Genomic DNA, 106,722 nt, shown 5'->3' on the forward strand with positions numbered 1-106,722 from the left:
TAAGGCTGAACTCGGAACCCGTTATTATAAATACGAATTCCACCGAATTCACGCCCCATTTGCGAAGCTTGGGAAGCTTTCATTCCCCCAAGTAGAGCCGAATCGTAGATAAAATATCGACTCTCGAGATTTACAGGGCCGGTTAGAAGAAATTCCCCAGTGTATTCTCCAGATTCGTCTATATCGAGCTTCTTGGAAACCAACCTGACGGTTGCGCGCCCAGATTCGTCAATATCCGCCACGATTTCGGCGACAGCTTTGTCCAAGAATGACTTTTGGATCGAAAACAGCTCAGCTTGCTGTTCCCGAGAAATATCGTTGATGAAGACCTGGAAGCCTGGATCGGCATCGTTCCCAGGCGGTGGCTCGCCGATTGGAAATGGTGACTGCAACAACACAACAGCTTTCCAGACGCGTTCGATCGCGACCTGGGGCCAGGGATCTCTCAAGTCCACGATTTCGAGAATTGTGCCGTGCTCGTCGGCTTCCTTCTCGAATCTTTCGATCCGACTGAAGACGTCCGACAATGCGACACCGGGCTTGAACGCCTGATCCCAATCGAAAACGACCTTGTATCCTGTCGTCTCCCCCGCAGGCTTTGACGTAAAGTTCAACTGCTTTCCAAGGCGTTGGACTGAAAAGCGTCCTATCCCCTTACGGCCAGCCCGAAGCCGCCTAAATACGGGCGAGCGTGGCTCTTCTTCTTTATTATTTGTCGATATCCGCATCCACGACGCACGTATGACAGTTTCCGTCATCCCCACGCCGTTGTCGGTAATTTTTAACGTTCCGCCGACCTTTCCATGGCCGGAAAACTCCAGATTGACCTGGGTTGCATCTGCGTCGAAGGCATTTTTGATCAGCTCTGAAAGAGCCGTTTCCTGCTTACTGACAAGCTGCTCACCCAGGCGCTGGATGTGGGCTGCATCCACCGTAAACCTGATCGAGTCTGGATCGCTGTCGATTGCGTCACGGGTAGCAGCCTCAATGGCCTTCCAATTTGGAACGCCCTTCTCCAGCTCCGCCGCGATTTTATTTTTCCACGCCACGGATTCCGCCGACGCTTCAGCCTTCGGCAGAGCCCCGGAAGCTCCCCCAAGGGGCTTCACCTCTCGTGAGTGGACCGACACCAGGCGTCCGAGATGGTCTCTGCTAGCGTAACCATCAATGGTGACCGATCGCCCTTCGCCGAGCTGAGCTAGAAGCTGCTTATCGGCTTCCAGCTTGACGAGGTTTCCACCTTCACCGAGCAAACGGATGTACCAGGTGCCATCAACCTTAAAGATCGTACCCGTGAGTTCCTGCGACGGCATCCTGGCCCATCAACTATCGCGGGCAAGCGCCCCCATTTGGGCAAACTAGTGGGTTCCAACGCTCCTCGCTACGGGGAAGCGACGTTGCAACAGCAGCACCAAGAACCACTATCTATTAGACCTTGATCGAAGGCGTGAGCAGGACAAGCGGATCAACTTCAAGCGCCGCCGCGAAACGTTCGACTACAGCAAGCGTCGGGTTGCGCTTACCGCGTTCAAGTTGGCTGACATAGGAATAGGCGAGGTCGACCTGGTCGGCGAGCGCTTCGAGCGTTTGCCCCCGTTCGAGACGCAAGCGCCTGACATTGATTCCGAACGTCTGCCCCAAATTCATGGGGCAAGCGCAACGAATCCTAAACGCCTGACCATTCTCTATAGTGAATATCTACTATAGTGAACCGGAGGCGATGATGTCCTATGGTGACGTCAACACTTTCTACGCCTACGAGCGACGCTCCGTTGGCCCCTGGCTAGCGATCGGCATTTTCGCGGTGCCGGTCATCTTCGTCTGGTTCCTTCTGCGCCCAGGCTATACCGCTCTTACTAGGCTCGTGTCGTTCGGATGGCTCGGCCTTTTGGCCTCCGGCACGTTGATCGGCGCGATACTACCGTCGAGCAGCGCCCCACCGGGGCAGGCCGGAATAGCGACCGCCGCTCCAGCAGCGTCCAAGAACCAAAGCACCGAACGGGCGCGGGTGACCGAAGCGGAAGCCAAGGCGCGCACCGAGAAGGAGGCGGCGGAGCGCAAGGAAGCTCAGGCATACGCATCTGCCAAGGAGGCGCTGAGTTCCGTTCGATACTCGCTCGCGGATCCCGACAGCGCGTTGTTCAAGGACGTCTGGGCGGTCCGGGCTCAGATCGCCGACGCGCCCGACGGCGTCTTCGCCTGCGGTACGGTGAACGCCAAGAACGCCTTCGGCGGGTACGTTGGCTATATGCCTTTCGTAGCCGTGGGGTCGACGGTCCTGACGCCGCAGGATCGGATCTTCGAGGGCGTCTTCCGACACGTCTGCCTGGATGGGAAGAAGCTGTTCCCAATCCAGGTCTAGCGTTCGGACCTCACCCAATCACCACCGCGAAGCCTTCGAGCGGCACGACCCGAACGATATCGCACTGGCCCTGCGCCTCCCCAAAACCCAAGGGAACGGGGTCCAGCCTCCGCTGGTACCGCTCTCGCCATTCCGGGTCCGAGATGTTCCTGTCGCTCCAGACCCAGCCGCAGAGGCTCTGGCCGACCCGCACGCTCCGAACCCAACCGTCGCGGCGAAATTGGGCAAGAGCGATGCGGGCGCGGGTTTTGTCCATGTCGCGCCCGAGGCTCGTGGGCTCGCGGCCCCGATCGTTCATGGCCTCGATCATCTCGTCGGAGGTCACGGGCCATTCGGCATCGTCCAGCAGCCTTTCAACGACGGCGACGTCCCTCCGGAGACCTTCCTGTTCGGGCGTCGGACGCGGATCAAGGTCGACGTAGAAGCGGAACGTCGCGATCGGAAGATCATGCATGTCCGAGGCACCTTGGCCGTGCATGATCTTCCGATCGAGCATGGCACTGTCCACCAGCCGGCTCACCTCGCCCTCGATGTGAACGCGAACGGCGCCGGAACCTCGCCCGTCAGGCCGGCGCCCCTCGGCGTCGAAAGGCGTCACCGTCACCTTGGTGATAAGGCTCCTGAGGATATCGCGCGCGCGGGCGGCGTCCCTTTCGTCGCCTTGCAGAGCCGCCCCCAGGTTGCTCAGCAAGTCCTTGAAGCGCGAGGCCAGCTGCTCCTTCGTCATCGCCACCGAGACGGGCGGCGGGCCGGTGCGGACTTCCCGCTCCAAGCGATCGCGTTCGGCACCGGCTGTATCGAGGTCGTTGTTCAGAAGTTGCATGGCGAAGCCCGTGGCACCGGCCTTGGCTTGCGCGAGCAGATTTTGGATTTCCCGTTCGACTTCGGCCAAGCGCTTAACCGCCCGCTGATGGCGATCCGCTGCCTCGCTCCCGGCCGAGCCCCTTTCGCTCAAGTATTCGGGAATGAACAATTCCAAAATTTCCGGCTGCGCGAGGCGCTGAGCGAGCCCGTCCAGAACGGCCCTCTCCAAATCTTCGCGCCACACCCGACGTTCGTTGGAGCAGGCTTTCAGGTGCCGAGCCGAGCACCCCATCTTGGTCGAGACCTGGACGAAGGGACCTCCACAGACGCCGCACTTGACGATGCCGCTCAGCAGATAGGTCGGCCTACGACGATCACGCAACTTCGACGGAGGCCGTTTCGAGAGCCGCTCCTGGTTCCGATCCCACACGTCTTGCGGAACGATCCGCAGCTCAGGTTGATCGTGCTCGATCCGGTCCGCCGCCGCCCCTTTTGTCTTAGTCACACGCCCAGTGCGCTCGTCGTAGTGCGTCTTCACCTTACCGTGGATGACCCTACCGACGATGATCGGGTTGCGCAGCAAACCGGACAAAGATCGGTCGACACCGATAATGGTATTCGGATGCCACAGCTTCCCGCCCTGCGGCGTGGGGATTCCTCCGGCCGTGAACGCGGCGGCGATCTGGTGCGGACTCATGCCAGCGTCAAAATCGAGGTTGGCGCGAAGGACGACCTTCGAGGTATCCGGATCGACTTCGACCCGCCGGACCCGATTGCCGCGACTATTGAGGATCGGCTCACCCTGGGCGTCGAGTTCATCGACCAGGCGATAGCCGTAAGGGACGTCGCCCATGATCTTGCCGCGCGCCGCGGCGGCGCGACGCCCACGGCTGGTCCGTTCCGCGATGCGTTCGCTTTCCATCTGCGCCATTTCGGCAAAAAGCGCGAACTGGAGCCGGTTCATCACACCTTGATCATGTGTGAAGATGACGGCGTTATTGTCCTTGAGGCGGTTGGCGGCATCGTGCAGCTCGCGCGCGTTGCGGCCCAGCCGATCAAGTTGAAAGACGCAAATGACGTCCGCTTGGCCTGCCTCGACCGCAGCCATCGCTTCGAGGTAGCCGGTGCGGCCCGCGACAGAGCGCCCAGATTTTCCCCTATCCGAGTAAGCACCCACGACGTCCCAGCCGTTGCGCGCGCAATCCGCTCTCAACACATCGATCTGGTCATCTGCCGACAAAGGGTTTTGCAGGTCGTCGGAATATCGCCCCAGCAGGATCGCGCGCGATCCGGGCGGCGGCAGGGCGCTGTCGAACATCGCCATGACTAGCCCGCCGCCCTCGAGTCGTGTTGAGCGGCCAACCGTGCAAGGCTGAGGACGAGCGGCAACAGCCGGCGATCGTCGTCCGCCAGGTCGGGATGAAGCTGCGCCTCCCTACGACTCTGGGAACGCCGCCACAGCTCATCGGTAAAAGTGGAAGCCGAACGCACCTGACCGGCGATTGCTTCGCCAGCCGCGTTCGCACCCAGGGCCGTCTCGGCAGCCTTCATCCTACACCTCTCTAATCATCTGGACCCGTTGGGCCGGGATCAGAAGCCGCCCGGAGCAGTCGCCGATCACGCCGCCGGCGCAGTCGGTGACCTCCGACCGGCCGATCAAGGCCCGTTCGCGGCGCAGCAGCTCGGCCACATCCTCGAGTGTGTTCGCATCGAGAGACATGCGGACAAATCCGCCCCCCAGCAGGTTGATTTCCAAATCCATGCCGGCCTGATAGAGCATGACGGATAAATTCGTCAAGCGCTTCTTCGCATTCTCTACTGCCATGCATTACGACATTACTTCTTAAGTCACGAAACTACGGAATTTATGACTTAAGTTTTTTGAATACGAATCACCTCTTTTTGTCGATTTCCCTTTACGGAAGCCACTTCCCCGGCCTATCGGCGATTCATCGTGTCCCCCTGACATGAGATTCTGACGCCCGAAGGCCGAGCCATGCCGCTCCCCGAACACAAATCGCCGCCCAAGGTCCGCGCTCCCCGCCGTTCGTCGACACGGGTCAGCCCTGCCATCGTCAACCGCGCCGAGGCTCACGCTGCGGGCGATACCCGCACGCTGATCGGCGGCATCCCCGAAGCCTGGCCCGCCCTGCTGACGCGTGAGCAGGTCTGCGCCTACGTCGGCATGTCCGCCGACAGCATGACGCGCGTCTGCCCGGTCGCTCCCGTGGACATGGGCGTGAAGCTTCTCCGCTGGCGTCGGAAGGATATCGACGCCTGGGTCGAGGGGCTGCCGAGCCGCCTGCTTCGGAATGGCCGCGCAACTACAGAAATCGACGAGGCGCCGCCCCAGCCCCTCAAGCTTGCTGGTGAGGAGCGCCGGAACGGCGCCTTGGCGCGTGCGAGCCAGCGAGCGCTTAAGCGCGGAGGCGCGCGGCGGTGAACGATGCGCCCATCCCCTTTGTTCAACGGGTCAGGTCAGCGACCGGGATCAAGCTCTACTTCCGGCGCGGTTCGTTCCGGCGGCCGCTGAAAAGCCCCGACAATTCGCAGGCCCTTCGCGACGAGGTCGCCGCCATCGTGGCGGAACTGGACAAGATCGACCGCGCCAAGATCCCATCGGCAGGCACGCTCGGCGGCGTCCTCCACGCCTACAACCGCTCGCAGGAGTTCCTGAGCTTGGCGCGGTCCACCCAGTCCAGCTACCAGCGCTGCATCGACGAGATCGTCGAGGACGCGGGCGACATCCTCCTGATCGACATCGACATGGCGTTCGTGAATGGCCTCAAGGACGCGTGGGCTAAGCGCGGGCATCGCGTGGCCAACATCAACATGCAGGTCCTCAAGAACGCGCTTCGGCCGGCGATTATCGACGAGCGGCTCAAGGCCGACCCGTTCACCCACGTGAAGAAGGTCCGGCGCCCTCACGGCGCGCCGGAGAAGAACCCGATCTGGGAGGAGCACGAGGTCGCCGCCGTCATCGAGCTGGCGCTGGCGCGGAAGATGCCGGGTCTCGCCCGCGCTGTGGCGCTCGGCCGCTGGGGTGGATTCCGGCGCGGAACCATCTGCCGCCTGCCGGTCGCGGCTCGGGTGCAAGGGCACGACGCCGATGGCCAGCCGCAACGTCGGCTCTACTGGCTGACCGAAAAGCGCCGCGTCCAGTGCGACAAGCCGGAAGACGCGCGCCTCACCGCGCTTCTCGACGCCACGCCCGATCGCGGGCCGATCCTGACCTACAACCGGCGCGGGGACCGGTTCCAAGAACGCGCCCTCAATCAGGCCATCGACCGCTTGATCGAACGGCTGGCCGAGACAGGGAAGGTCAGGCCCAACCTGACCCTCCATGGCCTGCGCCACACACGGGGGGTCGAGCTGGCGATCGCCGGCGCCAGCGATTCCGAGATCATGAGCCAGCTCGAGCACACCTCGACGCGGGCGGCCGAGATCTACCGCCGGCAGGCCAATCGCCGGAACCTGGCGGATTCCGCCCAGACCAAGATCGATGCGGCGCGTCGGAAGCAGGAGGCCCGGAAGGCGAATACGTAAGGGAGAAGAGGCGCGAAAACGCGCCAAATCCGGGATTGTAAATCCCGGTGTAAATCACCTGTAAATTCAGGAGCCAATCACAGCCCACTGGGGCCTAAGTGATTGAAGTAAATGGCGCGCCCGGAACGATTCGAACGTCCGACCCTCAGATTCGTAGTCTGATGCTCTATCCAGCTGAGCTACGGGCGCGCATTGCCTTTCGGCGAGGCGGGGGAAGTAGCCCGTCCGTTTCGGGAACGCAAGCCCGGTTTGAAGGATAATGTGGAAAAGTTTGGCGCAACCGCGTTCGACCATCGCCAAACCCTTGTGCGGCCTGGGTTCTGGTCGCGGAATTAAGGCCGGCGCCAGAGGATCTGGGCGTGACAGCGTCGCGCGATTGGTGTCCATGGGTCGCTTCCGGGACGGCGGGCAGGCTGTCCCCAACGTCTGCCTGAGGATCCGTATGCGTCGTCTCGCAATCCTGCTCGCCCTTTCCTCCGCCATCTCTCTGACCCTCGCGCCCGTCGCGGCCTTGGCCGAGTCGATCCCGCTGAACCTGCCCGCGACCAAGCCGGTCGCTGCGTCGACCGCCGCCAAGGGCATGGTCGCCGCCGCCAATCCGCTGGCGGTCGAGGCGGGCCTGCGGGTGCTGCGCGATGGCGGGTCCGCCGTGGACGCGGCGGTAGCGATCCAGGCGGTGCTGGGCCTGGTCGAGCCGCAAAGCTCGGGCCTGGGCGGCGGCTCGTTCCTGGTGTTCTACGACGCCAAGACCGGCAAGGTGACGGCCTATGACGGCCGCGAGAAGGCTCCCGCCGGCGCGACGCCGGCGCTGTTCCTGGGCGCGGACGGCAAGCCCCTCCCCTTTGTCACGGCCCTGCTGTCGGGTCGCTCGGCGGGCGTGCCGGGCGCGGTGGCCATGCTGTCCATGGCCCAGAAGGAACACGGCAAGGTCGCCTGGAACACGCTGTTCAAGGACGCCGAGAAGCTGGCCGACGACGGCTTCGTGGTCAGCCCGCGCCTGGCCGGCATGATCGTCAGCCGTGCGCCGCAGGCGTCGCAGCCGGACGCGGTGAAGTACTTCACCAAGCCGGACGGGACCCGCTACCAGGCCGGCGACGTGCTGAAGAACCCGGCCTATGCCGCAACCGTCCGTAAGATCGCCGCCGAAGGGCCGGCGGGTCTGCTTGAGGGCTCGATCGGCCAAGCCATCGTCGACCGCCTGCACGAGGGCGACCTGCCCAGCAGCATCACCCTGGAAGATCTCAAGAGCTACAAGCCGCGCTCGGCGCCCGCCCTGTGCCGGCCGTGGAAGATCTATACCGTCTGCGTGCCCAACCCGCAGTCGTCGGGCCTGGCGGTGATCCAGGCGCTGCAGATGCTGGAGCACACCGACATCGGCAAGCGCGGCCCGACTGATCCGGTCGCCTGGACCCAGCTGGCCCAGGCCGAGCGGGTCATGTACGCCGACCGCGACCGTTATGTCGGCGATCCCTCGTTCGTGACCGTGCCGGTCGCGGGCCTGCTGGACCCGAAATATGTCGCCGAGCGCGCCAAGCTGATCACCGACAAGGCCGGGGCCGCCCCGCCCTTCGGCCGCCCCAAGGGCGCCCCCAACGTCGGCGTCGACATGACCCACGAGCCGGGCGGCACGACCCACCTGGTCGTGGTCGACACCGCCGGCAACGTCGTCTCGATGACCACCACGGTCGAGAGCATCTTCGGCAACGGCCGGATGGTCGGCGGCTTCTTCCTGAACAACCAGCTGACCGACTTCTCGTTCTCGCCCAAGGAGAAGGACGGCGCGCCGGCAGCCAACGCCGTGGCCCCGGGCAAGCGCCCGCGCTCGTCGATGGCCCCGCTGATCGTGCTGGACAAGAAGGGCAAGCTGGTCGCGGCGCTGGGCTCGCCCGGCGGCAACGCCATCCTGTCCTATAATCTGAAGGCCATGGTTGGGCTGTTCTACTGGAACCTGAACATGCAGCAGGCTGTGTCGCTGCCCAACGTGGTGGCGCGCGGCGACAACTATTCCGGCGACGCCGACTGGTTCGGGCCGGAGATGCTGGCGGCGCTCAATGCGCGCGGCGTCAATATCAAGGTCGGCCAGATCGAGGGGTCAGGCCTGCACGGCGTGATCGTGCGGCCGAACGGCGTGCTGGAAGGCGGCGCGGATCCGCGCCGCGAAGGCGTGGCCAAGGGCCTCTAGGGAAGCCTCAGGTGTGGGCCTGGTGCTCGCCAGAGGGCGTTCGCGCTCTGGTCTCTTGCAAGAGGGACGCCCTGATCCTCGATCAGGGCTCCAGGCCCGCCTCGACCTCGGCGCGGGAGAAGACCTCCTCCTGGCCGTCCAGCAGCAGCTCGGCGTCGGACGCTTCCTGCACCGCAATCAGCCCCGCCACGCGGCGCAGGGCGGTCGGGGCGTCGGGGGCCTCGACGGTGATCTCGTGGATCGGCGCGAGGCTGGGAGAGGCGCCGAGTTTCACCGCGATGGTCCAGGTCGTGGTCATCGCAATTCCTCCTAGGTAGCCGAGGCGTCGGCCTTGTCGTCCGATTCCGGAAGCGGATCTGGCACGCCGGCCAGGGTCAGGTCGAACACCGACCCGCCGGGACCGGTCTCGACCAGCGCCAGATCGCCATGATGACCCTGCGCCAGCTCGCGGGCGATGGCCAGGCCCAGGCCCGTGCCACCGCGACGCACCGAGCCGACGAAAGGCTGGAACAGGTTGGCGCGGGCCCGCTCGGGCACGCCGGGACCGTCGTCCGACAGGCGCAGGATGCTGTGGCCGTCGGCGCGGCGCAGCTCGACGAAGACCTTGCCCTTGCCGCCCCGGTCCGTCGCGCCCTCGATGGCCTCGCGGGCGTTGCGGAACAGGTTGGTCAGGATGCGGTGCAGTTGGTCGGGGTCGGCCAGCACCTGCTCGCGGCCGTCGACCACGGTCTCCAGCCCCACGCCTTGCGGCATCAGGCCAGCGTCCTCGGCGGCCATGTCCAGGGCAGGGCGCAGCGGGATGATCCGCGTCACCGGCTCGGGCTCCTTGGACTTGCCATAGGCCATGACGTCCGAGGCCAGGGTGATGGCGCGGTCCAGGGCGCGTTCCAGGCGGGGCAGCGCCTGGGCCACCTTGGGATCGCCCAAGGCGGCCAGACGGTCGGAGGCCATCTGGGCGCTGGTCAGCATGTTGCGCAGGTCGTGATTGATCTTGGCCACCGCCTCGCCCAAGGCCGCCAGGCGGGCCTTTGAGGCCAGGGCGGCCAGCAGATCGGCCTGCATGCGGTCGAGCTCGGCCTCGGCGCGGCCGATCTCGTCCCGACGCTTGGAGACGGTGATGCGGGCCGCCGGGTCGTCGGGATCGCCGCGGAAGGCTTCCATGGCCCGGGTGATGCGCTGCATGGGCCTGACGAGGAAGACGTTCAGGAAGGCGTAGACGAACAGGCCCGCCAGGGCGGCGACGAAGATGGTCACCCCCGCGAGGCGCCAGAAGTACTCGACCAGCGCCGCCTTCAGGGGCGCGTCCGGCACCACCACCTCGACGAACTCGGCCTTGCGGAAGCGCGGCTCGGCCATCACCCGGACCATGCTGCCCTTGGGGCTGGTCAGGGTGAAGAACGGCGCGGCCAGCCAGGAGCCGGGGTTCTGGCGGCGCAGGTCGACCAGGTAGGGCGTCTTGAACGGCTGCTTGGGCGGCAGCACCAGGCGGCGCGCGCCCTCGGCCTGGACGGCGACGGTGACGGCCCCGGCCTGGTCGAACATCTGGTTGGCGACCGCGTCGCTGACCCGCAGCTCGGGATCGGACTCGGCGATGGTCGAGGCCAGTTCGCCGGCCCGCACGCGGTCCAGCAGCCACTGCTCCTCATAGGCCGCCAGGGTCGGCGGCACGATCAGCAGGCCGCCGAACGCGACGACGATGGCGGTGAACAGCAGCAGGCGCGCCGACAGGCCGCCGGGCCACGGAAAACGCTTCCGGGGCGGGGCGGTCTCAGTCTCCGACGGCGAAACCGTTTCGACCATCCGGGGCGGCTACTTCTCGTCCAAAGGCTTTGGCAACGGTTCGGCTCCGCGCCCTTTGCGCCAATGGCGCCACAACGGCGGCAGAAAGGCCAGAACGCCCATGCCGATGATGGGAAGATAAATGCGTGGCGAGAACAGGGTCTCCAGCGTCACGGGGCCGCCTTGCGCGAAGAGATGGCCAAGTCCCGCGCCGATGCCGGCATAGACGAACGAGCTCGGGATCATGCCCAGCACCGAGGCCAGGACGAAGGTGCGGACGGGAATGTTGGCCATGCCGGCGGCGATATTGACGGCCAGCAGCGGAAACGCCGGGATCAGGCGCAAGGTCAGCAGGTAGTTGAAGGCGTCGCGGCGCAGCCCCTCGGCCATGCGCGCCAGGAAGGCGTCGGGCTTGCGGCGCAGCACCTCGCCGAAGGCGGTGCGGAAGACCAGATAGGTGACGGTGGAGCCACCGGTCGCGCCGGTGACCGCCAGGGCGCCGCCCATGGGCCCGAACAGGAAACCGCTGGTCAGCGACAGGATCAGGGCGCCGGGCAGCGAAACCGCCACCGAGCCGATATAGATGGCCAGATAGACCGCCGCGCACAGCACGGGCCTCTCACTGGCGAAGGCCTGCAGCTCGGCGCCGCGCAGGCGCAGCTCTTCCAGCGACAGGTGACCGGCCAGGCCGCTGGCGAAAGCGGCCACCGACAGGATCACGATGATCGCGAGCGGCCCGAAACGGCGCAGAAGAGTCAGCACCCGTTCGCGGGTCATGGGGCGCCGACCGCGTCCTCGACCGCCGTGAAGCCGTCGGCGCGCAGGCGGGCGGCCAGGTCGCGCTTGATGCGGGTGACCAGGCCTGGGCCGCCATAGACCAGGGCCGAATAGAGCTGCACGGCCCGCGCGCCGGCGCGGATCTTGGCGTAGGCGTCCGCGCCGCTGGCGATGCCGCCGGCCCCGATCAGGGCCACGCGGCCGGCCGCGGCGGCATGGAAGCGTTTCACAACCTCGGTCGACGCCGTTAGCAGCGGTGCGCCGGAGAGACCGCCACTCTCGCCGGCATGGGCCGACTTCAGGGTGTCCGGACGAGCGATGGTGGTGTTGCTGACGATGATGGCGTCCAGGCCTGCCCCGACCACCGCCTCGACGATGGCCTCGACCTCGCCGTCCTCCAGGTCGGGCGCGACCTTCAGGAAGATCGGATAGTCGGCGCGCGAGGCGACCTTCAGCGCTTCACGCGTCTCGGACAGACGGCCCAGCAGTTCCTCCAGCGCCGCCTTGGTCTGCAGGGCGCGCAGGCCCGGCGTGTTGGGCGAGGAGATGTTGGCGGTGAAATAGTCCGACAGGCCCCACAGACGGGTCAGGCCCGTGACGTAGTCCTGGATGCGGTCGCCGGCGTCCTTGTTGGCGCCGATGTTCGCGCCGACCACACCGCCCTTGTTCTTGCGGGCCGACAGGCTGCGGGCGAAGGGCTCGAGGCCCTCGTTGTTGAAGCCCATGCGGTTGATCACCGCCTGGTCCTGCGTCAGCCGGAACAGGCGCGGGCGCGGATTGCCGGCCTGGGCCAAGGGCGTGACGGTGCCCGCCTCCACGAAGCCGAAGCCGGCGGCCAGCATGGCGTCCGGGACCTCGGCATTCTTGTCGAAGCCGGCGGCCAGGCCCACGCAGTTGGGCAGGTCGAGGCCCGCCAGGGTCACGGCCAGGATCGGATCGTCAGGACCGGCCTCGCGCGGACCCAGGCCCCACTTCAGGCCCCGGATCGCCCAGCCGTGCGCGTCCTCGGCATCGAAGACGTGCAGCGCGCGGGCGGCGATGTCGTGAAGGCTCATGCGAGATGGTCGCCCAGCTGCGGCACGCCCTCGGCGTCCAGATGCAAGTCGGCCTCGCTGAGCACTTCGCTCACCAGAAGCGGACGGAAGAGATGCGGGAACAGCGCCCCGCCGCGCGAGGCCTCCCACTTGAGCGCGTCGCCCAGGGCCTCGGCCTCGACGCCCAGCAGGACGAGGTTTGGCTGGCCCTTGAAGTAGAGGGCGGCCGTCGTCTGGGCCTGGTCGGCGGCCGACAGGTGGATGTAGCCGTCCTGATGGTCGACGGCCGAGCCTTCGAACCGGCCGGCGGCCTTGGCGGCGTCCCACTCGGCGCGGGGCAGGATCTTGTAGATCAAGGTCATTCGCCGCCGGCTCCGCCGTTCTCGCTCGCCAGGAGCACGTGTTCGAGGATCGGCGGACCACCGCCGCCCCAGTTGAAGACCACGACCGTCGAGGTCGGGAAGCGGCTGCGCAGCTTGTTGGTCTGGATCGGCGAGGCGCCGCCCGTCAGCGCCAGGCGCAGGGCCAGCTCATGCATGCCGGGATTGTGGCTGACGACCATCACCGTGCCGACCGCGTCGCCCTGGTCTTCCAGCGCCTGGACGATCTCTTCCGGATCGGCGTGATAGAGGTCGCGCAGGTGCTCGACCTTGGCCTTCGGAAAGCTGGCGGCGACCTGCTCGGCGGTCTCGCGCGTGCGTCGGGCCGAGGAGACCAGCAGCAGTTCGGGCGCCAAGCCCAACCCGGCCAGCACTTCGCCCATCCGGGCCGCGTCTTCACGGCCGCTCGGCGCCAGCGCGCGCTCGAAGTCGCCGCCGGTCTGGGCGTGCCGCTCGGCCTTGCCGTGGCGCATCAGGATCAGTCGCTCCATGAGTCCTCCATAGCCGTCCGTCGCCTCGGCAGGAAGCGCGCGGTTGACACCTTCTGCGCATAGCGGTCCAAGGCGACATGACTGCGCTCGATCTGGTCACGCCCGCTGCGGGAGGAACTTGGCGGTTTCCCGCCGACGAACCGCTGCGGCTCGATTCGGGAGCGGTGCTGGAAGGCCTGGAGATCGGCTACCAGACCTATGGCCAGCTGAATGCCGACAAGTCCAACGCCGTCCTGATCTGCCACGCCCTGACCGGCGACCAGCATGTCGCCTCGCCGCATCCGGTGACGGGCAAACCCGGCTGGTGGACCCGGCTGATCGGCCCCGGCAAGCCGCTGGATCCCGAGCGCCACTTCGTCATCTGCTCGAACGTGATCGGCGGCTGCATGGGCTCGACCGGTCCGGCCTCGACCAATCCCGCTACTGGCAAACCCTACGGCCTGACCTTCCCGGTCATCACCATCGGCGACATGGTTCGCGCCCAGGCGATGCTGGTGAAGGCGCTGGGCGTGGAGACCCTATTCGCGGTGATCGGCGGCTCCATGGGCGGCATGCAGGCTCAGCAGTGGGCGGTGGACTATCCCGAGCGGGTGTTCAGCGTCGTGGTGCTGGCCTCGGCCTCACGGCACTCGGCCCAGAACATCGCCTTCCATGAGGTGGGCCGCCAGGCGATCATGGCCGATCCCGACTGGCGCGGCGGGGCCTATGCCGACCACGGCGTGCAGCCGGGCAAGGGCCTGGCCGTGGCCCGGATGGCCGCGCACATCACCTATCTGTCCGAGCCCGCCCTGCAACGGAAGTTCGGCCGCGAGCTGAAGCGCGACGGCCTGTCCTGGGGCTTCGACGCCGACTTCCAGGTCGAGAGCTATCTGCGCCACCAGGGCGCCAGCTTCGTCGACCGGTTCGACGCCAACAGCTACCTCTACATCACCCGGGCCACCGACTATTTCGACATCGCCGCGGGCCATGGCGGAGTGCTGGCCAAGGCCTTCACCCGCGCCCGCGACGTGCGGTTCTGCGTGCTCAGCTTCACCAGCGACTGGCTGTACCCCACGGCCGAGAGCCGCCACCTGGTGCGCGCCCTGACCGCTGCGGGAGCACGCGCCGCCTTCGCCGAGATCGAAAGCGACAAGGGCCACGACGCCTTCCTGCTGGACGAACCGGTGATGGACGCGGCCCTGGCGGGTTTCCTAAGCTCGGCCGAACGCGACCGGGGGCTGACTTGACCACTATCCGTGAGGACTTCCGCGAGATCCTGCGCCTGGTGCGCCCGAGTTCGCGCGTGCTGGACGTGGGCTGCGGCGAGGGCGCGCTGCTGGACCTGCTGGCCCAGGAAAAACAGGTCGACGGCCGGGGGTTGGAAATCAGCGCCAGCGGCGTGGCGGCCTGCATGGCGCGCGGCCTGTCGGTGGTGCAGGGCGACGCCGACCAGGACCTCGACCACTTCCCCGACCGCTCGTTCGACTACGCCGTGCTGTCCCAAACCCTGCAGGCCACGCGCAATCCGCGCCACGTGCTGGACGAGCTGCTGCGCATCGCCGACCGGGCCATCGTCTCGTTCCCCAATTTCGGCCACTGGCGGGTGCGCTGGTCGCTGCTGAGCCGGGGCCGGATGCCCGAGACCAAGGCCCTGCCGATGCCGTGGTGGTCGACGCCGAACATCCACCTCTGCACCCTGGCCGACTTCATGGCCCTGACGGACGATCTGAACCTGCGCGTCGACGCCAGCGCCGCCTTCGCCGGAGCGGGCGCAGCGCGGCCGATGAATCCCGCCAGCGCGCTCGAGAACTGGCGGACCGAGACCTGCCTCTTCATGCTCAGCCGCAACGGCGCGGCGCCCACCAGGGAACCTCTGCCCGGCTCGGGCGATCTCTTCGACGGATGAAAACCCTTCGTCTCATGACCTACAATGTCCACCGCTGCGTGGGCACCGACCGTAAGCTCGACGTCGAGCGTGTGGCCGAAGTGATCGCGGCTGAGCGGCCGGATGTGGTGGCCCTGCAGGAGCTGGACGTCCTGCGGGCTCGCACCAAGGGCATCGACCAGGCCCACCGCCTCGCCGAACTCTTGAAGATGAGCTTCCACTTCCACCCGGCCATGACCGTGGAAGAGGAACTCTACGGCGACGCCATCCTGACCGCCCTGCCCGAGCGCCGGATCAAGGCCAAGGGCCTGCCGCTCTACAAGCGCGTGCCGGGCCTGGAACCGCGCGGCGCCCTGTGGGTCGAGGTCGATGTCGAAGGGACCAAGGTCCAGATCATCAACACCCACCTGGGCCTCGTGCCCCAGGAGCAGAAGCGCCAGGCCGCCGCCCTGCTGGGTCCCGACTGGATGGGCGACGACAAGTGGCTCGCGCCCGGCGTGGTGCTGGGCGACTTCAACGCCACGCCCTATTCCGCCACCTATCGGATGCTGCGGACCGCCCTGCGCGACGCCCAGGCGCCGACGCCCAGCTGGCCGCGACCAGCCACGGCGACCTTCCCGTCCAGCTTCCCGTTCATGCGGATCGACCACGTCTTCCTGACCAAGGGCCTGGAGACGCGCGGCGTCAGTTCGCCGTTCAGCCCGATGGCCCGCGTGGCGTCCGACCACCTGCCGCTGGTGGTCGAGTTGGAGATCACGGCTGAAGGTGGTCCGGCGGGAGCGGCGGCGGCTCGGTAAGCCGGGCGATGTCGCGCTTCAGGCGCTTGCGCCGGCCCCAGGGCCGCCAAGCGTCGTCGGGCGCGATGGCGTCGCCCAGGCTCCAGTCGGCGATGAACTGCTGAACGCCGGTGAGGCGCCGCGTCGGCACGGGCTGCAGCCGGCGCGGCGGCCCCCCTCGCACGTCCAGGGTGTTGATGGCCGCGCCCAGCCCGCCTTCGCGCTCGATGGCGTCCAGCACGTCGCCGGTGTCGCGGTCGATGAAGTGGCCGACAAGCCGTCCCAGGAACGCCCGGACCGTCTCACGCTCCAGGTCGGACTTCGCCTCGAAGGCCAGGTCGCACTCGCTGTCCAGACCGATCGAGCGGTTGTTGAGGTTGGCGCTGCCGATCCGCAGCAACCAGTCGTCCATGATCGCCACCTTGGAGTGGACGATGATCGGCGCGCCCTTGGGCGTATGGGCCGAGAAGGCCGAGAACCGCTTGTGGACGTCGACCTCGCGCAGGCGATTGATGGCCGCCGTGCGGGCGCTGTCCATGGTCATCTGGTCGAAATAGCTGGGACTGCGGGCCGGACCGATCGTCACCACTTCGGGACCGTCCGGCTCGGCCAGGCGCTCGGCCAGGGCTTCGATGATGATCGGCGAGGTCAGGTACTGGTTTTCCAGATAGATCAGCCGCTTGGCCCGGCGGATGGCCGACAGGTGCAGCAGCATGCACTCGACGATCTCCGGCCGGCCCTGCCAGGCCGCCGAGGTGCGGGCCACCGCGATCGGCATGCGGCGCAGGTCGGGCAATAAGCGCTCGGGCCAGGGCGTCTCGTCCGGACGCTCGGGATGCTCGATAGGGTCCCCGCCCGAGGCTTTCCAGCGATCCATGAACAGCTCGGCCATCGCCTCGCCCGCCCGGCCGTCGACCAGCATCGAGACCTCGTGCCGGGCCGGATAGTGGCGCCCGGTCGGCAGGCGGCGCAGCGGGTTGTTGTCCAGGTGCCGGGTGTCGTCCCAGCGGTCGACGCCGATGTCGCCGCCACTGATCAGGGCCGTGACGCCGTCGATGATTACCGCCTTCTGGTGATGGCAGGCGCTGGCCGGCAGGGTGGCGTCCAGGCGGTACTTGACCCGCGAACCGGCGAAGAAGGCCGCGCCGCGGTGGGGGCCGAACAGTTGCGAGGCGGCGATCGGGAACGGCATGTCCCAGGTCAGCACCCGCACATCGAGCGCCGGGTTCAGCGCCGCCTGCCGTCGCAGGATAAGGCCGATACGGTCAGCGCGGGTAGGATCGCGGCTCCGGCGCACGCGATCGGGATCGAGCCGGGTCAGCGGGTCGAACACCCAGGCCAGGATCCAGATCGACTTCTTGGCCGACAGGATCAGGGGTTTGAGCGAGTCGAACGCCTCGTCGTTGTCGATGAACAGGGCCACGCGATCGGCGGGCTCGACCCGCCAGCAATTGTATCCCGGTTGGAAGACTGAAGAGCTGGAACTCATGTCACCCTGAACGCCGTGAGATGCGACAACGCGCGGACAGTGTTATGGCTCCGCTTAGGGACCACGTCCCCAACAATCAGAGCTGAAGCGCCATGACCACGATCGATCCGTCCAAGGCCCCGCATGTCCTGTCGGACCGGCAACGGTTGTGGGCCTTCTGGCTGGGCTGCCTGGTGGTCACGGCGGGCGTCGTCCTGCACATCCCGATGTACCTGATGGGCTCCAACATCGGCTACAAGCTGGCCGGCATGCCGATGGACTTGGGGATGACGATCGGCATGCTGATCATCCCGCCCGGCTGCGCCCTGGCCGGCTGGGGCCTGCTGCCGCGTCGCGGTCACGACCACAGCCACGATCATCACACCGTCGACGTCACCCCGCCCGAGGACGCGCCGCTGTCGCGCGCCCACTGGGGGCTGATGGTCACCCTGGTCGTGGCCCTGATCATCGACATCATGAAGCCGGCCAGCCTGGGCTTCGTCGTGCCCGGCATGATCAAGGAGTACGGGGTCTCCAAGGCCATGGTCGCCTGGCTGCCGTTCGCGGCCCTGACCGGCACGGTGGCCGGCTCGATCATCTGGGGGATCCTGGCCGACATCTTCGGTCGCCGCGCCTCGATCCTGCTGTCGGCGGTGATGTTCGTCGGCACCTCGATCTGCGGGGCCATGCCCGATTTCTGGTGGAACGTCGGCATGTGCTTCATGATGGGCGCGGCCGCCGGCGGCCTGCTGCCCGTGGTGTACGCCCTGCTGGCCGAGACCATGCCGTCCAAGCACCGCGGCTGGAGTCTGGTCCTGGTCGGCGGCCTGGGCGCGGTGGGCGGCTATCTCGCATCGTCGGGCCTGTCGGCCCTGCTGCAGCCCGAGTTCGGCTGGCGGATCATGTGGTTCCTCAACCTGCCCACGGGGCTGATCCTGATCGCCCTGTCGGGCGCGATCCCGGAGTCGGCCAAGTTCCTGATGACCATCGGCCGGATCGACGCGGCCCACGCGATCATGAAGCGCTTCGGCTCGGTCGTGCGCGAGCGCGACGAGACGCCGGTCGAGGCCGCCGACCACCACCATGTCCTGACCGCCCCGCCCGTCGAGCGCCGCTTCGCCGGCATGACCGTCGCCTTGAGCATCGCCGCCGTCGCCTGGGGCCTGGTGAATTTCGGCCTGCTGCTCTGGCTGCCGGCCGAGCTGGTGGCCAAGGGCTACAGCATGGGCGTGTCGAGCCAGTTGCTGGCCAAGTCGGCGCTGATCGCCTTTCCGACGGTGTTCGTCTGCGCCTTCCTCTACAGCCGCTGGAGCACCAAGTGGTCGCTGGTCGGCACCATGGCCGTCAGCGCCATCGGCGTGGCGGGCGTCCTGACGATCGAGAACGGCGCCAGCCCGATCCTGCCCGTGGCCCTGATGATCATCGGCACGAACGGCCTGCTGGCCATTCTCCTGCCCTATGCGGCCGAGAGTTATCCGCTGCGGGTGCGTGGCCGAGCGACGGGCTGGATCGCGGCCTGCAGCAAGTCCGGCGGCCTGATCGCCCAGCTTCTAGGCATATTGGGCGCGGTGCCGGCGCTGAAGGTCGCGGCGCTGATCATCATCGCGCCCCTGGCCGTGGCGGCGCTGCTGACCGCATGGTTCGGAACCGAGACGCGCGGCCGGGACCTGCGGGAGCTGGAGCGCTAGCCGGCGATCGCGGCCGCGTCGCGCTCGCCCGTGCGGATGCGCAGGGCCTGTTCCAGGTCCATGACGAAGACCTTGCCGTCGCCGATCTTGCCGGTGTTGGCGGTGCGCTGCAGGGCCTCGATGACGGGCTCGAGCACGTCGGTCGGCACGGCGATCTCCAGCTTGACCTTCGGCAGCAGCTTCACCTCGTACTCGGCGCCGCGATAGACCTCGGTCTTGCCTTTCTGGCGGCCGTAGCCACGCACTTCGGTGACGGTCAGACCCGACGCGCCCGCCTCGGTGACCGCTTCGAGCACCGCGTCGAGGCGGCTCGGCTTAATCACGGCGACGATCATCTTCATGGCGGTGTTCCCGGGGAGCGAACGGTTGTTACGACTCCAAGCTAGGCGTCCCGGCGCTTCGCTCCAAGTAAGATCAGACTTCCCACGTGCTTGGCGCCTTATGAACAGGCGCCTTTGCCACAGGAATGGGGCGCCCCTCGGTGTGACGCGCAGGTGTCGGTCCCGCCGGGCTTGGCAGTAGAACGCCTGGCGCGAAGACTCGAGCCCGCGCCCGGTGACCACGAGGCTTGACCGCGAAGGTCTGCTTGATCGCCTCCATCAGGATCACCCCGGCGAAGCGCGGCCACAGGCGCGCGCCGACCTGTTCGAAACCCTCGGCCCAGCCGGCCATGGCCCCGAACGGCGGCACATAGAGGGCGCGGGTCCAGCCGGCCGGCTCCAGACCCGCCTCGCGGATCAGGCTTTCCAGCTGGCTGCGGCTGTAGGGGCGGCCATGGCCGAAGGGCGTGGTCTCGGCCCCGGTCCAGACGCCGTCGCGCGACGAGGCCGCCACGATCAGCCGGCCGGTGGGCGCCATCACCCGGCCTATCTCGGCCAGCAGGGCGGCCGGGTCGTCGGCCTCCTCCAGGGCGTGGACGGCCAGGACGCGGTCGAACATGGCGTTGGGCAGCGGCAGGGCGGTCTCTTCGACCAGGCAGGCCTGGTTGCGACCGCCGTGCGGCCAGACCTCGACGCCCTGCTGGGCGGGCATGGCGGCCACAACGCGGCGAGCGTTGCCGCGCGCCGCGTCCAGGAACGGGGTGGCGTAGCCGACGCCCAGGACATCCAGCCCGCGCGTGTCGCCCCAGGCCTCCTCGACCTTGCGGGTGAGCATCGTCCGCGCCGCCCGTCCCAGGGGCGAAGCGTAGAAGGCTCGCAGGTCCAGCACGTCGCGGCGCATTGTGTCTCCCGAGCGGCAAGGCCATCCTTGTATGCGCGCGTGCGCCGCGACGATAGAGCAAGCCGATGACCCTGACCGTCCACCAGTTCCCCTGCCTGTCCGACAACTACGGCTTCCTGATCAGGGATGAGGCGACAGGCAAGGTCGCGACCATCGACACGCCGGACGCCCAGGCGATCCTCGGCGAACTGGCCAAGCTGGGCTGGAGCCTGGACCTGATCCTCAACACCCACTGGCACCCCGACCACGCCGGCGGCAACGAGGCCCTGAAGACGGCTACCGGCGCGACCATCGCCGGCCCGGCCGAGGTGACCCGGATCGCGCCGCTGGACCGGACCTTGAGCGGCGGCGACACGATCGCGCTGGGCGAGACGACCTTCGACGTGATCGACAGCGGCGGCCACACCCTGGGCCACATCGCCTATCACGACGCCGCCGACGCCATCGCCTTCGTCGGCGACACCCTGTTCGCCCTGGGCTGCGGCCGCCTGTTCGAAGGCACGGCCGAGCAGATGTGGGACTCGCTGGGTCGCGTCGCCGGCCTGCCCGACGACACCACAGTCTATTGCGCCCACGAATATACCGCCTCGAACGCCCGCTTCGCCCTGTCGGTCGACGACGATCCGGCCCTGAAGGCGCGGGCCGAGCAGATCTTCGCCGCCCGCGAGCGTGGCGAGCCGACGGTGCCGACCACCATCGCGGTCGAGAAGGCCACCAATCCGTTCCTGCGCGCCCCGCTGCTGAGACCCGACGCCGCCTCGCCGGCCAAGGCCTTCGCCGAGATCCGCGCCGCCAAGGACAGTTTCAAAGGGTGAGTAAAAGCGTGACCGACAAGGCTATCTCCGGCGATCTGGGCGCCAAGGAAATCATCCGGATGCTGGACCTGGCGCCGCATCCCGAGGGCGGCTGGTACAAGCGGACCTTCGAGGACGAAGCGGGTCCGGACGGCCGTGCCAAGTCGACCTGCATCTACTTCCTGCTCGAGGCTGAGCAGGTCTCGGTCTGGCACCGGGTCGACGCGGTCGAGACCTGGCACTGGTACGCCGGCGCGCCGATCTCGATCAGCCTGTCGCCGCCCGACGCCAAGGGCGTCACCGCCTATGTGCTGGGCCCCGACCTGCGGGCCGGCTGCCGGCCCCAGGTGGTGGTGCCGAAGGACTGGTGGCAGACCGCCGTCAGCCTGGGCGCCTGGACCCTGGTGGGCTGCACGGTCGCGCCCGGATTCCGTTTCGAGGGCTTCGAGATGGCGGCTCCCGACTGGAGCCCGTCGAAGGGGTGAGCGGCCACGGAAGCCGCGCTCCCTCCGCCCCCGCGTCAACCTGTCGCGGGTCCCCAAACAGGGTCCCCATAGTGGGTAACTTGGTCGCATGGCGTCGTTCTGTGAGCCATGCAATCCTTTTCTGGTCGCGCTATAGCGCTGGCCCAGGGGAACCAAGTAACCAATGTCCGAAGAGTACATGAACGCTCGCGCAGCCACCCGCTACGCGACGGATTACATCCTGCGCTGGGTCGAAATCGCCAACGAAGTCCACGGTTCGGACCTCCTGTACGCCCTGGTTTTCACCACCCTGTGGGCGGGCAACTGCTCGCACATCCGGGGCGGCGTCTATGCCGATGTCGATGACATTCCACCGGACCACGAGCGTCGTCCGCTGACCGTGCGCCAGGTCGCCGACTCCCTGGGCCTGCCCTACGAGACCGTGCGCCGCCGCTTCGTCGAGATGCTGGAAAAGGGCATGGCGCAACGCGTCGGCCGTGAAGGCTTCATCGTCCCCGCCGCCGCCCTGGCCCGCCCCGAGGTCCTGCACGGCCTTAAGCGTTCGCACGTCAGCCTTACCCGCTTCCTCAAGGAACTGAAGACGATCGGCGTCGAGGCGGCCTAAGACCCCCTCGTGCCGACCGCCGACCGCGCCCTGCGGGGCCTTGCCTGGCTGATGTTCCTGGTCACGGCCATGACGACCAACGTCGTGGGCGTGCTGATCCCGGAAGTCGCCAGGGCGCACGGCCTGAACCTGACCCAGGCCGGCGGCCTGCAATACGCCACCATGGCCGGCATCGCCCTGGCCGGCCTGTTCCTGGGGGGCATGGCCGACCGGCGCGGACATCGGACGACGGTGCTGATCGGCTTGGCGCTGTTCGCCGTCGCTAGCGTCCTGATCGCCTTCAATCGCAGCCTCGCGCCGCTGCTGGCCTTGCTGTTCGTCAGCGGCGTGGCCATCGGCGTCTTCAAGACGGGTGCGATCGCCCTGATCGGCGACCTGACCCGCACCCCGGCCCAGCACGTTCGCGAAATGAACATCGTCGAGGGCTTCTTCGCGCTCGGCGCCATCGCCGGCCCGCCGATCGTGGCGCGGCTGCTGGCGGAGGATCTGCCGTGGACGGCGCTCTACGGCCTGGCCGGCGCCCTGACCCTGGGCCTGCTGCTGCTGGCCCTGGTCGTGCGGTTTCCCGCCGCCAAGCCGTCGGCCGAACCCAAGCAAGCCGGCATGATCGCCACCCTGGCCATCGCCCGCGACCACCGCGCCCTGGGCTATGGCGCCTGCGTCTTCCTGTATGTCGGCGTCGAGACGGCCGTCTATGTCTGGATGCCCGCCCTGCTGGCGGACGAGGGCGCCAAGACCCTGCTGCCGGGCGCCTGGGCTCTATCAACCTTCTTCGTGCTGCGTGCCGTCGGACGCTTCGCCGGCGCCTGGACGCTGGAACGCCTGGGCTGGGCGCGCACCCTGGCCGTCTGCGGCGTCGCGGTGCTGGCCTGTTTCGCGGGCGCGTTGGCGGGCGGAGCGGCGATCCTGCTGCCGCTGTCGGGCCTGTTCATGTCGGTGCTCTATCCGACCCTGAACTCGCGGGCGATCAGCGGCTTTCCGGCGCAGCGGCACGGCGCGGCGGCGGGCTTCATCCTGTTCGTGACGTGTTTGTCGGCAGTCTTATCGCCGCTGGCGATCGGCGCGGCCAGCGACGCGTTCGGCGGACCGCGCGTGGGCTTCGTACTGGCGACCGGCATGGCGCTGGCTTTGGCCGGCGCGCTGGTCTTCAACGCCGCGAAGGCGCGCGCCTAGACGCTGCTGCCGCGCACCACCAGTTCGACCGGCGCCAGGACACCGGCCGCGTCCTCACCGGCCATGCGGCGGAACAGCAGGTCGACCATCGCCCGCGCGCCGAACGCCAGGTCCTGGCGCACGGTGGTCAGGGGCGGATTGCTGTGACGGGCCAGGACGATGTCGTCGAAGCCAACCACCGCTACGTCGCCGGGTACGGTCCTGCCGGCCTGATGAAGCGCCCCGACCGCCGCCAAGGCGATGACGTCCGAGAAGGCGAAGATCCCGTCGAACGGAACGTCCATCGCCAGGAAGGCGCTAGCGGCCTCCTGGGCTTCTTCCATCGTATAGGGCGTGGCAACGACCAGGGCCGGATCGAACGGCAGGCCCGCCTCGGCCAGACCCTGCTTGTAACCTTCGAACCGCAGGGCGGCCTCGGGCGCGTCGACCGCGCCGAAGAAGGCGATGCGCTTGCGGCCGGCGGCGGCCAGGTGGGTGACGGCCAGGCGGCCGCCCTCGACATTGTCGCTGCCCACCGCGCAATAGCGCTGACCCGGCAGCTGGGCGCCCCAGACCACCATCGGCTTGTAGTTGTCGGCCACGGCGTTCAGCGCGTCGTGCTGGGTGCTCTGGCCGATCAAGACGAGGCCGTCGGCGCGGTGCGATTGGATGATGCGATCCAGCCAGCCGGTTTCGGTGACGATCACCTTGTTCAGCAGGACGGAGTAGTTGCGGCGGGTGATCTCGTCGGCCAGGCGGCCCAGCATCTCCAGGAAGAACGGGTCCGAGATCAGCTGCCCGGCCTCGTGGGCCAGGGGGATGATGACGCCGATGGTGTCGGTCTTGCGCAGGCGCAGCGACCGGGCCGACTGGTTGACCACATAGCCGTGGGTCTGGGCGATCTCGACGATCTGGTCGCGCAGGGTCTTGGGGATCAGCGGATTGCCGGCCAGGGCGCGCGACACCGTCGAGATCGACACCCCGGCCATGCGGGCGATGTCAGCCATCTTCAGGCGGCCACGTTCGGGCGCCTCGGCGATATCGGGGCTATCCATGAGGCGACAATAGAACCTTGCGTACGCGCGAAAAGCCTCGCTGGCGTCGCATTACGCGCGGTTGTGCGCGGTAAGCGGCGCCAGGAGGCCGAGAACAGCGAACACTGCTATCCGAGGCCGGTAAACGGCGACTGAGCGCTTATGGTTACGCTTGCAAGATTTGCAAAGCCATACCCGCCGGCGGTTGATCAGCGGTTGATCACCTTGATGATCCGCTTTGACGACGGCCGACCGGCCACGCCCTGGTCGGGGGAATAGGTGATGGTGAGAGAGCCGTCCTTCAGCGAGGCGGCGGGCTTGTGGCCCTCGGCCAGCAGCACTCGGACGATGCGCGAGATCACCGAGCGATCGCCCTTGCGGGCCATGCGCTCGAAGGCCTCGGCGACGACGGTGGCGGAATCGGCGGCCAGGACCGAGGTCTCGGGCCGCACATCCTCGACGGTCGAGAACTCGATGTCGCGCTGGGCCGCGCGGCTGGCGCGGGCGGTGGCGATGCGCACGCGCTGGACGAAGACGCTGAACGACAGGATCGACGGCGGCTGGATCGAGGTCGCCCGGCCCGACAGCGCCGCCGCGGCGCCCATCGGCACGTCGTCGGTGAACAGGATCACGCCACCCAGCTTGGTCACCCGCAGCACGGGCTCGCCCAGGTCGTTGCGATAGATGACGTCGCCGCGCGAGGCGGGTTGGGCCGACAGCACCCAGACCTCGGCGCTGTTGTCGAACTTCATCAGCGGGCGCGGCGCGGCCTGGTCGAAGATGAAGCCGCCGCCGGATTCGGAGACGTAGCGGGCCACGGGCGGGGCTGTGAGTCTGCGCGCCTCGGCCGGGCCCTTGTGGCCGAGCAGAGCATCCCGCAACGAGTGCGGCAGCTGCTGGGCGTTCGCTGACGCCGCCATGACCATCAGAGCCGCGATCGTGAGGGATGCACGCGCACCCCAATCGCCTAGCTCCGCCTTACAGAATTTCATGCGATCCGTACTGCCCGCCGACTGGGGCGAATCTTGGACGTGTTAACGGCCAAACCCCGAAGCCACGCGCATGAGGCCAAACCGCAACAGTCGGCGTCAAGTGCGGGCTTCGGGAAAGGTCGTTCGGCCCGGATCAGGCCATGTACTGGCCGCCGTTCAGGCTGAGGGTTGCGCCGGTCACGAAACCGGCCCGCTCGCCCGACAGGAACGAGACCATGTCGGCGATCTCCTCGCCCTTGCCCAAACGTCCCACCGGGATGCCGGCGATGATCTGGGCCAGGACGTTCTCCGGCACCGCCGCCACCATCTCGGTGTCGATATAGCCGGGGCAGATCACGTTGACCGTCACGCCCTTCTTGGCGTTCTCCAGCGCCAGGGCCTTGGTGAAGCCGATCAGGCCGGCCTTGGCGGCCGAATAGTTGGTCTGGCCCATCTGGCCCTTCTGGCCGTTGATCGAGCTGATATTGACGATCCGGCCCCAACCGCGATCGCGCATGCCCTCGATCACCGGGCGGGTCATGTTGAAGGCCGAGTCCATGTTGACCCGGATCACGTCCGACCACTGCTCGTAGGTCATCTTGTGCAGCATGCCGTCACGGGTGATGCCGGCGTTGTTGATCAGGATGTCGACCGGGCCGAGTTCCGCCTCGACCTTCTTCACGGCGGCGGCGCAGTCGTCGAACGAGCCGACATTGCCCTTCACCACCATGACGCCCAGGTCCTTGGCGCAGGCCGCGGCCGCTTCCTCGTTGCCCGAATAACCCGCCGCCACCTTGTGGCCGTCGGCGATCAGCCGTTCACAGATGGCCCGGCCGATACCGCGGGTGCCGCCGGTCACGAACGCAACTCTCGTCATCTGATCTCTCCCGATCGCGATTTTTCTTATGGTTCACGTGATCCGCGCGCCCCAGCAAGAGGAAGCGCGCGGTCACGGCTAAGGTTGCGCGACGTTTTTGTCTCAGAGTGCTTCGATGCACATGGCGACGCCCATGCCCCCGCCAACGCACAGGGTCGCCAGGCCCTTCTTGCCGCCCGAGCGCTTCAGCTCGTGCACCAGGGTGGTCAGGATCCGCGCGCCCGAGGCGCCGATCGGGTGACCGATGGCGATGGCGCCGCCGTTGACATTGACCTTGGCCGGGTCGAGGCCCAGCTCGCGGACGACGCACAGCGACTGGGCGGCGAAAGCTTCGTTGCTCTCGACCAGGTCGAGGTCCGAAACCGACCAGCCGGCCTTTTCCAGCGCCTTCTTCGAGGCCGGGATCGGGCCGGTGCCCATGATCGCCGGATCGACGCCCGCATTGGCCCACGAGGCGATCCGCGCCAGGGGCTTGAGACCGCGCTTGGCGGCTTCGTCGGCGCTCATCAGCACCAGGGCGGCGGCGCCGTCATTGAGGCCTGAGGCGTTGGCGGCGGTGACCGAGCCTTCCTTGTTGAACACCGGCTTGAGGCCCTGGACGCTTTCCAGCGTCGCGCCGTGGCGGATGAACTCGTCCTTGTCGACGACGGTGTCGCCCTTGCGGCCCTTGATGGTGACCGGGACGATCTCGTCGTCGAACTTGCCGCCCTTCTGGGCCGCCTCGGCCTTATTCTGCGAGGCGACGGCGAAGACGTCCTGGTCCTCGCGGGTGATCTGCCAGCGGGTGGCGATGTTCTCGGCCGTCTGGCCCATGTGGTAGCCGTGGAAGGCGTCCCACAGGCCGTCCTTGATCATGGTGTCGACGAACTGCAGGTCGCCCATCTTCTGGCCGCCGCGCAGGTTCTGCGCGTGGGGGGCCTGGCTCATGCTCTCCTGGCCGCCGGCGACGACGATGTTGGCCGAGCCGTCGGCGATCTGCTGGGCGCCCAGCGCCACGGCGCGCAGGCCCGAGCCGCACAGCTGGTTCAGGCTCCAGGCCGGGCTCTCGACCGGCACGCCGGCCTTCACCGAAGCCTGGCGGGCCGGGCCCTGGCCGGCGGCGGCCTGCAGCACCTGGCCCAGGATCACTTCGTCGACGTCGGCGGGCGTGATGCCGGCGCGGGACACGGCGGCCTCGATGGCGATCTTGCCGAGCTCGGAGGCGGGCAGGCTGGACAGCGCCCCGTTGAACGAGCCGACCGGGGTGCGGGCGGCGGAGACGATGACGATGTCGCTCATTGGATAGCTCCCGTGACGTTCTAGAGGTGGCGCCTTCGCGGTTGCAGCGTCACCGTTTTTGCAGCGCGGCGCCAAAAGTGCACATCCGGCCGCGTGCGTCACGGGCACATTTTCACGCCTTCGCGACAGCTCCAAGTCATCAGACCACTGGCGCCATGCCTTTGCATTAGCGATAGTGCGATGCGAAAGAGGATGTAACCTCTGGACTAGGGAACGAAATGTCCGAGAACCCGGAAAAAGGCGAAGCGACCACCGGCGCCGAAAAGTCGGCCGGCCAGCGCGTGATCATCAAGAAATACGCCAACCGTCGCCTCTACAACACGGCGTCCTCGTCCTACGTGACCCTCGAACACCTGTCGGACATGGTGAAAGAGGGCGTCGACTTCGTGGTCTATGACGCGAAGTCCAATGACGACATCACTCGCTCGGTCCTGACCCAGATCATCTTCGAGGAAGAAAACCGCGGCGGCGGCCAGAACCTGCTGCCCATCCAGTTCCTCCGTCAGCTGATCGGCTTCTACGGCAACTCGATGCAGGCCTTCCTGCCGTCGTACCTGGAAATGTCGCTGGAGAGCTTCTCCAAGCAGCAGGAACGCATGCGCGGCCAGTTCGCGGGACTGGCGCCCGGCAAGATCCCGGGCATGGGCGTCTACGAAGAGCAGATCCGCCAGAACATGGCCCTGTTCGACCGGGCCATGAAGATGTTCTCGCCATTCGCCTATGTGCGTCCCGAGGACGGCGGCGCCCAGGCTGAAGCCCCGCCGGCGCCCGCGCCCGCCGCCCCGGCCAGCGACGACTCCCTGACCGAGTTGAAGCGCCAGATGGAAGCGATGCAGGAGCAACTCGCGAAACTGGCGAACAAGTCTTAACCCCACACCGTCTTAACCAAGTCAGTCCAGGCGATCTTAACCGTCCTGGCTCTACGATTTCGGGTATGAACGGCCCGATTGATCCTCTTCGACGCCCTGGTCCCGCACGCCGCGCCTTGCCGGCGCCGCGCGATGGCCAACGTCCCGAGGGCGAAGAAGAGGTCGTCTTTGTCGTGGAGGAAGACGCCCCCCCACCGCGTCAGGAGCCGCCGCCTCGCCGCGACAGCTTCGCGACGTTCGCCGCACACGTCATGGGCCAGTCCGGCCAGAAGCGTGGCCTGCGCGGTGGGCAGGAAGTGCTCGATACGGCCAGATCGACCTATCTCGGGACAGAATATTCCGGTCCCGCCGATCGCCGTCCGCAAACGGGCCTGCTGAAGAAAACCAACATCTAGCCTTTCAGGCGGGCCAGCTCGGCCTCCAGGGCGGCGACCCGCGCCTCCAGCGCCGCGATGCGCTGAGCCTCGCTCACGGGCGGCGGCCGCACGCCCGCGCGTGACGCGGCCTCTGCCGGCGTCACGCCCAGAAGTTCAGCGAACACAGTCACTTCCCGCAACGACAGCTCGCGCTGGTCCTTGAAGGCCAGGGCCAGATCGGCCTCGCTCATGCCCGCCGCCGCGGCCAGGACCACGCGCGACAGACCGCGCTCGGCGAGCCGCTCGTCGTACCAGGCCGCGTCGAAGAACAGCGCCATCAGCTGGAACCGACGGGTTGGCGCCGGTCTTGCTTAATCGAAGGTGAATTCAACACCGCGAGCCCGCCATGCTGTCCGTCGCCATCCGCATCTTCGACGTCGCCGTCGTGGCCCTGATCTTCACGGCCCTGACTTAAGCGCTTTCGAGCAGCATCATCGTGCCCTGACCACCGTCAGCGCAGATGCTGACGATGGCGCGCTCGCCCTTCGGACGGGCCGCCAGCTCCTTCACCGCCTGGCTGAGGATCCGCGCGCCCGTGGCCCCGAACGGGTGGCCCAGCGCCAGGGACCCGCCGTTCGGGTTCATCCGCTCGCGCGGGAACGCGCCCAACGCCGACGTGACTCCGGCCTTGTCGGCCAGGAACTTGGGGCTCTCCCAGGCGGCGATGTGCGACAGCACCTGGGCCGCGAAGGCCTCGTGGATCTCCCATAGCCCGACGTCGGCATAGGTCATGCCGTTGCGCGCCAGCATGCGCGGCACGCCATAGGCCGGCGCCATCAGCAGGCCCTCGTGGCGCAGGTCGATCGAGGTGACCTCGTAGTCGACGATCTTCACCTTGGGCGTCTCGCCCGGCAGGCGGGCCATGCCGGCCTCGGACCCGACCCAGATCGCCGCCGCCCCGTCGGTCAGGGGCGAGGAATTGCCGGCCGTCAGCGTGCCCTTGCCGCTGGTCTTGTCGAAGGCGGGACCCAGCTTGGCCAACTTCTCCAGCGTCGAGTCCTTGCGCGGGATGGTGTCGCGCTTGGCGCCGCCGATCGGAATGACCAGATCGTCGAAGAAGCCTTCCTCCCAGCCCTTCACCGCGCCCTGGTGGCTGGCCAGTGCGTGGGCGTCCTGGTCGGCGCGCGACAGGTTCCATTCCTTGGCGGTGATCTCGGTGTGCTCGCCCATCGACAGGCCCGTAACCCGGTTGGCGACCTTGGGGATGAAGAGCTTGACGTCCTTCAGGTTCAGCGCGCCCAGCGCCTGCAGGCGTTGCCCGCCGGTCTTGGCGCCCTGGAACTTGCGGATCCAGTCCGACAGGGCGACCGACAGGCCGATCTGCACCCGGCTCATGCTCTCGACGCCGCCGACGAGGGCCAAGTCACGGCCGCGTCCGTCGACCATGCCCGCCGCCTCGATCGCGCCGATCATGCTGGTCGAACAGGCCATGATCGTCGAGAAGGCCGGAATGGTCGGGTCGGCCCCGGCGTCCAGCAGCACCTCGCGCGCCAGGTTGCTCCAGGTCAGGTTCGGAATGACCGTGCCCCAGACCGCGAAGTCGGGCCTGGCGCCTCCCCCCTTCCCATCTGGCGCCAGCATGGCCTTCACGACCGGCACGGACAGCTCGATCGCGTCGTACGAGGCCAGCGGCCCGTCGACCTTGGCGAAGGGGGTGCGGACGCCCGAGGCGATCCAGACATCAGTGGATTTGGAAGCGGCGGGCACGGGCGAACTCCAGCTAGGCAACCCTCACCATATGGGGAGGATTCGGCCGAAGTCTTGAACGCTCCCGCCGCCCCCTCGGCTCAGGGCCATTCCGGCGGGAAAGTGCACTCGAACAGGTTCTGCTCGAAATAGGGCGTGGTCGTTCCCCACCATTGATGCTGGTCGCCCGAGCAGTACAGCGTGCGCTCCCCGACTTCCTCGGTGTGCGACGCGTCGGAATAGTAGATCCGGTCCCAGCCGTTCTTCAGCGCCGCCGAGGCGGGCAGCGACAGGCTCAGCACCAGCAGCGCGCCGGCGGCCGCTGCCTTCATGATGGTCTTCAATTTCATCCAACCCTCCATGTCGCGCGAATGCGCAAAACAATTGGAAGGTGTATTTTGCTTGAGACAATCTAGAATCTATATTTCACTCACAGGAAAGCAGCGGGCCGCCTCCCTGCCGCCATGCGCTATCGCAAGTTTCGGCTCCGGACCGTCCCTTAGGCGCGGCGCCCTATTTGCGCAGCGACGCCGAGCGGCTTAATCCGACGACATGAGCACCGATCAAGACCTCGAAACCAAGAAGGCCCGCGCCAAGGCGTGGTTCGAAAGCCTGCGCGACCAGATCTGCGCCGCGTTCGAACAGCTCGAGGACGAGGCCCCGGCGGACCTCTATCCCGGCGAACCCGGCCGCTTCGAGAAGAAGCCCTGGGACCGCGCGGCGGGCGGCGGCGGCGTCATGAGCATGATGCATGGCCGCCTGTTCGAGAAGGTCGGCGTCCACGTCTCGACGGTGCACGGGACCTTCACGCCCGAGATGGCGAAAAACATGCCCGGCGCGACCGAGGATCCCCGGTTCTACGCGACCGGCATCAGCCTGATCGCCCACATGGTCAGCCCGCGCGTGCCGGCCGTGCACATGAACACCCGCTTCATCGCCACGACCAAGAGCTGGTTCGGCGGCGGCGGCGACCTGACACCCCTGCTCGGCTATCAGCGCCAGCAGGAGTTCCCGGACGCCATCGACTTCCACGCCGCCTATCAGCGGGCCTGCGACAAGTACGATCCGACCTGGCACGCCAAGTACAAGGCCTGGTGCGACGAGTACTTCTTCCTGCCCCACCGCAACGAACCGCGCGGCATCGGCGGCATCTTCTACGACCATCACGACAGCGGCGACTGGGAGCGCGATTTCGCGTTCACCCAGGACGTCGGCCGGGCGTTCCTGGAGATCTATCCCGACCTGGTCCGTCGCCGGATGAGCGAGGCCTGGACCGCCGACGAGCGCGAGCAGCAGCTGGTCCAACGCGGCCGCTATGTCGAGTTCAACCTGCTCTACGACCGCGGCACGATGTTCGGCCTGAAGACCGGCGGCAATGTCGAGTCGATCCTCAGCTCGATGCCGCCGACGGTGAAGTGGCCGTAGGAGAACGCGCCTCCGCATCCTCGCGCCATCCGGCTGCGAGGGGGTAGAAAGGGATGCGGAGCGCCGGACAGCGTCCGGAGTGTTGAGCAGTGAATACCGTTTCGACGAAGCCAGAGCGCTCCGCGCAGCCGTTATCCGAAAGCCTCCGGAGCGCGGGGTCTTAACCCGCTCCGGAAGAGGCCTTCGACGGGCGGAGGGATTGGCCATCCCGTCCGGAATGCCCAGGCGATTTCAGCCCGGACCTGTCGCTCTCATCAGCCTTCGTCCAACGTCGTTTCTGTGTTCCAGGGTCGACTACCGCCAGATGGACGAAGTTGCGGGTGTTATCCCGCGCCGACGAGCGCTACCCGCTCGACCACCCCCGACAGCCGTCACGATCGCCGGCCGGACGTCCCTTCCAAGCCATCGGGTGCAGTCAGTATTGCGGCGGTTTTGAACGCGGATCATTCAGCGGCGCGTAAAATCGACAAGCGATTGATTTTGCTGCGTTCGGCCTCGCAAACTCCGAGGACAGAGGCGGCTGACGCTCATAAGTTCCCTCTCCCCCTGCGGGAGAGGGTGGCCGCCGAAGGCGGTCGGGTGAGGGGGTCGCGCTCCGCTCTCCGGACAGGCCTTTCAACCCCTCATCCGTCAGCTTCGCTGACACCTTTTCCCTCAAGGGGAGAAGGAAAACCTCAAACCGCCTTCGGGCACTTGGCCCCCGTGTCGATCCACGCTTTGATCAGCTCGCCGAACTGCGCCTGCGTCCCGGGCGCGGGAAGACGTCCGGCGCCGGGGTTCCAGGCCCAGCCGACCAGATGATCCTGCGCCATGTGGTGGTGCAGCTCTGTCATCGACTTGCCGCCGTTGGTCGCCGGATTCTTGATCTGGGCGCAGATCTGGCCCAGCGACTTGCCCTGCCAGGCCATCTCGGCCGGGGCCAGGGCCCACTTCGGATCGCCCGGGATGCTCTTGATGTCCTGACCCCAGGTCGGGACGTTCTTCTGGCCGTGGCACGAGAAGCAGGCCAGGCCGGCAGGGCCGTGACCGCTGTCGCCGGCCACCATCGGCGGATTGTGCGGATGCAGGTCGTCGCCCTGGGTCGGGGCGCGCTGGACCGGGTGGCAGTTCAGGCAACGCGGGCTCTGGATCACCTTGCCCGCTTCCTGGAACAGGGCGACCGAGCGCGCGGCCGGATCCTTGATCGACTGGAAGCTGGCGGCGGTCTTCAGCACGACCGGCGCGGGCTTGGCCGCCGTTTCGGGCGCGGCCTGGACGCCGGCAGCGACGGCGCCGGCGACAGCCAGCGCCCCGGCCAGAATGACGACAGTAGCGGCGCGCATCAGCGTTCCTCCGGAAGGGTCCGGATGGAAACGCTCCAGCTTATCCTTGAGTTTCCTGGGCCAGGAATCGGCCGATCCACTCGGCCATCCGGGTGCGGTCGTTGTCGGCGCCCAGGCTGGCGATCGCCGCGTCGGCCTGCTCGTCGGTAAAGCGGGTCCCGCGCCGCGCCTCGATCAGCGCCGTGGCATAGGCCGGCGAGAATTCCGGGTGGAACTGCATCGAGATCGCCTTGGCGTCGTCGTACGCCAGGATGCCGTAGGGGGTGAAGGCGCTACCGGCCAGCACCCGTGCGCCCTCCGGCAGCTCGACCACTTGGTCCTGGTGCGAGGCGGGCACCGACACGTGGTGGGCGTCGTCCATCCACGGCTCGCGCGCCTCGACCTCATAGGCTTGCAGGCCCACGCCCCAGCCCTTGTCGACCTTGATGACCTTGCCGCCGAACGCCTCGGCCATGATCTGGTGGCCAAAGCACACCCCAACCAGCGGCTGCTCGCCCTTGGCCTCCAGCAGGAAGGCCTTCAGCGGCTCGATCCAAGGCAGCGGGTCATAGACCCCGGCCGCCGAGCCGGTGATGACATAGGCGTCGTTCTCGGCCGGATCGGCGGGCAGCTCGCCCTTCTGGACGTCATAGACGCGGTAGCTGTGCTCGGGCCCCAGCAGCGCCTCGAACATCGCCGAATAGCTGCCATAGGTCTCCGCGAGGTCGCCCGGCGGATTGCCGGTCTCGAGCAGGCCGATCTTCAAGACACCCCTCCGAACTCTTGAACCTAGTAGACCATGCCTTGCGCCACGGCCTTCAGACGCTCGATAGCGCTGAACTTGTCCTCGATGAAGTCCTGGTCGATCCACCAGATCTCGATCTCGCGCATCACTTCCCCAACAAGGGGTCCTTTGGGCACGCCGGCCTTCATGATCTCGTCGCCCGACAGCGGGAAGGTCGGCGGGGTCCAGGTCTCGGCCAGGGCGAGCAGGGCGCGCCATTGCGGGGCCGTGGAGTCGCGGCCCGAGCCGGCCCAGGCCAGCTTGATCCGGTCACTGAATGCCCGCACGCCCAGGCCGTAGACGGCGCGGCGGGCCTCGCGCGGGCTCATCCACGAGACGACGCGGGGGTTCTTGCCCACGGCGTCGACGAGGCGATCGCGGACATTGTTGGGCAGGCGCAGGCGCTCGGCCACCTGCTCGGCGACCTTGGCGTCGTCCGGGATCAGCGCGGCCAGGCGCAGGTCGGGATCGTTCTCGAACAGTTGCTCGGTCTCGATGGCGACCAGGGCCTCGAAGCGGGCCAGCGACTTCACCGACGGCAGGATCGAACCCAGCACCGCCGTGGCGGCCATCAGGCGGAAGGCCGGACGCGGATCTTCCGCGGCCAGCATCTTCATCAGCTCCTTCTGGGTGCGCTCGGCGGCGCGGCCCGAGACCATGCCCTTCAGCGCCTTGCAGGCGGCCAGGCCCTTCTGGTCGGCCTCGCCCTTGCCGTACCAAGCCTGGAACCGGAAGAAGCGCAGGATCCGCAGATAGTCCTCGCGGATCCTGGTCATCGGATCGCCGACGAACACCACCCGGCCTTCGCGGGCGTCGGCGATGCCATGGCCGGTCGGGTCGAACAGATGACCCTCGACGTCGGCATAGATGGCGTTGAAGCGGAAGTCGCGGCGCTCGGCGTCCTGGCCCCAGTCCTGGGTGAAGGCCACCACCGCCCGGCGGCCGTCGGTCGAGACGTCCTTGCGCAGGGTGGTGATCTCGTAGGGCTGGCCGCCCGACAGGGCCGTGATCGTGCCGTGGTCGACGCCGGTCGGAATGGCCCGCAGGCCCGCCTGCTCCAGGGCGTCGATCACGAGGTCGGGCGTCAGGGTCGTGGCGATGTCGATGTCATCGACCGGCTTGCCCATGATGGTGTTGCGCACGCAGCCGCCGACGAACCGCGCGCAGCCCGGATAGCCGCGCGCCTCCAGGGCGGCGATCACCGCCTTCGTCTCCGGCGAGGTCATCCACGGCGCGGGGCCGATGGTCTCAGTGTTCAAACGCCTGACTCCCACTCATGCGTTAGGTCCTCCTTCCGGAGGGGCGACATTGTTAGGTCAGCAGACCCCGACTCCGCCAGCCGTCAAACACCCTGTTCGGAGGGGTGACGACCGCTTTCGTCGTAAAGCGCCTCGTACAACGACCGAAGCATGCCCGCCGTCGCGCCCCAGATGAACCGATCGTTCCACGGCATGGCGTAAAAGTGGCGGCGCGCGCCGTCCGGCGCCTCGCGATGCTGGCGCTGGTGGTTGGCCGGATCCATCAGGAACTCGAACGGCGTCTCGAAGACGTCGGCCACCTCCTCCGGGCTCGGCACGAAGGTCGCCTTGGGATCGACGAAGCCGACCACCGGCGTCACGTAGAAGCCGGTCACCGTCTGGTAGCCGTGCAGCAGGCCGGCCAGCGACACGAACGCCGGGTCCAACGCCACCTCTTCCTGGGCCTCGCGCAGGGCCGTCTCCCACGGCAGCTCGCCGGGGTCGCAACGACCGCCGGGGAAGGCGATCTGGCCGGTGTGGCTGCGCATGGTGTCGGACCGGCGGGTCAGGAGCACCGTCAGGCCCTCCTCATGCTCGATCAGACCCACAAGCACCGCGGCGGGGCGCAGGGCGTGCGGATTGTCGACCTTCAGGCCCGGATTGAGGTCGTAGTCGGACCGCATGGGGTTGGCCAGGCTGGGATCATAGTCCGCGATCGGATGCAGCCGGCTCATGATCCAGGCGCGACGTTCTGCAACGGTCATGCCGGCGCCGATCCGGGCGGGGCGATCGGGAAGAAGGCGCCATTCGAGCTCACGCCCCAGGTGTCACCTTCGAGGCCAGCCATCTCGGCCAGCTCGTAGAACACCGGGCGGGCGATCAGGGCCTCCAGGCCGCGACGGACGTGGACGTAGGGACGCGGCTCGCCGGTCGCCGCATCGATCTCGACCCGGATGGCGTTGTCGGGTCCGGCCTCGACCGTGTCGCCGACATTGGTCTGGAAGATCAGCGCCTCCCCTTCACGGTCGACCCGCGTGGCGATGAACGGCGCGTCCTCGACCGTGATCTTCATCTTCTCGACCGGCGTGACCAGGTGGTAGCCGTCCGGATCGAGACGCAGCACGGTCGAGAACAGCCGCACCAGGGCCTCGCGGCCGATCGGCGTGCCCTCGTGGAACCAGACCCCGTCCTTGCGGATGCGGATGTCGATCTCGCCGCAGTGGGGCGGGTTCCACAGATGCACCGGCGGCAGGCCGCGCGCGCCGGCCGCCTTCGCAGCCTGCGCGACACCTTCCAAGCCGGGCTTCGGTGTGTCGGTCATCACTGATCAGTTAGGCCGTACCGGCCCGCCACTCAAGCGCGCGGATCGATCGAAACGAGACCCGACAGACCCTCGTCTCCACCTTGCCGTAGGGGCAACAGCAGCACGCGACGCTGGTCCACCGGGCCCGGCATGACGACGCCGGCGGTGTGGGCGTTGGTGAAGCCGACCCGGCCGAAATAAGGACCGTCGCCGACCAGCAGCACCGCGCGCCAGCCGGCGGCGCGAGCAGCCTCGACGGCGCTCTCGACCAGGGCCTGGCCCAGGCCCGCGCTGCGCTCGTCAGGATCGACCGCCAGCGGGCCCAGGAAGGCGACCGGCTCGCCGCCGATCGTCACCGGCCACATGCGGCAGCAGCCGACGGGCGCGCCGTCGCGGACGGCGACGAACGAGCAGTCAGGCAGCAGGGTGTTGCCCTCGCGCAGGCGCTCGGACGACTTGGCGAAACGGCCGGGGCCGAAGACCCGGTCGATCAGATGGGTGACGGCGACTTCCATCTCCGGGGTCTCGAGGACCAACGGCGGATAGGCGATCGCGGGAGGAATGGACTTCTGTACGGGAGTCATCGGCCTTCGGAATGCGAGAGGACGTCGGGTGGCTCCCGACGCGAAGGCGCGTGGGAGGGCTTCAGGTCGTGGCGCGTTCGCGCTGAATTCGTCGCAGGCGTCGCATGCCTGAAAACTCCCAAAAGATGCGCGCGCTGTAGGGCCAAGGCTTTCTCAGGTCAATAACGTTGCGGTGCGACAGCTTGGCCCTATGTTCGGCGCCATGTCCGACCCAGCGTCCCAGGCCGCCGAGCCCGCCCCCGACACGTCTACCCGCGCCCTATTGCGCGAGCGTGACTTCCTCCTGTTCTGGGTGGCGCGGTTTGTTTCCACCCTGGGGGTGCAGATCCAGTCGGTGGCCCTGGGCTGGCAGGTCTACGCCATCGCCCGCCTGACCCACTCGGTCGGCGAGTCGGCCTTCATGGTCAGCATGATCGGCCTCGCCCAGTTCGTGCCGCTGTTCCTGCTGACCCTGATCGCCGGCGAAACCGCCGACCGCCGGACCCGCAAGCTGATCGTGGCCGTGACCCTGGCCCTGGACGCCGTCAGCGCCAGCGTCCTCCTGGCCCTGGCCCTGATGGGCTCGCACCACCTGTGGCCGATCTTCGCCATCTCGGTGCTGTTCGGGGCCAGCCGCGCCTTCCTGTCTCCCGCCAGCAGCGCCATGGGGCCGATGCTGGTGCCGCGCCCGCTGCTGCCGCGCGCCATCGCCTGGCAGTCGTTGTCCTGGCAGGCCGGCTCGATCATGGGCCCGGCCCTGGGCGGCTTGCTGCTGATCCACTCGCCGGCCCTCGCCTTCGGCGCGTCGCTAGGCCTGTACCTGCTCGCCGCCTTGCTGGCGCTGGCGATCGCTAAGAACACCAAGCCCGAGGTCCAGCCCGGCTCGCGCGTCGAGCTGATCAAGGAAGGCCTGGCCTACGTCTGGAACAACAAGATCGTCTTCGGCTCGATCTCGCTGGACCTGTTCGCGGTGATCCTGGGCGGGGCCACGGCCCTGCTGCCGGTGTTCGCCAAGGACGTGCTGCACATCGGTCCCGGCGGCTTTGGCCTGCTGCGCGCCGCGCCGGCGATCGGCGCGACGGTGGTCGGCATCTATCTGGCCAGCACCCCGATCCGCCGCCATGCCGGCCGGATCATGTTCGCGGGCGTCGCGGTCTTCGGCCTGGCCACGGTGGTGTTCGGCCTGTCCAAGCTGGTGTGGCTGTCGGTCGTGGCCCTGGCGGTGCTGGGCGGGGCCGACATGCTGTCGGTCTATGTCCGCCAGACCCTGGTCCAGATCGTCACCCCGGACGCCATGCGCGGCCGCGTCGCCGCCGTCTCGGGCGTGTTCATCAGCGCTTCCAACGAGCTGGGCGAGGTCGAGAGCGGCGCGGCGGCCTGGCTGCTGGGTCCGATCGGGGCGGCGGTATTCGGCGGCGTCGGGGCCATGGCGGTCACGGCCGTCTGGGCCTGGCTGTTCCCCGACCTGCGCAAGGCCGACCGGCTGGAATAGCTAGACGCTCGCCAGCTTGCGGATCCCCTCGCCCGTCAGGCGGCGGATGATCCACTCGTCCATCGCGGCCGCGCCCAGGCTGTCATAGAAGGCGATCGACGGCGCGTTCCAGTCCAGCACCGACCATTCCAGGCGACCCAGCCCCTGGTCGACGCAGCGCCGGGCCAGATTGGCCAGCAGCGCCTTGCCTGCGCCCGAACCTCGCGCCGACGGCTGCACGAACAGGTCTTCCAGATAGATCCCGTGCCGGCCGACGAAGGTAGAGTAGTTGTAGAACCACAGCGAAAACCCCACCGGCTGGCCGTCCAGCTCGGCGATGTCGGCGAAGGCGCGGGGATTGTCGCCGAACAGGGCGGCGGTCGTGTCGGCCTCGCTCGCCGTCACCGTGTCGAGCAGCTTTTCATAGTCCGCGAGATCGAGGATGAACTGGTGGATCAGGCCGGCATCGGCGGGCGTGGCGGAACGGACGACAACGGGCATGGCGGTCTCTGCGGACTATCGGGACTTTGTTCTGGAGCAACTGGCCCCGCTGGGCCACATCACCTCGCGTTCCATGTTCGGCGGAGTCGGCGTCTATGCGAACGGTCTGTTCTTCGCGCTGATCGACGACGACACCCTGTACCTCAAGGGCGACGAAGCCCTGAAGGTCGAGTTCGAGGCCGCGGGCTCCCACGCCTTCGCGCCGTTCGGTCACGACAAGCCGATGGCCTACTGGACCGCCCCGGCCGAAGCGCTGGATGACCAGGACGTCCTGCTGGAGTGGTCGCGCAAGTCGCTGGAGGTTGCGGCGCGGAAGTCGGCCAAGAAGCGCTAGCCGATCTTCACTCCCGGCGGCGGCTCGCTGCTTTCCGGCACGAAGAAGTCCGGCATCAGGGTCGCGGCCGGATCCACCTTGTACTGGTCGAAGTCGCGCACGCCCTCGCCGTACAGGAACGTGTCGTCGATCAGGAACTGGCCCGTCAGCTCGCGCGACGGCTTGTTGAAGATCGCATAGGCCGCGTCGGCCATGATCTCGGGCGTGCGGCAGTGGCGCAGGCCTTCCTCGCCGGTGAGGGCGAACTGGATGGCGGCGGTGGCGATGCCGGTGCGCGGCCACAGGGCGTTGAAGGCGATCCCGTCGCTCTTGAACTCCTCGGCCATGCCCAGCACGCACATCGACATGCCGAACTTGGCCATGGTGTAGGCCACGTGCGAACCGAACCAGCGCGGCGACATGTCCAGCGGCGGCGACAGCATCAGGACGTGCGGATTGGCCGACTTCTTCAGGTACGGGATGCAGGTCTTCGAGGTCAGGAACGTGCCGCGCGTATTGATCTGATGCATCAGGTCGTAGCGCTTCATGTCGGTCGACAGCGTGCCGGTCAGCGAGATGGCCGAGGCGTTGTTTACGCAGATATCGATGCCGCCGAACTGGGCCACGGCCTTCTCGACCGCCTCCTGCACATTGGCCTCCTCACGCACGTCGACGACCAGCGGCAGGGCTTGGCCGCCCGCCGCCTCGATCTCCTTGGCGGCCGAGTAGATGGTGCCCGGCAGCTTGGGATGGGCCTCGGCCGTCTTGGCGGCGATCACCACATTGGCCCCGTCGCGCGCGGCGCGCAGGGCGATGGCCAGGCCGATGCCGCGCGAGGCGCCGGTGACGAACAGGGTCTTGCCCTTGAGGCTCATGCGGATTGCTCCCGAGTACGGATGAGGTCGACGCCGGTGACAATGAACCCAAGGATGAAGCTCATCTTCGCCACGTGCGCGATCGGACCGTGATCCTTCAGCGCCAGCCCCGCAAGGCCGATGACGAGGGCCGCGATCCAGAGGCCGGCGGAGATGCGGAACACCTTGGCCCGCAGCAGGTCGACCGACCAGATCACCATGCCGATCGACCAGAGGCTGGAGGCGATCATGTAGGACGCCGCGCCGAAGATTTCGGCCGACGAGGTCCGCACCAGCATCACGCCCAGCAGCGCCAGCACGAAGCCGGCCAGGCCCAGGGCGCTGGCGCTCCGCCGGCTGGCCGACCATACGCCCAGCATGCCGAAGAGCAGCAAAACGTCGATGAGCACGTAGACGAGGTGCGGCTGCGGATCGACCAGGCGCGGATAGATCAGGAACGGCGCGACGATGTCGATCGCCGCCCCGACGATGGTCGCCGCGCCCGCCAGGCGCAGCACAGTGCGGCTTTGCATCAGGCGCCGGCTCCGACGGTCTTCACCGAAAGGTCCCACAGGCGGTCAGCCGCCTCGGGGTCCAGGGCGTGGGGCATGACGCCGTTCCAGGGACGCTCCTGGCTCCACGGAACCGCTTGGTTGCAGTCCTCCAGATAGAGTCCGCCAACGCCGTCCAGCTCGTCGCCGACCGCGCCCCAGACGCTGGTCGCCGCACCCTGCTCGGTGGTCTTGAAGCCCTCGCGCGGCTTGTCGTTCTCGTCCAGCCAGCCCATGGCCCGCTGCTCTTCGATCGACATGTGCCGCTGCAGCGGGGTCATGATGCCGCCGGGCATGACGGCGTTGGCGTTGACGCCCTGGTCCTTGAACCGCTTGTCGAAACCGACCGCGAACAGGCTGTTGGCGGTCTTGGCTTGGCCGTAGGCCTCCCACTTGTCGTAGTCGCGTTGTTCGTAGTTCGGATCGTCGAAGTTCACGCCAGCCCGGCGGTGGCCGATCGACGACAGCGACACCAGCCGCGAGCGCTTGCCCGAGGCCTTGGCGCCGGCGACCAGGTTCGGGGCCAGCAACACCGACAGCAGGAAGTGGCCCAGGTGATTGGTGCCGAACTGCATCTCGAAGCCGTCGGCGGTGCGCATCAGCGGACTAGCCATGACCCCGGCGTTGTTGATCAGCAGGTCGACGGGCCGGTCGCCCCAGACGTTGGCGAAGTGGCGGATGGACGCCAGGCTGGCCAGGTCGACCATGCCGAAGCTGGCGCGCTTGGAACCAACTTCCTCATTGATCGCGTTGGCGACCTCTTCGCCCAGGTCCGGCTTGCGGGCGGCGATGATCACCTCCGCGCCCACCAGGGCCAGGGCCCGCGCCGTCTCGACGCCGATGCCGGTGGCCGCGCCGGTGACGATGGCGGTGCGGCCCGACAGGTCATGGCCCGCGACGACCTCGCGCGCCGTCGACTTCGCCCCGAAGGGCGAGGTGATGCGATCGCTCATGATGTTCCTCCCTCGTATTTTTCTTTGTGTGGAACGCTACATCTGGATGGCCAGAATCCCCAGAGCGATCGCCAGGCACAGCGGGCCATAGGCGCGACGGTTGAGGCGCCAGAACGGCGTGCCCTCGGCATAACGGAACACCGGCGGGACATAGGTCGCCAGGCCTCGGCCGGCGAACACCAGGAAGAGCGCCCAACGCGCGATTTGCAGCCAGAGCTCGAGCGGCGTCGGCGGAAAAGCGCTGGCCAGAACGAGGCCGCCGCCGATCACGAGCGCCAGGGCGACCGCCGCGCTGGCGACCAGGCCCGGCGCCTTCATGCCGCGCGTGCGGCCCACGACGTGCTCGACCATCGACGCCTCGTCATGCCCGGGCCAACGTCCGCCGAAACCCCAATAGAGGTGGACCGCCGCCAGCAGGAACAGGACGCCGGCGACCAGCCCGGCCAGCAGCACGGCCTAGCCGACCTTGGAGAAGTTGGGCGCCCGGCGCTCCATGAAGGCCATGAAGGCCTCACGGGCTTCGGCGGTCTTGAGGCGTTCGCCAAACAGCGCGCCTTCGGTGTCCATCAGTTCGGCGATCTTCTCGGCGTCGCGCATCAGGCGCTTGGTGGTCGTCAGGGCGCCCAGCGGACGGGTCGCCAGCTGGTCGGCGGCGGCGCGGGCGCGGGCCCGCAGGTCGCCAAGCTCGGCCGAACCGTTGGCGATGCCCCAGGCCACGGCGGTGCCGCCGTCGATCGCCTCGCCCAGGGCGAACATGGCGTAGGCGCGGGCATGGCCGATGCGGGCCGGCAGCAGCCAGCTGGACGCGGCTTCCGGCACCAAAGCGAGGTTCACAAACGGCACGGTCAGGCGCGCGTCGGGGGTCACATAGACCAGGTCGCAGTGCAGCAGCATGGTCGTACCAACGCCTACAGCCTGGCCATGGACGGCGGCGACCAGCGGCCGGGTGGCGTTGGCCAGGGCTTTGAGGAAGCGGATCACGTGGCGCTCACCCGTGAAGGCGCCGGTGGCCTGGCTGGCGAAGTCCTGCAGGTCGTTGCCGGCCGTGAAGCTGTCGCCATCGGCCTGGAAGACCACGACGCGGACGGCAGGATCCTTTTCGGCGGCTTCCAGGCTGTCGGCCAGCACGCCGTACATGGCGTTCGACAGGGCGTTCTTCTTTTCCGGACGCGCCAGGGTGAGGGTCATCACGCCGGCGTCGATCTCGACCTTCACGTGTTCGGTCATTGGGGGTCTCCCTTGGGAAGCTTGGTCTGCAGGCTGGAGAGCCAGCGCGCGACGACGCCGATCTCCTCGTCCGTGAAACCTTCGGTCAGGTGGGCGTTGATGCCGTCCAGGCCGGCCTTGGCGGCCTCGCGGGCGGCGCGGCCCTTGTCGGTGAGGTACAGGCGCATGGCGCGGCCGTCCTTGGGATCGGCGCGGCGCTCGACCAGCTCGCCCTTGGTCATGCGGTCGATGAGGCCGGTCATGGCCGAGGGCGCCAGGTCCAGGGCGTCGGCGGCCTCGCCGATCAGCGCCCCGTCCCGCTCACCCAGATAGAACAGCACGCCCGACTGGGCGGCGGTCAGGCCGCCCTTGGCCGCCATCTTGCCCTCGATCCAGCGCTGCACGCGCCGGTGGCCGGCGTTGAGCAGGAAGATCAGGCGACGGTCGGCGGGCACGGGCATGACCGCAGATTATGTTTCGTATGCGAAATGTCAAACGCCTGTTTCTAGGCGGCGCTAGAAATTGCCGAATACCAGGCGACACCATCCGCATCGACGTCACGCCGGATACGGTCACGGACGATCAGGCAGTTGAGGTGCGCCAGCGCCTCGCCCGTGGCCATGCCCAGCAGGTCCGGCCCGATCGGCCGCGCGAACAAGGCCCCAAAGGTGTCGACCACCCGCTTGGGCTCGGCCAGCTTCTTTTCCAGCCGGCCAAGGCCCCGCTCGTGCCCGGAGATCAGGCCGTCGATGCGGGTGTGCAGCCCTTCGAACGGATCGTTATGGGCCGGCAGCACGATGACGTCGTCGGGCACAGCGGCCTTGACCTTGGCCAGGGATCGCAGCCAGTCGCTCAAGGGATCGGCGTCCGGCTCGGTCGGGAACACCGAGACGTTGGACGAGATGCGCGGCAGCACCTGGTCGCCCGAGATCAACACATTGAGCTCCGGGCACCACAGGCAGGCGTGGTCGGGCGAGTGCCCCTGCCCCGTCACCACCCGCCAGGTCTTGCCGCCGATGTCGAAGTCCTCGCCATCGCTCAAGCGGCGATAGCTGTCGGGCAGGGCGTAGATCGCCTTGCCGAAGCCGCCGAAGCGGGCCTTGTAGTTCTCGATGGCGTCCTCGTCCCAGCCGGCGGCGTGGAAGAACTTCACCCCGTCCTCGGGGGCTTCCCGACCGGTGTCGGCCACCAGCATGCGGCACTGGAAGTATTCCAGCCGGGTCATCCACAGCCGGCAGTCGAACTTGCGCGTCATCCAGCCGGCCAGGCCGACATGGTCGGGATGCAGGTGGGTGCAGATCACTCGGGTGACCGGCTTGCCGCCCAGAGCGTCGGCGAAGGCCGCGCGCCAGGCCTGGCTGGTCTCCTTGGTCTGGACGCCGGTGTCGACCACGGCCCAGCCTTCTCCGTCCTGGATGGCCCAGACATTGATGAACTGCAGCGAGCCGCCCAGCGGCATGCGCAGCCACAGGACGCCCGGCGCCACCTCGACCGCCTGGCCCGAGCCCTGCTCCGGCGCGGTCTCGAACGGATAGACCAGGCGACCGGTCTTCTTCGGTTCCTGAGCCTCGCCGCTCGCCTCGTCTTCGAATCCGTCGCGCATTCCGTTCCCCTCAGACGCCGTTCAACCGGCGCTCATCCTTGATTTGACCCATTTTTTGCCTCCGAACCCAGTCATCATCATGCCTAGGTCGGACGGTATCTTGACCCCTAGTACCGGCACGCGCTTATGTCCGCGCGAGGAATCCACCCAGGAGACATTTCCCATGAAGCGTTTCGCGATCGGCCTGACGGCCGCCCTCGCGGTCGCCATTCTGACCCCTGCAGTCGTTATTTCGGCGCAGAAGGAAGAGAAGGGCAAGCCCGCCGCTGTCGACGCGAAATCGCGTGAAGCGGGCATGAAGGACGCCCCGGCCCTGATTCAGGCCACCGGCGCCGGCTGCACGGTTTCGGACGCCCGCTTCATCGGCGAGGACAAGAAGGCCGGCTCCAAGTACTACGAAGTCGCCTGTAACGAAGGCATGGGCTTCGCGCTGATCGCCAAGAAGGACGTCGCGCCGCAGATCTACACCTGTCTGGAATCGAGCCAGCCGGGTCCGGACGGCAAGGTCGGCGGTCTCGCCTGCATGCTGCCCGGCAACGCCAACCCCGGCTCGGGCCTCGCCGCCTACGTCAAGAAGGGCGGCGTGACCTGCGATATCGAGAACACCCGCGCCATCGGCTCGGGCGCCAAGAACTCGTACTTCGAAGTCGCCTGTAAGGGCGGCAGCGGCTACGTCGTCCAGACGGTCGCCCCGATGAACCTGAACGGCGAAGTCGTGGTCAACAGCTGCCTGCTGTACGAAGAAGGCGGCAATGTCAGCTGCAAGCTGACCAACCGTCAGACCCAGCTGGGCGTCGTCGACACCCTGAACGCGAGCGCCGGCACCAACTGCGCCATCAAGGACAAGCGCTACGTCCTCAGCACCAAGACCGACAACTACTACGAAGTCTCGTGCGCCGACGGTAAGGGCTACATGTACCAGCAGACGACGGCGACTAGCGCCTTCGCCCGCGCTATTCCCTGCGCCCAGGCCAGCTTCGTCGGCGGCGGCTGCACCATGACCGACGCGGTCGCGGCGCAGACCGAACAGGCCGGCTTCTACAGCAAGCTGGCGACCAAGGCCGGTTTCCCCTGCGACGTCGAGAAGTACGGCATGCTGCCGACCAACGACCCGAAGAAGGAAATCGTCGAGCTGAAGTGCAAGAACAGCGACGTCGGCGGCATCGCCGTCTTCACCGCCACCGGCGGCTCGGTGTTCGACTGCCTGACGGCCGAGTTCAACGGCTATCGCTGCAGCTTCACCAAGAAGGACAACCAGTACGCTCGCCTGAGCCAAGACCTGGTCGGCTTCAACAAGGCCTCGTGCAAGGTGTCTGACGCCCGCATCATCGGTTCGACCGACACCGAGGGCTTCGTCGAAGTCGCCTGCTCGGACGGTCTGCCAGGTTGGGTGCTGGGCTATCCGACCGGTGTCGCCAAGCCGGCGGCGAAGGAGTTCCTCTCCTGCGCCCAGGCCAAGGGCATCGGCGGCGGCTGCAAGCTGCCGACCAACAAGGTCAAGGGCTGATCCCAGCCAGGAACTTGAACAAGTCAGCCCGCCCGGAGCGATCCGGGCGGGCTTTCTTTTTGCGGTATGTCCTGGCTAGGCTCGGTCCATGCTTCGTCCGCTCATCATCGCCTTCGCCCTGCTCGCCTCGACCGCTCATGGCGGCGAGCGTTATGTCTCGATGGGCAGCTCGTACGCCGCCGGCCTGGGCATCGCGCCCTATCAGGACGGCGCGCCGGCGCGCTGCACGCGGTCGACGCGGAACTACGCCCAGCAGCTGGCGGCCAAGCGCGGCTTCTCCCTCGTCGATGTCGGCTGTAGCGGGGCCAAGACCTCGGCGATCCTCCAGCCGTGGGGCGAGCTGCCGGCTCAGATCGATGCGGTGACGGCCGACACGGCCCTGGTCACGGTGACCATCGGCGGCAACGACATCGGCCTGGTCGGCGGTCTCTACGGCGCCTCGTGCCGTCAGCGGGGCGAGGCCAATTGCGCGCCGGCGACCACGGCCAGCGAGGCCGACTACGCGGCGCTGAAGACGGCCATGACCGGCATGGTCGCGGCGATCCGGCAGCGGGCGCCCAAGGCCCAGATCGTGCTGGTCGAGTATCCGGCCATCCTGCCGCCGCAAGGCGCCTGCACCGCCACGCCGCTGAGCGACGCGGACGCCGACGCGGCCCGGACCAAGGCCGCCCGGCTGTCGGCCATCACCCGCGAGGCCGCCGCGTCGGGCGGCGCGACGGTGATCACCACCGCCGAGTTCAGCCGCGGCCACGACGCCTGCGGCGCGCAGCCGTGGATGAACGGCTATCCGGCTCCGGGCGCCGCGCCCTATCACCCGAACCTGGCGGCCATGACCGCGATCTTCGAGGCGCTCGACGCAACCCTGCCCCGCTAGAGCGCGGCTTCGATCAGGCGCGGACCTGGCGTGACCATCGCCCGGGCGAAGGCGTCATCGAAGGCCTGAGCGGTCTCGGCGCGCTCGGCGGCCATGCCCATGCCCTGCGCCACCTGGACCCAGTCGATGCGGGGGTCGCCCAGGTCCAGCAGCCGCGAGGCCGCTGGGCCGGGATTGCCGGCCCCGGTGCGGCCCAGCTCGATGCCCAGGATCCGATAGGCGTGGTTGGCAAAGACCACGACGGTGACGTCCAGCTTCTCGCGGACGATCGTCCAGAGCCCCTGCACCGTGTACATGCCCGCGCCGTCGCCGGTCAGGGCCAGCACCTTGCGGTCCGGGCAGGCCACGGCCGCGCCCAGCGCCAGCGGGATGCCCTGGCCGATCGCGCCGCCCGTGAGCGACAGCCACTCGTGGGCGCGGGCGGCCTTGGTCTGGGTGAAGATCGGCAGGCCGGCGGTGACCGCGTCGTCGGAGATCACCGCACCGGTCGGCATGTGCTTGGCGATCGAGGCCCCGATGGCCCAGGCGTCGAAGCGGCCGGCCGGCGGCTCGGGCGCGGCATAGGCCTCGACCGGACCGGAGGCCGGCGCGCCAACCGCGTCGGCCAGGGCGTTCAGCGCCGCCGCCGCATCGACCTCGCGGCCGCACAGGGTCTCGACCGAGCAGTGCTCGGGCACCAGCACGCTGGGCCGGTCGGGATAGGCGAAGAAGGCCACCGGCCGCTGGGTCGAGACCAGGATCATCAGGTCAACGCCGTCCAGGTCCTTCAGGGCCTGCTCGCCGAAATAGGGCAGCTTGTCGGGGCGGAAACGGCCCTCGCCCCGCGCCTGGCGGGCGGTGAAGGTGTCGGTCAGCACCCGCATGCCATGCGCCGCCAGCCGGCCGGCGGCGGCCAAGGCGGCCTCGCCGCACGCGCCCGAACCCAGCAGCAGGACGGGCTTCTTGGCGAAGGACAGCGCCTTGGTCACACTCTCGACGGCGACCTTGTCGGGCTGGGCGAAGGCGGGCGGCGTGACGACGGGTCCCTTCACCGTCGCCTCGTTCCAGGCCGCGTCGGCCGGCAGCACGAGACAGGCGTTGCCGCCCGGCGCGCCATAGCTGGCGACGATGGCCTCGGCGGTCAGCGGCCCGACGCTGTCGGCGCTCTCGGCCGACTTGACCCAGACCGAGTTGGGCGCGGCCAAGGCGGCGATGTCGCTGTTCAGCGGGGCGTCGAAGCCGCGATGATAGGTGGCGTGGTCGCCGATGACGTTGACGACCGGGGTATAGGCGCGGCGAGCATTGTGCAGATTGGCCGCGCCGTTGGCGTAACCGGGTCCCAGATGCAGCAGCGTGCAGGCGGGCTTGCCGGTCATGCGGCCATAGCCGTCGGCGGCCCCCGTCGCCACGCCCTCGAACAGGCACAGCACCGAGCGCATGCGCGGCTCGCGATCCAGGGCCGACACGAACTGCATCTCGCTGGTGCCGGGATTGGCGAAGCAGGCGGTCACGCCGTTGTCGGCCAGGGTGGTGATCAGGGCGTCCGCGCCGTTCATGGTCTTCTCCGTACCTGTGCCTCTTGTCTCCGACATTTCGGCAAGAACGCCAACCCAGTTGCGCTCGGCACGACAGCCATTGCAGTCTGGTCGGCAAAACGGGGGGAAAATCTGCCATGAAGGCCATGAGCCCAGCCGCGCGCTGGACGCTCGTCGCGTCCGTTATCGCCGGCGTCAGCTATATCGCCACCTGGATCGTCGAACTGCCGCCGCTGGTCGAGACCGCCTGGAAGGGGGCCGGCGTCGCGCTGCTGGCGCTGCATGCGGCGCTGCGGACCCGGAGCCTGGACGGCTGGCTGCTGGTCGCGATCATGGCCCTGGGCGCGGCCGGCGACGTGCTGCTGGAGACCCACGGCCTAAGGGTCGGGGCGATCGCCTTCCTGCTGGGCCATGTCGTGGCCAGCGGCCTCTATCTGCGCCACCGCCGACGCGCCTCGCTGCGGCCGCTGATCCTGATCCCGGCGGTGACGGCGGTCGCCTGGATGCTGCCGGCCGACCGCGCCGCCGCGCCGGGCATAGCGGTCTACAGCGTGTTCCTGGCGACCATGGCCGCCACGGCGCTGAACAGCCACTTCTCGATCCGGACGGTCGGCCGCGGCGCGTTGATGTTCGTGCTGTCGGACCTGTTGATCTTCGCCCGCCTGGGTCCCCTGCCCGACAACCTGGCGACCGGGCTGGCGGTGTGGGGTCTGTACTATTTCGGCCAGATGCTGATCTGCGTCGGCGTCGCGCGCACGCTGCAGTCTAGAGCCGCATGACCGCCGCGTCGGGCGCCTCGGCGAACAGGCGCGCCAGTTCGTTGGGACGCCGATCGCGGGCCAGGGCCTGGTTGATATAGCCCTTGTCGGTCAGCTCGCCGCTGGCCGCGTCGGGGGCGCCGTCCAGGATCAGGGCGCGCGCGATCTTGCCGCCGCCGCCCTTGGCCGCCGCGTTCATGCGCGAGAGGCCGTCGAAGATCTGACTACGGACGGCCTCGGCATCGCCCAGCCGCTCGGCCGCCTTGGCGTCCACGAACAGCATCAGGCCCACGCCGTCCTGGCCCTCGCCGCAGACTACCGCGTCGGCGACCACGCCGCCGATGGCCGACACCGCCGCCACCCGCAAAGCCCCGGCCGCCACGAAGGTCCCGCTGGCCAGCTTGAAGTTCTCCACGAGGCGCCCGTCGAACACCAGGCCCGCCGCCGGATCCTCCGGATCCGCCAGCCGCGCCGCGTCGCCCAGGCGGTAGAAGCCGTCCTCGTCGAAGGCCTGGGCGGTGGCTTCCGGCTGGTCCAGATAGCCCGGCGAGACCTGCGGCCCCTTCACTCGGATCTCGAACTTGCCGCCATCGCCGGCGGGGACCAGCTTCACGGACGTGCCCGGCGTGGGCAGGCCGACCATCCCCGAGCGCGCGTTTAGCCAGTGGATATTGCAGGCCGTCGGCCCGGTCTCTGTCGCGCCATAGCCGGCCGCGAAGGTGATCCGCTCGCCCACCGTCCGCACCGCCACGGCCTGGACGCGGTCCAGGATCGACTGGGCCATCGAGGCGCCGCCGTACTGGATCACCCGGACCTTCTCGAAGAACTTCGCCGCCAGGGCCTCGTCGCGCTCTAGCTCGCCCACGAACATCCCCCAGCCGGCCGGGACCATGTTGTGATAGGTCGTCGCCACCTCGTGCAGATTGCGCACAGTCTCGGCAAAGCGCCCCGGCACGGGCTGGCCGGCGTCGATGTACAGCGTCCCGCCCCGGTGCAGCACCATGTGCAGGATGGCGTTGGCGCCCAGGCTGTGGCTCCAGGGCGCGGAATTGACCAGCACCGGTGGCTCGGGATCGGCGTAACAGGCTTGGATCTGGGCCGCGTTCAGCGCGATGTTGGCGTGGGTGCAGACCACTGCCTTGGGCCGGCCGGTCGAGCCCGAGGTCAGCAGCAGCTTGGCGACATCGTCCGGGCGGGCGACAGGCTCCACCGGCTCGCTCTTGAGCAGCTCATCGAAGGTCACGTCGCCCGGCCGCGCATTGCGGCTGACCACCGTGGGCAGGCCGGCCAGGAACGGCGCGGCCAGGGCGTCGCCAAAGGCCTCGGCGTCGTCGGCATAGACGGCGGCAGGCTTCAGCCGCTCGACGGCTTGCTGCAGGCGGGTCAGGTCCGCGCCCTTCAGCCCGTACTGCGGCGAGACCGGCGCGGCCGGCGCACCCAGGCTCATGGCGGCATAGGCGATCAAGGCGTGGTCGATGCCGTTACGGGCCAGGATCAGCAGCGGCTGGCCGCGCGAGAGGCCGAGCTCAGCCAGCCCACCGGCCAGAGCCGCCACGCGGTCCTTGGCCTGGGCGTAGGTCACCGTCCGCCAGCCCTCGCCGTCGCGTTCCGCCATCCACACCCGGTCGGCTGCCTCGATCGCCCAGCGCGCCAACGGCTCGGTCACCGTCCGCACCGCGTCCGAATAGGGCATGGGATTGCGCAGGATCAGCGTCTCGCCATGACGCTCGACTTCCAGCGCGCGGGGCGCGTAGCGGGCGTCGCGGAAGGCGGCGGTGTGGGGGGCGGATCCGTCCATGGCCTGTTATGCGCCCCCCTCGACATTTTTTCCAAGACCTGTCGAATCCGCCCGAACCCGCGCGTCTCTCAGGTCGAAGCGTCGCGATGGCCGCGCGCTCATGGGAGATGACCGATGCAATACGCCCTGCTGATCTACGAAAACGAAGACCTCTATCGCGGCGACAACGGCCGGGCCCTGGACGAGATCATCACCGCCCACGTCGCCCTGGCCAAGGCGATGGAGGAAGAGGGCATTCTGCGGGGCGGATCGGGCCTCAACAGCACCGACACCGCCACCACCCTGCGCAAGAGCGGCGGCCAGTACGCCCTGCACGACGGCCCCCTGGCCGAGGCTCGCGAGCAGTTGGGCGGCTTCTACATCGTCGAGGTCCCCGATCTGGACGCGGCCCTGGCCGTGGCCAAGCGCATCCCGCTGGCCGGCGACGGCTCGGTCGAGGTGCGCCCGACCACCGACTGCGGTTGATTTCTCTCGACCAGACCGCGCGGGAGGCCGGGGGGCGGATCGTCGCCGCCCTGGCCGCGGCCTTCCGCGACCTGGACTTGGCCGAGGAGGCCTATGCCGAGGCCTGCGCGCGGGCCGCCGCCGTCTGGCCGGCGGCCCCGCCCCTGGACCCGGCGGCCTGGCTCTACGCCACCGCGCGGCGATACGCGCTGGACATGATCCGTAGACGGAGCGTTCGCGACCGCCTGGCGCCAGACACCCCCGAACCCGAGGCCACGGCCGAGGAGATTCTGGCCTCCGACGCCCGCCTGATCCCCGACGAGCGGCTGCGGCTGATCTTCGTCTGCTGCCACCCGGCCGTCGCGCCCGAGGCCCGCGCGGCCCTGACGCTGCGGCTGGTCTGCGGCCTGTCGGTGCAGGAGATCGCCCGCGCCTTTCTGGTCGCCGAACCCGCCATGTTCCAGCGCCTGACTCGCGCCAAGAAGAAGATCGCTCAGGCCGGCGTGTCGTTCGAGGTTCCGGGCCCGCACGCCTGGCCCGAGCGACTGGCGGCCGTGCTCTCGACCCTGGAAGTCGCCTATGCCCGCGCCCACGAGGACGCCGCCGGAGCCGGGCAGCATGCCGGCTACGCCCGCGAGATGCTGGGCCTGACCGCCGTCCTGGCCGAGTTGCTGCCCGAGGAGCCCGAGTGCCTGGCCTTCGCCGCCACGGTGCGCTTCGCCGAGGCCCGGCGGCCGGCGCGACTGGATGCGGACGGGGCGATGGTCGCCCTGTCGGAGCAGGATCCGAAACTGTGGACGCGGCCGCTGATCCACGAGGGCGACGCCCTGCTGCGCCGCGCGGCCCGGCTCAACCGCCCCGGACCGCGCCAGCTGCGGGCGGCCCTGCATGGGGTGTGGTGCGTGCGCCGCTCCCTGGCCGAGCCGCCGCCGTGGTCGGCGGTGCTGGCGCTCTACGACCTGGCTGACCAGGACGACCCGTTCGTGCGGATCAACCGCGCCGTGGCCCTGGCCGAGCTGGGTGGGCCGGCCGTGGCGCTGGCCGAGGTCGAGACGCTGGACGCCGCGCGGCTGGCGGACTTCCAGCCGTTCCACGCGGTGCGGGCCGACCTGTTGGCGCGGCTGGGCCGGCGCGACGAGGCGCTGACGGCCTATGACCGGGCGATCGACCTGGCGCCCGGTCCGGCGGAGCGTCTGTGGCTGCTCCGCCGACGGAGCGACCTCTAGCGGGCCAGGGTTTCCAGGAACCGCACCGGCTCGCCACGGCCCTCGGCGACAATCTCGTCGTCGCGCATGACCACGATGCCGCGGACAATCGTCGCCTTGGGCCAGGCCTTGGCCTCGAAGCCGTCGAACGGGGTCCAGCCGGCGCGGTTGGCCATCTGCTCGTGGGTGATGACCTTGCGGGCCTTCATGTCGACGATGGTGAAGTCGGCGTCGAAGCCCTCGGCGATGCGGCCCTTGTCGGCCAGGCCGAACACGCGATTGACGCCGTGGCTGGTCAGGTCGACGAAGCGCTCGAGGCTGAGCTTGCCGTCGACCACGTGGGTCAGCATCACCGGCACCAGGGTCTGGACGCCCGGCATGCCCGACGGCGAGGCCGGATAGGGACGGGCCTTCTCCTCGCGGGTGTGGGGGGCGTGGTCGCTGCCCAGCACGTCGGCGATGCCGGCCTCGATGCCGCGCCAGACGCCGGCTACGTGGTCGGCCGAGCGGATCGGCGGGTTCATCTGGGCAAAGCCCTTCAGGCGCTCATAGGCCTCGGGCGCCACCAGGGTCAGGTGCTGGGGCGTGACCTCGACGCTGGCGACGTCCTTGTTCTGGGCCAGGAAATCGATCTCTTCCTTGGTGGTCACGTGCAGGACGTGGATGCGCTTGCCCAGGTTCTTGGCGATGCGGACCAGGCGGTGGGTCGACTGCAGGGCGGCCTGGGCGTCGCGCACCTCGGGGTGGCTGGTCCAGTCGCCAGGGCGGGCCAGATGGCGGCGCTCGGCCAGACGGTATTCGTCCTCGGAGTGGAAAGCGGCGCGACGGTTCACATGTCGCAGCACGTTCTCGACGCCCTCGTCGTCCTGAACCAGCAGGCTGCCGGTCGAGGCGCCCATGAACACCTTGATTCCGCAGCAGCCCGGCAGGCGCTCCAGCTCGCCCAGGAAGTTGGCGTTCTCGTGGGTGCCGCCGACATAGAAGGCGTGGTCGGTGTGCATGCGGTTCTTGGCGCGCGAGAGCTTGTCGGCCAGGGCGTCCGGATCGGTCGTCGTCGGCTCGGTGTTGGGCATCTCGAACACGGCGACCACGCCGCCCAGGGCCGCGCCGCGCGAACCACTTTCCAGGTCTTCCTTCCACTCCAGGCCCGGCTCGCGGAAGTGGACCTGGCTGTCGATCACGCCCGGCAGGACGGTCAGGCCGGTGGCGTCGAAGATCTCGCCGGCGCTGGCCTGGCTGAGGTCGCCGATCGCGGCGATCTTGCCGTTACGGACGCCGATGTCGGTGAAGCCCCGGCCCGCGTGATTGACCACCTCGCCGCCACGCACGATCAGGTCGAAGGTCTGGGTCATGGGAGGGCTCCTCGGTGGGTTTGGGCGGTCGTAGGAGCCCTATTCGAACCCCGCAACAATTATCCGCTCATCCCCCGCGAAAGCGGGGACCCATGCAGAGGTCACCAGATCAGCCGAGCAAGCCCGTTTCGCTCAGCTTGGGTCCCCGCTTTCGCGGGGATGAGCGGTTGAGGGTGCGGCGTCTTCGAGTTCACGATCCTCGGCCAGCGTTTCGTCAACCACCGGTTCCGGCTCGACCTCCTCGGCCTCGACGACAGGCTCGAGCGCTTCTTCAACCACTGCCGCTTCCAGCGAAATCTCCGCTTCCGACTGTGTGCGCGCCAGCAGCGCCTTCGCCGCCTTGACCACCGTCGCCACCGGCAGGTCGCTCATGTGGCGGATGGCCTGGGAGAGGTCGGGGTCGATGGCCATGAACTGGTCGAAGCTGCGCGGGCCGCGCACGGCCTCGGCGCGGTCGCCCCACGGGCCATAGCGCCGCTCGTCCGAGGGGCCGAACAGGCCGATGGTCGGCGTGCCGGCGGCGGCGGCGATGTGCATCAGGCCCGAGTCGTTGCCGATGAACAGGCGCGCGCGCTTCAGGCAGGCATAGGCGGTCAGCAGATCCACCTTGCCGGTCAGGTCGATGGTGCGGCCGCGGGCCGAGGCCATGCGCAGTTCCTCGACCATGCGGGTGTCTTCAGGTCCGCCCAGGATCAGCAGGCGACCGCCGGCCATCGGGCCGTCCTTGTCCAGCAGCTGGGCCGCCGTCTGGGTGAAGCGCTCGATCGGCCAGACCTTGCCGATCCAGTTCGAGGCCGGCCCCACCGCCAGGATCGGACCGTCCCCGACCAGCAGCTCGTCGGCCAGGGCCTGGACGTCCGGCGAGATGTAGAGGTGCGGCGCGGGCGGATCGCCTTCCAGCTTCAGGGTGCGGGCGGCGTCGACCACCTTGTGCACCACGTCGCCGGGCAGCTTCTTCCAGATCGCCCGCTTCTCGCGGCGCAGGAAGAGGGCCGTGGCCGAGCCGCGCAGGTCGACGACCAGGCTCCACTTCTTGTGGCGCACCTGGTTCCACAGCTTGAACCAGTGGCCCTTGCCCTTCCCCTTGGCCTTTTCCATCACGATCACGCGGTCCAGGCCCGGCACATGGGCGAACAGCGGCGCGGCCAGCGGGCCGGCGACGATGGTGAAGCGGGCGTTGGGGATCTGGTCGGCCAGCATTTTGATCAGGCCGGACGACAGCACCGCATCACCGATGCGTGTGGCCGTGATGAAAAGAATCGGGAAGGCCCGCTGTGTCATCGGACTACCTATAGATCGGTCGGTGAGTCGGCGCATCCCGCTATAGCGGTTAAGCTTTTGCCTTCCTGCGACCGAACGTCGCGCGACCGCATTGGCGCGGCGGCGGGGGCGGGCCTATATCGCCCACATGACCTTCGTTGCCCGCCTGACCTCCCGCGCCGTCATCGCCGTCTCCGGCCCCGACTGGCGCAGCTTCCTGCAGGGCCTGCTGACCCAGGATGTCGAGACGCTCGCGCCCGGTGAGCTGCGCTTTTCCGGCCTGCTGACGCCACAGGGCAAGCTGCTCTACGACCTGTTCGTGGCGGGGACGGAAGACGGCGCCCTGCTGGACGTGGCGGCCGAGCATCGGGCCACGATCATCACCCGCCTGACCATGTATCGCCTGCGCGCCAAGGCGACGCTGGAGGCGGTCGATACGCCGGTGTTCGCGGTGTTTGGCGGAGAGGCCGAGGGCTATGCCGACCCGCGGCTGCCGGCCTTGGGCGCGCGGACCTACGGCGAGCGCGAGGCCAATACGGACGAGGCCGCCTACGAGGTTCACCGCCTGGCGCTGGGCGTGCCGGGTCCGTCCGACTGGGGCAGCGAGGCGAACTATCCGATCGAGGCCGACTTCGACCTGCTGGCCGGCATCGATTTCAAGAAAGGCTGCTTCGTCGGCCAGGAGACGACCAGCCGCATGAAGCGGCGCGGCACGATCAAGAATCGCATGCTGCCGATCACCTTTGACGGCCCCACCCCGGCCTTCGGCGCCGAGGTGCTGGCCAACGGTAGCCTGCGGGCCGGCGAGGTGCTGAGCGGCGCCGACGGCCGGGCCATGGCCATCCTGCGCCTCGACCGGATCGAAGACGCCGAGCTGACCGTGGAAGGCCGGCCGGTGAAAGTCGACCGGCCCTCCTGGCTTAGCTAGTTAGCGGCAGCTGCCGTAACGATCCGGCGACGCGCCGGGACCACCGCGCCAGCCGGGCGGGTTTTCCCAATTGGTGCCGGGACCGCCGCGCGGACCGGGCGGGTTGTTGTCGTTGTCGAACCAGCACTTGGCGCGCGGATTCCACCAGCCAAAGCGCGGATGATAATAGCCATAGGCGCGGTTGTAGTAGTAGCCGTCGCGATAGCGGAACTCGACCCGCTTACCTTTCCAGCGATAGTAGCGCCGGTCGGGCGAGGCGCCGGGGCCGCCGCGCCAGCCGGGAGGGTTCTCCCAGTTGGTGCCGGGGCCGCCGCGCGGGCCGGGCGGATTGTCGTCGCGATCATGGTGGCGCTGGGCAAGGACCGGCGTGGCGGTCACCGCCGCCGTGGCCAGGGCCATGACGACCAGGGTTTTGAGGCGCTTCATCGGCGTCTGTCCTCCGTGGGTTCTATCCCTCTGCACCTTCCAACGCACGAGACGGACAATTCAGTCGCTCCTGAAGCGATGTTCCCGAAAAGTTCTAGCCAGCCAGGCCTGTTCTGCTAGCTTCGCCGCATGACCGAGATCTCGCGCTGCACCTGGAAAGGCATGAACGGCGACCCGTTCTACGAGGCTTATCACGACCACGAGTGGGGCGTGCCCGAGTGGGACAGCCGCGCCCTGTGGGAGAAGCTGGTGCTGGACGGTTTCCAGGCCGGCCTGTCGTGGATCACGATCCTGCGCAAGCGCGAGGCCTTCCGCGCCGCCTTCGCCGACTTCGATCCGGAGAAGGTCGCCCGCTTTACCGAGACCGATCGCGCGCGGCTGATGGCCGACGCCGGCATCATCCGCTCGAACGGCAAGATCGACGCCGCCATCTCCGGCGCCCGCATCTATCTGGACATGCAGCAGCGCGGCGAGGACTTCGGCAAGCTGCTGTGGGACATGGTCGGCGGCGCGCCGATCCAGAACCAGTGGCGGGCCGGCGAGGTCCCGACCCAGACGCCGCTGGCCGTCGAGATGTCCAAGGCCCTGAAGGCCCGAGGCTTCAAGTTCTGCGGCCCGGTGATCGTCTACGCCTTCATGGAAGCCACGGGCCTGGTCAACGACCACCTGGTGACGTGCTTCCGCCATGACGAGTGCAAGGCGCTGGGACACCGCCACTGACGACGGGCGCTCGGAGGGCCAGGCTCAGAAGAGCCCCTCCAGCAGCGCCTCGATTTCCCGCAGGACGATGTCGGGATGCGAGTTGAACACGTCGTGGTCGGCGCCGGCGATCTCCAAGACCCGGGCCGCCGGGTGCGCGGCGCGATAGCGGGCGATCTGTTCGTGCTGCCACTTCAGCCTTAGCGCCTGGTCGGCATCCGCCGGATCGGCCGCGCCGGGGACGGCGTAGATGGCCAGGATCGGGATGCCGGCGATGGCGGGAAACTTCTCCATGTTCTGGCGGGTGATCAGCCGCCAGGGCGGCGCGGGAGGGCCGGCCTGGGCTTTCGACAACTGGCGGCGGCGCTGGGCGGCGGCGCGGATGTCCGCTTGCAGGTCGGCGAGATCCTTGGTCAAGACCTCGTCATAGAGGCGGGCGGCGTCCGCCTTCGCGCCGAAGCGCGCCGTCTGCAGCTTGTCGCGCAGGTCCGCCAGATCGATCTCGACATTGGTAGCGTCCGGGCTGGCGTTGCCCGGCGCGTAGAACGCGTAGCCATAGGCCGCGTCCATGTAGACCAAGGCGGTGACGCGGTCCGGGTGGTGGCGGGCGAGGCCGCTCAGTTCCGCGCCGCCGAACGACCAGCCGGCCAGCGCCGCCTTCTCGAGCTTCAGGCCGTCCAGGACCTCGACCACGTCCTGGACCAGGCGGGCAAGCGTGTAGTTGGCGGGATCCAGGGACGGCTTGCCCGACTGCCCCTCGGCGCGCCGGCTGAAGGCGAACACCCGGTGATGGGCCGCCAGGCGCGGGGCGAACGCATCGAAGGCATGGGCGTCCGCGCCGGCCCCGGAAAGCAGCAGCACCGGAGAGCCCTGACCGCCATAGTCCAGGACCTCCAGCTTCACGCCGTCGCTGGTGGTGATGAAACGGGTCTTGTACGCGGCAGCGCCGGCTTGCGGCGGATCCGGCCGCACGGCCGCGCCGGCCGTGGACCACGAGGCCACGCCCACGAGAACGGCCGCGGCCAGGACGATCCAACGCAACACGACGTCTCCTATTTGCCGGCGTTCTCGATCGCCGCGTCGATCTCGGCCAGGGAATGATAGCCCGGCTCCATCTTGCGGCCGTTGATCTCGAAGGTCGGGGTGGCGTTGACCTCGTGGGTCTTGGCGTTGTTCTGCACCCGCGTGTTCAGGGCCGTCATCTGGGCCTCATCACTCAGGCACTTTTCGAACTGGACGTCGCTCATGCCCACGGTCTTGGCGATGTCGGACAAGGTCTCGCGCGGCGAATAGAAGATGGCCGGCTGGGCGGCGAAGATCGCGTCATTGACGGCGAAGTACTTGTCCTTGCCCGCGCAGCGCGCCAGCAGGAAGCCGCCCGCCGCCACGGTGACCTCTTCGGTCCCGCCGACCAGCATCTCGCGGAACACGTAACGGACCTTGCCGGTGTCGACATACTTGGCCTTGAAGGCCGGATAGACGTCCTTCTGCCACTTGGCGCAGACCGGGCACCCGACCGAGGCGTATTCGACGACGGTGATCTTGGCGTCCTTGTTACCCATCTCCATGTCGTCGGGCAGCGCCTGATGCGCCTTGGGTTGTCCGCACGCCGCCAGGCTGAGCGCCATCAAGGCGGCGACCGCGATCTTCACGTTGCGCATCAAGTCGGATCCCTCGAAACCGGAAACGCCACCATACGAGGCGTTGAGTTCGCCGCAAGCACACGCGATGGCTTAGCCGGCGACCTGGGCCTTGGTGATCTTGCACGCCCACCGATCCCAAGGGCCGTCGACCTTGCCCAGGTCGATCGCGGCGAAGATCACCTGGCCGCCCGGCGGCACGGTCGCGTGGATCACGGCCGAGGCGATCCCGTCCGAATTGTCGCCGCTCAGCATGTTGCAGCTGATCTGCGGCTCGCGGATCGGCAGCCCCGTGGTGTTCGTCGCCGCGCCGGTGGCCAGCACCGATCCGGTCTTGCTCTTGATGATCGTGACCTGGCCCAGCCTCAGGTAGCTTTCGGGATGGGCGCGGACCAGGATCGGGTCAGGCAAGTTCGGCGTCGGGGCCGCGGGGACCGGCTTGGGCGGCGGCGCATCGTCTGGCCGCGTCACGGCGGTCAGCGCGCCGCCGGCCAGGAACACCGCCACGAACACCAGCAGCGCCCGCGCCGGCGTGGCGACCACTGGCCAGCCCGGCTGCGGCTTGAACACCAGGAAGAACGCCCCGGCCGAAGCGATCAGCCACAGCAACGGCACGGTGTAGGTCAGCAGCGTCATGAGAGGTCCCCCGACCCGCGCTTCTAGAGCGGTCGGCCTTTTTCCACTAGGGCCGCTGGCTGACCCGCACCCAGTCGACCTCCATGGTCGCCGGCAGGGCGGTCTCGTCGACGCCTTTGGCGTTCACGCCCTCGGGCCAGCGGCCGCCGAAGGCCAGGTTGAGGATCAGGTGGAAGGGCTGGTCGAACGGCGCGGCGCCTCCTCCCTCCTTGGCGGGCTGGTCGTCGCGCTTCCAGTCGGCGGCCTTGGCCTGGGCGTACTGTTGTCCGTCGACGGACCAGAGGATCGCCTCGGACGTCCATTCGACCGCATAGACGTGGAAGCCGTCCGGTGACGCCGGCATCGCCGCGCCGGTGCTGACCTGCTTGTGCGCCCCGGCCGCGTCGCCGGCGAAGTGGATGGTGCCGAAGATCCGGTTCTCGCGCCCGCCCTCGCAGGCCTCGGGGGCGCAAGGCGCGCCAAGGTTCACGGTCTCCAGGATGTCGATCTCGCCCGACTTGGGCCAGCCGCCATAGGTCGACAGCTCGGGCATCATCCAGATCGCCGGCCAGACGCCCTGGCCGCCAGGGACCCGCGCCCGCGCCTCGAACCGGCCGTAGCGCCAGCTGGCCAGGCCCTGGGTCAGGACCTTGCCCGAGGCGTAGTCGCCGGTCTTCATCGGCCCGGTCGGGCCGGCCCACGGATTGGCCAGGCCCCGCGTCTTGCGCTTGATCGTGGTCAGCCGCAGCAGGCCGTCCTTGACCGCCACCGTCTCGGGGCTGAGCTCGTAGCACTGGCGCTCGTCATTGCCCCCGCCGCCGCAGTCGGCGGCGTAGTTCCACTTGCCCGGATCCAGCCGGTCGCCGTCGAACTCGTCGGACCAGACCAGCTTCCAATCGCCCTCCTGGGCGTGGACGGGCGCGGCGACGGACAACAGGGCGAGGGCGACGAGCAGGGCTTTGAAGGTCATGGGCCGGGATGCTCAAGCGCCGCCCACCCCGCGTCAAGCCAGGCCGGCGCCAGGCGTCGCGCGCCCGAGGCGCTGAGGTGGTCGTCGTCGAAATAGATCGGCTCGCCGCCCATCATCGCCAGGCACCGGCCGTTGCGGCACAGGGTCTCGGACGGGAACACCGCCGCGACGCGCGGGCGATCCTGGATGGCGGCGCGGATGGCGTCCTCGGCCGGCAGGGCCCGCGACAGGGGGAGGCCCGCGGCGACATCGGCGCAGCGGCCGCGCTTCAGGCCCAGCTGGGCCGACTGGGCCAGGCACTCGGGCGCACCCAGGGTCAGCTCCGGGAAAGGACCGACCACCAGCACGCGCAGGTCGGGACGGCGTTTGGCGATGGCGTCCAATGTGGCCCTCAGGGCGGTCGACACCCGCTGGCGCTTCCCCGGCTGGCCGATCGCCTCCAGGATCACGCGGGGCGAGTTGACGTCGTAGAACGGCGGGGCGTCGCGATAGAGTGGCCAACGCCCCATCAGCACCACCAGCTTCAGGTTGGGGTCCGAGGCGATCCTGGCCATGGCCAGGTCGGCGCCGGCGGCGCATTCCAGCTTGAAGCGGTACATCGTGCGGGCGTTGACCCCGACCAGCGGCGGGCAGCCGCCCCGGGCGATCTCGCGCACACTCCAGCCCCGCGCCACCGCCCATTTCACAACGCCGGGAGTCAGGGCGTCGGCATGGGAGTCGCCCCAGACCAGGACATCTTCGCCCTGCACGCCGGGCGTCGCGCCGAAGCGGCAGGCGTCGCCCTGGCCGCGCTTTTCCATGCAGGCTTCCCGGGCCGGATTGACGTCGGTCTCCTCCAGGTCGGCCAGGGCCTTGGCGGCGGGGTTGAGTCGGCCCGGCAGGCCATGGCTGAAGAACAGCAGCGCGCCCACCGCGATCGGGACCGGCAAGGGCAGCAGCATCAGGCCCAGGCGTCGCCAGGGCCGATCAGTCGGACCGCGCCGGAAGGGCTGCTCGACGAAGCGCCAGCTGAGGATCGCCAGCACCAGCGCCGCGCCGACCAGGCCCAGGCGCTGGACCGCGCTCAACGGCTGCTCGGCAACGTCGGCCGCCAGGACCAGCAGCGGCCAGTGCCAGAGGTACAGGGAATAGGAGACCCGCCCCAGCCCGACCACCGGCGACAGGCGCAGCACGGCCAGCCCCGGCGCCGCGCCCGATCCGCTCCAGACCAGCAGGGCGGTCCCGATGCAGACGGGGACAGCCGACAGCCCCGGAAACACGCTGGCCTCGTTCAGCAGGGCCAGGCTGCCGGCGATCATCAGCCCGCCGATGACGCCCGCGAGATTGGCCGTCGTCCGATCCTGTGGTGGCTTGACCAGCCCCAGGGCCAACACCCCGCCGGCCAGGAACTCCCAGGCCCGCATCGGCAGGCCGAAGAACGCCCAGTTGCCGGCCACCGTCGCCTGGGCCAGCACCAGCGAGGCGACCAGCAACACCAGCGCCAGGGTCGCCCGCGCGCCCCGCAGCCGCTTCCACGACAGCAGCGCGATCAGGGCTGGCCAGACCAGGTAGAACTGCTCCTCCACGCCCAGCGACCACAGGTGCAGCAGCGGGTTCTGCTGGGCGCCCGGCGCGAAATAGCCGGCGGTCTGGGTGAACAGGATATTGGCCGCGAACAGGCCCGAGGCCGCCGTCGCCGCCCCGGTCATGGCCAGGAGGCGCGGCATCTCGATCCACGCCGCCAGGGCCGCCGTGACCAGCACCGCCAGCACATAGGCCGGCACGATCCGCCGCGCCCGCCGCAGGTAGAAGCCGCCCCACGAGAAGCTCCCGCCGTCCCGCGCGTCGGCGATCAGCCGGGTGATCAGGTAGCCCGAGATGACTAAGAACACGTCCACCCCGACGAAGCCGCCGGGCAGCAGCCTCGGAAATGCGTGGTGGATGACGATGGCCGCCACCGCCACGGCCCGCAGCCCGTCGATGTCGCGCCGATAGCCCAGCTCGCTGCTCATGCCGCCCCCTGGAATTACACTCGTAATCAACAGAGCGGCCGCGCGAGACGGCGTCAAGCGAAACTATTACGTCCGTAAACTTCTTTTCCACGAGCCCGAACGCGCCTAAACAGCGGCCATGCGCACCGGACCCGACATGATGCTGGAACTGGCCTGCGGACAGGGTCCTGTCTGCGGGGTGGACGAGGCCGGGCGCGGCCCGTGGGCCGGACCGGTCAGCGCCGGCGCGGTGATCCTGGATCCCGACCGCGTGCCCAAGGGCCTGAACGACTCCAAGAAACTGACCGCCAAGGCCCGCGCGGCCCTGGAAGAAGAGATCAAGGACGTCGCCATCGCCTGGTGCGTCGGCATGGCCTCGATCGACGAGATCGCCGAGCTCAACATCCTGCACGCCGCGGGCCTGGCCATGTGCCGGGCCATCGAGGGCCTGTCGGTCAAGCCGGCCATCGCACTGGTCGACGGCAACTACGCCTTCAAGCTGCCCTGCCCGATCAAGACCGTGGTCAAGGGCGATGCCCTATCGTGCTCGATCGCCGCCGCCTCGATCCTGGCCAAGGAAGCCCGCGACCGGATCATGGTCGAGATGGACGCCGTCTATCCCGGCTACGGCTTCGCCGGTCATAAGGGCTACCACGCCCCGATCCACGTCGAAGGCCTGATCAAGCTGGGCCCTTCGCCGATCCATCGGATGGGCTGGGCGCCGGTCAAGGCCGCGCTCGCCGGCGAACTTTCTCTGGGCGACGACCTAGAGGCCTGATCCGAAAGAGATTTTGAGTCTGATCGGACTCAAATAGTCGCTTTCCAGTCGAGTTAACGCCCCGCTAACCACGTCTGATCACCTGGCATTTACCAGCAAGACTCATGATTCCGTTCGCTTTCTAAAGGAACGGGACCATGAAGTTCGGGCCGGAAACCATCATTCTGGGCGACTGCATCGAGCAGATGAACGCCCTGCCGGAGAAGTCGGTCGACCTGATCTTCGCCGACCCGCCCTACAATCTTCAGCTGGGCGGCGACCTGCTGCGTCCCGACAATTCCAAGGTCGACGCAGTCGACGACCATTGGGACCAGTTCGAGAGCTTCGCCGCCTACGACAAGTTCACCCGCGAGTGGCTGAAGGCCGCCCGCCGCGTCCTGAAGGACGATGGCGCGATCTGGGTGATCGGCAGCTATCACAACATCTTCCGCGTCGGCGTGGCCGTGCAGGACCTGGGCTTCTGGATCCTCAACGACATCGTCTGGCGCAAGTCCAACCCGATGCCCAACTTCAAGGGCACCCGCTTCGCCAACGCCCACGAGACCCTGATCTGGGCCTCCAAGAGCCAGAACGCCAAGCGCTACACCTTCAACTACGACGCCCTGAAGATGGCCAATGACGAGGTGCAGATGCGCTCGGACTGGACCATCCCGCTGTGCACCGGCGAGGAGCGCATCAAGGGCGCCGACGGCGCCAAGGCCCACCCGACCCAGAAGCCGGAAGCCCTGCTCTATCGCGTCATCCTGTCGACCACCAAGCCGGGCGACGTGATCCTGGATCCGTTCTTCGGCGTCGGCACCACGGGCGCGGCCGCCAAGCGCCTGGGCCGCAAGTTCATCGGCATCGAGCGCGAAGCCGAATATCTCGAACACGCCAAGGCCCGCATCGCCAAGGTCGTGCCGATCGCGCCGGAAGACCTGGACGTCATGGGCAGCAAGCGCGCCGAGCCGCGCGTGCCCTTCGGCACCATCGTCGAGACCGGCCTGCTGTCGCCGGGCGACACCCTCTATTGCTCCAAGGGCAACCACGCCGCCAAGGTCCGCCCGGACGGCTCGATCACGGTCGGCGACCTGTCGGGCTCGATCCACAAGATCGGCGCCCTGGTCCAATCGGCCCCGGCTTGCAACGGCTGGACCTACTGGCACTTCAAGACCGACGCGGGCCTGGCCCCGATCGACGTGCTGCGGGCCCAGGTTCGCGCGGGGATGAACTAGGCCTCGTAGAGCTCCAGCGGCAGGCCGTCGGGGTCGGCGAAGAAGGTGAACTTGCGGTCGGTGTATTCATCGACCCGCACCGGCTCGCACGCGACACCCAGGGCGGTCAGCCGCGCGACCTCGGCCTCGAGGTCCGGCGTGGCGAAGGCCAGGTGGCGCAGGCCGCAGGCTTCGGGATAGCTGGGCCGCGGCGGCGGCGACGGGAACGAGAAGAGTTCGATCTGGGCGTTGCCGGCGTCCAGGTCGCATTTCCACGAGTTCCGCGCCTCGCGAAAGACCTCGCGGATCACCGGAAAGCCCAGGACCTCGGCATAGAAGCGCCGGGACCGGTCGTAGTCCGAGCAGATGATGGCGACGTGGTGGATGCTGGGCATGGTCAGATCAGCCGCTCCCCGGCCAGCGCCGCCTTCAGGAACACGCTGGGCAGGGCGCCGAGCCCTTCGCGCGGGGTCCAGACGAAGTCGCCGTCGTTCGCGCCCTGGGCGCTGAACACCCGCAAGGTCAGCGAGAAGTGGGTGAAGACGTGCTCCACCGCGCCCAGGTCGCGCCAGGCGGCGGACACCGGCGCGGCGGCCAGCGCCTCAGCGTCGGTGTAGGGCGTCGCGCGCCAGTCGCTGGTGGGCAGGCCCAGCATGCCGCCCAGCAGGCCCTTGGGCGGGCGGCGGACCAGGGCCATGTCGTCACCGCGCGTCAGGACATAGGCGACGCCGTGGCGGCGTGGACGGTCGGCCTTCTTGGTCTTGCGCGGATAGGTCTCGGGCGCGCCGCCCAGATAGGCCGCACACCAGGTCGAGATCGGGCAGCGGTCGCACAGCGGCGACTTCGGCTTGCAGACCGTGGCCCCCAGGTCCATCAGCGCCTGGGCCCAGTCGCCGGGGCGGTCGTCGGTGACGAGCTCGCCGGCCAGGGCCTTCAGCTCCGGCTTGGAGTCGGGCAGCGGCGTCTCGACGGCGAACAGGCGCGACATCACCCGCTCGACATTGCCGTCGACGACATTGGCGGCGCGGTCGAAGGCGATCGCGGCGACGGCGGCGGCGGTATAGGCCCCGACGCCGGGCAGGGCGCGCAGAGCGTCCTCGGTGTCCGGAAAGACGCCGCCATGGTCGTTGGCCACGGCCCGCGCGCAGGCCAGCAGATTGCGGGCGCGGGCGTAGTAGCCCAGCCCCGCCCAGGCGGCCATCAGGTCGCCGTCCTCCACCGCCGCCAGGTCCGAGACCGTCGGCCAGCGCTGGGTGAAGCTCAGGAAATAGGGCGTGGCGTGCGGCACGGTGGTCTGCTGCAGCATCACCTCCGACAGCCAGACGCGGTAAGGATCGCTGCGCACGCCGGCGCGGCGGTCACCGGGCGAGGTGCGCCAGGCCAGGTCGCGGGCCTGGGCGTCGTACCAGGCCAGCAGGGCCGAGCGGATCGCATCACGGTCTTTCATGCTCCCTCGCCTACCGCGAACGGCCCGCCGCGTGCTAGCCTTCCCGCATGCGCCGCCCCCTGCCCACCGCCGAAGAAGCGCTCGCGATCCTGCGCAGCAAGCGCACGAGGCCGCAGTTCCGCACTCCGCCGCCGGCCGGCAAGAACCTGGCGCCGCTGCTTAAGGACCTGGAGGCCCGCTTCGGCCAGGGCCCTGCCGTGCTGCAGGCCCGCTGGCGCGAGATCGTCGGCGACACCCTGGCCCGTCGGACCGAGCCGGTCCGCATCATCAAGGGCCGCAACGGCGAAGGCGGCGCGCTGGAACTGCGGGTCGACGGCCCGGTGGCCTCGCTGATCCAGCACCAGGCCCCACAGATCACCGCGCGCCTGGACATGCTGCTGGGCAAGGGCGTCGTCACCCGGCTGCGCATCGTCCAGGGTCCGGTCAAGGCCGCCGCCGCGCCGGTCTCGCAGGTTCGCCGCCGCAAGCCGCCGCTGGACGCCGCCCAGGAAAAACAGCTGACCGACAGCCTGGCCCACCAGCCGGACGGCGACCTGAAACAGGCCTTGCTGAAGCTGGGTCGCGGCGTGCTGCAATCGCAGCGTTGAGCCGGTTGACAAGCGCCGTTCGGTCAAGCTCATGCGCTAGTCACCGTTGCGCCTTTTTCGCTCGCTAGCGAGAATCGCGTTTAACTTCCCAATCGACCGCCGAAGGGCCATTTCATGCGTTCGCTGATCACCCGCGTCACCCTCGTCGCCGCTCTCGCGGCCAGCCTCGCCGCCTGCGGCCCCAAGGGCACCAAGGTCTCGGCCGAAGACATGACCCTGGGCAATCCGAACGCCAAGGTCACGGTCGTCGAGTACGCCTCGGTCGCCTGCCCGCACTGCGCCAAGTGGAACGAGGAAGTCTTCCCGGCCTTCAAGGCCAAGTACATCGACACCGGCAAGGTCAACTATGTGGCCCGCGAGGCCCTGACCGGCGAGCCGACCCTGGCCAATGCAGGCGCCATGCTGGCCCGCTGCGCCGGCAAGGATAAGTACTTCCAGGTCACCGACGCGCTGTACCACGCCCAGGCCAGCATCTTCCAAACCGGCGACATCCGCGGCGAGCTGCTGACCATCGCCCGCGCCGCCGGCATGAGCGAAGACCAGTTCAACAGCTGCCTCAGCGACGAGAACGCCGCCAAGTCGGCCCAGCGCCTCGAAAAGCTGATGAAGGACAACGACGTCAAAGGCACCCCGACCTTCGTGGTCAACGGCAAGAAGGTCGGCGGCGAAGACGGCGGCGAAGTCTCGCTGACCCAGCTGGACGCCGCCATCGCGGAAGCCTCGAAGTAATGACCCTGGACCGGCGCGCGCTGATCGTTTCCGGCCTGGCGGTGACCGCCAGCGCCTCGGCCGCGCGCGCCGCGCCGCTGCCGCCGGTTCCGGGCGAGATGGTGCTGGGCTCGGCCAAGGCGCCGATCCAGTTGGTGGTCTACGCCTCGGCCAGCTGCCCGCACTGCGCGCACTGGTGGACCACGGTCCAGCCGCAGATCCGCAAGACTTATATCGACACCGGCAAGGTGCGGCTGGTCTTCCGCGAGTTCCTGACTCCGCCCGTCGAGTTCGCGGCGGCGGGCTTCATCTTGGCCCGGCGGATCCCCGGAAAATATTTCGAGGTGCTGACCACCGTCTTCCAGAAGCAGGAAGAGATCTATCGCAGCGAGAAGCTGTTCGAGGGCCTGCAGGCGATCGGGAAGCAATACGGCCTGACCGAGGAGCAGTTCAAGGCGACCCTGAGCGACGAGGCGGCGCTGAAGGCGGTCAACGCCCGCATGGCCAAGGGTGTCGACGACGGCATCGAAGGCACGCCGACCTTCTTCGTCAACGGCGCGCCGTACGACCACAGCGCCGACTTCTCCGTGCTCTCCAAGGCCTTCGCCGCGGCGGCGAAGGGCTGAGATCCTAAGGGACCGCCTCCGTGCAGTTCCAGCGCCTCCGCCTCTCGGGCTTCAAGTCCTTCGTCGAGCCGACCGAGTTCCGGATCGAGCCCGGGCTGACGGGCATTGTCGGCCCGAACGGCTGCGGCAAGTCCAACCTGCTGGAAGCCCTGCGCTGGGTGATGGGCGCCAACTCGGCCAAGGCCATGCGCGCGGGCGGCATGGACGACGTGATCTTCGCCGGCAGCGGGGCGCGACCGCCGCGCAACCACGCCGACGTGGCCCTGACCATCGACAACGCCGACCGCACGGCCCCCGCCCAGTTCAACGACGACCCGGTGCTGGAGGTCGTGCGCCGCATCGATCGCGGGGCCGGCTCGACCTACAAGATCAACGGCCGCGAGGTGCGGGCCCGTGACGTCCAGCTGCTGTTCGCCGACGCCTCGACCGGGGCCAACTCGCCGGCCCTGGTCCGCCAGGGCCAGATCAGCGAGCTGATCGGCGCCAAGCCGCAGAACCGCCGCCGCATCCTGGAAGAGGCGGCCGGGGTCTCGGGCCTGCACACCCGCCGCCACGAGGCCGAGCTGCGGCTGCGGGCCGCCGAGAGCAATCTGTCACGACTTGAGGACGTGGCCCGCGAGCTGGAAACGGCGCTGAACCGCCTCAAGCGCGAGGCGCGCCAGGCCGAGAAGTACAAGCGTCTGTCGTCCGAGATCCGCGCCGTGCAGGGCGCCGTGCTCTACGCCCGCTGGACCGAGGCCCGCGACACCCTGGAGCGCACCCAGCGCGAAGCCACCGAGGCGGCTCGCACGGTCGAGGAAACGGCCCGCGCCAGCGCCGCCGCCCAGGTGGCCATCACCGAGGCCGAGGCCGCCATGCCGCCCCTGCGGGAAGAGGCGACCATCGCCCAGGCGATCCTGGGCCAGCTGGCCATCCAGAAGGACCGCGCCGAACGCGAGGCGGAAGCCGCCTCGGCCGAGTTCGAGCGCCTGAAGTCCGACCTGGCCCGGATCGACGACGACCGCGCCCGCGAAAGCCAGGCCAAGGACGACGCCGCCGCCGCCCTGGCCCGCATCGACGCCGAGCTGACGGAAGTCCGCGCCCTGGTCGCCGCCGCGCCGGAGCGAGGCCCCGAACTGGCCGCCGCCGCCAAGGCCGCCGAGGAGGCCCGCGCCGCCGCCGAGACGACCGTCGAACAGCTGGCCGCGCGGGTCGCGGCCGAGGAGGCCCAGGGCCGCGCCGCCGCCACGCGTCTCGCCGAAGCCGAAGCTCGCGCCAACCGCACCAACCGCGCCCTCGACCAGGCCAAGGCCGAGCGGGCCGCGATCGGTCCCGAGATCGACCCGGCCGCCGCCGACGCCCGCCAGCGCTTCACCAATGCCGAGGCCGCCCTGGCCGCCGCCCGCGCGGCGCTGGAGGAGGCTGAGAACGAACGGGTGAAGGCCGCCGAGCAGGAGGCCCAGGCCCGTCAGTTGGCGCGCAATGTCGAGGACCAGCTGGGCCGCCTGCGCACCGAAGCCCGGGGCCTCGCCCAGCTGACCGCCCCGCGCAGCAAGACCGGCCACGCCCCGGCCTTGGACAGCGTCGCGCCCGACAAGGGCTATGGCGCGGCCCTGGCGGCGGCGCTCGGCGACGACCTGGACGCGGCCCTGGACGCCAAGGCGCCGTCGTACTGGGGCGGAGCCGAAGCGCCGGCGCCGACCTGGCCCGAGGGCGCGACGCCCCTGGCGCCGCTGGTCAAGGCCCCGCCCGCCCTGGCCGCCCGCCTCTCGCACGTGGCCGTCGTGACGCGCGACAATGGCGATCGGCTGCAGAAGGACCTCAAGCCCGGCATGCGCCTGGTCTCCAAGGATGGCGACCTGTGGCGCTGGGACGGCTTCGTGGCCCGCGCCGACGCGCCCAAGCCCGCCGCCGTACGGTTGGAGCAGCGCACGCGCCTGGCCGAAGTCGAGGCCGAGATCGACGTCATGGCCCCGCGCGCCGAGGCCACCGCCATCGCCCTGAAGACCGCCGCCGACCGCATGCGCGCGGTCGAGGACCTGCTGCGCGACAAGCGCCGTGGCCCGCCCGACGCCGAACGGCTGCTGAACGGCGCCCGCGAGCAGGTCGCCAAGTTCGAGCGCGAACAGGCCATGCGCGCCGCCCGCGCCCAGTCGCTGGACGACACCATCGCCCGCTTCGAGGCCGAGAAGGTCGAGTCCGATGCGGCCTTCGCGGAGGCCCGCGAGGCTCACGCCGCCGCCCAGACCTCGGGCGACCTGCAGCCGCAGCTCGCCGCCGCCCGCCAGGCCTCGGCCCAGGCCCGCGAGGCCGCCAGCGCCGCCCGCACGGCCCTGGACGTCGAGACCCGCGAACGCGCCGGTCGCCAGCGTCGGCTCGAAAGCCTGGAGCGCGACCACGCCGACTGGGCCAAGCGCGCCGAGACCGCCGGCAAGCGCACGCAGTCCCTGGACGCCGACCGCGTGAAGGCCGCCGCCGCCCTGGAAGGCGCTCGCGAGGCCCCGGCGGCGCTGCAGGAGAAGCTGGTCGCCCTGCTGGACGAGTTCGGCGCCGCCGAGGCCCGTCGCGCCAAGGCCAGCGACGCCCTGGAAGCCGCCGAGACCCTGCGCCTCAACAACGACCGCGCCGCCCGCGCCGCCGAGCAGGCGGCCGGCGAGGCCCGCGAGAAGCGCGCCGCCCTGGTCGCCCATCTGGACGGCGCCCGCCAGCGCTTCGGCGAGGTGGCCTCGGCCATCCGCGAGCAGGCCCGCATGGAGCCCGAGGAGCTGGGCCGCCACGTCGCCGGCGAGGCCGTGGCCGTGCCGAAGGACGCCGCGGGCGTGGAAGCTCACCTTTTTGCTCTCGAAAGAGAACGCGACGCCATCGGTCCGGTAAACCTGCGCGCCGAGGAAGAGGCCCAGGAATATGCCGGCCGCCTGGAGACCATGCGTGTCGAACGCGTGGACCTGTCGGGCGCGGTGACCAAGCTGCGGGCTGGCATCGAGGAGCTGAACGCCGAGGGGCGCGAGCGCCTGCTGGCCGCCTTCGAGGTGATCAACGCCAACTTCCAGACCCTTTTCCAGGCCCTGTTCGGCGGCGGCCAGGCCGAGCTGAAGCTGATCGAGAGCGACGACCCGCTGGAGGCCGGCCTGGAGATCTTCGCCTGCCCGCCCGGCAAGCGCATGGCCAGCATGAGCCTGATGAGCGGCGGCGAGCAGGCCCTGACCGCCAGCGCCCTGATCTTCGGCGTGTTCCTGGCCAATCCGGCCCCGATCTGCGTGCTGGACGAAGTCGACGCGCCGCTCGATGACGCGAACGTCGACCGCTACTGCAACATGCTGGACGAGATGCGCCGGCGGACCCAGACCCGCTTCATCGCCATCACTCACAACCCGGTGACCATGAGCCGGATGGACCGGCTGTTCGGCGTGACCATGGCCGAGCGTGGCGTCAGCCAGCTGGTCAGCGTCGACCTGTCGACCGCCGAGAAGCTGGTCGCGGCCTAGAAGCCTATCGCCTGGCGGATGGGGTTGGCGGGGTCGGCCAGCAGCTTGATGGCCATGGCGCACGAGATCACCACCAGCAGCGGCCGGATCAGCTTGGGTCCGAAGCGCATGGCCAGGCGCGAGCCGACCTGGGCGCCGATGAAGGCACCGGCGGCCATGGCCAGGCCGATCGGCCAAACGACCGCGCCCTTGAGGATGAACAGGGTGAGGCTGCCCAGGTTGCTGGCGGCGTTGGCCAGCTTGGTGTGGGCCGTGGCCTTCAGCACGCCGTAGCCCAGCAGGGTGACGATCGCGACCATGTAGAAGGCTCCCGCGCCGGGGCCGAAGATGCCGTCGTAGAAGCCGACCAGCGGCGCGACGAAACAGGCGAACGGGATCAGCGCCATGCGGGGCGCGACGTCCTCGGTCTTGAGGGCGCGCGAGAAGCCGAAATAGAGGGCGATGGCGATCAGCAGCAGCGGCACGATCGCCCGCAGCAGCTGCGGCGACAGCAGGCTGGCGCACAGAGCGCCGCACAGGCCCGCCACGGCGGCCGCGCCGGCGACCGGCAAGGCGGTCTTCCACTCGATCAGGCCACGCCGGGCGAAGGCCGTCGTCGAGGACAGGGCGCCCATCGCGCCCTGCAGCTTGTTGGTGCCCAGCGCCTGGACCGGCGACAGACCCGCCAGCAGCAGGGCCGGCAGAGTCACCAATCCGCCGCCGCCAGCGATGGCGTCGAGCGCGCCCGCGAGGGCGGCGACCACGAACAGGCCAGCGAGGACGTCGAGATGAACCATCAGCGGCTCATGGTCCCGTTCGGGGCAAAGAAAAAGGGGCCCCGAAGGACCCCTGGATCTTTAGCCGAGCAGGTGGCCCCATTGTTGGGCGCGGGACTGCTTGCTGTTGGTCGTCTTGCCCAGGGCGCGAAGCTCATCGCGTTCCTTGGCCTTCTCTTCCTTGCGGACGCGCATTTCGGCAGCTTCCTGCGTCTTGCGTTCCTTACGCTCGGCGCGCTTGACGGCCATGATCGCCTCTTGGCGAGCCAGGGCTTCGAGGCGGGCGATTTCCTTGGCTTCAGCGCGGGCGGCGCGGACAGCTTCGAGTTCGGCGGCGCGTTGCTCTTCGCGCTTGTCGAAATCGGGATCCTGGACGGTCGGCTTGGCCTTGAACTTGGCCAGCATGGCCTTCTTGGCTTCCTGCTGCGAGGAAATACGATCGGCGAATCCGGTGTTCTTCAGGTGCGACATGAATCTTCGTGTTGTTTGGAGGCGGCGGCTCTAAAGCCCAGATTTACGCAAAAATCAATGCGTCATCGGGCCCGTCACCCCTTGCCTAGTGGGGGTGATGCCTGGAGAGCACGCCCAACATAGGAAGGGTTCCGCCATTTGTTAGGGCTGTTAACCCATCAGGAATGGGGATCGTTTTGCCCATCCTTGAAGCCGGCGGCTAAATCCTTAAGTATTCCCGTCACTTGCCCCGCAATGCGGCTGCCTTGACGCACCGCAGCGAGGTCTATAGGTTCCGCGCCGATCAAGCCGGCCGGAAAAGCGCCTTGTTTTGGCGCGTCCGCGGCGTTTTCGGACCTGCCGCTTCCCATGCCCAAGGCCGACGAACCGAACGACAAGGCCCTGCAAAGCCTCGACGCTCGGCTCGACGCATTTGAGGCGAAGAAGGCGGCGGAAAAGCCCGCGAAAGCGGCGACCGAGAAGGCCAACCAGGACGGTTACCGTCTGTTGGCGGATTTGATCGGGGGCGTATTGGTGGGTCTCGGCTTTGGCTGGCTGCTCGACCACTACGTTCACACGAGCCCCTGGGGCATGGTCGGCGGTCTGCTGATCGGCCTGGGGCTCGCGATATTCTCCATCGTCCGCAAGGCGATGAAAATGAGCGCGCAGGCGTCAGCGTCCTCCTCGGGGGGTCAAACTGGCGAAGACACGGGAGACGGATCAACCGTCCCCAAGCAGAAGAGAGACTAGGGCCAATGGCCGATCCGATGCACCAGTTCCAGATCACGAAGATCGTGGAACTGCCCACCGTGACCGTTCCCGGCCTCGGCGCGATCGACCTGTCGATCACGAACTCGGTCGCCGCGATGATGCTGGCCGCCCTGCTGGTCATGGCGTTCTACACCGCGGCCGCGCGCAAGGCCGTCATCCCGGGCCGCCTGCAGGCGGTGGGCGAGATGCTCTACGGACTGGTCGATGGGCTCGCGGAGTCGATCATCGGCCACGATGGCAAGAAGTTCCTGCCGTTCATCTTCACGCTGTTCGCGTTCGTGCTGTTCATGAACCTCCAGGGCATGTTCCTGGTGTTCACCGCGACGTCGCAGCTGGCCGTGACCCTGACGCTGGGCCTGATGGTCATCCTGACCGTGGTCGCCGTCGGCTTCGCCAAGAACGGCCTGAAGTTCTTCAAGCTGTTTGCCCCGTCGGGCGTGCCGTGGCCCCTGTACTTCCTGCTGGTGCCGATCGAGATCCTGTCGTTCCTGATCCGTCCGATCACCCTGGGCCTTCGTCTGTTCGGCAACATGCTGGGCGGCCACGTCGTGCTGAAGATCTTCGCCGGTTTCGTGATCGCCCTGGGCGGTCTCGGCGTGCTGGGCTGGGCCGGTTCGGTCCTGGCCCTGACCTCGGTCGTCGCCCTGACGGCCCTCGAGTTCATGGTGGCCTTCCTGCAGGCCTTCGTGTTCGCGGTGCTCGCCTGCGTCTACATCAACGACGTCGTGCACCTCGACAGCCACTGATCAACCTTTAGTCTTTCCAACAAATACCCTTCCAAGGAGTCTCTATCATGGACGCTGCTGCAGCTAAGTACATCGGCGCTGGCCTGGCCATGCTCGGCATGATCGGCGCGGGCGTTGGCCTGGGCGTGATGTTCGGCAACTACTTCCAAGGCGCCCTGCGTAACCCGACCGCCGCCGCTCAAGAGCGCCCGATGCTGTTCCTAGGCATGGCTCTGACGGAAGCCCTGGGCATCTTCGCCCTGGTCATCGCCTTCCTGATCCTGTTCTCGTAATCCGATCCCTGGAGCGCGGCGCTTCAACGGAAGCGACGCGCTCCAGTTCTGTTTTCTCGCGTCCTCATGATGCGGACCGGTTTCCGGTCTGCTCGTGGACGCTCTAGCTGAGAGGCGCCCTCGCCCATGGCGACGGAACATCACGGCACGGTCGAAACGACTGAAACCCCCAAGCACGAAAGCGGCGGCCTTCCGCAGCTGCAGTTCGAGCACTGGGGTGGCCAGATCGTTTGGCTGCTGCTCATCTTCGCCGTTCTCTACGTGGTGCTGTCGAAGGTGCTTCTGCCCCGCGTCAGCGGCGCGATCGACGAGCGCGGCGGCAAGATCGCCGGCGACATCGCCGACGCCCGTCGCCTGAAGGACGAGGCCGAAGTCCAGGCGCGCGCCGCCGCCGCGGAAGTCGCCGAGGCTCGCGCCAAGGCCCAGAAGACGGCTGCCGACGCCAAGGCCAAGGCCGCCGCCGAAGCCGCCGAGCGTCAGGCCAAGGAAGAGGCCGTCCTGGCCGAGAAGCTGGCCGCGGCCGAAGCTTCGATCCAGGCCGCCCGCGACCAGGCCATGAGCCAGGTCCGCGTGGTCGCCGAAGAGACGGCCGGCGCGATCGTCCAGAAGCTGACCGGCAAGGCGGCCACGGCCGCCGAGCTGAAGTCGGCCCTGGTCTAAGGAGCTGACGATGGAACACGAATCCCTGTTCAGCTTCTCGAACCCCGAGTTCTGGGTTCTGGTCGCTCTGGTGATCTTCTTCGGCCTGCTGGTCTTCCTTAAGGTCCTGCCGGGCGCGCTGGTCGGCGCGCTCGACGGTTACGCCGCCAAGATCAAGGCCGAGCTCGACGAAGCCCAGCAACTGCGCGAAGAGGCCCAGGCCCTGCTCGCGGACGTGAAGGCCCAGCGCGACGAAGCCGAGCGCCAGGCCACGGGCATGCTGGAAGCCGCCAAGGCCGACGCCAAGCGTCTGGCCGAGGAAGCCAAGGAAAAGCTCGAGGAGCAGATCAAGCGCCGCGCCGAGATGGCCGAACGCAAGATCGCCCAGGCCGAGGCGCAAGCCGCCGCCGACGTGAAGGCCGCCGCGGTGGATCTCGCCGCCCAGGCCGCCGAAGCGGTGCTGACGGCTCGCCTGGTCGGCGCCAAGAGCGACCCACTCACCGACGTCGCGATCAGCCAGCTGAGCGCCAAGCTGCAATAGCAGCCAGCTCAGCCGACAAGACAGAAGGCGCGGATCGCAAGGTCCGCGCCTTTTTCTTTTGGCGATTCGCGCCGTCTGGCATGTAGAACCAACCGGCCATGACCAAGCTGCTGCCCGGCGATCCCGCGCCGTCGTTCTTCGCCGTGACCCGCGGCAATCCACGCTATGCGTTCGATGTCGCCGCCGGGCGCTACCTGCTGGTGGCCCTGGTCGCGGACGGAGACGACGCCTTCGTCCAGACGGTCGAGCAGGTGCTGACGCAGCAGGGCGATCGCCTGGACGGCGCGAGCCTGGTCTTCTTCGGTCTGCTCCGCGACGCCGAGCGCTGGAACCGCCGCGAGGACCGCCTGCCCGGCGCACGTTGGATGCTGGACGAGGCCGGCGCGGCCTTCGCCGCCCTGGGGGCCGAACAGGCAGATTGGTCGGGCTGGATCCTGATCGACCCGAACTTCCGCGTGCTGGTCATCGCGCCGGCCGCCCAGACCGCGCATCTGGCGCCGATCCTGGCTGGCCTGCCGCCGCCGGCCGCCCACGCCGGGGTCGAGCTGTTCGCCCCGGTACTGGTCATCCCTCGCATCTTCGAGATCGAGCTGTGCCAGGCCCTGATCGCGGCCTACGCGACCGATGGCGGCGAGGCCTCCGGCTTCATGCGCGAGGTGGACGGCAGGACCGTCGAGGTCCGCGATCCCAACCACAAGATCCGCCGCGACCTGATGCTGCCGCCCGGAGAGCTGCGCGACGCGGTCCGGACGCGGATCCAACGCCGGCTGGTCCCTCAGATCGCCAAGACCTTCCAATTCGACGTGACCCGCATGGAGCGCGACCTGGTCGCCTGCTACGACGCGGCCGACAACGGCTTCTTCCGGGCGCACCGGGACAATACGACCAAGGGCACCGCCCATCGCCGCTTCGCCGTGACGATCAACCTGAACACCGAAGAGTACGAGGGCGGCGAGCTGCGCTTCCCCGAGTTCGGCCCGCGCAGCTATCGCGCCCCGACCGGCGGGGCGGTCGTGTTCTCGTGCTCGCTGCTGCATGAGGCCCTGCCGGTGACCCGCGGCAAGCGCTACGCCTTCCTGCCCTTCCTGTACGACGAGGCCGGCGCCCAGATCCGCGAACGCAATGCCGAGCACGTAGGCGTCGACGGCTACCGCTACACAGCCTGAATTGAGAAGCTCTGCTCGATCAGCTCGGCCCGGCCGAAGATGGTCATGAAGGCGATGTCGGCGGCGTCACGACCGGTGGCGACGCGGACCATGCCCTCGATCGGCGCCAGGCCGGTGGCGTCGATCAGCCGCCAGCGGCCGCCCAGATAGACCTCGGCGATGGCGTGCAGGTCCGGCGGCTCCAGCCGCCAGGCATAGGCGCTGACCGCCCTGGCGGGGATATCGGCGGCGCGGCACAGGCTGATGGCCAGGTGGGTGAAGTCGCGGCAGACGCCGGCCCGGTCGACCAGGGTGTCCACGGCCGTCGTCGTCGCGTCGCTGACCCCGAAGCAGTAGTCCACGTGCTTGGCGATCCAGTCCAGGATCGCCATGACCTTGCGGCCGCCCATCAGGTCGCCGAACTCGCGCTCGCAGAACCGCTCCAGCCTGTCGGACGGCGCGTAGCGGCTGGCCCGCAGGAAGGGCAGCACCTCGCTGGGCAGGTCGCGGATCGCCATGGCCGGGGCGTCGGCCAGGTCATGGTCGCGATGCATGATCTCGACCTGGGCCCGATAGAGCGCGTTCACCCGGCCCGACGCCGTGAACACCGTACGGCGTTCGTGGGTGACGGGATCGTCGACCCGCACGGCGTCGACATTGGGCCAGAAGGTCAGGGCCTCTAAGCCCACGGCCTGATCAGGGCCATGCGCCGCCTCGACCAGCAGCAGAACCTCGCAGGGGGTCGCGAAGTCGTAGGTCAACGAGGCTTCGACTTCGAACTTCATGGATGTTCCCGGAGGCAGGCCGCGCGGCCGGGAAGGTCGCGCCGGTGTATCAATCCCCATGGCCCGAATGGGTTCAGGCCTTGGCCATCTTCCGCGCCACGTACTTCTTCACGCGCTTGCGGGTCTTCTTCAGCAGCCGCCAGCGGGCCCGGCGCAGGACGAGCTTCTCGGTGCGGAGCATCTGCTGCCAGACGACCAGCAGCACCTCGGGCTCGCGGCGCATCAGGCGGCGGATCGGGAAGACCAGCTTGGGGTGGCGCTTCTGCCAACGGATGAAGGTCTTCCGCGCCTGGAACGAGTAGCGCAGCACGATCATCAGACCGATGACCAGCAGCGGCAGGCCCACGTGGCCCGGCAGCGGCGTCAGCACCGCGCCGGCGACGATCACCAGCGAGCCGAAGCCGATGGCGATCCAGCGGAAGGCGCGGGCCGCGGATTCACGCAGCAGCAGCGCCAGGCGCGCGCGGCGCCGGACCCTGTGCTTGATGTCGATCGTGGAAGCGGTTGCGTTCACCGTCCGGCTTGCTTCGCGGCGGCGCGACGCTTGAACGACTTGCGCCAGCGCGCGGCCATCCGCCACTTGCGCGGCACGATCAGGCGCTCGACGCGCAAGGCTTGCTGCCAGGCCACCAGCACCACTTCCGGCTCGCGGCGCAGCAGGCGACGCAGCGGGAAGATCAGCTTGGGGTGGGCGTGCTGGAAACGGACGAACTGCTTGCGCGCCTTGAACGAGTTGCGCAGCACCAGCATCAGGCCGACCACCGTCAGCGGCAGGCCCATCGGGCCCGGCAGCGGCGCGATGACGATGCCGCCGATGATCAGCAGCACGCCCAGCGACACCAGGATCACACGCAGAAAACGCGCGATGAGCTCGCGGGCGAGATCATCTGCGGTGCGGTGAGCGCGCGTCATGGTGAGGGCGAGAGCAGTCATTGGGAGGATGAAACGGACCTGCGCTCCGCTCGCTCCCTGGAAAAGCCAGATCGCCCCGACGCGCACCCCCGATATGTGGAGGGATAAGGGCGCCGTAAAGGCGCCCTCTGGTCGCAAGGGGGGTATGGAATTTGCTATTCAGCCGCCAGTGGCGCTTCTGCCACAGGTTTCCACCTCAACCGGGGCTTGCGGGCCGCCTGGGTCTCGTCCAGGCGCCTCAGGGGGGCGTGGAACGGGGCGCCCTTGAAGCGTTCGACCTCGCCGGCCTTGGCCGCGCCGGCCAGCAGACGCAGCGCCTCGATGAAGCGATCCAGCTCCTGCTTGCTCTCGGTCTCGGTGGGCTCGATCAGCATCGCGCCGTGGACGACCAGCGGGAAGTACATGGTCATCGGGTGGAAGCCCTCGTCGATCATCGCCTTGGCGAAGTCGAGCGTGGTCACGCCGGTGCCTTCCAGCCAGCTGTCGTCGAACAGGGCCTCGTGCATACACGGGCCGTCCGGGAAGGCCGGGCTCATCACGTCCTTCAGCTGGGCCTTGATGTAGTTGGCGTTGAGGACGGCGTCCTCGGCCACCTGGCGCAGGCCGTCGGCCCCGTGGCTCAGCATGTAGGCGTAGGCGCGGACGTACATGCCCATCTGGCCGTGGAAGGCGCTCATGCGGCCGAAGGCGGTCTTGGCGCCCTCCTCGCCGGCGTGCTCGACCATCGAGAAGCCGTCGTCGCCGTGGGTCAGCCAGGGCGTAGGCGCGAAGGCCGCCAGGGCCTCGCTCAGCACCACCGGACCCGCGCCCGGACCACCGCCGCCGTGGGGCGTCGAGAAGGTCTTGTGCAGGTTGATGTGCATGGCGTCGACGCCCAGATCGCCCGGGCGCACCCGGCCGACGATGGCGTTGAAGTTGGCGCCGTCGCAGTAGAAGTACGCGCCCGCCGCGTGGGTCAGGCGAGCGATCTCGACGACGTCGCGCTCGAACAGGCCGCAGGTGTTGGGGTTGGTGACCATGATCGCGGCCACGTGGTCGCCGAGCTTGGACTCCAGGTCGGCCAGGTCGACGCGGCCGTCATCGGTCTGGGCGATCTCGACCACGGTGTAGCCGACGAAGGCCGCCGTGGCCGGGTTGGTGCCGTGGGCGCTGGTGGGCGCCAGGACGGTCTTGCGGTGGCCGTTGCCAGCCGCCTCGTGGGCGGCACGGATGGCCAGCAGGCCGCACAGCTCGCCATGGGCGCCGGCCTTGGGCGACAGGGCGACGGCGGGCATGCCGGTCAGGGTCTTCAGCCAGTGGGCCAGGCGGTCCATCAGCTGCAGGGCGCCCTGCACGGTCGACTGGGGCTGCAACGGGTGAATGTCCGAGAAGCCCGGCAGGCGCGCCATCTTCTCGTTCAGGCGCGGGTTGTGCTTCATCGTGCACGAGCCCAGCGGATACAGCGCCAGGTCGATGGCGTGGTTCTTCTGGCTCAGGCGCACATAGTGGCGGACGGCTTCGGGCTCGGAGAGGCCCGGCAGGCCGATCGGCGCGTCGCGCAGCAGGCCGGCCAGGTCGCTCGACGGCGCGGCGGCTTGCGGCAGGTCGACGCCGGTCTTGTTCCAGCCGTCCAGTTCGAAGATCAGGGCCTCGTTCTGGAGCAGGCCCCGGTTGCCGGTCAGGGTCTCGTGACCACCAGCATCATTGGCGGTTTCAGGGCGCGTGGGGCGGCCGACGTTGTTCATGCTCATTGGCCCACCGCCTTGGTCAGGATCTTGGCGAAGAAAGTGATGTCGATGTCGAGCGTGGTCTCGGTGGCCGCGACCAGCAGCACGTCGTCCAGGCCCGCGCCGGCGTCCAGGCGCGAGAACGGCACGCCGGCGATGACGCCGTTGTTGGCCAGGGTCTCGACCACGTCGGCGGCGTTTTTCGGCAGGCGGATGGCGAACTCGTTGAAGAAGCGCGGGGTCAGGACCTCGACGCCCGGCACGGCCTTCAGGGCGTCGCGCAGGGCCACGGCCTTCTGGTGGTTCAGGGCGGCCAGCTGGCGCAGGCCCGTCTCACCCAGCAGGCTCATGTGGATGCTGAACGCCAGGGCGCACAGGCCGCTGTTGGTGCAGATATTCGACGTCGCCTTGTCGCGCCGGATGTGCTGCTCGCGGGTCGACAGGGTCAGCACGAAGCCGCGCTTGCCGTCGGCGTCGACCGTCTCGCCGCACAGGCGGCCCGGCATCTGGCGGACGAACTTTTCCTTGCAGGCGAAGAGGCCGACATAAGGACCGCCGAAGTTCAGGCCGTTGCCGATCGACTGGCCCTCGGCCACGGCGATGTCGGCGCCCATCTCGCCGGGCGACTTCAGCAGGCCGTACGAGACGGCCTCGGTGGTCACCACGATCAGCAGCGCGCCGGCGGCGTGAGCGGCCTCGGCGATCTTGGTCACGTCGGTGACCGTGCCGAACACGTTCGGGGTCTGGACGACGACGCAGGCGGTGTCGGCGTCGATCGCGGCGATCACCGCATCCTCGGCGTCGACGGCCGGGGCCATCGCCTGGGTCGAGACGCCGGCCGCGTGGGCCAGGGTCTCGATGGTCTCGATGTAGTGCGGGTGGACGCCGCCCGACATCACCGCCTTGTTCCGGCGGGTGACGCGCTGGGCCATCATCACGGCCTCGGCCGCGCCGGTCGAGCCGTCATAGAGCGAGGCGTTGGCCACCTCCATGCCGGTCAGGGCCGCGACCTGGGTCTGGAATTCGAAGAGTACCTGAAGGGTCCCTTGGGCGATTTCCGGCTGGTAGGGCGTGTAGCTGGTCAGGAACTCCGACCGCTGGATGATGTGGTCGACCGTGGCCGGCACGTGGTGGCGATAGGCGCCGGCCCCGCAGAAGAACGGTCCCTCCCCCGCCGAACGGTTGCGACGGGCCAGGCCCGCCATCTCGCGCTCGACTTCGATTTCGCCGGCGTGCAGCGGCAGATCGACGGTTCCGTCGCGGCGGGCCGAGGCCGGCACGTCGACGAACAGGTCGTCGATCGACTTCACGCCGATCGCGCCGAGCATCTCGACGCGGTCTTCGGGGGTCAGGGGGAGGTAACGCATTGATCTGCTTTCGTGGGTCCCGGCTCTACGCGCTGCGCGCTTGGCCGGGATGACAGGATTTTACAGCGTGCTCAGGAAGGCTTCGTAAGCGTCGCGGTCCATCAGGGCGTCGACCTCGGCCGGGTTCGACAGCTTGATCTTGGCGAACCAGCCGCCGCTTTCCGGCAGGGCGTTGACGGTTTCCGGCGCATCGCCCAGCTCGGCATTGCCTTCGACGACTTCACCCGACACCGGGGCGTAGACGTCCGAGGCGGCCTTGACGCTCTCGACGACGGCGAGGTTCTCGCCCTGCTTCACGGTCTTGCCGGCTTCCGGCACTTCCACGAACACCACGTCGCCCAGTTGCTCGGCGGCATAGGCGGTGACGCCCACGGTGGCGATACCGTCCTGGACGACGACCCATTCATGATCTTTGGTGAAACGCATCTCTGTCGGCCCTTGATTAGAGTTTGCGGACGTAACGGTTCGGCACGAACGGCGTGGCGACCACTTCGGCGGCCGCCTGCTTGCCTCGCACGATGACTTTCAACTTGGTCCCGACCGCGGCAAAGGCCGGCGGGGCGAAACCGATGGCGATGGGGAAGCCCAGGCTGGGGGCGAAGCCGCCGCTGGTCACCTTGCCGATGACATTGCCGTCTTCGTCGGCGATCTCAGCGCCTTCGCGGGCCGGGGCGCCTTCCAGCACCTTGAGGTTCACGCGGACGCGCGACAGCTCGCCGGCCAGTTCCTTGGCGATGCGGGCCGCGCCCAGATAGTCGCCGGCCTCGCGGCGCGACTTGCCGACGGCGAAGTTCAACCCGCCCTCGATCGGCGAAACGGTCTCGTCCAGGTCGTGACCGTACAGCGGCAGGCCCGCTTCCAGGCGCAGGCTGTCGCGCGCGCCCAGGCCGATCGGCTTGACGCGCTCGTCGGCCAGCAGGGTGTTCCAGATGCGCTCGGCGGCGTCGGCCGGGACCGAGATCTCGTAGCCGTCCTCGCCGGTGTAGCCCGAGCGCGAGATGATGGCGTCGACGCCGAAGGCGGTCAGGGCGACGGTGTCCATGAACACCATGCCAGCGGCTTGCGGCACATGGGCGGCCAGCACGGCGGCGGCCTCGGGACCTTGCAGCGCCAGCAGCGCGCGGTCCTCGAGACGGGTCACCGTGGCCTCGCCGGCCAGGGCGTCGGCGATGATCTTGTAGTCGTTGTCCTTGCAGGCGCCGTTGACCACCACGAACAGGCCGTCGTCGTCGGGACGCGCGGTCATCAGGTCGTCGATGATGCCGCCGTCGGCGTTCAGCAGCACACCGTAGCGCTGCTTGCCGGGCTTCAGGCCCTGGTAGTCGGCCGAGACCACCTTCTCGAAGCTCTTGGCCGGGTTCTCACCGCGCAGCCGGGCTTGGCCCATGTGCGAGACGTCGAACAGGCCGGCGTGCTCGCGGGTCCAGAGGTGCTCTTTCAGCACCCCGTCCTTGTACTGCACCGGCATGGAATAGCCGGCGAACGGCACCATGCGCGCGCCCAGCGCCACGTGGGCGTCGAACAAGGGGGTCTTCTTGAGATCTTGGTCAGACACGAGGCGGGCTCCTAGCGGGGTCGGCGAGACGACCGGCGTCCGCCGGTTGGTCGCGCCCCCGCTGTCCCTTGGACCTGAGAGATTCCGGCCTTCCCCCTCTGCTGTTTGGGGTCGGCCTTGCTCCTTCGGTGAGCCACCCTTTCGAGCGACTACTTTCCAGCGTTTCTAAACCCGAGCGGTCCTTTTGCCTGAGCGTTTCCGGGGCGGTTGCGCCTTCGGCCTCGGGAGCGAATCCCGATGTCTCCCGCTGGGGTCGTCGGGGTCAATGCGGGAGGGCTGCCGTGGAGTCAAGCGCGGCCTACAGATCCCCGAACCAATCGGTTTCGCCGATCGGCGGACCGGGCGGCGTGACGACCTTGGCCTTGCCGTCCTCGACCAGGCCGGCGAGACGGCCACCGCTCTCGTCGGCGACGATCCCGGCCAGCGCGCGGGCCTGGGCGCGGTCGGCGGCATCGCCGGCGGTGACGACCTTCAGCCCCTTGCCCCAGTCGGCCAGCCGCGCGCGGATCACGGCGGCGGCGGTCGGCGACAGGCTCTTGTCGGCCAGGGCGTCGGCCAGGCTGACCACCATGCGCTGGCGCACGCGGCGGGCCAACTCGGCCTGGCGCCCCGTGGCCTTGCCGTCGAAGGCGGCAAAGGCCAGGGCCTTGTCCAGCAGCCCCTCGACACCCGGCTGGATCGGATCGCGGCGCTTGGCCTCGACCAGACGGTTCAGGCGCGCGGCCGCGAACAGGTCGCTCCAGACCATGTCAGCCGCGACCTCCGCGGTGGCCGGCAGGTCGAACACCGGACCTTGCTGGAAGGTCTCGATCTCGTAGGCGTGGTCGGTCCCCTGCGACTGGCCCGAGGTCAGGACGTCCAGGGTCTTGTCCGACAGGTCCAGCGCGGCCGGCGTCACCGTCCGCAACAGAGCGTCAATGGCGGCGGACTGGCGCGCGGCCGGGACGATCTTGGCCGCCTCGTGGCCATCGCCCTCGGCCCCGTAGGTGAAGTCGATCCCACCGACCAGCTTGGCCGTGGCGTCGACTTGGTAGCGGTGGAAGATGTAGATCGGCACGACCATGCGGCGCAGGTCGGCGACCGACGCGCCCTTGGGCAGGTTGGGCAGACCGAAGCGATCCAGGGCGATCTTGCGCACCGCCATCAGGTGGTCGAGCTCGGCGACCGGGTCGGTCCCGTTGTCCCACACCGCGCCCAGCGGATGCGGTGTGTCGGCGGCCCGCGCGTCTTCGTCGGAGACGTAGCGCAGGCCATCGGCCTGGCTCTTGTCGGCCTTGGCCTTCAGCCAGGCCTTCTCGTCGCTTCCGGCCGGCGACGCGCTATACAGCCAGTCGATCGCGAACTTGTCCCACGCCCCCACGCCGCGCCCATAGGCATCGGCGAAGTCCAGCTGGCCGTCCTTGATGGCGATGCGGGCGTTCGGATAGTCCATCACCGAGGCCCGGTCGCCATAGGTGCTGGCGGCGAAATTGTGCTGCAGGCCGATGGAGTGGCCGATCTCGTGGGCCGACAGCTGGCGCAGGCGGGCCAGCGAGATCTGGATCGGATCGTTGGGGCCGCCCTGGCCGGTCTTGTCCGCCCCTTCCAGCCCCGCGAAGATCAGCAGGTCCTGGCGGATGCGGTCCGAGCCCAGGAGGACGTCGCCCTTGACGATCTCGCCCGTGCGCGGGTCGACCACCGCGTGGCCGTAAGACCAGCCGCGCGTCTGGCGGTGCACCCAGTTGACGACGTTGTAGCGAGCGTCCAGCGGGCTGACCCCATCGGGCAGCACCTCGACCCGGAAGGCGTCGACATAGCCGGCAGCCTCGAACGCCTGGTTCCACCAGCGGCCGCCCTCGACCAGGGCCGAGCGCACAGGCTCGGGCGCGGCGCGGTCGATATAGAAGACGATCGGCTTCTTGACCGGCGAGCGGGCGGCGGTCGGATCGGTCTTCTCCAGCCGGAAGCGATGGGCCAGGCGATAGACGACCGGCTCAGCCAGCGGCGCGGAATAGTCGGCCACCACGTGGTCGATGACCCCCACGCGCGGATCGTTCTGGCGCGGCGCGTAGCCGGGCTCGGGCAGGGCCACCAGCGAGTGGTGCAGCACCAGGGTGACGTTGCGCGGATCGGGCACGATGCCGCGAACCTCCGAACCCGGATCGTCGCTGACGAAGGTCTCGACCGCCTCCAGCTCGACGTTCAGCGGGAAGACGTTGACCTCGCCGGTGTCGGCATAGGACAGGCCGTCGTTCAGCCGGAAATCGCCCTGCTTGCTGCGCTTGAGGGTCTTGGCGACGCCCTGGGCGTCACGCACCAGGAAGCTGGTCACATCGACCAGCAGGCGGCCGTCAGCGTGCTCGGCCTCGATGGCGTTGGACCAGACGCTGGAGATCGGGAACGAGTCGGCCACCGCCTGCTTCTCGTCGGCCGAACCGCGCGCGGCGCTGAAACCCCAGTTCTCGAACTGGGCGATGACCTTCCCACCCACCCTGCGGAAGGCGATGATCTGGGTGTCGCCCGGCGCCGAGCGGTCCAGCCCCGTCGGGTTCGAGCCGAGGCCGGCGCGCAGATAGGTCTGGTAGAGATACCGCCCCGCGATCCCGTCCGCGCCGGGCTTGGGCAGCAGCAGGAAGACCTTGCCGTCCTTCTTGTCGACGAAGACCGGCGCCAGGCCGTCCTTGCGCTCGAGCCCCGCGGTGGCGTCGGCGAACTTGTCGGAGGGCTTGGATTTGTCGGCGGCCAAGGCCGGCGCGGCGATCGCGCTCACGCAGACGCTCGCCATCAACATGGCGACCACGGACGACTTCATGACCCCTCCCGAACGCATAAAAGCGCCGGGACTGTCCTGCGCCCTCGCGGCGATTGCAACCGCCGGAGGGCGCGAGGAGGGTTACATCCGTTCCGGCGCTTCGATGCCGAGCAGGTCCAGCGTCAGCTCCAGCTGGCGCAGCGTCGTCTCGGCCAGCGACAGGCGCGAGGCCCGCAGCTCTTCGGTGTCGGCGCTCATGATCGGGCAGGCGGCGTAGAACTTCGAGAAGGTCTGAGCCAGCTTGTAGGCGTGCTCGGCCACGAAGTTGGGGGCCTTCTTGTCGTAGGCCTCCTGCAGGGCGCCTTCGAAGGCGTCCAGCAGCATGGCCAGGTCGCGTTCGGCCGGTTCGTGGATCACGATGCGGCCGGCGACGGCGCCGGCTTCGGACGCCTTGCGCAGCACGCTCTTGATGCGCACCGACTGGTACAGCAGGTACGGGCCGGTCTTGCCCTCGAAGCTGGTGAAGCGGTCGAGGTCGAAGACGTACGAGGTGCCGCGGAAGTTCTGCAGGTCGGCGAACTTCAGGGCTGCGACGCCGACCTTGTGGGCGGTGTCCTCGAACTGGGCCTCGGAGAGTTCGGCGCCGAGGCCGGCTTCATGCAGACGCTCGCGGGCCTTCTCGCGGGCCATCTCGATCAGGTCGTGCAGCTTCAGGACGCCGCCGGCGCGGGTCTTGAAGGGCTTGCCGTCCGTGCCGTTCATGGTGCCAAAGCCGATGTGCTCCAGCGAGCCTTCGGTGGCGTAGTCGGCCAGATAGGCGGCGCGGAACACGGTCTCGAAGTGCAGGGCCTGGCGCTGGTCCACGCAGTAGAGGATCAGGTGCGGGTCGAACGACTTGCGACGATCCAGGATCGTGGCCAGGTCGGTCGTGCCATACATGGCCGAGCCTTCCGATGAGACGACCAGCAACGGCGGCACGTCCTGCTTGTCGCCCTCGCGGGCCACGCGGACGATGCGGGCGCCCTGGTCTTCGACCAGCAGGCCCTTGTGCTCCAGCTGGTTGACCATCGGCTCGATCAGGTCGTTGACGTCGCTCTCGCCCTTCCACAGGTCGAAGTCGACGCCCAGGGCATGGAACTCGCGCTCCAGGGCCACGCGACTGACATTGACGAAGTGGCGCCACAGCAGGCGGTAACCGAAGCGGCCGTTCTGCAGCTCGGCGGTGGCCTTGCGGGCCCGTTCCTTGAAGGCCGGATCTTCCTTCTGGCGCACCGAGGCGGCCGGATAGATGCGGTCGAGGTCGGCCAGGGTGATCCGGCTCTCGAACTCGGCCATGACCTTGGCTTCGTCGGCGGCGGAGAAGCCGCGCGGCGCTTCCGGCAGCTTGTCCATCAGGGCGCGGATGAAGGCGTCCTCGTCGACGATGGCCGAGATGAGCAGGCCCATCTGGAAGCCCCAGTCGCCGAAGTGGGCGTCGCCCACCACGTCGTCGCCGCGGAAGCGGTACAGGCGTTTGACCGACTCGCCGATGATCGAGGCGCGCAGGTGGCCCACGTGCATCGGCTTGGCCACGTTCGGGCCGGCATAGTCGATCAGGACGCGACGCGGCGTTTCCAGGAGCTGGGCGCCGACGCGGTCATCACCAGCGATCTCACGAACGCGGGCCGACAGGGCCTCGTCGCTGACGCGCATGTTGATGAAGCCGACCCCGGCGATCTCCACCGAGGCCAGGCGCGGGTCGCCCTTGAGGATGTCGACGACCTGCACGGCGATCTCGCGTGGATTGCGCTTGGCGCTCTTGGCCGCCGCGAGGGCGCCGTTGCACTGGAAATCGGCCAGGTCGGGTCGGTCGGAGGCGGTGACGCGTCCGAACTCGGGAGGAAGTCCGGCGGCCTGGAAAGCGGCCGCGGCCGCCTCGCTCAGGGACCGCTTCAAATCGTTCATTGCTTGGTAGTCGTCCCTGCTGGGGCCGGTTGGGCCTGGGCCGTCTGGCCGGCGTTGACCCGGAAGCGCTTGCCCTCACGGTTGAAGGCCGCCATTTCCGGCGTCACGTCGAAGCCGATCAGCACTTCGAAATTGCCGCCGCTGACCTTCACGTCGGCGCGCGGAATGGTGATCTGTTCGATGGTCTCACGCGCATAGGCGCGGTCCTGGCCGGCGGCGAACGTCACCGGCAGGTCGAAATATTCCTTGGCGATGACCGTCTGGTTGCGCTCGGTCACGGCCACCCAGTAGCGGTAGACGTGCTTGTCGCCCTGGGCCTGCGGGCCACGGCCCAGCTGGAACAGGACCTCGGCGCGGATCTTGATCGGCTCGTCGCTCTTGTAGGCGCAGCCCGAGCTTAGGCTCTGGATCTCGCCGGTGAAGCCGGCCTGACCGGCCGATTCCTTGGCTTCCTTGAACTCGACATAACGGCTGGCGTCGTACAGCACCTTCACATAGGGGCACGGGCCGGCGTTACGCAGCTGCGGCAGCGGGGCCTTGGGCTGGTTCCACTCTTCGTCGCGCTTCTTCTTCTTCGCGGCCTGGTCGCCGTCGTCCTGGCTGCCACCGCCACCGGGGCCTTGGGCGTGAGCGATCGTCGCCGTGGTCGCGGCGATCGAGACGGCCATCAGGGCGCTGAGGGCGAACGAAAAAGTGCGGCGCATGAAACGTCCGGTTCCAGAAAAGAAGAGCCAAGCGGGACCATGGAGCCCCTTCGGCGTCATGCAGCCTGATAAAGGCATATGCGTGACGTCGCAACGACGCAGACTCCTGGCGCCGAGGCCTTCGAGAGACTAGTTTCCGCGCCATGAACGCCCATACGCCCGCCCCGACGCCGGTCCGTCGCCCGATCTCGCTCGTGCTGGCCAGCCCGCGCGGCTTCTGCGCCGGCGTGGATCGCGCCATCCAGATCGTCGAGCGCGCCGTCGAGAAGTTCGGCGCGCCGGTCTATGTGCGTCACGAGATCGTGCACAACCGCCACGTGGTCGACCGCCTGAAGGCCCTGGGCGCGGTGTTCATCGAGGAACTGTCCGAGGCCCCCGACGATCGCCCGGTGGTGTTCTCGGCCCATGGCGTGCCCAAGTCGGTGCCGGCCGAGGCCCAATCGCGGCAGATGATCTATCTGGACGCTACCTGTCCGCTGGTCTCCAAGGTCCATGTCGAGGCCCAGAAGCATTTCGACGCCGGCCGCGAGATCGTGCTGATCGGCCATGCCGGCCACCCGGAAGTGATCGGCACCATGGGCCAGCTGCCCGAGGGCTCGGTGACCCTGATCGAGGACATCAAGGACGCCGCCGCCTGGACGCCCAAGGACGTGTCCAACGTCGCCTTCCTGACCCAGACCACCCTTTCGGTCGACGACACCGCCGACATGATCGCCCTGCTGCGCGAGCGCTTCCCCGACATCGCCGCCCCGCACAAGGAAGACATCTGCTACGCCACCACCAACCGCCAGGACGCGGTCAAGCACCTGGCCGAACAAGCCGAGCTGGTGCTGGTGGTCGGCTCCAAGAACTCGTCCAACTCGGTGCGCCTGATGGAGGTCGGCCTGAAGGCCGGCGCCACCGCCGCCTATCTGATCGACGACGCCAGCGGCATCGACTGGACCTGGTTCGACGGCGTCTCGCGCGTCGGCCTGACCGCCGGCGCCTCGGCTCCGGAAGACCTGGTGCAAGGCGTCATCGACGCCATCTCGGCCCGCTTCGACGCCACGGTCGAGGAACTGGTCGAGGCGCGGGAAACCATCACCTTCAAGCTGCCGCGCCTGCTCACCGCATAAGGGCGGCTTGACCGGAGGCCTCGCGTCGAGCAATCCGGCGCCATGGCCGTCTATACCGACATCACCGACCAAGAACTCGCGACCTTCCTGGAAGGCTACGACCTGGGCGCCGCGCTGGCGTTCAAGGGCATCGCCGAGGGCGTGGAGAACTCCAACTTCCTGCTGGAGACGGAGAAGGGTCGCTACATCCTGACCGTCTATGAGCGGCGGGTGAAGGCGGAGGACCTGCCCTACTTCCTCAACATGCTGACCTGGCTGGCCGATCGCGGCTATCCCAGCGCCCGGCCGATCGCGGATCGCAAGGGCGCCACGCTGTCGACCCTGCGCGGCAAGGCGGCGGCGATCGTCGAGTTCCTGCCGGGTCTGTCGGTGCGCAAACCCACCCCCGCCCACTGTCGCGAAGCCGGCGAGGGCCTGGCCTGGCTGCACTTGGCCGGCGAGGGCTATCCCGCCCGCCGCGCCAACGACCTGGGCCAAGCCGCCTGGGCTCCGCTGTTTTCCAAGCACCGCAAGGCCGCCGAGGACCTGAAGCCCGGCCTGTCTGCCACGATCGAACAGGATCTGGCGCAGCTCTCTTTGATGTGGCCCCGGAACCTGCCGTCGGGCGTGATCCACGCCGACTATTTCCCCGACAACGTCTTCTTCCAGCCGGATGGCAAGTTCGCCGCGGCGATCGACTTCTATTTCGCCTGCGAGGACAGCTACGCCTACGACGTGGCGGTGACCCTGAACGCCTGGTGCTTCGAGCCCGACGGCAGCTTCAACATCACCGCCGCCAAGGCCCTGCTGAATGGCTATGAGCGCCGTCGCCCGCTGAGCCCGGCCGAGAAGGAAGCCCTGCCGATCCTGGCGCGCGGGGCGGCGATCCGCTTCTTCCTGACGCGTCTGGCCGACTGGGGTTCGACGCCCGCTGGCGCGCTGGTCCGGCCCAAGGATCCGCTGGAATACGAGCGCAAGCTGGCTGTCCACCGCGAGGGCCTGGTGCTGTTCGCATGACGGCCAAGGTCACGATCTATACCGACGGCGCCTGCAAGGGGAATCCCGGTCCGGGCGGCTGGGGCGCCATTCTGTTCTATGGCGACAAGAAGAAGGAAATCTGCGGCGGCGAGCCGGCGACCACCAACAACCGCATGGAGTTGATGGGCGCGATCCAGGCGCTGGAGCTCTTGAACCGCCCCTGCAAGATCGAGCTGCATACCGACAGCCAGTACGTGATGAAGGGCATCCAGGAGTGGATCAAGGGCTGGAAGGCCCGCGGCTGGAAGACGGCCGACAAGAGCCCGGTCAAGAACGACGACCTGTGGAAGCGGCTCGACGCCGCGCGCGAGCGGCACGACGTCGACTGGCGCTGGGTCAAGGGTCACGCCGGCCATCCGCTGAACGAACGCGCCGACGCCCTGGCCAATGAAGGCCTGCGCAAGGCCAATCCGCGGTACTAGGCCGCGAGCGCGCCGGGTTCTGAGCCCGAGGCGAACGGCAGGCCTTCGTCTTCCCAGCCGGTGATGCCGCCGATCATCAATTTCACGGGGCGGCCCAGTTGGGCCAGCTTCAGCGCGGCGCGGTCGGCGCCGTTGCAGTGCGGTCCAGCGCAATAGACGACGAACAGGGTGCTGGCAGGCCACTCGGCCATCCGGTCGAAGGTCATCTCGGCATGGCGCAGGTGGATCGCGCCCGGCACGTGGCGGCGGGCATAGGCTTCGCGCGAGCCGACGACGTGCAGCAGGACGAAGTCGACCTTGCCGGCCTTCATGGAGGCGGCGACATCGGCGCAGTCGGTCTCCAGCGACAGACGCGCAGCGAAGTGGGCGGCGGCGTCGCGGAAGGACGCGGCGGGGATCTCGGATACGTGGCTCGACTTGGGGCTCATGGCACTCTCCAGCGGTTGATGACCGGAGACTTGCCCGATGGGTGCTGGTCGCGTTAGCTGGCGAGATCGACACCGACCGTAAAGATCATGCCAAAGCAGCCCCTCGTCGTCGCCCTCGCCTATGATGGCCTCTGCACCTTCGAGTACGGCGTGGCGGTCGAGCTGTTCGCCTTGCCCCGGCCAGAGATGGGTCCGGACTGGTACCGCTTCGCCACCGCCGCCGTGGAGCCGGGCGACCTGAAGGGCCTGGGTGGGGTGCGCATCGTCGGCGATGGCGGGCTGGAGCTGCTGAGCGAGGCCAGCGTCATCGTCGCGCCCGGCTGGCGGGGCATGGACGCGCCCGTGCCGGCGCCGCTGATCGAGTCCCTGCGCGTGGCGCACGCCAATGGCGCGCGGCTGATGTCGATCTGCTCGGGCGTCTTCGTGCTGGCGGCGACGGGACTGCTCGACGGCAGACGGGCCACGACGCACTGGCGTTATGCCGACGCCCTGCGCGAGCGGTATCCGGCGATACAGGTCCAGCCGGACGTGCTGTATGTCGACGAGGGTGACCTCCTGACCTCGGCCGGCAGCGCGGCGGGCATCGATCTTGGCCTGCACCTGATCCGTCGCGACTTCGGGCCCGAGGCCGCCAACACCGTCGCCCGCCGGCTGGTCGTGCCGCCGCACCGCGACGGCGGCCAGGCCCAGTTCGTCCAGCGGCCGGTGCCCGTGGCGCACGAGGCCTCGCGGCTGGGACCGATCCTGGACCGCATGCGCGGCGATCTTTCGAGGGCTCACACCATCAAGGCCCTGGCCGATGCGGCGGGGATGAGCGAGCGGACCTTCCTGCGGCGGTTCGAGGCCGCAACCGGCGACACGCCTGCCCGCTGGCTGCTGGCCGAGCGGATGAACCGGGCGCGCGACCTGCTGGAGACCTCGCCCGCCGGCATCGAGCAGATCGCCGAGGCGGTGGGCTTGGGCGCCCCCGCCCTGCGCCATCACTTCCGGCGGCAGTTCTCGACGACGCCGGGGGCCTATCGCGCCAGGTTCGCGCGGGCTTAAGCCGGCTCTTGAGCCACGATCCGTTCGATATTCAGCTCGATCCAGTCCGCCAGGCCGCGCACCCTTTCGGCGACCTCCGCACCCAGCGGCGTCAGGCTGTATTCCACATGCGGCGGCACGACCTGATAGGCCACGCGGCGCAAGAAGCCGTCGCCCTCCAGCTGCTGCAGGGTCTGGGCCAGCATCCGCTCGCTGACGCCGCCGATGCCGCGCCGCAGCTCGCTGAAGCGGTGCGTGCCCGTCTCCAGCGCCATCAGGACCAGCACGCCCCAGCGGCTGGTGACGTGCTGCAGCACGGCGCGCGACGGGCAGTCGGCGGCCATCAAGTCACCGCGCGCCAGCTTCTCGGAAAGGGGTGTCGAAGTTTCTTTCATACTTACATTCATGTATGTACTTACGGAAAGTAAGCAAGACGCCCAGATCGGTCCCGTCATCAACGGAGAACGATCATGACCATCGCCGTCACCGGAGCCACCGGCCAGCTGGGCCGCCTTGTCATCGAAAGCCTAAAGACCCGCGTGCCGGCCGGCGAGATCGTCGCCCTGGCCCGCGACTCGGCCAAGGCCGCCGACCTGGGCGTCGCCGTCCGCGTCGCCGACTACGCCAAGCCCGAGACGCTCAGCGCCGCGCTCGCCGGCGTCGACACCCTGCTGCTGATCTCCAGCAGCGAAGTCGGCCAGCGCCTGGCCCAGCACCGCGCCGTCATCGACGCCGCCAAGGCCGCCGGGGTGAAGCGGATCGCCTACACCAGCATCCTGCGCGCCGACACGACGCCGATCGCCCTGGCCGAGGAGCACATCGCCACCGAGGCGCTGATCAAGGCCTCGGGCCTGACCTACGCCCTGCTGCGCAACGGCTGGTACTTCGAGAACTACACCGGCTCGCTGGCCGGGGCGGTCGCCGCTGGCGCCGTCATCGGCGCATCGGGCGAGGGCAAGATTTCGGCCGCCACGCGCGCCGACTACGCTGAAGCCGCCGCCGTGGTGGTCTCCACGCCCGATGCGGAGAACCGCGTCTATGAGCTGGCCGGCGACACCGCCTTCACCCGCGCCGATCTCGCCGCCGAAGTCTCGCGCCAGACCGGCAAGGCCATCGGCTACACCGACCTGCCCGAGGCCGAATACGCCAGCACCCTGGAAAGCTTCGGCCTGCCCGCGCCCTATGCGGCGATCATCGCCCAGTCCGATGTCGGCACGGCCCAGGGCGGACTGTTCGAGGAGGGACGCCAGCTGTCGAACCTGATCGGCCGTCCGACGACGTCCCTGGCCGACGCGGTCGCGCAGGGCCTGAAGGCGGCCGGCTAGGAAGCTGTGGGCGGCTGGCCGGACGCGCGCGAAAGTCCTCGCCAACGGCCAGCCGGTTTGCCAAGCACCGTGGATGAAACTCGTCGGCTACTACCGCGTGCCGCCCGTGCGCGGGATCTTCTTCAGCCCCGCCCAGGAGGAGCGCCTGCTGCTCTCGGGCTGCGAAGAGGTGTTCAGCGACCGGTGCCTGGCTTCCGGCGTCGTGCGGCCAGGCCTGGCGCGGGCTCTGGAAGCGCTTGAGGATGGCGGCGCGGTGGCCGTGCCCAGCTTCCACGCCCTGGGCGGCGACATGGCCGGCCTGGTCGACGCGGTGCTGAAGCTGAAGGCGCGCGGCCTGCACCTGGTCGTGCAGCAGCCTCCGGTCGACACCCGGACCGATCCCGGCTTCTTCGAGACCTGCCAGATGCTGATGGGCTTCAGCCGCGAACGACCGATGGTTCGCGCCGCCGAGACGGCCCTGATCGCCAAGGGCGGCAAGGCCGGCGGCATGAAGGGGTTGAAGGCGGAGGCCACGGTCGAAACCGAGGACGCCCCGCCTCCTGCCGAGGACTAGACCTTCAGCCGGTAGCCGGTCTTGAAGATCCACCACACCGCCGTCAGGCAGACGGCCAGGAACACGGCGGTCATGCCCAGGCTGACGCCGACCCCGACATCCGACTGGCCGTAGAAGCTCCAGCGGAAGCCGCTGACCAGATAGACCACCGGGTTGAACAGGGTGATCTTCTGCCAGATCTCCGGCAGCATCTTGATCGAGTAGAAGCTGCCGCCCAGGAAGGTCAGCGGCGTGATGATCAGCGCCGGCACGATCTGCAGCTTCTGGAAGTTGTCGGCCCAGACGCCGATCACGAAGCCGAACAGGCTGAAGGTCACCGCCGTCAGCACCAGGAACAGCAGCATCACGAACGGGTGGGCGATCTCGAACGGCACGAACAGTCGGGCGGTGGCCAGGATCAGCAACCCGAGGCAGATCGACTTGGTCGCCGCCGCCCCGACATAACCCATCACCGTTTCGACCCACGACACCGGGGCCGACAGCAGCTCGTAGATCGTCCCGGCCCACTTGGGCATGTAGATGCCGAACGAGGCGTTGGAGATGCTCTCGCTGAGCAGCGACAGCATGATCAGGCCCGGGATGATGAAGGCGCCATAGCTGACGCCGTCGATGGCCTGCATGCGCGAGCCGATCGCCGAGCCGAACACCACGAAATACAGCGAGGTCGAGATGACCGGCGCCAGGATGCTCTGCAGCAGGGTGCGGAACCATCGCGCCATCTCGAAGCGGTAGATGGCCTTGATTGCAAAGAGGTTCATTGCGGGGCCCTCACCAGGCTGACGAAGATGTCTTCCAGCGAGCTCTGGTCGGTCTTCAGGTCCTTGAAGTCGACGCCATGCCCGGCGAGGCGCTTCAAGAGGTCGGCAATGCCGGTGTCGTCGGCCTGGGCGTCGAAGATGTAGACGAGGTCGGCGCCGTCGTTGATCAGGCTTAGCGAGGCGTCATCCAGGCCGGCGGGCAAAGCGCTAAGCGGCTCGCGCAGATGCACGGTCAGTTGCTTCTTGCCCAGCTTGCGCATGAGGACGGTCTTGTCCTCGACCAGGATGATCTCGCCCTTGTTGATCACCCCGATCCGGTCGGCCATCTCCTCGGCCTCCTCGATATAGTGGGTGGTCAGGATGATGGTGACGCCGTTCTCGCGCAGCTGGCGGACCATCTCCCACATGTCGCGGCGCAGCTCGACGTCGACGCCGGCCGTGGGTTCGTCCAGGAACAGGATGGTCGGTTCGTGGCTCAGCGCCTTGGCGATCATCACCCGGCGCTTCATGCCGCCCGACAGCGCCATGATCTTGCTGTCCTTCTTGTCCCACAGGGAGAGGTCGCGAAGGATCTTCTCGATCAGGGCGTCGTTGCGCGGCTTGCCGAACAGACCGCGCGAGAAGCTGACCGTGGCCCACACCGTCTCGAAGGCGTCGGTGTTCAGCTCCTGCGGCACCAGGCCGATCTTGGTCCGGGCGGCGCGGTATTCCTTCACCACGTCATGGCCGTCGGCCAGGACGACGCCGAGGCTCGGATTGACGATGCCGCAGATGATGCTGATCAGGGTGGTCTTGCCCGCTCCGTTCGGGCCCAGCAGGGCGAAGATCTCGCCCTTGCGGATGTCCAGGTCGATCGTCTTCAGGGCCTGATGGCCCGACGCATAGGTCTTGGTCAGACCCTTTACCGATATGATTGAAGTCACGCCGTCTCCCCTAAACGCGACGATGCCCAGAAAAGGTTGGGGCAGCGTCGCGCGTGCCCTGCAGGTGGCTGATGCGGCCGTAAATGGTGTCGCCGCCGCCGGATAACAGGGGCAGTCGCCGGGTTCTGTCAGCAGGTGTCGTCAGGTCGGGATCTTGCGGACCTTCAGCACCGCGCCGTCGACGCCGATGACCACCACTTCCTGGCTGATCGCCGGGATCGGCTCGTCGGTCTCGGCCGCCCAGTCCTTGCCATCGACGAAGACCCGGCCACGGCCCTGCTCGAAGGTCGACAGCACCTGCCCGCGCTGGCCGATCAGCCGCTGGGTGGAGTCGTTGAGGTCGGGACTATTGGGCTCCAGCACCGGTCGCAGATAACGCCGGGCCAGCAGGGTCGTGGCGATGGTCAGGGCCGCGAACAGGCCGACATCGGCCAGCAGGCCGGGATGCACGAACTGGGCGATGGCCCCGACGACGAAGGCGCTGGCCGCCGGCCACAACAGCCAGCCCGTACCGGTCGAGACCTCGACGGCCAGGATGGTGGCGGCGACCGCCAGCCAGACCCAGAACGGATGCAGCGCGTAGAAGCTTCCAAGCCCGTCCATGGTGTTAGGCCCCGCGCTTGCCGCCGGTCGGCGTGTTGGTGGAGGCCGCGCTCGACGAGGACGGCGAACGCGCCGCCGCCGGCGCCGGCGCCGCGCGCGGCGTGTCCGCGCCCAGGCTCTTGATCAGCTCGCTGACGCCCGCGACCGTCCCGGTCAGGCCGGAGAAGTCGGCCGGCACGATGACCGTCTTCTGCTGCGGGCTGCGGGCCAGCTCGCCGAACGCCTCGACGTATTTCTGGGCGATGAAATAGTTGATCGCGTTGACGTCGCCCTTGGAGATGGCTTCCGAGACGAAGGCTGTCGCCTTGGCTTCGGCCTCGGCTTCCCGCTCGCGGGCCTCGGCGTCGCGGAAGGCGGCCTCGCGGCGGCCCTCGGCCTGCAGGATGGCCGACTGCTTCTGGCCCTCGGCGCGGGCGATCTGGGACTGCTTCTCGCCCTCGGCCTCGGTGATCACCGCGCGGCGCTCGCGCTCGGCCTTCATTTGGCGGGCCATGGCGTTGGTGATGTCGGTCGGCGGCGTCAGGTCCTTGATCTCGATCCGCGCCACCTTCACGCCCCAAGGACCTGTTGCATGATCGATGGTCGAGAGCAGCCGGGTGTTGATCTGGTCGCGCTGGCTCAGCACCTCGTCCAGCTCCAGCGAGCCGACCACGGTGCGCAGGTTGGTCTGGGCCAGCTGGGTGATGGCGTAGATCAGGTTGTCGACCCGATAGGCGGCAGCCGCGGCGTCCATCACCTGGATGAAGACGATGGCGTCGACCTTCACCGACACGTTGTCCTTGGTGATGACCTCCTGCTGGGGCACCTCCAGCACCTGTTCCATCACATTGACCTTGCGGCCGATGGACTCGAAGAACGGGGTCAGGATGGTGATGCCGGGCTTGAGGGTGCGGGTGTAGCGGCCGAAGCGCTCGACCGTGAACTCGCGCCCCTGCGGCACGATCTTGATCGCGCTGAACAGCAGCACGAACGCAAAGCCCAGGAAAATCAGAACAACGATGCTGCCCAAGGCCAAGCTCCTCACCTACTTTGGGTGGAGCTTAGCGCGCGCCCTCGTCGTCCGCTACGGAATCCGGTTCCCGGTGCGCCTGGCGGACCGATTGCGAGAGCTTCTGGGCCTGGGACTGGCCCTTGCGCGAGACCTGCTGCTCGGCCTTGCGGCTGGCGTCGTCGCAGGTCGGATACTCGCTGCGGCGCGAGGCGAAGCCGGTGTTGAACCGCTCGCGCATCTGGGCGTCGAAGGCCTGATCGGCCTGTTCCACCTCGGTCAGGCGCACCATGCGCGAGCGCCAGTACTGGTCGGTCTCGCCCTGGCAGGTCTGGCGCAGGGCGTGGCTCTCGCCCAGCGTATAGGCCAGGTCCAACAGGCGCTGACGGTCCTTCGCATCCCGTTCCTGAGCCAGGACGGGGGTGGCGACAAAGGCGGCAAGCACCAAGGCGATTGGGGCGACGCCGATGAGGAACAGACGCGACATGCCGTCAGTTATCATCAAAGCCCCCTCCCCTGTCACGACCCCGCGCCCAAAAGGCGAGCGGCGGCGCGTCGAAGCTTGGGGCAAGCCTGGGGACAGAATGTCTCTCGGTGTCAAAAAAGCTTTGGCGATAAAGGCCTTGCGATCGCCACAGATCGGGTCTTTCCTGTGGATACTGCAAGGAGGTCAAGCTCATGACTGAGGTGCATTACGGTGTCGTGCGCGTCGGTGACCGCTGGTCGATCATCGGAGACAATCTGCGTTTCGGCGCTTACGAGACACGCGGCGAAGCCCGCGATGCGGCTCGCCGCCTGGCCGAACATCCAGCCGGCCTGGGCCTGCCCGTGATGCTTCACGTGCAGGAAGAGGACTGGGTGCTGCCCAGCCCGACACAGCTTAGCTAGGCTTCGGCTGTCTCTTCCTCATCCTCGCCGTACAGCAACGGCTTGATCACGCGCCACACCTGCAGGGCCGAGGCCACGGCGCCGACGACCGAGGCGACCACCTGGAACGCCTGCCAGACGAAGCTGATCAGCGGATCCTCGCCCAGCATGGCCACCAGCGGATAGATCAGGTTGCTGACCGTGATGCGGAACTGGGCGTAGGCGGTCGAATATTCGACCGACGCCCCGGCGATCGCGGCCGTGACCACCACCGCCAAGACCGGCGCCCACAGCAGCGGCAGGATCAGCAGCAGCGCCAGCGCCGTGATCAGCGACTTGGTCGTCAGGCCCACGTCCTTGACGACCGTGATCCCGACGCCGGCGATCACCGCCAGGCCCAGCAGGGCGAAGGCGACCGGCAGGGTCAGGTCGGCGGTCTGGGCCACGGGCATGCCGACGGCGAAGACCATCACCGTCATCACCAGCAGGGTGACGACGAACGCGCCCAGCCACAGTGCGCCGTATTGGCTGAGCCGTCGCCTCAAGTGCCGCTTGGCGATCATCGCTGTCTCTCCGATCGGCTGGAGGGTGCTTCGGAAGAGTCTCGCCGTCCACGGGAAACTAAGCTGTGAGCTACGCGCTTTAGCTGGCGAGCTTCACGGGAGATCCGCATGACCGCTTTCGCCCGCATTACCCGCAGCACCATCGAAGGTGACGCGGCCCCGCCCTATAGGTCCAACCGCCTGCTGGCCGCCCTGCGTTCGGACGCGCTGACGGCCCTAACGCCCTATCTCGTGCTGGTCGACCTGCCCGCCGACGCCGTCCTGTTCGACGCCGGCGACGACGTCGAGCACACCTATCTGCCGTGCGGCCCGACCCAGGTCTCGCTGCTGGTCGTCACCTCGGACGGTCAGGAGATCGAGGCCGCCAGCATCGGCTTCGAGGGCGCCATCGGCGGCGTGGTCAGCGCCGGCTTCAAGCCCGCCTATGGCCGCGCCGTGGTCCGCGTGCCCGGCCGCGCCTTCTGCATCCCCACCGCGCGGCTGGAGGAGGTCAAGACCCAGTATCCGGCCATAGCGGACCTGTTCGATCGGGCCGCCGACGTATTCATCGCCCAGATGATGCAGGTCGCCGCCTGCAACGCCCTGCACCCGATCGAGCAGCGCGCCTGCCGCTGGCTGCTGTTCGCCCACGACCGCTCGGGCAACGAGCCGATCCGCCTGACCCAGGAGACCCTGGCCCAGATGCTGGGCGTGCAGCGCACGACGATCAGCGCCGTCGCCCGCGTGTTGCAGGACGCTGGGATCATCAACATCGGTCGCGGCAAGGTCGACATCCTGGACCGTCCGGGCCTGGAGAAGCGCGCCTGCGAGTGCCACGACTCGGTCGAGGCCCATTTCAAGCGGGTCTTGCCGAAGTTCGAGCAGGTCTAGATGCGGTAGGCGCTGGCCCGGTTCAGCGCGGCCTCCGCCTCGCTGACCAGTCGCGCGACGATCTCGCCGGCCGGCAGCACCTCGCGCACCCCGCCGGCGCTCTGGCCCATGGCGAAGCAGGACTTGTCCGGATCCAGCCCCTCGATCTGGCCGCCGATGCCGCCCATGGCGGCGTTGCGGATCGAGACCATGGCCTGCTGTGGGAAGCCCTGGATGTCGGCCGGCCGCGCCTCCCAGTCGTCGACATAGGGGTTCTTCTTCACCCGCATCGGCTTGCCCGAGTAGCATCGGGTGCGGACGGTGTCTTCGTCGGCGGCCTGCACCACCGCCTGGCGATAGAGCTCGCCGGCGTGGGCTTCGGTGGAAGCGATGAACCGGGTGCCCATCCAGACGCCCTGGGCGCCCAGCGTCAGCGAAGCCGCCAAACCCCGGCCGTCATAGAGCCCGCCGGCGGCGATCACCGGGATCTTCACGGCCTCAACGGCCTGGGCCACCAGCGGCAGGGTCCCGACCAGGCCCGTATGGCCGCCGCCCTCGCCGCCCTGGCAGATGACAGCGTCGCAGCCGGCCTGCTCGGCCTTCACCGCGTGCTTCACCGCCCCGCACACGACCATGACCTTCAGGCCCGCCGCCTTCAGGCGCGCGATGATCGGCAGGGGCACGCCCAGGCCGGCGATGAAGGAACTGGCGCCTTCCTCGATGATCACTTCGACGCTGGCGGTCAGGGCGTCGGGGGTCGCGGCCAGCAGGTCGACGCCGAACGGCTTGTCGGTGAGGCTTTTGACCTCGCGCATCTGGCTGCGGATGAAGTCCGGCGAGGTGCCGGCCATGCCCAGTACGCCATAGCCGCCAGCGTTCGACACGGCCGCCGCCAGCGGCGCGTACGAAACCCCGCCCATGCCGGCCAGCAGGATCGGATGTTCGATATCCAGAAGATCGCAGAGCGGCGTGCGCAGGCCCATGATCGTTCCTCCCTTGTTTTCAGGGAGGGTTTCGCGCCGCGCTCACGCCCGCAAGCGTGCCGCGAGGTTAGCCGTGGCTCTTACCTGTGTTTGGCCAACTCGGTCTCGACGTCCGTCTCGGCCGTCCAGAAGCAGCTGGCCATGGCCGTCAGGACCAGGGCGATCAGCATCAGGAAGCCACGCGGCGGGGCCAGGCTGACAACGTCTTGGGGCGTCATCGTTTTCGTTTCCTCGTCGGCGCCCGGATCTGATGTCCAGGCTGCCGTGGAGAAACCTTCCCACCGCCGGCGCGGTTCCGCAAGAGGCTGTTTTCCATAAGGTTTTCTTGGACGCAGGAGTCCAAGAAACAGAAGCCCTAGAAGATCGAGTATCCGCCGTCGATGACGATGGTCGTGCCCGACTGGTAGCTGGACGCGTCCGAGGCCAGATAGACGGCCATGCCGCCGAAGTCCTCGGGCTCGCCCCAGCGGCGGGCCGGCACGCGGGGAATGACCTTCTCAGCGAAGGCCGCGTTGCCTTGCGCGCCGGCCGTCATGTCGGTGGCGATCCAGCCGGGCAGGATGGCGTTGGCGCGCACCCCATAGCGGGCGTGCTCGACGGCCACCGACTTGATCATCGAGATCACCGCGCCCTTGGTGGCGGCATAGGCCTCGTTGCGCGCCGCACCCTCGATGGCGGCCAGCGAGGCGATGCCGACCAGCGAGCCGCCAGCGTCGCCGGTCTTGGCCCGCTCGACCATGTGGCGGCAGGCCTCGCGCAGGGTGAAGAACACGCCGTCCAGATTGACCGACAGCACCTTGCGATAGGTCTCGGTCTTCATCTCGACGAACGAGGGCGAGCCGTAGCCGATGCCGGCATTGGCGAAGACGCTGTCGACCCGCCCCATGGCGGCCACGGCCTCTTCCATACCCTCGCGGACCTGGGCCTCGTCGGAGACGTCGACCGTCTGGGCCTTCACGCGAACGCCCAGAGTGGTCAGCTGCTTCTCGGCCTCGAGATTGCGCTCGGGGTTGGAGCCCCAGATGACGATGTCGGCGCCGGCCTGGGCCATCGCCTTGGCCATGCCAAGGCCGATGCCGCGATTACCGCCGGTGACCAGGGCCACCTTGCCAGCCAGATTGAACGGCGCGTAGGCCATGGCGAACCTCCCTCATTCTTCTTGAAACGCTTGTTTGAAGAAGAAGCGGTCAGGCCGTCGCGGTCAAGAGCCCCAGAAGTGGAAGGCCTGCCAGCCGCCGGCGATCGCCTCGCGCGGCACGGCCATCAGGTCGGTGATCGTCAGGGCCGCGGCGAAGATGAAACGGCTGGCGCCGGGGACCCAGAAGATCAGAGCGAACAGCAGCAGGAAGCCGACCCGCTCGACCTTGACCATCGCCGCCCGCACGCCGTCGGGCAGGAACGGCCGGATGACGCCATAGCCGTCCAGGCCCGGGATCGGCAGCAGGTTCAGCACCAGGGCGCTGGCCTGCAGGAAGGCCAGCATCGACAGGGCGTTGCGCAGCGGCTCGGAGACCACGAACGGCAGGGTGACGGCCAGCACGACCAGCACCAGCAAGGTCCCCAGCGGCCCGGCCAGCGAGGCCAGCGACCGCCAGCTCCTGGACCGCATCAGGTCCTCACGCAGATAGACTGCCCCGCCGGGAAAGCCGATGCCGCCCAGGGCCAGGGCGATCAGCGGGAAGATGATGGTGGTGACGAGGTCGGAGTATTTGAGCGGGTCGAGGGTCAGGTAGCCCTTCTCGACAATGGTCGTGTCGCCGGCCTTGTGGGCGGTGAAGGCGTGGCCGAACTCGTGGATGCCGACGCTGAGGATCCAGGTCGCCACGACGAAGGCGAAGGTCAGGATGCCGACCGGTTGGACCTCGGCCGCCACGGCCCAGCCCAGGCCGACGCAGGCGGCGATCAGGATCAGGGCGTTGGGGCTGATCGGGGTGCGCGGCGCGCGGGCTTCGATGACGGTCATGGGTGGGGATTGAGCATAGGCACACCCCGTTATGCTAGACCCATCGCCTTACCCCCTATCCGCTCATCCCCGCGAAAGCGGGGATGAGCGGAGTTTGGCTTAGCCGCTAAACTTCTCAAAAGCCTCGGCGATCACCCGCCGCGTCTCGTCCCACTCCACGAGCACCATGGCTTCGTCCAGCGAGACGAACTTCGCCTCGGCCGCATCGTCGCCGGCCACGGGCTCGCCGGCGGTCCAGCGGGCGGCGTAGTCGATCATCACGTAGTGGCGAGATATCTCGCCGCCAGGCCGCGCCGGAAAGACGCCGTCGACCACGTCGAGCAGGCCCAGCAGCTCGGCGTCGACACCGGTCTCCTCTTTCAACTCGCGCAGGGCGGCGACCTGCAGGGTCTCGCCCCATTCCAGCCGGCCGCCGGGCAGGCTCCACTGGTTCAGCCGAGGCGGCTGGCCGCGCCGGATCAGCAGCACCTGGTCGCCCTTCAGGCAGACGACGCCGACGGTCGGGACAGGGTTGCCGCTCATGGGAAACCCACCTTCAGATTGACCGAGGACTTCACCCCGATGCAGTTGCCGCAGTCGGCCAGCCAGGCCTCCGCCGCCTTGCGGCCGCGTTCCTTCAGATCGGTCAGGAAGCTCCATTCGGTGTCGAACTTGGTCGACAGCGACAGGTCCGCCAGCGGCTTGTCGGCGGTGATGGCGTGGACCAGCATCCGGCGATAACGGCCCCGGGCGTTGTCCTTCAGCAGGCCCTCGTCCAGCAGCTTCTGCACGAAGCCGATAGCCCGCAGTTCCGAGGCCAGCGAGGCGTTGAAGGTGATCTCGTTCAGTCGGTCCATGATCTCGCCCGGCGTCTTGGGCGTCTCGTCGCGGACGAACGGATTGAGGCTGACGATCAGGATGTCGTCGGGGGTGTCCTCGTAGAACAACGGCCACAGCGGCGGATTGGCCAGGAAACCGCCGTCCCAGTAGGGCTCGCCGTCGATCTCCACCGCCTGGAACACCTGGGGCAGGCAGGCGCTGGCCATGATGTGGCGGGACGTCAGCTCGGTCTCGCGGAAGATCACCGACTTGCTGGTCCGCACCGCCGTGGCGGCGACGTAGAGCTTTATCGGGCTCTTCTCGCGGATCTGGCTGAAGGTGATCTCGGCTTCCAGCGTGTCGTGCAGCGGGTTCAGGTTGAACGGGTTGAACTCGTAGGGGCTGAGCGACAGGGCGAAGGTCTCGGCCATCCGCCAGCCTGGGGTGTTCTTCAGCCAGTCGGCCCCGCTGCCGAACGCGCCCCCGAAGGCGCTGGTCCAGATCGAGGTGTCGCCGAAGACATTGCGGCCGCCCTGCCGGTTCACCTGCCGCCAGAACGAGTCGAGCCGCTTGCGGGCTCCAGCCTTGCCATCGTCGATCAGGCCCTGGGCCAGGCAGACCGCATTCATCGCCCCGGCGGAAGCGGCGGTGACGGCGCGGATCTCGATATCGTCTTCCTCGAGCAGGCGGTCGAGGACGCCCCATTCGAAGGCGCCATGCGAACCGCCACCCTGGAGGGCGAGGCTCAAGCCCTTGGGGCCGGACTTCTTCTTGGTGAAAGGCGGTATCGGCATGCGGGGAAGCTCTCTCGAAAGGGAGCCCTTGGGCAAGCGCGCTTCCTCTGGTCGGCTTATTGAGCGACCCAGCCGCCGTCGACCTGGAACGCCGCGCCGTTGGCCGAAGCCCCGGCGTCGGAGACCAGATACAGCAGCATGCCCGACAGCTGGTCGAAGGTGACGAACTGCTTGGTCGGCTGGGCGGCCAGGATCACATCCTTCATCACGGCCTCTTCCGAGATGCCGCGGGCCTTGGCCTGGTCGGTGATCTGCGCCTCGACCAGCGGGGTCTTCACGAAGCCCGGGCAGATGGCGTTGCAGGTGATGCCGTTCTGGGCGACCTCGAGAGCCACCGTCTTGGTCAGGCCCATAATGCCGTGCTTGGCGGCGACGTAAGCCGCCTTGAACGGCGAGGCGACCAGGGCGTGAGCCGAGGCGATGTTGACGATCCGCCCGCGGCCCTGCTCCTTCATGATCGGCACCGCCGCCTTGGTGGCGTGAAAGGCCGAGGACAGGTTGATCGCGATGATCAGGTCCCACTTGTCATCCGGGAACTCTTCGATCGGGGCCACGTGCTGGACGCCGGCGTTGTTCACGAGAATGTCCAGCTCGCCGAACTCGGCCTTGGCCGCGCGGACCATGTCGGCGATCTGATCGGGCTTGGTCATGTCGGCGCCGTGATACAGCACCTCGACGCCATGCTTCTCGGCCATCTCGGCCCGGGCCCGCTCGATGGCGGTCATCTCGCCCAAGCCGTTCATGACGATGTTGACGCCCTGGGCGGCGAGCGCGTCGGCCAGCGCATGGCCGATGCCGCTGGTCGAACCGGTGACGATGGCGACCTGCCCCTGCAAACCGAAATCAACGGCCATGGGAACGCTCCTGGATGACGCCCTAATAATGTTGCGACGCAACATATAGCTCGCCATTGCGAGAGGCGAGCTTTTATAAATTCATCAGTAGGTGAAATTAAGGCTGAGGGCGAGCGAAAACCCAATCGGCCTCGGTCGAGAGATCGGCGCGGAAGCCGTAGCCATCCAGGTTGAAGCTCTTCAGGCCCTCGGCGCGGTCGACGCGGTTGTCGATGGCGTAGCGGGCCATGCGGCCACGGGCCTTCTTGGCGAAGAAGCCCAGCACCCGCAGCTCGTTGCCCTTCTCTTCCTTGAAGTGGCAGGTGACGACCGGCAGCTTCAGCGCCTTGGCGTCGACGGCGCCGAAATATTCCTGGCTGGCCAGGTTCACCAGGGTCGGGTCGGCCTGACCCTCGGCGGCGGCGTTGAGGGTCTTGGAGATCGTCTCGCCCCAGAAGTCGTAGAGGTTGTTGCCCTTCTTGGTCTTCAGGCGCGTGCCCATCTCCAGCCGGTAGGGCTGCAGGGCGTCGAACGGGCGCAGCACGCCGTACAGGCCTGACAGGATCCGCAGGTGGTCCTGCGTCCACTCCAGGGCCGGACGGTCCAGCTCACGGGCGGCGAGGCCGCCATAGACGTCGCCGTTGAAGGCGATCACGGCCTGCAGCCCCTCTTCCACCTGGGCGTCGAACACCTGGAACCGCTCGCGGTTCAGCTTGGCCAGGGCGTCGGAGATGTGCATCAGCCGCTTGAGGTCCGGCGCCGTCAGCTTGCGCGTGACCTTGGCCAGTTCGGCGATCTGGGTTTTGAGCTCCGGCGTCGTCAGGGGCAGGGCCTGAGTGGGCGCGGTGAAGTCCAGCGACTTGGCGGGCGAGATGACCATCAACATGGCCGGGGAGATAGAGGGTTCCACGCGGCTTCGCTAGCGGGGTGCGTACGGAGGTGGACATCCAGGCCCTCAGACCAGGGTCAGCACCAGCGGCCCGTTGCGGGTCGCGACCAGCGTATGTTCGTACTGCACCGTGGCCTGGCGCTGGGGCGGGCGCAGGGTCCAGCCGTCGTCCAGTTCCTCGACCCAGTCGGCGCCCAGCGACAGAAAGGGCTCGATGGTGAAGACCAGGCCCTCGGGAATGGTGCGGCGGTCGCGCGGTTCGTACCAAGTCGGGATCTCGCGCGGATCGTCGTGCAGCGAGCGGCCGACGCCGTGGCTGGCCAGGTTGCGGACCAGACTGTAGCCGTTCTTCTGGGCGAAGGCCTCGATCGAACGACCGACCTCGTTCAGCCGGCCACCCGGCTTCACCGACTGGATGCCGGCCCACATCGCCCGGCGGCCGTCGCGGCACAGGCGTTCGACGCGCTTGGTGACCGGCGGCACGGCGAAGCTGGCGCCGGTGTCGCCGAAATAGCCGTCCAGCTCGGCCGAAACATCGATATTGATCAGGTCGCCGGCCTTGACCACCGTGTCGCCGGGAATGCCATGGGCGCAGTCCGGCCCCACCGAGATGCAGGTCGCGCCGGGGAAGTTGTAGG

120 protein-coding genes, 1 tRNA gene, 1 pseudogene and 1 riboswitch (2 of these 123 cut by a window edge) are annotated in these 106,722 nt (G+C 68.3%); of the genes and pseudogenes, 45 read left to right on the forward strand and 77 right to left on the reverse strand.

The features are described 5' to 3' along the window. A protein-coding gene (locus AC1RR5_RS11765; protein ID WP_492921744.1) for a sensor histidine kinase crosses the window boundary here: on the reverse strand, positions 1-1,313 show its 5' portion. It extends 1,204 nt beyond the left edge of the window; only the first 1,313 of its 2,517 coding nucleotides appear in the window; the start codon lies at positions 1,311-1,313; its stop codon lies beyond the left edge, outside the window. A gap of 115 nt (positions 1,314-1,428) precedes the next feature. Further along, positions 1,429-1,647 carry a helix-turn-helix domain-containing protein gene (locus AC1RR5_RS11770; RefSeq protein WP_492921746.1) on the reverse strand — a complete coding sequence of 73 codons (219 nt, stop codon included), beginning with the start codon at positions 1,645-1,647 and terminating at the stop codon, positions 1,429-1,431. A 76-nt stretch (positions 1,648-1,723) separates the two neighbouring features. On the opposite strand from AC1RR5_RS11770, the gene AC1RR5_RS11775 reads away from it, so the two are divergent. Continuing rightward, on the forward strand, positions 1,724-2,362 hold the full coding sequence (locus tag AC1RR5_RS11775) for a hypothetical protein (protein ID WP_492921748.1): 639 nt from the start codon (positions 1,724-1,726) through the stop codon (positions 2,360-2,362). Positions 2,363-2,372: 10 nt separating this feature from the next. Here AC1RR5_RS11775 and AC1RR5_RS11780 read toward each other — a convergent pair whose 3' ends face one another. Then, positions 2,373-4,490, reverse strand: coding sequence for a recombinase family protein (locus tag AC1RR5_RS11780; RefSeq protein ID WP_492921750.1), 2,118 nt, complete (start codon positions 4,488-4,490; stop codon positions 2,373-2,375). A gap of 228 nt (positions 4,491-4,718) precedes the next feature. After that, a complete protein-coding gene (locus AC1RR5_RS11785) occupies positions 4,719-4,991 on the reverse strand; it encodes a hypothetical protein (RefSeq protein ID WP_492921752.1) in 273 nt (90 codons plus the stop codon). 171 nt (positions 4,992-5,162) lie between these two features. Here AC1RR5_RS11785 and AC1RR5_RS11790 point away from each other — a divergent pair, with 171 nt between their 5' ends. Together AC1RR5_RS11790 and AC1RR5_RS11795 are read left to right on the forward strand one after the other, a co-directional pair. After that, a complete protein-coding gene (locus AC1RR5_RS11790) occupies positions 5,163-5,609 on the forward strand; it encodes a helix-turn-helix transcriptional regulator (RefSeq protein ID WP_492921753.1) in 447 nt (148 codons plus the stop codon). Next, positions 5,606-6,712, forward strand: a complete 1,107-nt coding sequence (locus AC1RR5_RS11795; protein ID WP_492921755.1) for a tyrosine-type recombinase/integrase — start codon at positions 5,606-5,608, stop codon at positions 6,710-6,712. The genes AC1RR5_RS11790 and AC1RR5_RS11795 overlap by 4 nt, the downstream gene beginning before the upstream one ends. Before the next feature lie 112 nt (positions 6,713-6,824). Here the strand turns inward: AC1RR5_RS11795 and AC1RR5_RS11800 are convergent. After that, positions 6,825-6,901, reverse strand: a tRNA-Arg gene (locus AC1RR5_RS11800). Positions 6,902-7,154: 253 nt separating this feature from the next. Between AC1RR5_RS11800 and ggt the strand changes: the two genes are divergently transcribed. Then, a complete protein-coding gene (gene ggt / locus AC1RR5_RS11805; RefSeq protein ID WP_492921757.1) occupies positions 7,155-8,894 on the forward strand; it encodes a gamma-glutamyltransferase in 1,740 nt (579 codons plus the stop codon). Between the two features lie 82 nt (positions 8,895-8,976). Here ggt and AC1RR5_RS11810 read toward each other — a convergent pair whose 3' ends face one another. From AC1RR5_RS11810 to AC1RR5_RS11835, 6 genes are read right to left on the reverse strand one after another with little or no spacing between them, the layout of a single operon-like run. Next, positions 8,977-9,192 carry a hypothetical protein gene (locus tag AC1RR5_RS11810; protein ID WP_492921759.1) on the reverse strand — a complete coding sequence of 72 codons (216 nt, stop codon included), beginning with the start codon at positions 9,190-9,192 and terminating at the stop codon, positions 8,977-8,979. 11 nt (positions 9,193-9,203) lie between these two features. Further along, a complete protein-coding gene (locus AC1RR5_RS11815) occupies positions 9,204-10,694 on the reverse strand; it encodes a sensor histidine kinase (RefSeq protein ID WP_492921760.1) in 1,491 nt (496 codons plus the stop codon). Between the two features lie 9 nt (positions 10,695-10,703). Further along, entirely contained in the window at positions 10,704-11,450 is a 747-nt protein-coding gene (locus AC1RR5_RS11820) for a TVP38/TMEM64 family protein (protein ID WP_492921762.1), read from the reverse strand. Further along, positions 11,447-12,505, reverse strand: coding sequence for a quinone-dependent dihydroorotate dehydrogenase (locus tag AC1RR5_RS11825; RefSeq protein WP_492921764.1), 1,059 nt, complete (start codon positions 12,503-12,505; stop codon positions 11,447-11,449). Before AC1RR5_RS11825 ends, AC1RR5_RS11820 begins: the two co-directional genes overlap by 4 nt. Then, positions 12,502-12,846: a DUF952 domain-containing protein gene (locus AC1RR5_RS11830; protein WP_492921765.1), complete on the reverse strand. Its 345-nt coding sequence runs from the start codon at positions 12,844-12,846 to the stop codon at positions 12,502-12,504. Before AC1RR5_RS11830 ends, AC1RR5_RS11825 begins: the two co-directional genes overlap by 4 nt. After that, complete coding sequence (locus tag AC1RR5_RS11835; protein ID WP_492921766.1) at positions 12,843-13,355, reverse strand: SixA phosphatase family protein; 513 nt, start codon at positions 13,353-13,355, stop codon at positions 12,843-12,845. Before AC1RR5_RS11835 ends, AC1RR5_RS11830 begins: the two co-directional genes overlap by 4 nt. Positions 13,356-13,432: 77 nt before the next feature. Between AC1RR5_RS11835 and metX the strand changes: the two genes are divergently transcribed. Genes metX through AC1RR5_RS11850 form a run of 3 tightly spaced genes read left to right on the forward strand, consistent with a single transcriptional unit; the run spans position 13,433 to position 16,016 of the window. Then, positions 13,433-14,581 (forward strand): homoserine O-acetyltransferase MetX, encoded by a 1,149-nt coding sequence (gene metX / locus AC1RR5_RS11840; protein WP_492921768.1) that lies wholly within the window; start codon positions 13,433-13,435, stop codon positions 14,579-14,581. Beyond that, entirely contained in the window at positions 14,578-15,240 is a 663-nt protein-coding gene (gene metW / locus AC1RR5_RS11845) for a methionine biosynthesis protein MetW (protein WP_492921769.1), read from the forward strand. Before metX ends, metW begins: the two co-directional genes overlap by 4 nt. Then, entirely contained in the window at positions 15,237-16,016 is a 780-nt protein-coding gene (locus AC1RR5_RS11850) for an endonuclease/exonuclease/phosphatase family protein (protein WP_492921771.1), read from the forward strand. The genes metW and AC1RR5_RS11850 overlap by 4 nt, the downstream gene beginning before the upstream one ends. Here AC1RR5_RS11850 and AC1RR5_RS11855 read toward each other — a convergent pair. Next, complete coding sequence (locus AC1RR5_RS11855; protein ID WP_492921772.1) at positions 15,973-17,484, reverse strand: phospholipase D-like domain-containing protein; 1,512 nt, start codon at positions 17,482-17,484, stop codon at positions 15,973-15,975. The two genes, AC1RR5_RS11850 and AC1RR5_RS11855, sit on opposite strands and share 44 nt — an antisense overlap. A 92-nt stretch (positions 17,485-17,576) precedes the next feature. Between AC1RR5_RS11855 and AC1RR5_RS11860 the strand changes: the two genes are divergently transcribed. Beyond that, the gene (locus AC1RR5_RS11860) at positions 17,577-19,151 is read left to right on the forward strand and encodes an MFS transporter (protein WP_492921773.1); all 1,575 of its coding nucleotides are present in this window, start codon (positions 17,577-17,579) and stop codon (positions 19,149-19,151) included. On the opposite strand, the gene AC1RR5_RS11865 is transcribed toward AC1RR5_RS11860, so the two are convergent. Both AC1RR5_RS11865 and AC1RR5_RS11870 read right to left on the reverse strand, forming a co-directional pair. Beyond that, complete coding sequence (locus AC1RR5_RS11865; RefSeq protein ID WP_010918409.1) at positions 19,148-19,492, reverse strand: P-II family nitrogen regulator; 345 nt, start codon at positions 19,490-19,492, stop codon at positions 19,148-19,150. The two genes, AC1RR5_RS11860 and AC1RR5_RS11865, sit on opposite strands and share 4 nt — an antisense overlap. 73 nt (positions 19,493-19,565) lie before the next feature. Next, positions 19,566-20,372, reverse strand: coding sequence for a class I SAM-dependent methyltransferase (locus tag AC1RR5_RS11870; RefSeq protein WP_492921774.1), 807 nt, complete (start codon positions 20,370-20,372; stop codon positions 19,566-19,568). A gap of 65 nt (positions 20,373-20,437) precedes the next feature. Between AC1RR5_RS11870 and gloB the strand changes: the two genes are divergently transcribed. From gloB to AC1RR5_RS11890, 4 genes are all read left to right on the forward strand, one after another. Beyond that, a complete protein-coding gene (gene gloB / locus AC1RR5_RS11875; RefSeq protein WP_492921775.1) occupies positions 20,438-21,187 on the forward strand; it encodes a hydroxyacylglutathione hydrolase in 750 nt (249 codons plus the stop codon). Then, entirely contained in the window at positions 21,184-21,651 is a 468-nt protein-coding gene (locus AC1RR5_RS11880; protein ID WP_492921776.1) for a cupin domain-containing protein, read from the forward strand. Before gloB ends, AC1RR5_RS11880 begins: the two co-directional genes overlap by 4 nt. Before the next feature lie 163 nt (positions 21,652-21,814). After that, positions 21,815-22,255 carry a hypothetical protein gene (locus AC1RR5_RS11885; protein ID WP_492921778.1) on the forward strand — a complete coding sequence of 147 codons (441 nt, stop codon included), beginning with the start codon at positions 21,815-21,817 and terminating at the stop codon, positions 22,253-22,255. Positions 22,256-22,264: 9 nt separating this feature from the next. Further along, positions 22,265-23,428 carry an MFS transporter gene (locus tag AC1RR5_RS11890; protein ID WP_492921780.1) on the forward strand — a complete coding sequence of 388 codons (1,164 nt, stop codon included), beginning with the start codon at positions 22,265-22,267 and terminating at the stop codon, positions 23,426-23,428. Here AC1RR5_RS11890 and AC1RR5_RS11895 read toward each other — a convergent pair. From AC1RR5_RS11895 to AC1RR5_RS11910, 4 genes are all read right to left on the reverse strand, one after another. Then, positions 23,425-24,414, reverse strand: a complete 990-nt coding sequence (locus tag AC1RR5_RS11895) for a LacI family DNA-binding transcriptional regulator (protein WP_492922099.1) — start codon at positions 24,412-24,414, stop codon at positions 23,425-23,427. The two genes, AC1RR5_RS11890 and AC1RR5_RS11895, sit on opposite strands and share 4 nt — an antisense overlap. A 236-nt stretch (positions 24,415-24,650) precedes the next feature. Further along, positions 24,651-25,433 carry a DUF4908 domain-containing protein gene (locus tag AC1RR5_RS11900; protein WP_492921781.1) on the reverse strand — a complete coding sequence of 261 codons (783 nt, stop codon included), beginning with the start codon at positions 25,431-25,433 and terminating at the stop codon, positions 24,651-24,653. Between the two features lie 133 nt (positions 25,434-25,566). Further along, positions 25,567-26,289, reverse strand: a complete 723-nt coding sequence (locus tag AC1RR5_RS11905) for a beta-ketoacyl-ACP reductase (protein ID WP_492921783.1) — start codon at positions 26,287-26,289, stop codon at positions 25,567-25,569. Positions 26,290-26,391: 102 nt separating this feature from the next. Further along, positions 26,392-27,567 carry an acetyl-CoA C-acetyltransferase gene (locus AC1RR5_RS11910; RefSeq protein ID WP_492921785.1) on the reverse strand — a complete coding sequence of 392 codons (1,176 nt, stop codon included), beginning with the start codon at positions 27,565-27,567 and terminating at the stop codon, positions 26,392-26,394. Positions 27,568-27,785: 218 nt separating this feature from the next. Between AC1RR5_RS11910 and phaR the strand changes: the two genes are divergently transcribed. Both phaR and AC1RR5_RS11920 read left to right on the forward strand, forming a co-directional pair. After that, positions 27,786-28,436 carry a polyhydroxyalkanoate synthesis repressor PhaR gene (gene phaR, locus AC1RR5_RS11915; RefSeq protein ID WP_492921787.1) on the forward strand — a complete coding sequence of 217 codons (651 nt, stop codon included), beginning with the start codon at positions 27,786-27,788 and terminating at the stop codon, positions 28,434-28,436. 65 nt (positions 28,437-28,501) lie between these two features. Then, the gene (locus tag AC1RR5_RS11920) at positions 28,502-28,831 is read left to right on the forward strand and encodes a hypothetical protein (RefSeq protein ID WP_492921788.1); all 330 of its coding nucleotides are present in this window, start codon (positions 28,502-28,504) and stop codon (positions 28,829-28,831) included. Here AC1RR5_RS11920 and AC1RR5_RS11925 read toward each other — a convergent pair. Beyond that, a complete protein-coding gene (locus AC1RR5_RS11925; RefSeq protein WP_492921789.1) occupies positions 28,828-29,130 on the reverse strand; it encodes a helix-turn-helix domain-containing protein in 303 nt (100 codons plus the stop codon). The genes AC1RR5_RS11920 and AC1RR5_RS11925 overlap by 4 nt on opposite strands. 71 nt (positions 29,131-29,201) lie before the next feature. On the opposite strand from AC1RR5_RS11925, the gene AC1RR5_RS11930 reads away from it, so the two are divergent. Then, positions 29,202-29,267, forward strand: a complete 66-nt coding sequence (locus AC1RR5_RS11930) for a hypothetical protein (protein ID WP_125155815.1) — start codon at positions 29,202-29,204, stop codon at positions 29,265-29,267. Here AC1RR5_RS11930 and AC1RR5_RS11935 read toward each other — a convergent pair. Next, positions 29,264-30,559: an acetyl-CoA C-acyltransferase gene (locus tag AC1RR5_RS11935; RefSeq protein ID WP_492921790.1), complete on the reverse strand. Its 1,296-nt coding sequence runs from the start codon at positions 30,557-30,559 to the stop codon at positions 29,264-29,266. The two genes, AC1RR5_RS11930 and AC1RR5_RS11935, sit on opposite strands and share 4 nt — an antisense overlap. A gap of 80 nt (positions 30,560-30,639) precedes the next feature. Further along, positions 30,640-30,888 (reverse strand): DUF6289 family protein, encoded by a 249-nt coding sequence (locus tag AC1RR5_RS11940; RefSeq protein ID WP_492921791.1) that lies wholly within the window; start codon positions 30,886-30,888, stop codon positions 30,640-30,642. Between the two features lie 202 nt (positions 30,889-31,090). Between AC1RR5_RS11940 and hemF the strand changes: the two genes are divergently transcribed. Then, a complete protein-coding gene (gene hemF, locus AC1RR5_RS11945; RefSeq protein WP_492921793.1) occupies positions 31,091-31,963 on the forward strand; it encodes an oxygen-dependent coproporphyrinogen oxidase in 873 nt (290 codons plus the stop codon). Positions 31,964-32,637: 674 nt separating this feature from the next. On the opposite strand, the gene AC1RR5_RS11950 is transcribed toward hemF, so the two are convergent. From AC1RR5_RS11950 to AC1RR5_RS11980, 7 genes are all read right to left on the reverse strand, one after another. Beyond that, positions 32,638-33,285 carry an Isoquinoline 1-oxidoreductase subunit gene (locus AC1RR5_RS11950; RefSeq protein WP_492921794.1) on the reverse strand — a complete coding sequence of 216 codons (648 nt, stop codon included), beginning with the start codon at positions 33,283-33,285 and terminating at the stop codon, positions 32,638-32,640. A gap of 40 nt (positions 33,286-33,325) precedes the next feature. Continuing rightward, positions 33,326-34,030, reverse strand: a complete 705-nt coding sequence (locus tag AC1RR5_RS11955; protein WP_492921796.1) for a glutamine amidotransferase-related protein — start codon at positions 34,028-34,030, stop codon at positions 33,326-33,328. A 23-nt stretch (positions 34,031-34,053) separates the two neighbouring features. Next, positions 34,054-35,307, reverse strand: coding sequence for a CCA tRNA nucleotidyltransferase (locus AC1RR5_RS11960; protein WP_492921797.1), 1,254 nt, complete (start codon positions 35,305-35,307; stop codon positions 34,054-34,056). A gap of 83 nt (positions 35,308-35,390) precedes the next feature. Next, the gene (locus tag AC1RR5_RS11965) at positions 35,391-36,050 is read right to left on the reverse strand and encodes a CoA pyrophosphatase (protein ID WP_492921799.1); all 660 of its coding nucleotides are present in this window, start codon (positions 36,048-36,050) and stop codon (positions 35,391-35,393) included. Further along, positions 36,047-36,607 (reverse strand): DUF1285 domain-containing protein, encoded by a 561-nt coding sequence (locus tag AC1RR5_RS11970; RefSeq protein WP_492921801.1) that lies wholly within the window; start codon positions 36,605-36,607, stop codon positions 36,047-36,049. Before AC1RR5_RS11970 ends, AC1RR5_RS11965 begins: the two co-directional genes overlap by 4 nt. 32 nt (positions 36,608-36,639) lie before the next feature. Then, positions 36,640-37,173, reverse strand: a complete 534-nt coding sequence (locus AC1RR5_RS11975; protein ID WP_492921802.1) for a GNAT family N-acetyltransferase — start codon at positions 37,171-37,173, stop codon at positions 36,640-36,642. Between the two features lie 61 nt (positions 37,174-37,234). Continuing rightward, complete coding sequence (locus AC1RR5_RS11980; RefSeq protein WP_454718615.1) at positions 37,235-37,279, reverse strand: hypothetical protein; 45 nt, start codon at positions 37,277-37,279, stop codon at positions 37,235-37,237. Between the two features lie 96 nt (positions 37,280-37,375). On the opposite strand from AC1RR5_RS11980, the gene AC1RR5_RS11985 reads away from it, so the two are divergent. Further along, positions 37,376-38,644: an MFS transporter gene (locus tag AC1RR5_RS11985; protein ID WP_492921803.1), complete on the forward strand. Its 1,269-nt coding sequence runs from the start codon at positions 37,376-37,378 to the stop codon at positions 38,642-38,644. On the opposite strand, the gene AC1RR5_RS11990 is transcribed toward AC1RR5_RS11985, so the two are convergent. Further along, positions 38,645-39,124, reverse strand: coding sequence for a GNAT family N-acetyltransferase (locus tag AC1RR5_RS11990; RefSeq protein WP_492921804.1), 480 nt, complete (start codon positions 39,122-39,124; stop codon positions 38,645-38,647). It lies immediately after the preceding gene. Between AC1RR5_RS11990 and AC1RR5_RS11995 the strand changes: the two genes are divergently transcribed. Continuing rightward, positions 39,066-39,458, forward strand: a complete 393-nt coding sequence (locus AC1RR5_RS11995) for a TfoX/Sxy family protein (protein WP_492921805.1) — start codon at positions 39,066-39,068, stop codon at positions 39,456-39,458. The genes AC1RR5_RS11990 and AC1RR5_RS11995 overlap by 59 nt on opposite strands. On the opposite strand, the gene AC1RR5_RS12000 is transcribed toward AC1RR5_RS11995, so the two are convergent. Genes AC1RR5_RS12000 through AC1RR5_RS12030 form a run of 7 tightly spaced genes read right to left on the reverse strand, consistent with a single transcriptional unit; the run spans position 39,455 to position 44,604 of the window. Further along, complete coding sequence (locus tag AC1RR5_RS12000; protein WP_492921806.1) at positions 39,455-40,312, reverse strand: SDR family oxidoreductase; 858 nt, start codon at positions 40,310-40,312, stop codon at positions 39,455-39,457. The genes AC1RR5_RS11995 and AC1RR5_RS12000 overlap by 4 nt on opposite strands. Beyond that, entirely contained in the window at positions 40,309-40,824 is a 516-nt protein-coding gene (locus AC1RR5_RS12005) for a hypothetical protein (RefSeq protein WP_492921808.1), read from the reverse strand. The genes AC1RR5_RS12000 and AC1RR5_RS12005 overlap by 4 nt, the downstream gene beginning before the upstream one ends. Continuing rightward, entirely contained in the window at positions 40,824-41,795 is a 972-nt protein-coding gene (locus AC1RR5_RS12010; RefSeq protein ID WP_492921809.1) for an SDR family NAD(P)-dependent oxidoreductase, read from the reverse strand. The genes AC1RR5_RS12005 and AC1RR5_RS12010 overlap by 1 nt, the downstream gene beginning before the upstream one ends. 36 nt (positions 41,796-41,831) lie before the next feature. Continuing rightward, positions 41,832-42,248: a DUF3995 domain-containing protein gene (locus AC1RR5_RS12015; protein ID WP_492921810.1), complete on the reverse strand. Its 417-nt coding sequence runs from the start codon at positions 42,246-42,248 to the stop codon at positions 41,832-41,834. Between the two features lie 3 nt (positions 42,249-42,251). Then, a complete protein-coding gene (locus tag AC1RR5_RS12020; protein ID WP_492921811.1) occupies positions 42,252-43,022 on the reverse strand; it encodes an enoyl-CoA hydratase in 771 nt (256 codons plus the stop codon). Continuing rightward, positions 43,019-43,462: a MarR family winged helix-turn-helix transcriptional regulator gene (locus tag AC1RR5_RS12025; protein WP_492921812.1), complete on the reverse strand. Its 444-nt coding sequence runs from the start codon at positions 43,460-43,462 to the stop codon at positions 43,019-43,021. Before AC1RR5_RS12025 ends, AC1RR5_RS12020 begins: the two co-directional genes overlap by 4 nt. Before the next feature lie 44 nt (positions 43,463-43,506). After that, entirely contained in the window at positions 43,507-44,604 is a 1,098-nt protein-coding gene (locus AC1RR5_RS12030; RefSeq protein WP_492921813.1) for an MBL fold metallo-hydrolase, read from the reverse strand. A gap of 163 nt (positions 44,605-44,767) precedes the next feature. Between AC1RR5_RS12030 and AC1RR5_RS12035 the strand changes: the two genes are divergently transcribed. Together AC1RR5_RS12035 and AC1RR5_RS12040 are read left to right on the forward strand one after the other, a co-directional pair. Further along, positions 44,768-46,111: a hypothetical protein gene (locus AC1RR5_RS12035; RefSeq protein ID WP_492921815.1), complete on the forward strand. Its 1,344-nt coding sequence runs from the start codon at positions 44,768-44,770 to the stop codon at positions 46,109-46,111. 88 nt (positions 46,112-46,199) lie between these two features. Beyond that, positions 46,200-46,985 (forward strand): SGNH/GDSL hydrolase family protein, encoded by a 786-nt coding sequence (locus AC1RR5_RS12040; protein WP_492921816.1) that lies wholly within the window; start codon positions 46,200-46,202, stop codon positions 46,983-46,985. On the opposite strand, the gene AC1RR5_RS12045 is transcribed toward AC1RR5_RS12040, so the two are convergent. After that, positions 46,982-48,520, reverse strand: a complete 1,539-nt coding sequence (locus AC1RR5_RS12045; protein ID WP_492921818.1) for an acetolactate synthase large subunit — start codon at positions 48,518-48,520, stop codon at positions 46,982-46,984. The two genes, AC1RR5_RS12040 and AC1RR5_RS12045, sit on opposite strands and share 4 nt — an antisense overlap. Positions 48,521-48,636: 116 nt before the next feature. Here AC1RR5_RS12045 and AC1RR5_RS12050 point away from each other — a divergent pair, with 116 nt between their 5' ends. Then, positions 48,637-49,278, forward strand: a complete 642-nt coding sequence (locus AC1RR5_RS12050) for a lysoplasmalogenase family protein (protein ID WP_492921820.1) — start codon at positions 48,637-48,639, stop codon at positions 49,276-49,278. Here the strand turns inward: AC1RR5_RS12050 and AC1RR5_RS12055 are convergent. Then, the gene (locus AC1RR5_RS12055) at positions 49,265-51,055 is read right to left on the reverse strand and encodes a feruloyl-CoA synthase (RefSeq protein ID WP_492921822.1); all 1,791 of its coding nucleotides are present in this window, start codon (positions 51,053-51,055) and stop codon (positions 49,265-49,267) included. The two genes, AC1RR5_RS12050 and AC1RR5_RS12055, sit on opposite strands and share 14 nt — an antisense overlap. Before the next feature lie 114 nt (positions 51,056-51,169). On the opposite strand from AC1RR5_RS12055, the gene AC1RR5_RS12060 reads away from it, so the two are divergent. Beyond that, the gene (locus AC1RR5_RS12060) at positions 51,170-51,520 is read left to right on the forward strand and encodes a YciI family protein (protein WP_492921824.1); all 351 of its coding nucleotides are present in this window, start codon (positions 51,170-51,172) and stop codon (positions 51,518-51,520) included. Further along, positions 51,517-52,725, forward strand: a complete 1,209-nt coding sequence (locus tag AC1RR5_RS12065; RefSeq protein WP_492921825.1) for an RNA polymerase sigma factor — start codon at positions 51,517-51,519, stop codon at positions 52,723-52,725. Before AC1RR5_RS12060 ends, AC1RR5_RS12065 begins: the two co-directional genes overlap by 4 nt. Here the strand turns inward: AC1RR5_RS12065 and AC1RR5_RS12070 are convergent. Further along, positions 52,722-54,056 (reverse strand): dihydroorotase, encoded by a 1,335-nt coding sequence (locus AC1RR5_RS12070; RefSeq protein ID WP_492921827.1) that lies wholly within the window; start codon positions 54,054-54,056, stop codon positions 52,722-52,724. The genes AC1RR5_RS12065 and AC1RR5_RS12070 overlap by 4 nt on opposite strands. A gap of 132 nt (positions 54,057-54,188) precedes the next feature. After that, the gene (locus AC1RR5_RS12075; protein WP_492921829.1) at positions 54,189-55,337 is read right to left on the reverse strand and encodes a glycosyltransferase family 9 protein; all 1,149 of its coding nucleotides are present in this window, start codon (positions 55,335-55,337) and stop codon (positions 54,189-54,191) included. Positions 55,338-55,464: 127 nt separating this feature from the next. On the opposite strand from AC1RR5_RS12075, the gene ygfZ reads away from it, so the two are divergent. Then, the gene (gene ygfZ, locus AC1RR5_RS12080; protein ID WP_492921830.1) at positions 55,465-56,244 is read left to right on the forward strand and encodes a CAF17-like 4Fe-4S cluster assembly/insertion protein YgfZ; all 780 of its coding nucleotides are present in this window, start codon (positions 55,465-55,467) and stop codon (positions 56,242-56,244) included. Here ygfZ and AC1RR5_RS12085 read toward each other — a convergent pair whose 3' ends face one another. Beyond that, the gene (locus AC1RR5_RS12085) at positions 56,245-56,670 is read right to left on the reverse strand and encodes a hypothetical protein (protein ID WP_492921831.1); all 426 of its coding nucleotides are present in this window, start codon (positions 56,668-56,670) and stop codon (positions 56,245-56,247) included. It abuts the gene before it with no gap. Between the two features lie 129 nt (positions 56,671-56,799). Here AC1RR5_RS12085 and AC1RR5_RS12090 point away from each other — a divergent pair, with 129 nt between their 5' ends. Then, the gene (locus AC1RR5_RS12090; protein ID WP_492921832.1) at positions 56,800-57,390 is read left to right on the forward strand and encodes a DNA-3-methyladenine glycosylase I; all 591 of its coding nucleotides are present in this window, start codon (positions 56,800-56,802) and stop codon (positions 57,388-57,390) included. Positions 57,391-57,414: 24 nt separating this feature from the next. On the opposite strand, the gene AC1RR5_RS12095 is transcribed toward AC1RR5_RS12090, so the two are convergent. From AC1RR5_RS12095 to AC1RR5_RS12115, 5 genes are all read right to left on the reverse strand, one after another. Continuing rightward, positions 57,415-58,410, reverse strand: coding sequence for an alpha/beta fold hydrolase (locus tag AC1RR5_RS12095; protein ID WP_492921833.1), 996 nt, complete (start codon positions 58,408-58,410; stop codon positions 57,415-57,417). An 11-nt stretch (positions 58,411-58,421) separates the two neighbouring features. After that, the gene (locus tag AC1RR5_RS12100) at positions 58,422-59,030 is read right to left on the reverse strand and encodes a DsbA family protein (protein ID WP_492921834.1); all 609 of its coding nucleotides are present in this window, start codon (positions 59,028-59,030) and stop codon (positions 58,422-58,424) included. Positions 59,031-59,102: 72 nt separating this feature from the next. After that, positions 59,103-59,645, reverse strand: a complete 543-nt coding sequence (locus AC1RR5_RS12105; protein ID WP_492921835.1) for a hypothetical protein — start codon at positions 59,643-59,645, stop codon at positions 59,103-59,105. A 46-nt stretch (positions 59,646-59,691) separates the two neighbouring features. Further along, the gene (locus tag AC1RR5_RS12110; protein WP_492921836.1) at positions 59,692-60,594 is read right to left on the reverse strand and encodes a glycoside hydrolase family 16 protein; all 903 of its coding nucleotides are present in this window, start codon (positions 60,592-60,594) and stop codon (positions 59,692-59,694) included. Continuing rightward, entirely contained in the window at positions 60,591-62,585 is a 1,995-nt protein-coding gene (locus tag AC1RR5_RS12115) for an acyltransferase family protein (RefSeq protein ID WP_492921837.1), read from the reverse strand. Before AC1RR5_RS12115 ends, AC1RR5_RS12110 begins: the two co-directional genes overlap by 4 nt. Positions 62,586-62,703: 118 nt before the next feature. Between AC1RR5_RS12115 and rnhB the strand changes: the two genes are divergently transcribed. Both rnhB and AC1RR5_RS12125 read left to right on the forward strand, forming a co-directional pair. Then, positions 62,704-63,342, forward strand: a complete 639-nt coding sequence (gene rnhB / locus AC1RR5_RS12120) for a ribonuclease HII (protein WP_492921839.1) — start codon at positions 62,704-62,706, stop codon at positions 63,340-63,342. A 137-nt stretch (positions 63,343-63,479) separates the two neighbouring features. Further along, complete coding sequence (locus AC1RR5_RS12125; protein WP_492921840.1) at positions 63,480-64,556, forward strand: site-specific DNA-methyltransferase; 1,077 nt, start codon at positions 63,480-63,482, stop codon at positions 64,554-64,556. Here the strand turns inward: AC1RR5_RS12125 and gloA2 are convergent. Both gloA2 and mutY read right to left on the reverse strand, forming a co-directional pair. After that, entirely contained in the window at positions 64,553-64,930 is a 378-nt protein-coding gene (gene gloA2, locus AC1RR5_RS12130) for an SMU1112c/YaeR family gloxylase I-like metalloprotein (RefSeq protein WP_492921842.1), read from the reverse strand. The two genes, AC1RR5_RS12125 and gloA2, sit on opposite strands and share 4 nt — an antisense overlap. A 2-nt stretch (positions 64,931-64,932) precedes the next feature. Continuing rightward, on the reverse strand, positions 64,933-65,982 hold the full coding sequence (mutY, locus tag AC1RR5_RS12135; protein WP_492921843.1) for an A/G-specific adenine glycosylase: 1,050 nt from the start codon (positions 65,980-65,982) through the stop codon (positions 64,933-64,935). A gap of 47 nt (positions 65,983-66,029) precedes the next feature. Between mutY and AC1RR5_RS12140 the strand changes: the two genes are divergently transcribed. The 4 genes from AC1RR5_RS12140 to smc all read left to right on the forward strand — a co-directional run bounded on the left by AC1RR5_RS12140 (position 66,030) and on the right by smc (position 71,367). Further along, complete coding sequence (locus tag AC1RR5_RS12140; protein WP_492921845.1) at positions 66,030-66,569, forward strand: DUF721 domain-containing protein; 540 nt, start codon at positions 66,030-66,032, stop codon at positions 66,567-66,569. A gap of 114 nt (positions 66,570-66,683) precedes the next feature. Continuing rightward, positions 66,684-67,298 (forward strand): DsbA family protein, encoded by a 615-nt coding sequence (locus AC1RR5_RS12145; RefSeq protein WP_492921847.1) that lies wholly within the window; start codon positions 66,684-66,686, stop codon positions 67,296-67,298. Further along, on the forward strand, positions 67,298-67,903 hold the full coding sequence (locus AC1RR5_RS12150) for a thioredoxin domain-containing protein (protein WP_492921848.1): 606 nt from the start codon (positions 67,298-67,300) through the stop codon (positions 67,901-67,903). Before AC1RR5_RS12145 ends, AC1RR5_RS12150 begins: the two co-directional genes overlap by 1 nt. Before the next feature lie 20 nt (positions 67,904-67,923). Next, entirely contained in the window at positions 67,924-71,367 is a 3,444-nt protein-coding gene (smc, locus tag AC1RR5_RS12155) for a chromosome segregation protein SMC (protein ID WP_492921850.1), read from the forward strand. Here the strand turns inward: smc and AC1RR5_RS12160 are convergent. Together AC1RR5_RS12160 and AC1RR5_RS12165 are read right to left on the reverse strand one after the other, a co-directional pair. Then, a complete protein-coding gene (locus tag AC1RR5_RS12160; protein WP_492921852.1) occupies positions 71,364-72,143 on the reverse strand; it encodes a TSUP family transporter in 780 nt (259 codons plus the stop codon). The genes smc and AC1RR5_RS12160 overlap by 4 nt on opposite strands. A 60-nt stretch (positions 72,144-72,203) precedes the next feature. Then, on the reverse strand, positions 72,204-72,593 hold the full coding sequence (locus AC1RR5_RS12165; protein ID WP_492921853.1) for a DUF6481 family protein: 390 nt from the start codon (positions 72,591-72,593) through the stop codon (positions 72,204-72,206). A 348-nt stretch (positions 72,594-72,941) separates the two neighbouring features. On the opposite strand from AC1RR5_RS12165, the gene AC1RR5_RS12170 reads away from it, so the two are divergent. The 6 genes from AC1RR5_RS12170 (at position 72,942) to AC1RR5_RS12195 (ending at position 76,707) form a co-directional block, all read left to right on the forward strand. Further along, on the forward strand, positions 72,942-73,322 hold the full coding sequence (locus tag AC1RR5_RS12170; RefSeq protein ID WP_492921854.1) for an AtpZ/AtpI family protein: 381 nt from the start codon (positions 72,942-72,944) through the stop codon (positions 73,320-73,322). 5 nt (positions 73,323-73,327) lie between these two features. Beyond that, positions 73,328-74,089 carry a F0F1 ATP synthase subunit A gene (locus tag AC1RR5_RS12175; protein ID WP_492921855.1) on the forward strand — a complete coding sequence of 254 codons (762 nt, stop codon included), beginning with the start codon at positions 73,328-73,330 and terminating at the stop codon, positions 74,087-74,089. Positions 74,090-74,136: 47 nt separating this feature from the next. Beyond that, a complete protein-coding gene (locus AC1RR5_RS12180; protein ID WP_004615714.1) occupies positions 74,137-74,361 on the forward strand; it encodes a F0F1 ATP synthase subunit C in 225 nt (74 codons plus the stop codon). Between the two features lie 126 nt (positions 74,362-74,487). After that, the gene (locus AC1RR5_RS12185) at positions 74,488-75,021 is read left to right on the forward strand and encodes a F0F1 ATP synthase subunit B family protein (protein WP_492921857.1); all 534 of its coding nucleotides are present in this window, start codon (positions 74,488-74,490) and stop codon (positions 75,019-75,021) included. 10 nt (positions 75,022-75,031) lie between these two features. After that, positions 75,032-75,541 (forward strand): F0F1 ATP synthase subunit B, encoded by a 510-nt coding sequence (locus tag AC1RR5_RS12190; RefSeq protein ID WP_492921858.1) that lies wholly within the window; start codon positions 75,032-75,034, stop codon positions 75,539-75,541. Positions 75,542-75,639: 98 nt separating this feature from the next. Continuing rightward, on the forward strand, positions 75,640-76,707 hold the full coding sequence (locus AC1RR5_RS12195; RefSeq protein ID WP_492921859.1) for a 2OG-Fe(II) oxygenase family protein: 1,068 nt from the start codon (positions 75,640-75,642) through the stop codon (positions 76,705-76,707). Here AC1RR5_RS12195 and AC1RR5_RS12200 read toward each other — a convergent pair. From AC1RR5_RS12200 to AC1RR5_RS12245, 10 genes and pseudogenes are all read right to left on the reverse strand, one after another. Beyond that, entirely contained in the window at positions 76,695-77,471 is a 777-nt protein-coding gene (locus tag AC1RR5_RS12200) for a transglutaminase-like domain-containing protein (RefSeq protein WP_492921860.1), read from the reverse strand. The genes AC1RR5_RS12195 and AC1RR5_RS12200 overlap by 13 nt on opposite strands. A 73-nt stretch (positions 77,472-77,544) precedes the next feature. Further along, positions 77,545-77,985 carry a hypothetical protein gene (locus AC1RR5_RS12205; RefSeq protein WP_492921861.1) on the reverse strand — a complete coding sequence of 147 codons (441 nt, stop codon included), beginning with the start codon at positions 77,983-77,985 and terminating at the stop codon, positions 77,545-77,547. After that, positions 77,982-78,404 carry a hypothetical protein gene (locus AC1RR5_RS12210; RefSeq protein ID WP_492921863.1) on the reverse strand — a complete coding sequence of 141 codons (423 nt, stop codon included), beginning with the start codon at positions 78,402-78,404 and terminating at the stop codon, positions 77,982-77,984. Before AC1RR5_RS12210 ends, AC1RR5_RS12205 begins: the two co-directional genes overlap by 4 nt. A gap of 134 nt (positions 78,405-78,538) precedes the next feature. After that, positions 78,539-80,113, reverse strand: coding sequence for an aminomethyl-transferring glycine dehydrogenase subunit GcvPB (gene gcvPB / locus AC1RR5_RS12215; RefSeq protein ID WP_492921864.1), 1,575 nt, complete (start codon positions 80,111-80,113; stop codon positions 78,539-78,541). After that, a complete protein-coding gene (gcvPA, locus tag AC1RR5_RS12220) occupies positions 80,110-81,456 on the reverse strand; it encodes an aminomethyl-transferring glycine dehydrogenase subunit GcvPA (protein WP_492921866.1) in 1,347 nt (448 codons plus the stop codon). Before gcvPA ends, gcvPB begins: the two co-directional genes overlap by 4 nt. Positions 81,457-81,516: 60 nt before the next feature. Continuing rightward, a pseudogene (gene gcvH, locus AC1RR5_RS12225) lies at positions 81,517-81,885 on the reverse strand (glycine cleavage system protein GcvH); the annotation flags it as partial. Positions 81,886-81,898: 13 nt separating this feature from the next. Then, the gene (gcvT, locus tag AC1RR5_RS12230; RefSeq protein WP_492921868.1) at positions 81,899-83,011 is read right to left on the reverse strand and encodes a glycine cleavage system aminomethyltransferase GcvT; all 1,113 of its coding nucleotides are present in this window, start codon (positions 83,009-83,011) and stop codon (positions 81,899-81,901) included. 166 nt (positions 83,012-83,177) lie between these two features. After that, positions 83,178-83,268, reverse strand: a riboswitch (glycine riboswitch). Positions 83,269-83,309: 41 nt separating this feature from the next. After that, positions 83,310-85,802, reverse strand: coding sequence for a zinc-dependent metalloprotease (locus AC1RR5_RS12235; RefSeq protein WP_492921870.1), 2,493 nt, complete (start codon positions 85,800-85,802; stop codon positions 83,310-83,312). 81 nt (positions 85,803-85,883) lie between these two features. After that, positions 85,884-87,686 carry an arginine--tRNA ligase gene (locus AC1RR5_RS12240; RefSeq protein WP_492921872.1) on the reverse strand — a complete coding sequence of 601 codons (1,803 nt, stop codon included), beginning with the start codon at positions 87,684-87,686 and terminating at the stop codon, positions 85,884-85,886. After that, a complete protein-coding gene (locus AC1RR5_RS12245) occupies positions 87,683-88,390 on the reverse strand; it encodes a Tat pathway signal sequence domain protein (protein WP_492921873.1) in 708 nt (235 codons plus the stop codon). The genes AC1RR5_RS12240 and AC1RR5_RS12245 overlap by 4 nt, the downstream gene beginning before the upstream one ends. A gap of 143 nt (positions 88,391-88,533) precedes the next feature. On the opposite strand from AC1RR5_RS12245, the gene ispH reads away from it, so the two are divergent. From ispH to rnhA, 3 genes are read left to right on the forward strand one after another with little or no spacing between them, the layout of a single operon-like run. Continuing rightward, positions 88,534-89,505, forward strand: a complete 972-nt coding sequence (ispH, locus tag AC1RR5_RS12250; RefSeq protein ID WP_492921875.1) for a 4-hydroxy-3-methylbut-2-enyl diphosphate reductase — start codon at positions 88,534-88,536, stop codon at positions 89,503-89,505. Positions 89,506-89,547: 42 nt separating this feature from the next. Next, positions 89,548-90,501 (forward strand): homoserine kinase, encoded by a 954-nt coding sequence (thrB, locus tag AC1RR5_RS12255; RefSeq protein WP_492921876.1) that lies wholly within the window; start codon positions 89,548-89,550, stop codon positions 90,499-90,501. Beyond that, complete coding sequence (rnhA, locus tag AC1RR5_RS12260; protein ID WP_492921878.1) at positions 90,498-90,944, forward strand: ribonuclease HI; 447 nt, start codon at positions 90,498-90,500, stop codon at positions 90,942-90,944. The genes thrB and rnhA overlap by 4 nt, the downstream gene beginning before the upstream one ends. Here rnhA and AC1RR5_RS12265 read toward each other — a convergent pair. Then, positions 90,941-91,372 (reverse strand): rhodanese-like domain-containing protein, encoded by a 432-nt coding sequence (locus tag AC1RR5_RS12265; protein ID WP_492921879.1) that lies wholly within the window; start codon positions 91,370-91,372, stop codon positions 90,941-90,943. The two genes, rnhA and AC1RR5_RS12265, sit on opposite strands and share 4 nt — an antisense overlap. An 87-nt stretch (positions 91,373-91,459) precedes the next feature. Here AC1RR5_RS12265 and ftrA point away from each other — a divergent pair, with 87 nt between their 5' ends. Next, a complete protein-coding gene (gene ftrA, locus AC1RR5_RS12270) occupies positions 91,460-92,416 on the forward strand; it encodes a transcriptional regulator FtrA (protein ID WP_492921880.1) in 957 nt (318 codons plus the stop codon). On the opposite strand, the gene AC1RR5_RS12275 is transcribed toward ftrA, so the two are convergent. After that, positions 92,413-92,790, reverse strand: coding sequence for a winged helix-turn-helix transcriptional regulator (locus tag AC1RR5_RS12275; protein ID WP_492921881.1), 378 nt, complete (start codon positions 92,788-92,790; stop codon positions 92,413-92,415). The genes ftrA and AC1RR5_RS12275 overlap by 4 nt on opposite strands. Before the next feature lie 75 nt (positions 92,791-92,865). Here AC1RR5_RS12275 and AC1RR5_RS12280 point away from each other — a divergent pair, with 75 nt between their 5' ends. Together AC1RR5_RS12280 and AC1RR5_RS12285 are read left to right on the forward strand one after the other, a co-directional pair. Continuing rightward, positions 92,866-93,720, forward strand: a complete 855-nt coding sequence (locus tag AC1RR5_RS12280; RefSeq protein ID WP_492921882.1) for an SDR family oxidoreductase — start codon at positions 92,866-92,868, stop codon at positions 93,718-93,720. Between the two features lie 73 nt (positions 93,721-93,793). Further along, positions 93,794-94,273 carry a recombinase family protein gene (locus AC1RR5_RS12285; RefSeq protein ID WP_492921884.1) on the forward strand — a complete coding sequence of 160 codons (480 nt, stop codon included), beginning with the start codon at positions 93,794-93,796 and terminating at the stop codon, positions 94,271-94,273. Here the strand turns inward: AC1RR5_RS12285 and AC1RR5_RS12290 are convergent. From AC1RR5_RS12290 to AC1RR5_RS12310, 5 genes are all read right to left on the reverse strand, one after another. Beyond that, a complete protein-coding gene (locus AC1RR5_RS12290; RefSeq protein WP_492921886.1) occupies positions 94,270-95,031 on the reverse strand; it encodes an ABC transporter permease in 762 nt (253 codons plus the stop codon). The genes AC1RR5_RS12285 and AC1RR5_RS12290 overlap by 4 nt on opposite strands. Continuing rightward, complete coding sequence (locus tag AC1RR5_RS12295) at positions 95,028-95,978, reverse strand: ATP-binding cassette domain-containing protein (protein WP_492922100.1); 951 nt, start codon at positions 95,976-95,978, stop codon at positions 95,028-95,030. The genes AC1RR5_RS12290 and AC1RR5_RS12295 overlap by 4 nt, the downstream gene beginning before the upstream one ends. A 117-nt stretch (positions 95,979-96,095) precedes the next feature. Next, a complete protein-coding gene (locus tag AC1RR5_RS12300; RefSeq protein WP_492921887.1) occupies positions 96,096-96,557 on the reverse strand; it encodes an NfeD family protein in 462 nt (153 codons plus the stop codon). A gap of 4 nt (positions 96,558-96,561) precedes the next feature. Further along, positions 96,562-97,566 (reverse strand): SPFH domain-containing protein, encoded by a 1,005-nt coding sequence (locus AC1RR5_RS12305; protein ID WP_492921889.1) that lies wholly within the window; start codon positions 97,564-97,566, stop codon positions 96,562-96,564. 31 nt (positions 97,567-97,597) lie between these two features. Continuing rightward, positions 97,598-98,032 (reverse strand): TIGR02301 family protein, encoded by a 435-nt coding sequence (locus AC1RR5_RS12310; protein WP_492921891.1) that lies wholly within the window; start codon positions 98,030-98,032, stop codon positions 97,598-97,600. A 191-nt stretch (positions 98,033-98,223) separates the two neighbouring features. On the opposite strand from AC1RR5_RS12310, the gene AC1RR5_RS12315 reads away from it, so the two are divergent. Beyond that, positions 98,224-98,433, forward strand: a complete 210-nt coding sequence (locus AC1RR5_RS12315; RefSeq protein WP_492921892.1) for a hypothetical protein — start codon at positions 98,224-98,226, stop codon at positions 98,431-98,433. Here the strand turns inward: AC1RR5_RS12315 and AC1RR5_RS12320 are convergent. Next, positions 98,430-98,975 (reverse strand): hypothetical protein, encoded by a 546-nt coding sequence (locus tag AC1RR5_RS12320; protein ID WP_492921893.1) that lies wholly within the window; start codon positions 98,973-98,975, stop codon positions 98,430-98,432. The two genes, AC1RR5_RS12315 and AC1RR5_RS12320, sit on opposite strands and share 4 nt — an antisense overlap. Positions 98,976-99,083: 108 nt before the next feature. On the opposite strand from AC1RR5_RS12320, the gene AC1RR5_RS12325 reads away from it, so the two are divergent. Beyond that, complete coding sequence (locus tag AC1RR5_RS12325; RefSeq protein ID WP_492921895.1) at positions 99,084-99,845, forward strand: Crp/Fnr family transcriptional regulator; 762 nt, start codon at positions 99,084-99,086, stop codon at positions 99,843-99,845. Here the strand turns inward: AC1RR5_RS12325 and AC1RR5_RS12330 are convergent. The 9 genes from AC1RR5_RS12330 to map form a co-directional block, all read right to left on the reverse strand. Continuing rightward, positions 99,842-100,807, reverse strand: a complete 966-nt coding sequence (locus AC1RR5_RS12330; RefSeq protein WP_492921897.1) for an NAD(P)H-dependent flavin oxidoreductase — start codon at positions 100,805-100,807, stop codon at positions 99,842-99,844. The genes AC1RR5_RS12325 and AC1RR5_RS12330 overlap by 4 nt on opposite strands. 80 nt (positions 100,808-100,887) lie before the next feature. Then, positions 100,888-101,025, reverse strand: coding sequence for a hypothetical protein (locus tag AC1RR5_RS12335; RefSeq protein WP_492921898.1), 138 nt, complete (start codon positions 101,023-101,025; stop codon positions 100,888-100,890). A gap of 137 nt (positions 101,026-101,162) precedes the next feature. Continuing rightward, positions 101,163-101,945, reverse strand: a complete 783-nt coding sequence (locus tag AC1RR5_RS12340; protein WP_492921900.1) for an SDR family NAD(P)-dependent oxidoreductase — start codon at positions 101,943-101,945, stop codon at positions 101,163-101,165. 63 nt (positions 101,946-102,008) lie between these two features. Next, positions 102,009-102,770, reverse strand: coding sequence for a site-2 protease family protein (locus tag AC1RR5_RS12345; protein WP_492921901.1), 762 nt, complete (start codon positions 102,768-102,770; stop codon positions 102,009-102,011). A 99-nt stretch (positions 102,771-102,869) separates the two neighbouring features. After that, entirely contained in the window at positions 102,870-103,292 is a 423-nt protein-coding gene (locus tag AC1RR5_RS12350; RefSeq protein WP_492921902.1) for an NUDIX hydrolase, read from the reverse strand. Next, complete coding sequence (locus AC1RR5_RS12355) at positions 103,289-104,362, reverse strand: patatin-like phospholipase family protein (protein WP_492921904.1); 1,074 nt, start codon at positions 104,360-104,362, stop codon at positions 103,289-103,291. Before AC1RR5_RS12355 ends, AC1RR5_RS12350 begins: the two co-directional genes overlap by 4 nt. A gap of 56 nt (positions 104,363-104,418) precedes the next feature. After that, positions 104,419-105,216: a 3-hydroxybutyrate dehydrogenase gene (locus AC1RR5_RS12360; protein WP_492921906.1), complete on the reverse strand. Its 798-nt coding sequence runs from the start codon at positions 105,214-105,216 to the stop codon at positions 104,419-104,421. 97 nt (positions 105,217-105,313) lie between these two features. Further along, positions 105,314-106,081 carry a peroxide stress protein YaaA gene (yaaA, locus tag AC1RR5_RS12365; protein ID WP_492922101.1) on the reverse strand — a complete coding sequence of 256 codons (768 nt, stop codon included), beginning with the start codon at positions 106,079-106,081 and terminating at the stop codon, positions 105,314-105,316. A 69-nt stretch (positions 106,082-106,150) separates the two neighbouring features. Beyond that, positions 106,151-106,722 carry the 3' portion of a type I methionyl aminopeptidase gene (map, locus tag AC1RR5_RS12370; protein WP_492921908.1) on the reverse strand. The gene runs 175 nt beyond the window's last position, so only the last 572 of its 747 coding nucleotides appear in the window; its start codon lies beyond the right edge, outside the window — the gene reads right to left on this strand; the stop codon is at positions 106,151-106,153.

The organism is Caulobacter sp. GW821-FHT11E11 (assembly GCF_058808315.1).

Coding starts and splice junctions, on each gene's coding strand:
- AC1RR5_RS11770 (WP_492921746.1), bottom strand. CDS start 1,647: ATGAATTTGGGGCAGACGTTCGGAATCAATGTCAGGCGCTTGCGTCTC.
- AC1RR5_RS11775 (WP_492921748.1), top strand. CDS start 1,724: ATGTCCTATGGTGACGTCAACACTTTCTACGCCTACGAGCGACGCTCC.
- AC1RR5_RS11780 (WP_492921750.1), bottom strand. CDS start 4,490: ATGGCGATGTTCGACAGCGCCCTGCCGCCGCCCGGATCGCGCGCGATC.
- AC1RR5_RS11785 (WP_492921752.1), bottom strand. CDS start 4,991: ATGGCAGTAGAGAATGCGAAGAAGCGCTTGACGAATTTATCCGTCATG.
- AC1RR5_RS11790 (WP_492921753.1), top strand. CDS start 5,163: ATGCCGCTCCCCGAACACAAATCGCCGCCCAAGGTCCGCGCTCCCCGC.
- ggt (WP_492921757.1), top strand. CDS start 7,155: ATGCGTCGTCTCGCAATCCTGCTCGCCCTTTCCTCCGCCATCTCTCTG.
- AC1RR5_RS11810 (WP_492921759.1), bottom strand. CDS start 9,192: ATGACCACGACCTGGACCATCGCGGTGAAACTCGGCGCCTCTCCCAGC.
- AC1RR5_RS11815 (WP_492921760.1), bottom strand. CDS start 10,694: ATGGTCGAAACGGTTTCGCCGTCGGAGACTGAGACCGCCCCGCCCCGG.
- AC1RR5_RS11820 (WP_492921762.1), bottom strand. CDS start 11,450: ATGACCCGCGAACGGGTGCTGACTCTTCTGCGCCGTTTCGGGCCGCTC.
- AC1RR5_RS11825 (WP_492921764.1), bottom strand. CDS start 12,505: ATGAGCCTTCACGACATCGCCGCCCGCGCGCTGCACGTCTTCGATGCC.
- AC1RR5_RS11830 (WP_492921765.1), bottom strand. CDS start 12,846: ATGACCTTGATCTACAAGATCCTGCCCCGCGCCGAGTGGGACGCCGCC.
- AC1RR5_RS11835 (WP_492921766.1), bottom strand. CDS start 13,355: ATGGAGCGACTGATCCTGATGCGCCACGGCAAGGCCGAGCGGCACGCC.
- metX (WP_492921768.1), top strand. CDS start 13,433: ATGACTGCGCTCGATCTGGTCACGCCCGCTGCGGGAGGAACTTGGCGG.
- AC1RR5_RS11850 (WP_492921771.1), top strand. CDS start 15,237: ATGAAAACCCTTCGTCTCATGACCTACAATGTCCACCGCTGCGTGGGC.
- AC1RR5_RS11855 (WP_492921772.1), bottom strand. CDS start 17,484: ATGAGTTCCAGCTCTTCAGTCTTCCAACCGGGATACAATTGCTGGCGG.
- AC1RR5_RS11860 (WP_492921773.1), top strand. CDS start 17,577: ATGACCACGATCGATCCGTCCAAGGCCCCGCATGTCCTGTCGGACCGG.
- AC1RR5_RS11865 (WP_010918409.1), bottom strand. CDS start 19,492: ATGAAGATGATCGTCGCCGTGATTAAGCCGAGCCGCCTCGACGCGGTG.
- AC1RR5_RS11870 (WP_492921774.1), bottom strand. CDS start 20,372: ATGCGCCGCGACGTGCTGGACCTGCGAGCCTTCTACGCTTCGCCCCTG.
- gloB (WP_492921775.1), top strand. CDS start 20,438: ATGACCCTGACCGTCCACCAGTTCCCCTGCCTGTCCGACAACTACGGC.
- AC1RR5_RS11885 (WP_492921778.1), top strand. CDS start 21,815: ATGTCCGAAGAGTACATGAACGCTCGCGCAGCCACCCGCTACGCGACG.
- AC1RR5_RS11895 (WP_492922099.1), bottom strand. CDS start 24,414: ATGGCTGACATCGCCCGCATGGCCGGGGTGTCGATCTCGACGGTGTCG.
- AC1RR5_RS11900 (WP_492921781.1), bottom strand. CDS start 25,433: ATGAAATTCTGTAAGGCGGAGCTAGGCGATTGGGGTGCGCGTGCATCC.
- AC1RR5_RS11905 (WP_492921783.1), bottom strand. CDS start 26,289: ATGACGAGAGTTGCGTTCGTGACCGGCGGCACCCGCGGTATCGGCCGG.
- AC1RR5_RS11910 (WP_492921785.1), bottom strand. CDS start 27,567: ATGAGCGACATCGTCATCGTCTCCGCCGCCCGCACCCCGGTCGGCTCG.
- phaR (WP_492921787.1), top strand. CDS start 27,786: ATGTCCGAGAACCCGGAAAAAGGCGAAGCGACCACCGGCGCCGAAAAG.
- AC1RR5_RS11920 (WP_492921788.1), top strand. CDS start 28,502: ATGAACGGCCCGATTGATCCTCTTCGACGCCCTGGTCCCGCACGCCGC.
- AC1RR5_RS11925 (WP_492921789.1), bottom strand. CDS start 29,130: ATGGCGCTGTTCTTCGACGCGGCCTGGTACGACGAGCGGCTCGCCGAG.
- AC1RR5_RS11940 (WP_492921791.1), bottom strand. CDS start 30,888: ATGAAATTGAAGACCATCATGAAGGCAGCGGCCGCCGGCGCGCTGCTG.
- hemF (WP_492921793.1), top strand. CDS start 31,091: ATGAGCACCGATCAAGACCTCGAAACCAAGAAGGCCCGCGCCAAGGCG.
- AC1RR5_RS11950 (WP_492921794.1), bottom strand. CDS start 33,285: ATGCGCGCCGCTACTGTCGTCATTCTGGCCGGGGCGCTGGCTGTCGCC.
- AC1RR5_RS11965 (WP_492921799.1), bottom strand. CDS start 36,050: ATGACCGTTGCAGAACGTCGCGCCTGGATCATGAGCCGGCTGCATCCG.
- AC1RR5_RS11970 (WP_492921801.1), bottom strand. CDS start 36,607: ATGACCGACACACCGAAGCCCGGCTTGGAAGGTGTCGCGCAGGCTGCG.
- AC1RR5_RS11975 (WP_492921802.1), bottom strand. CDS start 37,173: ATGACTCCCGTACAGAAGTCCATTCCTCCCGCGATCGCCTATCCGCCG.
- AC1RR5_RS11985 (WP_492921803.1), top strand. CDS start 37,376: ATGTCCGACCCAGCGTCCCAGGCCGCCGAGCCCGCCCCCGACACGTCT.
- AC1RR5_RS11995 (WP_492921805.1), top strand. CDS start 39,066: ATGAACTGGTGGATCAGGCCGGCATCGGCGGGCGTGGCGGAACGGACG.
- AC1RR5_RS11990 (WP_492921804.1), bottom strand. CDS start 39,124: ATGCCCGTTGTCGTCCGTTCCGCCACGCCCGCCGATGCCGGCCTGATC.
- AC1RR5_RS12000 (WP_492921806.1), bottom strand. CDS start 40,312: ATGAGCCTCAAGGGCAAGACCCTGTTCGTCACCGGCGCCTCGCGCGGC.
- AC1RR5_RS12005 (WP_492921808.1), bottom strand. CDS start 40,824: ATGCAAAGCCGCACTGTGCTGCGCCTGGCGGGCGCGGCGACCATCGTC.
- AC1RR5_RS12010 (WP_492921809.1), bottom strand. CDS start 41,795: ATGAGCGATCGCATCACCTCGCCCTTCGGGGCGAAGTCGACGGCGCGC.
- AC1RR5_RS12020 (WP_492921811.1), bottom strand. CDS start 43,022: ATGACCGAACACGTGAAGGTCGAGATCGACGCCGGCGTGATGACCCTC.
- AC1RR5_RS12025 (WP_492921812.1), bottom strand. CDS start 43,462: ATGCCCGTGCCCGCCGACCGTCGCCTGATCTTCCTGCTCAACGCCGGC.
- AC1RR5_RS12030 (WP_492921813.1), bottom strand. CDS start 44,604: ATGCGCGACGGATTCGAAGACGAGGCGAGCGGCGAGGCTCAGGAACCG.
- AC1RR5_RS12035 (WP_492921815.1), top strand. CDS start 44,768: ATGAAGCGTTTCGCGATCGGCCTGACGGCCGCCCTCGCGGTCGCCATT.
- AC1RR5_RS12040 (WP_492921816.1), top strand. CDS start 46,200: ATGCTTCGTCCGCTCATCATCGCCTTCGCCCTGCTCGCCTCGACCGCT.
- AC1RR5_RS12045 (WP_492921818.1), bottom strand. CDS start 48,520: ATGAACGGCGCGGACGCCCTGATCACCACCCTGGCCGACAACGGCGTG.
- AC1RR5_RS12050 (WP_492921820.1), top strand. CDS start 48,637: ATGAAGGCCATGAGCCCAGCCGCGCGCTGGACGCTCGTCGCGTCCGTT.
- AC1RR5_RS12055 (WP_492921822.1), bottom strand. CDS start 51,055: ATGGACGGATCCGCCCCCCACACCGCCGCCTTCCGCGACGCCCGCTAC.
- AC1RR5_RS12060 (WP_492921824.1), top strand. CDS start 51,170: ATGCAATACGCCCTGCTGATCTACGAAAACGAAGACCTCTATCGCGGC.
- AC1RR5_RS12070 (WP_492921827.1), bottom strand. CDS start 54,056: ATGACCCAGACCTTCGACCTGATCGTGCGTGGCGGCGAGGTGGTCAAT.
- AC1RR5_RS12075 (WP_492921829.1), bottom strand. CDS start 55,337: ATGACACAGCGGGCCTTCCCGATTCTTTTCATCACGGCCACACGCATC.
- ygfZ (WP_492921830.1), top strand. CDS start 55,465: ATGACCTTCGTTGCCCGCCTGACCTCCCGCGCCGTCATCGCCGTCTCC.
- AC1RR5_RS12085 (WP_492921831.1), bottom strand. CDS start 56,670: ATGAAGCGCCTCAAAACCCTGGTCGTCATGGCCCTGGCCACGGCGGCG.
- AC1RR5_RS12090 (WP_492921832.1), top strand. CDS start 56,800: ATGACCGAGATCTCGCGCTGCACCTGGAAAGGCATGAACGGCGACCCG.
- AC1RR5_RS12100 (WP_492921834.1), bottom strand. CDS start 59,030: ATGCGCAACGTGAAGATCGCGGTCGCCGCCTTGATGGCGCTCAGCCTG.
- AC1RR5_RS12105 (WP_492921835.1), bottom strand. CDS start 59,645: ATGACGCTGCTGACCTACACCGTGCCGTTGCTGTGGCTGATCGCTTCG.
- AC1RR5_RS12110 (WP_492921836.1), bottom strand. CDS start 60,594: ATGACCTTCAAAGCCCTGCTCGTCGCCCTCGCCCTGTTGTCCGTCGCC.
- AC1RR5_RS12115 (WP_492921837.1), bottom strand. CDS start 62,585: ATGAGCAGCGAGCTGGGCTATCGGCGCGACATCGACGGGCTGCGGGCC.
- rnhB (WP_492921839.1), top strand. CDS start 62,704: ATGCGCACCGGACCCGACATGATGCTGGAACTGGCCTGCGGACAGGGT.
- AC1RR5_RS12125 (WP_492921840.1), top strand. CDS start 63,480: ATGAAGTTCGGGCCGGAAACCATCATTCTGGGCGACTGCATCGAGCAG.
- gloA2 (WP_492921842.1), bottom strand. CDS start 64,930: ATGCCCAGCATCCACCACGTCGCCATCATCTGCTCGGACTACGACCGG.
- mutY (WP_492921843.1), bottom strand. CDS start 65,982: ATGAAAGACCGTGATGCGATCCGCTCGGCCCTGCTGGCCTGGTACGAC.
- AC1RR5_RS12140 (WP_492921845.1), top strand. CDS start 66,030: ATGCGCCGCCCCCTGCCCACCGCCGAAGAAGCGCTCGCGATCCTGCGC.
- AC1RR5_RS12145 (WP_492921847.1), top strand. CDS start 66,684: ATGCGTTCGCTGATCACCCGCGTCACCCTCGTCGCCGCTCTCGCGGCC.
- AC1RR5_RS12150 (WP_492921848.1), top strand. CDS start 67,298: ATGACCCTGGACCGGCGCGCGCTGATCGTTTCCGGCCTGGCGGTGACC.
- AC1RR5_RS12160 (WP_492921852.1), bottom strand. CDS start 72,143: ATGGTTCATCTCGACGTCCTCGCTGGCCTGTTCGTGGTCGCCGCCCTC.
- AC1RR5_RS12165 (WP_492921853.1), bottom strand. CDS start 72,593: ATGTCGCACCTGAAGAACACCGGATTCGCCGATCGTATTTCCTCGCAG.
- AC1RR5_RS12170 (WP_492921854.1), top strand. CDS start 72,942: ATGCCCAAGGCCGACGAACCGAACGACAAGGCCCTGCAAAGCCTCGAC.
- AC1RR5_RS12175 (WP_492921855.1), top strand. CDS start 73,328: ATGGCCGATCCGATGCACCAGTTCCAGATCACGAAGATCGTGGAACTG.
- AC1RR5_RS12180 (WP_004615714.1), top strand. CDS start 74,137: ATGGACGCTGCTGCAGCTAAGTACATCGGCGCTGGCCTGGCCATGCTC.
- AC1RR5_RS12185 (WP_492921857.1), top strand. CDS start 74,488: ATGGCGACGGAACATCACGGCACGGTCGAAACGACTGAAACCCCCAAG.
- AC1RR5_RS12190 (WP_492921858.1), top strand. CDS start 75,032: ATGGAACACGAATCCCTGTTCAGCTTCTCGAACCCCGAGTTCTGGGTT.
- AC1RR5_RS12195 (WP_492921859.1), top strand. CDS start 75,640: ATGACCAAGCTGCTGCCCGGCGATCCCGCGCCGTCGTTCTTCGCCGTG.
- AC1RR5_RS12200 (WP_492921860.1), bottom strand. CDS start 77,471: ATGAAGTTCGAAGTCGAAGCCTCGTTGACCTACGACTTCGCGACCCCC.
- AC1RR5_RS12210 (WP_492921863.1), bottom strand. CDS start 78,404: ATGACTGCTCTCGCCCTCACCATGACGCGCGCTCACCGCACCGCAGAT.
- gcvPB (WP_492921864.1), bottom strand. CDS start 80,113: ATGAGCATGAACAACGTCGGCCGCCCCACGCGCCCTGAAACCGCCAAT.
- gcvPA (WP_492921866.1), bottom strand. CDS start 81,456: ATGCGTTACCTCCCCCTGACCCCCGAAGACCGCGTCGAGATGCTCGGC.
- AC1RR5_RS12235 (WP_492921870.1), bottom strand. CDS start 85,802: ATGAAGTCGTCCGTGGTCGCCATGTTGATGGCGAGCGTCTGCGTGAGC.
- AC1RR5_RS12240 (WP_492921872.1), bottom strand. CDS start 87,686: ATGAACGATTTGAAGCGGTCCCTGAGCGAGGCGGCCGCGGCCGCTTTC.
- AC1RR5_RS12245 (WP_492921873.1), bottom strand. CDS start 88,390: ATGCGCCGCACTTTTTCGTTCGCCCTCAGCGCCCTGATGGCCGTCTCG.
- ispH (WP_492921875.1), top strand. CDS start 88,534: ATGAACGCCCATACGCCCGCCCCGACGCCGGTCCGTCGCCCGATCTCG.
- thrB (WP_492921876.1), top strand. CDS start 89,548: ATGGCCGTCTATACCGACATCACCGACCAAGAACTCGCGACCTTCCTG.
- rnhA (WP_492921878.1), top strand. CDS start 90,498: ATGACGGCCAAGGTCACGATCTATACCGACGGCGCCTGCAAGGGGAAT.
- AC1RR5_RS12265 (WP_492921879.1), bottom strand. CDS start 91,372: ATGAGCCCCAAGTCGAGCCACGTATCCGAGATCCCCGCCGCGTCCTTC.
- ftrA (WP_492921880.1), top strand. CDS start 91,460: ATGCCAAAGCAGCCCCTCGTCGTCGCCCTCGCCTATGATGGCCTCTGC.
- AC1RR5_RS12275 (WP_492921881.1), bottom strand. CDS start 92,790: ATGAAAGAAACTTCGACACCCCTTTCCGAGAAGCTGGCGCGCGGTGAC.
- AC1RR5_RS12280 (WP_492921882.1), top strand. CDS start 92,866: ATGACCATCGCCGTCACCGGAGCCACCGGCCAGCTGGGCCGCCTTGTC.
- AC1RR5_RS12285 (WP_492921884.1), top strand. CDS start 93,794: ATGAAACTCGTCGGCTACTACCGCGTGCCGCCCGTGCGCGGGATCTTC.
- AC1RR5_RS12290 (WP_492921886.1), bottom strand. CDS start 95,031: ATGAACCTCTTTGCAATCAAGGCCATCTACCGCTTCGAGATGGCGCGA.
- AC1RR5_RS12300 (WP_492921887.1), bottom strand. CDS start 96,557: ATGGACGGGCTTGGAAGCTTCTACGCGCTGCATCCGTTCTGGGTCTGG.
- AC1RR5_RS12310 (WP_492921891.1), bottom strand. CDS start 98,032: ATGTCGCGTCTGTTCCTCATCGGCGTCGCCCCAATCGCCTTGGTGCTT.
- AC1RR5_RS12315 (WP_492921892.1), top strand. CDS start 98,224: ATGACTGAGGTGCATTACGGTGTCGTGCGCGTCGGTGACCGCTGGTCG.
- AC1RR5_RS12320 (WP_492921893.1), bottom strand. CDS start 98,975: ATGATCGCCAAGCGGCACTTGAGGCGACGGCTCAGCCAATACGGCGCA.
- AC1RR5_RS12325 (WP_492921895.1), top strand. CDS start 99,084: ATGACCGCTTTCGCCCGCATTACCCGCAGCACCATCGAAGGTGACGCG.
- AC1RR5_RS12330 (WP_492921897.1), bottom strand. CDS start 100,807: ATGGGCCTGCGCACGCCGCTCTGCGATCTTCTGGATATCGAACATCCG.
- AC1RR5_RS12335 (WP_492921898.1), bottom strand. CDS start 101,025: ATGACGCCCCAAGACGTTGTCAGCCTGGCCCCGCCGCGTGGCTTCCTG.
- AC1RR5_RS12340 (WP_492921900.1), bottom strand. CDS start 101,945: ATGGCCTACGCGCCGTTCAATCTGGCTGGCAAGGTGGCCCTGGTCACC.
- AC1RR5_RS12345 (WP_492921901.1), bottom strand. CDS start 102,770: ATGACCGTCATCGAAGCCCGCGCGCCGCGCACCCCGATCAGCCCCAAC.
- AC1RR5_RS12350 (WP_492921902.1), bottom strand. CDS start 103,292: ATGAGCGGCAACCCTGTCCCGACCGTCGGCGTCGTCTGCCTGAAGGGC.
- AC1RR5_RS12355 (WP_492921904.1), bottom strand. CDS start 104,362: ATGCCGATACCGCCTTTCACCAAGAAGAAGTCCGGCCCCAAGGGCTTG.
- AC1RR5_RS12360 (WP_492921906.1), bottom strand. CDS start 105,216: ATGGCCGTTGATTTCGGTTTGCAGGGGCAGGTCGCCATCGTCACCGGT.
- yaaA (WP_492922101.1), bottom strand. CDS start 106,081: ATGTTGATGGTCATCTCGCCCGCCAAGTCGCTGGACTTCACCGCGCCC.